At 72.5% G+C, this 112116-nt stretch carries 102 protein-coding genes, 2 rRNA genes and 1 pseudogene (2 of these 105 cut by a window edge); 42 read left to right on the top strand and 63 right to left on the bottom strand.

The genetic code is table 11. From position 1 onward, the window contains the following. The 3 genes from CRP52_RS20095 to CRP52_RS20085 all read right to left on the bottom strand — a co-directional run. A 23S ribosomal RNA gene (locus CRP52_RS20095) occupies window positions 1-1222 on the bottom strand; it reaches 1899 nt to the left of the window's first position. A gap of 279 nt (window positions 1223-1501) precedes the next feature. Continuing rightward, window positions 1502-3025, bottom strand: a 16S ribosomal RNA gene (locus tag CRP52_RS20090). The 16S and 23S rRNA genes sit together here, the layout of an rRNA operon. Before the next feature lie 566 nt (window positions 3026-3591). Then, a complete protein-coding gene (locus CRP52_RS20085) occupies window positions 3592-4596 on the bottom strand; it encodes a stage II sporulation protein M (protein WP_097237667.1) in 1005 nt (334 codons plus the stop codon). 317 nt (window positions 4597-4913) lie between these two features. Here CRP52_RS20085 and CRP52_RS20080 point away from each other — a divergent pair, with 317 nt between their 5' ends. Continuing rightward, a complete protein-coding gene (locus CRP52_RS20080) occupies window positions 4914-5903 on the top strand; it encodes an RDD family protein (protein ID WP_097237666.1) in 990 nt (329 codons plus the stop codon). Window positions 5904-5958: 55 nt separating this feature from the next. On the opposite strand, the gene CRP52_RS20075 is transcribed toward CRP52_RS20080, so the two are convergent. Then, the gene (locus CRP52_RS20075) at window positions 5959-6594 is read right to left on the bottom strand and encodes a hypothetical protein (RefSeq protein WP_097237665.1); all 636 of its coding nucleotides are present in this window, start codon (window positions 6592-6594) and stop codon (window positions 5959-5961) included. A gap of 109 nt (window positions 6595-6703) precedes the next feature. Here CRP52_RS20075 and CRP52_RS20070 point away from each other — a divergent pair, with 109 nt between their 5' ends. After that, entirely contained in the window at window positions 6704-7216 is a 513-nt protein-coding gene (locus CRP52_RS20070) for a SigE family RNA polymerase sigma factor (RefSeq protein ID WP_097240208.1), read from the top strand. Then, window positions 7213-8253, top strand: coding sequence for a hypothetical protein (locus CRP52_RS20065; protein WP_097237664.1), 1041 nt, complete (start codon window positions 7213-7215; stop codon window positions 8251-8253). The genes CRP52_RS20070 and CRP52_RS20065 overlap by 4 nt, the downstream gene beginning before the upstream one ends. A 109-nt stretch (window positions 8254-8362) precedes the next feature. Here CRP52_RS20065 and ahcY read toward each other — a convergent pair whose 3' ends face one another. The 6 genes from ahcY to CRP52_RS20035 all read right to left on the bottom strand — a co-directional run bounded on the left by ahcY (window position 8363) and on the right by CRP52_RS20035 (window position 14728). Then, window positions 8363-9811 (bottom strand): adenosylhomocysteinase, encoded by a 1449-nt coding sequence (gene ahcY / locus CRP52_RS20060; protein ID WP_097237663.1) that lies wholly within the window; start codon window positions 9809-9811, stop codon window positions 8363-8365. A 313-nt stretch (window positions 9812-10124) separates the two neighbouring features. Continuing rightward, window positions 10125-11099, bottom strand: a complete 975-nt coding sequence (locus CRP52_RS20055) for a cation diffusion facilitator family transporter (protein ID WP_097237662.1) — start codon at window positions 11097-11099, stop codon at window positions 10125-10127. Between the two features lie 87 nt (window positions 11100-11186). After that, complete coding sequence (locus CRP52_RS20050; protein ID WP_097237661.1) at window positions 11187-12431, bottom strand: SIS domain-containing protein; 1245 nt, start codon at window positions 12429-12431, stop codon at window positions 11187-11189. A gap of 77 nt (window positions 12432-12508) precedes the next feature. After that, complete coding sequence (locus tag CRP52_RS20045; RefSeq protein WP_097237660.1) at window positions 12509-12691, bottom strand: Trm112 family protein; 183 nt, start codon at window positions 12689-12691, stop codon at window positions 12509-12511. Between the two features lie 112 nt (window positions 12692-12803). Beyond that, on the bottom strand, window positions 12804-14189 hold the full coding sequence (locus tag CRP52_RS20040) for a phosphomannomutase/phosphoglucomutase (RefSeq protein ID WP_097237659.1): 1386 nt from the start codon (window positions 14187-14189) through the stop codon (window positions 12804-12806). A gap of 122 nt (window positions 14190-14311) precedes the next feature. Further along, window positions 14312-14728 (bottom strand): DUF3499 domain-containing protein, encoded by a 417-nt coding sequence (locus CRP52_RS20035; RefSeq protein WP_097240207.1) that lies wholly within the window; start codon window positions 14726-14728, stop codon window positions 14312-14314. Window positions 14729-14840: 112 nt separating this feature from the next. Here CRP52_RS20035 and CRP52_RS20030 point away from each other — a divergent pair, with 112 nt between their 5' ends. Next, complete coding sequence (locus tag CRP52_RS20030) at window positions 14841-15293, top strand: metallopeptidase family protein (protein ID WP_097237658.1); 453 nt, start codon at window positions 14841-14843, stop codon at window positions 15291-15293. Between the two features lie 65 nt (window positions 15294-15358). Here the strand turns inward: CRP52_RS20030 and CRP52_RS20025 are convergent, their stop codons facing one another. The 3 genes from CRP52_RS20025 to CRP52_RS20015 all read right to left on the bottom strand — a co-directional run bounded on the left by CRP52_RS20025 (window position 15359) and on the right by CRP52_RS20015 (window position 21525). Beyond that, complete coding sequence (locus CRP52_RS20025) at window positions 15359-17095, bottom strand: DUF5719 family protein (protein WP_257032689.1); 1737 nt, start codon at window positions 17093-17095, stop codon at window positions 15359-15361. 6 nt (window positions 17096-17101) lie between these two features. Further along, entirely contained in the window at window positions 17102-20989 is a 3888-nt protein-coding gene (locus CRP52_RS40550) for a glycosyltransferase family 2 protein (protein WP_097237657.1), read from the bottom strand. A 263-nt stretch (window positions 20990-21252) separates the two neighbouring features. Next, entirely contained in the window at window positions 21253-21525 is a 273-nt protein-coding gene (locus tag CRP52_RS20015; RefSeq protein WP_030062195.1) for a WhiB family transcriptional regulator, read from the bottom strand. A gap of 622 nt (window positions 21526-22147) precedes the next feature. Between CRP52_RS20015 and CRP52_RS20010 the strand changes: the two genes are divergently transcribed. Genes CRP52_RS20010 through CRP52_RS20000 form a run of 3 tightly spaced genes read left to right on the top strand, consistent with a single transcriptional unit; the run spans window position 22148 to window position 25092 of the window. Further along, complete coding sequence (locus tag CRP52_RS20010) at window positions 22148-22801, top strand: cysteine dioxygenase (RefSeq protein ID WP_257032686.1); 654 nt, start codon at window positions 22148-22150, stop codon at window positions 22799-22801. Window positions 22802-22843: 42 nt separating this feature from the next. Continuing rightward, complete coding sequence (gene cofD, locus CRP52_RS20005; protein WP_097237655.1) at window positions 22844-23803, top strand: 2-phospho-L-lactate transferase; 960 nt, start codon at window positions 22844-22846, stop codon at window positions 23801-23803. Then, a complete protein-coding gene (locus tag CRP52_RS20000; protein ID WP_097237654.1) occupies window positions 23800-25092 on the top strand; it encodes a coenzyme F420-0:L-glutamate ligase in 1293 nt (430 codons plus the stop codon). The genes cofD and CRP52_RS20000 overlap by 4 nt, the downstream gene beginning before the upstream one ends. A 17-nt stretch (window positions 25093-25109) precedes the next feature. Here the strand turns inward: CRP52_RS20000 and CRP52_RS19995 are convergent, their stop codons facing one another. Together CRP52_RS19995 and CRP52_RS19990 are read right to left on the bottom strand one after the other, a co-directional pair. After that, complete coding sequence (locus tag CRP52_RS19995) at window positions 25110-26030, bottom strand: DNA-3-methyladenine glycosylase family protein (RefSeq protein ID WP_097237653.1); 921 nt, start codon at window positions 26028-26030, stop codon at window positions 25110-25112. Window positions 26031-26183: 153 nt separating this feature from the next. Then, window positions 26184-27326 carry a peptidoglycan recognition protein family protein gene (locus CRP52_RS19990; protein ID WP_097237652.1) on the bottom strand — a complete coding sequence of 381 codons (1143 nt, stop codon included), beginning with the start codon at window positions 27324-27326 and terminating at the stop codon, window positions 26184-26186. A 115-nt stretch (window positions 27327-27441) separates the two neighbouring features. Here CRP52_RS19990 and CRP52_RS19985 point away from each other — a divergent pair, with 115 nt between their 5' ends. The 3 genes from CRP52_RS19985 to CRP52_RS19975 all read left to right on the top strand — a co-directional run bounded on the left by CRP52_RS19985 (window position 27442) and on the right by CRP52_RS19975 (window position 31428). Then, on the top strand, window positions 27442-28233 hold the full coding sequence (locus tag CRP52_RS19985; RefSeq protein ID WP_097237651.1) for a TIGR03089 family protein: 792 nt from the start codon (window positions 27442-27444) through the stop codon (window positions 28231-28233). A gap of 195 nt (window positions 28234-28428) precedes the next feature. Next, window positions 28429-29592: an LCP family protein gene (locus CRP52_RS19980; RefSeq protein WP_306458875.1), complete on the top strand. Its 1164-nt coding sequence runs from the start codon at window positions 28429-28431 to the stop codon at window positions 29590-29592. Window positions 29593-29805: 213 nt separating this feature from the next. Further along, complete coding sequence (locus tag CRP52_RS19975) at window positions 29806-31428, top strand: LCP family protein (RefSeq protein ID WP_257032684.1); 1623 nt, start codon at window positions 29806-29808, stop codon at window positions 31426-31428. A gap of 77 nt (window positions 31429-31505) precedes the next feature. Here the strand turns inward: CRP52_RS19975 and CRP52_RS19970 are convergent, their stop codons facing one another. The 5 genes from CRP52_RS19970 to ssuE form a co-directional block, all read right to left on the bottom strand. Continuing rightward, window positions 31506-32546 (bottom strand): glycosyltransferase family 2 protein, encoded by a 1041-nt coding sequence (locus CRP52_RS19970; protein ID WP_097237649.1) that lies wholly within the window; start codon window positions 32544-32546, stop codon window positions 31506-31508. A gap of 161 nt (window positions 32547-32707) precedes the next feature. Beyond that, the gene (locus CRP52_RS19965) at window positions 32708-34765 is read right to left on the bottom strand and encodes a hypothetical protein (RefSeq protein WP_097237648.1); all 2058 of its coding nucleotides are present in this window, start codon (window positions 34763-34765) and stop codon (window positions 32708-32710) included. Window positions 34766-34913: 148 nt separating this feature from the next. After that, a complete protein-coding gene (locus tag CRP52_RS19960; RefSeq protein ID WP_097237647.1) occupies window positions 34914-37481 on the bottom strand; it encodes an ABC transporter permease in 2568 nt (855 codons plus the stop codon). Between the two features lie 19 nt (window positions 37482-37500). Beyond that, window positions 37501-38286 (bottom strand): ABC transporter ATP-binding protein, encoded by a 786-nt coding sequence (locus CRP52_RS19955; RefSeq protein WP_097237646.1) that lies wholly within the window; start codon window positions 38284-38286, stop codon window positions 37501-37503. A gap of 324 nt (window positions 38287-38610) precedes the next feature. Continuing rightward, window positions 38611-39165, bottom strand: a complete 555-nt coding sequence (gene ssuE / locus CRP52_RS19950; protein WP_097237645.1) for an NADPH-dependent FMN reductase — start codon at window positions 39163-39165, stop codon at window positions 38611-38613. A gap of 428 nt (window positions 39166-39593) precedes the next feature. Between ssuE and CRP52_RS19945 the strand changes: the two genes are divergently transcribed. Then, a complete protein-coding gene (locus CRP52_RS19945) occupies window positions 39594-40949 on the top strand; it encodes an LCP family protein (RefSeq protein WP_097237644.1) in 1356 nt (451 codons plus the stop codon). Window positions 40950-41010: 61 nt separating this feature from the next. Next, window positions 41011-41514, top strand: coding sequence for a hypothetical protein (locus tag CRP52_RS19940; RefSeq protein ID WP_097237643.1), 504 nt, complete (start codon window positions 41011-41013; stop codon window positions 41512-41514). On the opposite strand, the gene CRP52_RS19935 is transcribed toward CRP52_RS19940, so the two are convergent. The 5 genes from CRP52_RS19935 to CRP52_RS19915 form a co-directional block, all read right to left on the bottom strand. After that, the gene (locus CRP52_RS19935) at window positions 41496-42122 is read right to left on the bottom strand and encodes a hypothetical protein (protein WP_097237642.1); all 627 of its coding nucleotides are present in this window, start codon (window positions 42120-42122) and stop codon (window positions 41496-41498) included. The two genes, CRP52_RS19940 and CRP52_RS19935, sit on opposite strands and share 19 nt — an antisense overlap. A 108-nt stretch (window positions 42123-42230) precedes the next feature. Next, window positions 42231-43052 carry an arylamine N-acetyltransferase family protein gene (locus CRP52_RS19930; protein WP_097237641.1) on the bottom strand — a complete coding sequence of 274 codons (822 nt, stop codon included), beginning with the start codon at window positions 43050-43052 and terminating at the stop codon, window positions 42231-42233. Window positions 43053-43277: 225 nt separating this feature from the next. Then, a complete protein-coding gene (locus CRP52_RS19925) occupies window positions 43278-44501 on the bottom strand; it encodes an IS4 family transposase (RefSeq protein ID WP_097234600.1) in 1224 nt (407 codons plus the stop codon). Between the two features lie 158 nt (window positions 44502-44659). After that, complete coding sequence (locus CRP52_RS19920; protein ID WP_097237640.1) at window positions 44660-45154, bottom strand: peptidylprolyl isomerase; 495 nt, start codon at window positions 45152-45154, stop codon at window positions 44660-44662. Window positions 45155-45225: 71 nt separating this feature from the next. Further along, window positions 45226-46335 (bottom strand): oxidoreductase, encoded by a 1110-nt coding sequence (locus tag CRP52_RS19915; RefSeq protein ID WP_097237639.1) that lies wholly within the window; start codon window positions 46333-46335, stop codon window positions 45226-45228. Between the two features lie 114 nt (window positions 46336-46449). Between CRP52_RS19915 and CRP52_RS19910 the strand changes: the two genes are divergently transcribed. Further along, the gene (locus CRP52_RS19910) at window positions 46450-46845 is read left to right on the top strand and encodes a MerR family transcriptional regulator (RefSeq protein ID WP_097240202.1); all 396 of its coding nucleotides are present in this window, start codon (window positions 46450-46452) and stop codon (window positions 46843-46845) included. A 44-nt stretch (window positions 46846-46889) separates the two neighbouring features. On the opposite strand, the gene CRP52_RS19905 is transcribed toward CRP52_RS19910, so the two are convergent. The 4 genes from CRP52_RS19905 to CRP52_RS19890 form a co-directional block, all read right to left on the bottom strand. Then, window positions 46890-47543, bottom strand: coding sequence for a class I SAM-dependent DNA methyltransferase (locus CRP52_RS19905; protein ID WP_097237638.1), 654 nt, complete (start codon window positions 47541-47543; stop codon window positions 46890-46892). A gap of 33 nt (window positions 47544-47576) precedes the next feature. Further along, on the bottom strand, window positions 47577-48089 hold the full coding sequence (locus tag CRP52_RS19900; protein ID WP_097237637.1) for a GNAT family N-acetyltransferase: 513 nt from the start codon (window positions 48087-48089) through the stop codon (window positions 47577-47579). 84 nt (window positions 48090-48173) lie between these two features. After that, the gene (locus tag CRP52_RS19895) at window positions 48174-49034 is read right to left on the bottom strand and encodes an oxidoreductase (RefSeq protein ID WP_097237636.1); all 861 of its coding nucleotides are present in this window, start codon (window positions 49032-49034) and stop codon (window positions 48174-48176) included. A 154-nt stretch (window positions 49035-49188) separates the two neighbouring features. After that, entirely contained in the window at window positions 49189-50349 is a 1161-nt protein-coding gene (locus CRP52_RS19890) for an acyl-CoA dehydrogenase family protein (RefSeq protein WP_097237635.1), read from the bottom strand. Window positions 50350-50588: 239 nt separating this feature from the next. Between CRP52_RS19890 and CRP52_RS19885 the strand changes: the two genes are divergently transcribed. The 3 genes from CRP52_RS19885 to CRP52_RS19875 all read left to right on the top strand — a co-directional run bounded on the left by CRP52_RS19885 (window position 50589) and on the right by CRP52_RS19875 (window position 53023). Further along, the gene (locus CRP52_RS19885; RefSeq protein WP_097237634.1) at window positions 50589-51926 is read left to right on the top strand and encodes a UDP-glucose dehydrogenase family protein; all 1338 of its coding nucleotides are present in this window, start codon (window positions 50589-50591) and stop codon (window positions 51924-51926) included. A 147-nt stretch (window positions 51927-52073) separates the two neighbouring features. Beyond that, complete coding sequence (locus CRP52_RS19880; protein WP_097237633.1) at window positions 52074-52565, top strand: hypothetical protein; 492 nt, start codon at window positions 52074-52076, stop codon at window positions 52563-52565. 44 nt (window positions 52566-52609) lie between these two features. Further along, window positions 52610-53023, top strand: coding sequence for a CoA-binding protein (locus CRP52_RS19875; RefSeq protein WP_097237632.1), 414 nt, complete (start codon window positions 52610-52612; stop codon window positions 53021-53023). A 1-nt stretch (window position 53024) separates the two neighbouring features. On the opposite strand, the gene CRP52_RS19870 is transcribed toward CRP52_RS19875, so the two are convergent. The 3 genes from CRP52_RS19870 to CRP52_RS19860 are packed head-to-tail and all read right to left on the bottom strand — an operon-like array spanning window position 53025 to window position 55945. Next, window positions 53025-54239 (bottom strand): dipeptidase, encoded by a 1215-nt coding sequence (locus tag CRP52_RS19870; protein WP_097237631.1) that lies wholly within the window; start codon window positions 54237-54239, stop codon window positions 53025-53027. Between the two features lie 33 nt (window positions 54240-54272). Further along, window positions 54273-54809: a 5-(carboxyamino)imidazole ribonucleotide mutase gene (gene purE / locus CRP52_RS19865; protein ID WP_030058571.1), complete on the bottom strand. Its 537-nt coding sequence runs from the start codon at window positions 54807-54809 to the stop codon at window positions 54273-54275. Continuing rightward, window positions 54806-55945: a 5-(carboxyamino)imidazole ribonucleotide synthase gene (locus CRP52_RS19860; RefSeq protein WP_097237630.1), complete on the bottom strand. Its 1140-nt coding sequence runs from the start codon at window positions 55943-55945 to the stop codon at window positions 54806-54808. Before CRP52_RS19860 ends, purE begins: the two co-directional genes overlap by 4 nt. Before the next feature lie 302 nt (window positions 55946-56247). Here CRP52_RS19860 and CRP52_RS19855 point away from each other — a divergent pair, with 302 nt between their 5' ends. Both CRP52_RS19855 and CRP52_RS19850 read left to right on the top strand, forming a co-directional pair. Beyond that, window positions 56248-56808: a GtrA family protein gene (locus tag CRP52_RS19855; RefSeq protein ID WP_179852860.1), complete on the top strand. Its 561-nt coding sequence runs from the start codon at window positions 56248-56250 to the stop codon at window positions 56806-56808. Window positions 56809-56917: 109 nt separating this feature from the next. Next, a complete protein-coding gene (locus tag CRP52_RS19850; protein ID WP_097237628.1) occupies window positions 56918-57610 on the top strand; it encodes an ester cyclase in 693 nt (230 codons plus the stop codon). Window positions 57611-57668: 58 nt separating this feature from the next. On the opposite strand, the gene CRP52_RS19845 is transcribed toward CRP52_RS19850, so the two are convergent. Together CRP52_RS19845 and CRP52_RS19840 are read right to left on the bottom strand one after the other, a co-directional pair. After that, entirely contained in the window at window positions 57669-58916 is a 1248-nt protein-coding gene (locus CRP52_RS19845; protein WP_097237627.1) for an ATP-binding protein, read from the bottom strand. An 83-nt stretch (window positions 58917-58999) separates the two neighbouring features. Beyond that, window positions 59000-59674: a response regulator transcription factor gene (locus CRP52_RS19840; protein WP_030058577.1), complete on the bottom strand. Its 675-nt coding sequence runs from the start codon at window positions 59672-59674 to the stop codon at window positions 59000-59002. A gap of 329 nt (window positions 59675-60003) precedes the next feature. Between CRP52_RS19840 and CRP52_RS19835 the strand changes: the two genes are divergently transcribed. Next, on the top strand, window positions 60004-61527 hold the full coding sequence (locus tag CRP52_RS19835) for a peptide MFS transporter (protein WP_097237626.1): 1524 nt from the start codon (window positions 60004-60006) through the stop codon (window positions 61525-61527). Between the two features lie 254 nt (window positions 61528-61781). Here CRP52_RS19835 and CRP52_RS19830 read toward each other — a convergent pair whose 3' ends face one another. From CRP52_RS19830 to CRP52_RS38355, 4 genes are all read right to left on the bottom strand, one after another. After that, window positions 61782-62633, bottom strand: a complete 852-nt coding sequence (locus CRP52_RS19830; protein WP_097237625.1) for a hypothetical protein — start codon at window positions 62631-62633, stop codon at window positions 61782-61784. A 101-nt stretch (window positions 62634-62734) separates the two neighbouring features. Continuing rightward, window positions 62735-62932 carry a hypothetical protein gene (locus tag CRP52_RS19825; RefSeq protein ID WP_097237624.1) on the bottom strand — a complete coding sequence of 66 codons (198 nt, stop codon included), beginning with the start codon at window positions 62930-62932 and terminating at the stop codon, window positions 62735-62737. Between the two features lie 150 nt (window positions 62933-63082). Then, the gene (locus CRP52_RS19820; RefSeq protein WP_179852859.1) at window positions 63083-64270 is read right to left on the bottom strand and encodes a methyltransferase domain-containing protein; all 1188 of its coding nucleotides are present in this window, start codon (window positions 64268-64270) and stop codon (window positions 63083-63085) included. After that, window positions 64267-64416: a hypothetical protein gene (locus CRP52_RS38355; RefSeq protein ID WP_179852858.1), complete on the bottom strand. Its 150-nt coding sequence runs from the start codon at window positions 64414-64416 to the stop codon at window positions 64267-64269. The genes CRP52_RS19820 and CRP52_RS38355 overlap by 4 nt, the downstream gene beginning before the upstream one ends. A 359-nt stretch (window positions 64417-64775) precedes the next feature. On the opposite strand from CRP52_RS38355, the gene CRP52_RS19815 reads away from it, so the two are divergent. Together CRP52_RS19815 and CRP52_RS19810 are read left to right on the top strand one after the other, a co-directional pair. Then, entirely contained in the window at window positions 64776-65519 is a 744-nt protein-coding gene (locus tag CRP52_RS19815) for a helix-turn-helix domain-containing protein (protein ID WP_097237623.1), read from the top strand. Window positions 65520-65523: 4 nt separating this feature from the next. Beyond that, complete coding sequence (locus tag CRP52_RS19810; RefSeq protein WP_097237622.1) at window positions 65524-65994, top strand: NUDIX domain-containing protein; 471 nt, start codon at window positions 65524-65526, stop codon at window positions 65992-65994. Window positions 65995-66048: 54 nt separating this feature from the next. On the opposite strand, the gene CRP52_RS38350 is transcribed toward CRP52_RS19810, so the two are convergent. Both CRP52_RS38350 and CRP52_RS19800 read right to left on the bottom strand, forming a co-directional pair. Continuing rightward, window positions 66049-66420 carry a hypothetical protein gene (locus CRP52_RS38350; RefSeq protein WP_097237621.1) on the bottom strand — a complete coding sequence of 124 codons (372 nt, stop codon included), beginning with the start codon at window positions 66418-66420 and terminating at the stop codon, window positions 66049-66051. Beyond that, window positions 66417-66779 (bottom strand): ATP-binding protein, encoded by a 363-nt coding sequence (locus CRP52_RS19800; protein WP_179852857.1) that lies wholly within the window; start codon window positions 66777-66779, stop codon window positions 66417-66419. The genes CRP52_RS38350 and CRP52_RS19800 overlap by 4 nt, the downstream gene beginning before the upstream one ends. Before the next feature lie 271 nt (window positions 66780-67050). On the opposite strand from CRP52_RS19800, the gene CRP52_RS19795 reads away from it, so the two are divergent. From CRP52_RS19795 to CRP52_RS19780, 4 genes are all read left to right on the top strand, one after another. Continuing rightward, a complete protein-coding gene (locus CRP52_RS19795) occupies window positions 67051-67917 on the top strand; it encodes a helix-turn-helix domain-containing protein (protein ID WP_097237619.1) in 867 nt (288 codons plus the stop codon). Beyond that, window positions 67910-68110 (top strand): DUF397 domain-containing protein, encoded by a 201-nt coding sequence (locus CRP52_RS19790; RefSeq protein ID WP_097237618.1) that lies wholly within the window; start codon window positions 67910-67912, stop codon window positions 68108-68110. The genes CRP52_RS19795 and CRP52_RS19790 overlap by 8 nt, the downstream gene beginning before the upstream one ends. Window positions 68111-68172: 62 nt before the next feature. After that, complete coding sequence (locus CRP52_RS19785; RefSeq protein WP_097240200.1) at window positions 68173-68370, top strand: DUF397 domain-containing protein; 198 nt, start codon at window positions 68173-68175, stop codon at window positions 68368-68370. 80 nt (window positions 68371-68450) lie between these two features. Further along, on the top strand, window positions 68451-69701 hold the full coding sequence (locus CRP52_RS19780; protein ID WP_179852681.1) for an IS701 family transposase: 1251 nt from the start codon (window positions 68451-68453) through the stop codon (window positions 69699-69701). A gap of 111 nt (window positions 69702-69812) precedes the next feature. On the opposite strand, the gene CRP52_RS19775 is transcribed toward CRP52_RS19780, so the two are convergent. The 3 genes from CRP52_RS19775 to CRP52_RS19765 all read right to left on the bottom strand — a co-directional run bounded on the left by CRP52_RS19775 (window position 69813) and on the right by CRP52_RS19765 (window position 72636). Next, window positions 69813-70439, bottom strand: coding sequence for a DUF3592 domain-containing protein (locus tag CRP52_RS19775; RefSeq protein ID WP_097237617.1), 627 nt, complete (start codon window positions 70437-70439; stop codon window positions 69813-69815). A gap of 237 nt (window positions 70440-70676) precedes the next feature. Continuing rightward, entirely contained in the window at window positions 70677-71174 is a 498-nt protein-coding gene (locus tag CRP52_RS19770) for a hypothetical protein (RefSeq protein WP_097237616.1), read from the bottom strand. Window positions 71175-71514: 340 nt separating this feature from the next. Then, on the bottom strand, window positions 71515-72636 hold the full coding sequence (locus tag CRP52_RS19765) for a hypothetical protein (protein WP_097237615.1): 1122 nt from the start codon (window positions 72634-72636) through the stop codon (window positions 71515-71517). A 184-nt stretch (window positions 72637-72820) separates the two neighbouring features. On the opposite strand from CRP52_RS19765, the gene CRP52_RS37695 reads away from it, so the two are divergent. The 3 genes from CRP52_RS37695 to CRP52_RS19755 all read left to right on the top strand — a co-directional run bounded on the left by CRP52_RS37695 (window position 72821) and on the right by CRP52_RS19755 (window position 74132). Further along, entirely contained in the window at window positions 72821-73033 is a 213-nt protein-coding gene (locus tag CRP52_RS37695; protein ID WP_143685787.1) for a hypothetical protein, read from the top strand. After that, window positions 73026-73310, top strand: coding sequence for a hypothetical protein (locus CRP52_RS37690; protein ID WP_143685786.1), 285 nt, complete (start codon window positions 73026-73028; stop codon window positions 73308-73310). Before CRP52_RS37695 ends, CRP52_RS37690 begins: the two co-directional genes overlap by 8 nt. Window positions 73311-73451: 141 nt before the next feature. Further along, on the top strand, window positions 73452-74132 hold the full coding sequence (locus tag CRP52_RS19755; protein WP_097237613.1) for a class I SAM-dependent methyltransferase: 681 nt from the start codon (window positions 73452-73454) through the stop codon (window positions 74130-74132). Window positions 74133-74198: 66 nt separating this feature from the next. On the opposite strand, the gene hutI is transcribed toward CRP52_RS19755, so the two are convergent. From hutI to hutU, 4 genes are read right to left on the bottom strand one after another with little or no spacing between them, the layout of a single operon-like run. Further along, a complete protein-coding gene (gene hutI / locus CRP52_RS19750; RefSeq protein WP_097237612.1) occupies window positions 74199-75374 on the bottom strand; it encodes an imidazolonepropionase in 1176 nt (391 codons plus the stop codon). A 35-nt stretch (window positions 75375-75409) separates the two neighbouring features. Beyond that, window positions 75410-76771, bottom strand: a complete 1362-nt coding sequence (locus CRP52_RS19745; RefSeq protein ID WP_257032674.1) for a formimidoylglutamate deiminase — start codon at window positions 76769-76771, stop codon at window positions 75410-75412. Continuing rightward, entirely contained in the window at window positions 76762-77943 is a 1182-nt protein-coding gene (locus tag CRP52_RS19740; protein WP_097237610.1) for an allantoate amidohydrolase, read from the bottom strand. Before CRP52_RS19740 ends, CRP52_RS19745 begins: the two co-directional genes overlap by 10 nt. Before the next feature lie 20 nt (window positions 77944-77963). Beyond that, window positions 77964-79631 carry a urocanate hydratase gene (gene hutU, locus CRP52_RS19735; protein ID WP_097237609.1) on the bottom strand — a complete coding sequence of 556 codons (1668 nt, stop codon included), beginning with the start codon at window positions 79629-79631 and terminating at the stop codon, window positions 77964-77966. A 182-nt stretch (window positions 79632-79813) separates the two neighbouring features. Here hutU and CRP52_RS19730 point away from each other — a divergent pair, with 182 nt between their 5' ends. After that, a complete protein-coding gene (locus tag CRP52_RS19730; protein WP_097237608.1) occupies window positions 79814-80386 on the top strand; it encodes a Uma2 family endonuclease in 573 nt (190 codons plus the stop codon). Window position 80387: 1 nt separating this feature from the next. On the opposite strand, the gene CRP52_RS19725 is transcribed toward CRP52_RS19730, so the two are convergent. Further along, window positions 80388-80705, bottom strand: a complete 318-nt coding sequence (locus tag CRP52_RS19725; RefSeq protein WP_097237607.1) for a hypothetical protein — start codon at window positions 80703-80705, stop codon at window positions 80388-80390. Window positions 80706-80826: 121 nt separating this feature from the next. Continuing rightward, window positions 80827-81696 carry a MurR/RpiR family transcriptional regulator gene (locus CRP52_RS19720; RefSeq protein WP_097237606.1) on the bottom strand — a complete coding sequence of 290 codons (870 nt, stop codon included), beginning with the start codon at window positions 81694-81696 and terminating at the stop codon, window positions 80827-80829. Between the two features lie 239 nt (window positions 81697-81935). Here CRP52_RS19720 and CRP52_RS19715 point away from each other — a divergent pair, with 239 nt between their 5' ends. Further along, window positions 81936-82358, top strand: coding sequence for a hypothetical protein (locus tag CRP52_RS19715; RefSeq protein ID WP_097237605.1), 423 nt, complete (start codon window positions 81936-81938; stop codon window positions 82356-82358). Between the two features lie 44 nt (window positions 82359-82402). On the opposite strand, the gene hutH is transcribed toward CRP52_RS19715, so the two are convergent. Together hutH and CRP52_RS19705 are read right to left on the bottom strand one after the other, a co-directional pair. Then, on the bottom strand, window positions 82403-83986 hold the full coding sequence (gene hutH / locus CRP52_RS19710) for a histidine ammonia-lyase (protein ID WP_373560505.1): 1584 nt from the start codon (window positions 83984-83986) through the stop codon (window positions 82403-82405). A 105-nt stretch (window positions 83987-84091) separates the two neighbouring features. Then, window positions 84092-85369: a macrolide family glycosyltransferase gene (locus CRP52_RS19705; protein WP_097237603.1), complete on the bottom strand. Its 1278-nt coding sequence runs from the start codon at window positions 85367-85369 to the stop codon at window positions 84092-84094. 12 nt (window positions 85370-85381) lie between these two features. Here CRP52_RS19705 and CRP52_RS19700 point away from each other — a divergent pair, with 12 nt between their 5' ends. From CRP52_RS19700 to CRP52_RS19690, 3 genes are all read left to right on the top strand, one after another. Then, window positions 85382-86014, top strand: coding sequence for a TetR/AcrR family transcriptional regulator (locus CRP52_RS19700; RefSeq protein ID WP_097237602.1), 633 nt, complete (start codon window positions 85382-85384; stop codon window positions 86012-86014). 235 nt (window positions 86015-86249) lie between these two features. After that, the gene (locus CRP52_RS38345; RefSeq protein WP_179852855.1) at window positions 86250-86684 is read left to right on the top strand and encodes a Pycsar system effector family protein; all 435 of its coding nucleotides are present in this window, start codon (window positions 86250-86252) and stop codon (window positions 86682-86684) included. After that, a complete protein-coding gene (locus tag CRP52_RS19690; protein ID WP_257032672.1) occupies window positions 86681-87391 on the top strand; it encodes a Crp/Fnr family transcriptional regulator in 711 nt (236 codons plus the stop codon). Before CRP52_RS38345 ends, CRP52_RS19690 begins: the two co-directional genes overlap by 4 nt. A gap of 28 nt (window positions 87392-87419) precedes the next feature. Here the strand turns inward: CRP52_RS19690 and CRP52_RS19685 are convergent, their stop codons facing one another. The 9 genes and pseudogenes from CRP52_RS19685 to CRP52_RS19645 all read right to left on the bottom strand — a co-directional run bounded on the left by CRP52_RS19685 (window position 87420) and on the right by CRP52_RS19645 (window position 100290). After that, entirely contained in the window at window positions 87420-89066 is a 1647-nt protein-coding gene (locus CRP52_RS19685) for a hypothetical protein (protein ID WP_097237600.1), read from the bottom strand. Next, entirely contained in the window at window positions 89063-90121 is a 1059-nt protein-coding gene (locus CRP52_RS19680; protein ID WP_097237599.1) for a protein phosphatase 2C domain-containing protein, read from the bottom strand. Before CRP52_RS19680 ends, CRP52_RS19685 begins: the two co-directional genes overlap by 4 nt. Window positions 90122-90123: 2 nt before the next feature. Further along, window positions 90124-90807, bottom strand: coding sequence for a vWA domain-containing protein (locus CRP52_RS19675; RefSeq protein ID WP_097237598.1), 684 nt, complete (start codon window positions 90805-90807; stop codon window positions 90124-90126). A gap of 69 nt (window positions 90808-90876) precedes the next feature. Then, window positions 90877-92664 (bottom strand): hypothetical protein, encoded by a 1788-nt coding sequence (locus CRP52_RS19670; protein WP_097237597.1) that lies wholly within the window; start codon window positions 92662-92664, stop codon window positions 90877-90879. Next, window positions 92661-94829, bottom strand: coding sequence for a hypothetical protein (locus tag CRP52_RS19665; protein WP_097237596.1), 2169 nt, complete (start codon window positions 94827-94829; stop codon window positions 92661-92663). Before CRP52_RS19665 ends, CRP52_RS19670 begins: the two co-directional genes overlap by 4 nt. A gap of 110 nt (window positions 94830-94939) precedes the next feature. Beyond that, window positions 94940-95725 carry a hypothetical protein gene (locus tag CRP52_RS19660; RefSeq protein ID WP_097237595.1) on the bottom strand — a complete coding sequence of 262 codons (786 nt, stop codon included), beginning with the start codon at window positions 95723-95725 and terminating at the stop codon, window positions 94940-94942. A gap of 837 nt (window positions 95726-96562) precedes the next feature. Further along, window positions 96563-97714 (bottom strand): annotated as a pseudogene (locus CRP52_RS39685) (diguanylate cyclase domain-containing protein); the annotation flags it as partial. A 384-nt stretch (window positions 97715-98098) separates the two neighbouring features. Continuing rightward, window positions 98099-99223 carry an adenylate/guanylate cyclase domain-containing protein gene (locus CRP52_RS19650; RefSeq protein WP_097237594.1) on the bottom strand — a complete coding sequence of 375 codons (1125 nt, stop codon included), beginning with the start codon at window positions 99221-99223 and terminating at the stop codon, window positions 98099-98101. Window positions 99224-99396: 173 nt separating this feature from the next. After that, a complete protein-coding gene (locus CRP52_RS19645; RefSeq protein ID WP_097237593.1) occupies window positions 99397-100290 on the bottom strand; it encodes a biotin--[acetyl-CoA-carboxylase] ligase in 894 nt (297 codons plus the stop codon). A gap of 241 nt (window positions 100291-100531) precedes the next feature. Here CRP52_RS19645 and CRP52_RS19640 point away from each other — a divergent pair, with 241 nt between their 5' ends. The 6 genes from CRP52_RS19640 to CRP52_RS19620 all read left to right on the top strand — a co-directional run bounded on the left by CRP52_RS19640 (window position 100532) and on the right by CRP52_RS19620 (window position 106145). Then, window positions 100532-102121: an acyl-CoA carboxylase subunit beta gene (locus tag CRP52_RS19640; protein ID WP_097237592.1), complete on the top strand. Its 1590-nt coding sequence runs from the start codon at window positions 100532-100534 to the stop codon at window positions 102119-102121. Between the two features lie 29 nt (window positions 102122-102150). Beyond that, window positions 102151-102372 (top strand): acyl-CoA carboxylase subunit epsilon, encoded by a 222-nt coding sequence (locus tag CRP52_RS19635; protein WP_097237591.1) that lies wholly within the window; start codon window positions 102151-102153, stop codon window positions 102370-102372. A gap of 154 nt (window positions 102373-102526) precedes the next feature. Then, window positions 102527-102667 (top strand): morphogenic membrane protein MmpB, encoded by a 141-nt coding sequence (mmpB, locus tag CRP52_RS38340; protein WP_179852854.1) that lies wholly within the window; start codon window positions 102527-102529, stop codon window positions 102665-102667. A gap of 47 nt (window positions 102668-102714) precedes the next feature. Then, a complete protein-coding gene (locus CRP52_RS19630) occupies window positions 102715-103317 on the top strand; it encodes a nucleoside triphosphate pyrophosphatase (protein WP_097237590.1) in 603 nt (200 codons plus the stop codon). 81 nt (window positions 103318-103398) lie between these two features. Further along, window positions 103399-104133 (top strand): hypothetical protein, encoded by a 735-nt coding sequence (locus CRP52_RS19625; RefSeq protein WP_097237589.1) that lies wholly within the window; start codon window positions 103399-103401, stop codon window positions 104131-104133. 236 nt (window positions 104134-104369) lie between these two features. Further along, window positions 104370-106145 (top strand): acetyl/propionyl/methylcrotonyl-CoA carboxylase subunit alpha, encoded by a 1776-nt coding sequence (locus CRP52_RS19620; RefSeq protein ID WP_097237588.1) that lies wholly within the window; start codon window positions 104370-104372, stop codon window positions 106143-106145. A 58-nt stretch (window positions 106146-106203) separates the two neighbouring features. Here CRP52_RS19620 and CRP52_RS19615 read toward each other — a convergent pair whose 3' ends face one another. Beyond that, window positions 106204-107196 (bottom strand): DeoR/GlpR family DNA-binding transcription regulator, encoded by a 993-nt coding sequence (locus CRP52_RS19615; RefSeq protein WP_257033094.1) that lies wholly within the window; start codon window positions 107194-107196, stop codon window positions 106204-106206. 237 nt (window positions 107197-107433) lie between these two features. Beyond that, window positions 107434-108888 (bottom strand): NAD(P)H-quinone dehydrogenase, encoded by a 1455-nt coding sequence (locus tag CRP52_RS19610; protein WP_097237587.1) that lies wholly within the window; start codon window positions 108886-108888, stop codon window positions 107434-107436. A gap of 106 nt (window positions 108889-108994) precedes the next feature. Here CRP52_RS19610 and CRP52_RS19605 point away from each other — a divergent pair, with 106 nt between their 5' ends. Further along, entirely contained in the window at window positions 108995-109432 is a 438-nt protein-coding gene (locus tag CRP52_RS19605; RefSeq protein WP_097237586.1) for a gamma-glutamylcyclotransferase, read from the top strand. A 6-nt stretch (window positions 109433-109438) separates the two neighbouring features. On the opposite strand, the gene CRP52_RS19600 is transcribed toward CRP52_RS19605, so the two are convergent. Further along, window positions 109439-110410, bottom strand: a complete 972-nt coding sequence (locus CRP52_RS19600) for a hypothetical protein (RefSeq protein WP_097237585.1) — start codon at window positions 110408-110410, stop codon at window positions 109439-109441. Between the two features lie 28 nt (window positions 110411-110438). On the opposite strand from CRP52_RS19600, the gene CRP52_RS39680 reads away from it, so the two are divergent. Further along, window positions 110439-110570, top strand: coding sequence for a hypothetical protein (locus tag CRP52_RS39680; protein WP_257032662.1), 132 nt, complete (start codon window positions 110439-110441; stop codon window positions 110568-110570). Window positions 110571-110632: 62 nt separating this feature from the next. Next, a protein-coding gene (locus CRP52_RS19595; RefSeq protein WP_257032661.1) for a cache domain-containing protein crosses the window boundary here: on the top strand, window positions 110633-112116 show its 5' portion. It continues 742 nt past the right edge of the window; only the first 1484 of its 2226 coding nucleotides appear in the window; its start codon is at window positions 110633-110635; its stop codon lies off the right edge, out of view.

Raw genomic sequence — 112116 nt, 5'->3', positions numbered from 1 at the left:
CGGAATCACTTGACCAGTGAGCTATTACGCACTCTTTCAAGGGTGGCTGCTTCTAAGCCAACCTCCTGGTTGTCTCTGCGACTCCACATCCTTTCCCACTTAGCACACGCTTAGGGACCTTAGTCGGTGTTCTGGGCTGTTTCCCTCTCGACCATGGAGCTTATCCCCCACAGTCTCACTGCCACGCTCTCACTTACCGGCATTCGGAGTTTGGCTAAGGTCAGTAACCCGGTAAGGCCCATCGCCTATCCAGTGCTCTACCTCCGGCAAGAAACACGTGACGCTGCACCTAAATGCATTTCGGGGAGAACCAGCTATCACGGAGTTTGATTGGCCTTTCACCCCTAACCACAGGTCATCCCCCAGGTTTTCAACCCTGGTGGGTTCGGTCCTCCACACGGTCTTACCCGCGCTTCAACCTGCCCATGGCTAGATCACTCCGCTTCGGGTCTTGGGCATGCAACTCAGACGCCCTATTCGGACTCGCTTTCGCTACGGCTACCCCACACGGGTTAACCTCGCTACACACCGCAAACTCGCAGGCTCATTCTTCAAAAGGCACGCAGTCACGGCCCACCAGCAAGCTGATGAACGACGCTCCCACGGCTTGTAGGCACACGGTTTCAGGTACTATTTCACTCCGCTCCCGCGGTACTTTTCACCATTCCCTCACGGTACTATCCGCTATCGGTCACCAGGGAATATTTAGGCTTAGCGGGTGGTCCCGCCAGATTCACACGGGATTTCTCGGGCCCCGTGCTACTTGGGAGATGAGCAAGCAAGCCGTACAGATTTCGTCTACGGGGGTCTTACCCTCTACGCCGGACCTTTCGCATGTCCTTCGACTACCCATACGGTTTCTGACTCGCCCAGCCGCCGGCAGACGACTGAAGCTCATTCCCACAACCCCGCAATGGCAACCCCTGCCGGGTCTCACACCAAAACGGTTTAGCCTCATCCAGTTTCGCTCGCCACTACTCCCGGAATCACGGTTGTTTTCTCTTCCTGCGGGTACTGAGATGTTTCACTTCCCCGCGTTCCCTCCACACTGCCTATGTGTTCAGCAGCGGGTGACAGCCCATGACGACTGCCGGGTTTCCCCATTCGGAAACCCCCGGATCAAAGCCTGGTTGACGGCTCCCCGGGGACTATCGTGGCCTCCCACGTCCTTCATCGGTTCCTGGTGCCAAGGCATCCACCGTGCGCCCTTAAAAACTTGGCCACAGATGCTCGCGTCCACTGTGCAGTTCTCAAACAACGACCAGTCACCCACCCTCAACAACCCGAACCGGGCTGCCTCAAGTGAGGCCGGCAACCACTGAGACAACGGTTACCCGTTCCCTCAGGACCCAACAACGTGCCCGACACACCCAGACCATGAATCTCTTCCACGCCGAAGCAGTACTAGGAAACATCGTCTGAACTGTGCCGAATAGTCAACGTTCCACCCATGAGCAACCGTGCAGGACATTCGCCTGCAACCGGCATATTTGCTCCTTAGAAAGGAGGTGATCCAGCCGCACCTTCCGGTACGGCTACCTTGTTACGACTTCGTCCCAATCGCTGGTCCCACCTTCGACGGCTCCTCCCCTTACGGGTTAGGCCACCGGCTTCGGGTGTTACCGACTTTCGTGACGTGACGGGCGGTGTGTACAAGGCCCGGGAACGTATTCACCGCAGCATGCTGATCTGCGATTACTAGCAACTCCAACTTCATGGGGTCGAGTTGCAGACCCCAATCCGAACTGAGGCCGGCTTTTTGGGATTCGCTCCGCCTCACGGCATCGCAGCCCTTTGTACCGACCATTGTAGCACGTGTGCAGCCCAAGACATAAGGGGCATGATGATTTGACGTCGTCCCCACCTTCCTCCGAGTTGACCCCGGCAGTCTCCTGTGAGTCCCCATCACCCCGAAAGGCATGCTGGCAACACAGAACAAGGGTTGCGCTCGTTGCGGGACTTAACCCAACATCTCACGACACGAGCTGACGACAACCATGCACCACCTGTATACCGACCACAAGGGGGCACCTGTCTCCAGGTGTTTCCGGCATATGTCAAGCCTTGGTAAGGTTCTTCGCGTTGCGTCGAATTAAGCCACATGCTCCGCTGCTTGTGCGGGCCCCCGTCAATTCCTTTGAGTTTTAGCCTTGCGGCCGTACTCCCCAGGCGGGGAACTTAATGCGTTAGCTGCGGCACCGACGACGTGGAATGTCGCCAACACCTAGTTCCCAACGTTTACGGCGTGGACTACCAGGGTATCTAATCCTGTTCGCTCCCCACGCTTTCGCTCCTCAGCGTCAGTAATGGCCCAGAGATCCGCCTTCGCCACCGGTGTTCCTCCTGATATCTGCGCATTTCACCGCTACACCAGGAATTCCGATCTCCCCTACCACACTCTAGCCTGCCCGTATCGAATGCAGACCCGGGGTTAAGCCCCGGGCTTTCACATCCGACGCGACAGGCCGCCTACGAGCTCTTTACGCCCAATAATTCCGGACAACGCTCGCACCCTACGTATTACCGCGGCTGCTGGCACGTAGTTAGCCGGTGCTTCTTCTGCAGGTACCGTCACTTGCGCTTCTTCCCTGCTGAAAGAGGTTTACAACCCGAAGGCCGTCATCCCTCACGCGGCGTCGCTGCATCAGGCTTTCGCCCATTGTGCAATATTCCCCACTGCTGCCTCCCGTAGGAGTCTGGGCCGTGTCTCAGTCCCAGTGTGGCCGGTCGCCCTCTCAGGCCGGCTACCCGTCGTCGCCTTGGTAGGCCATTACCCCACCAACAAGCTGATAGGCCGCGGGCTCATCCTGCACCGCCGGAGCTTTCCACCCGAGAGCATGCGCTCCCGGGTCATATCCGGTATTAGACCCCGTTTCCAGGGCTTGTCCCAGAGTGCAGGGCAGATTGCCCACGTGTTACTCACCCGTTCGCCACTGATCCACCCCGAAGGGCTTCACCGTTCGACTTGCATGTGTTAAGCACGCCGCCAGCGTTCGTCCTGAGCCAGGATCAAACTCTCCGTGAATGTCTACCCGTAATCGGGCGGCACTCGCGTTGAGCGGCACGGCAACCACCGGAATAGGGTGATCCCGCGCACTGCGTCCTCGCTAGTGTTATTTCAAAAGGAATCTCCAACCCCAGGAAACCTGAGGCCGGGGATGTCAACATATCTGGCGTTGACTTTTGGCACGCTGTTGAGTTCTCAAGGAACGGACGCTTCCTTCGGACCGCCTTCCAGCGGACCCTCCGGGCTTCGTTCTTTCGTGTTCCCAGCTTATCAGATCTTCTCGGCCGTTCTTACCGGCTTCGTTTTTCCGAATTCCCGCTGGGGGGATTTCCTGCAAACTTCGCTCCGAAGCTTATCAAAGCTTTCGGTGTGCTCAGTTTGCGGGATTTGCTTCGTCGGAGGGCGCGCATTTCGTGAAACGCGCTCGCCTCGATTTCGGCGGTGTCGTAGACACTAACGCCCGGGCCCGACCGTTGTCCAGTCAGTCCCAACCGTTCAAACCTACTAGCCCACCCCCACCAAGTCAATGGTTCGGCTGGGATGAGGGAAGACTAGCAGGTCAGAGGGCTGTTGATCTCATCGGCTCAGGCCGCGACGGGCTGCAGGTCCGCCTGGTCGGCCGCGTCCACATCGCCGAACTCGCCGCCCTCCGCGGCCTTTCGGCCCAACACCAGGGCGTAAAGAAGGAAGGCGACCTCCGCCAACAAGCCGATGGCGATGCGGGCCCAGGTCGGCAGGCCGGACGGGGTCACGAAGGCTTCGAGGACGCCGGAGACCGCCAGCACCGTCGTCAGCCCGATGGACATGCCGATGATCGAGCGGCCCTGTTCCGCCAGGGCCACCGCGCGGGTGCGCGGCCCCGGGTCGATGACGGTCCAGCCGAGGCGCAGGCCGAAGCCGCCGGCCACGAAGACCGCGGTCAGCTCCAGCAGGCCGTGCGGGATGAGCAGGCCGAGGAAGGTGTCGAGGCGCCCGGCGGAGGCCATCAGCCCGACGCCGATGCCGAGGTTCACCACGTTGGTCCACATCACGTAGAGCACCGGGATGCCGAGCGCGATCCCGAACAGCAGGCACTGCACGGCGATCCACGCGTTGTTCGTCCAGACCTGCGCGGCGAAGGAGCTGGCCGGCCGGTCCGAGTAGTACGCCTCGTACTGTCCGCCGGGGCGGGTCAGCTCCCGCAGGCGGTCGGGGGCGACGAGGCTGTTGCGGACCTCCGGGTGGCTGACCATCCACCACGCGAGCAGCGCGGTGGCGAGCAGCGAGACGATCGCGACCGGCAGCCACCAGCGGCGCGCGCGGTACAGCGCGGCCGGGAAGCTCACCGTGTAGTAGCGGGCGACGTCCTGCCAGCCGTTGGTCCGGGCGCCGGTCACCGCGCTGCGCGAGCGCGAGACCAGGCTGGTCAGCCGGCTCAGCAGGGCCGGGTCCGGAGCCGCGGCCTGGACCTTGGCGAGATGGCCGGTGGCGCGCTGGTAGAGGGTGACGAGTTCGTCCGCCTCTTCTCCGTTGAGCCGGCGCCTGCGGGCGAGGGCGTCCAGCCGGGCCCACTCCCCCTGGTGGGTGGCGACGAAGACGTCCAGGTCCATTCGGCGGCTCCATGATCGGCGGTGGTCGCGGACGTGCGTGCGCGGGTGGGCGGGCAGGTACGGACGGACAGACGTACAGACGGACGGACACGTGCGGCCCAGCATGCCAGCAGCCGTCACCGCCCCGACCTCCGGGGATCTCACTTCCCGTGTGCCCACCGGGAGTCGTATGTTGGCGGCTGCGGATCAGACTGCGGAGAGCGGATCCTGGGGGCCGATCCGAACCGGATCCCTCCCCCCGGCGCTGCCGCTCTCGATGGTCCCGGATCTCCATGGGCGAGCCGTACGGGCTCCAAGACTGTGAACGGACAGGTGTCTTGAGCGACCTGGTGACGGGTGAGGCGGTCGTCCTCGGCCTGCAGACGGCGAAGCTTCCGAGCCGGGCGCTGGCGATCGTGCTCGACCTGCTCGTGGAGTTCGCCGCCATGCTGGTGTTCACGCTGCTGCTGAGCGTCGCTCTGGTCGACGTCGACGGCGCGGCGCTGGCGGCCACCATGATCGGCCTGATGGTGTTCTTCCTGGTCGCCGTCCCGGTGATGGTGGAGACCCTCAGCCACGGACGCTCCCTCGGCAAGGCCGCGCTCGGCCTGCGCGTGGTGCGCGTCGACGGCGGCCCGGTGCGGTTCCGGCACTCGCTGGTGCGCGGGCTGGTCGGCTTCTTCGAACTGATCGCCCTGACCGGCTCCCCCGCCGTGATCACCTCGGCGGTGCACACCGAGGGCAAGCGGCTCGGCGACATCTTCGCCGGGACGGTGGTCGTCCGCGAGCGCACCCCGGGTGGCTCCGGCGCCCCGTTGCCGCCGGTGCACCCGCACCTGCTGCAGGTGATGGGGCACGAGCTGGTCGCGATGGACCTGTCTGCCGTGCCGGAGCCACTCTGGCTCGCCGTCCGCCAACTGCTCGGCCGGATCGGCCAGTTGGACCCGTCGGTGATGAACCGGATGACTGCCCGGCTGGCCGAGGACCTGTCCGCACGGATCGGCCGTCCGGTCGCACCGGGGCTGCACCCGGCGGCATACCTGGGCGCGGTGCTGACCGAGCGCCAGCGGCGGGAGTGGGAGCGCGCCCAGCAGCAGCTGCGAGCGGCCGGGCCGATACCCGTGCAGATGACGGCACCCGTACAGATGCCGGTACCCGCGCAGGGGCCGACGCCCCGCCCGGCCTCCGAACCGGCTCCGGGCACGGTCCACGGAAGGCCCACCCGGGTCCTCGGACTGCCGACGACGCCCGCCCCGACGGCCCCAGCCCCCGCAACGCCGTCCCTCGACAAGCCCGCCCCCGGCGCCGGCTTCGCCCCGCCCTCCTGAGCCCGCCCCCGCAGCACCCGCCCCGCAGCACCCGGCCCTCAGTCCCCGGTCCCCGCTACTCCTCGCCCCCTACCCGCCAGGCGTTCGGCGGCGACTCCAGCTCCTCCAGCTCGATCCCCTCCGCCGCCAGCACCACGTCCCCCGCCAGGTGCACGACCTGCTGCTCCCCCGTCTCCAGGTCCGCGACCTGGTACCGCTCGACCAGCAGCGGCCCCGAATCGGTCTGGTGCGTGTCGACGCCATCCAGCAGCCACCCCTGGTCGAGGGTGCGCGGCGCGAGCACCGGCTCGGTGAACGCCACCAGCCGCACCCGCGCGCTCGCCCCCTCCCGCAGCCGCAGCAGCCGGGCGGTGGCGACCAGGAAGCCCGGCGAGCGGCCGGTGAAGGCGTGCGCCCGGTCGTGGCCCTCCGTCGTGTGCTCGCCGCCGGGGTCGGCCGCGTCGGTCCGGACCCAGGCCACCCCGTCCACCGCACCGCCGCGCACCTGCCAGCCCGCGGCCCGCAGTTCCATCCGCAGCGGCCGGGCCCGCGAGTCCAGGGTGAGGTCGACGCTGCCGAGCACCCGGCCGTCCGGCGCGTAGGTCTTGGAGACGTACCGCCACCCGGCCGCCCCGGGGGCGCAGCTGAAGCGCTCCTCCCCGAGCAGGACGTGGTCGTGGGTGTCGTGGAGCGAGTACCGGCCGTTGGGCATGCCCGAAGCCTACGTGCGCCCGCCCGTGCAACGTTCCCGGGTGGTCCGCGCATTAGGGGGGTGGACGGCGCCGGGACCGGTGCCGCCACCATGACGAGAGGGGGTGCAGATGGCGAAGCAGACGCGCGACGAGGGGTTCACGGACTACGTGGCCTCCAGGAGCGGCTGGCTGCGGAAGGTCGCCTATCTGCTGTGCGGGGACTGGCACCGGGCCGACGACCTGGTCCAGGAGACGATCACCAAGCTGTACGTGAACTGGGCGAGGGCCCGGCGGGTGGAGAACCTGGACGGCTACGCCCGCCGGGTGCTGGTCAACACCTTTCTGGGCGAGCAGCGCACCGCGTGGTGGCGCCGCACCGTACGGACCGACGGCGAACCGGAGACCGTCGCCGTGGCGCTCGACCTGGACACCTCCCTGGACCTGCGCCGGGCGCTGGCCGCCCTGCCGCCCCGCCAGCGGGCCACGGTGGTCCTGCGGTACTACTGCGACCTGTCGATCGATCAGGCCGCCGAGGCCATGGCCTGTTCGCCGGGCAACGTGAAGAGCCAGAGCTCCCGCGCGCTGGAGGCCCTGCGCAGGGCCCTCGTTCCCCTCCCCTCCGTCCCAGAGAGGACGTCATGACCATCGGACCGGACGAGCTGACCGACCGCCTGACGGCTCTGGCCGAGGAACCGGCCCCGCCGCCCACCTTCGACCCGGCCGCGTCCATCGCCCGCGGGCGGTCCCGGCTGCGCCGGCGCCGTGCAGCCCTGCTCGGCGCGGTGGCCGCGGTCACCGCCGCCGTGGTCACCACCACCCTGCTGCTGCCCTCCGGCGGCGGCGCACCGGCCACCACCCGCCTGGTACCGGCGGGCCGGGGCGAGGCCGGCACGCCGGCGCCGCCCGCCGCGCCCGCGGTGCCGGTCGGCAGCGCGACCGACCCCCTGGTCGTCCGGGCCACCTTCGGCTGGCTCCCCGAGTGGCTGGACCCCGTGACCGGCATCAGCCACACCGCGACCGGCACCGACGTCGTCACCTCCGCCGCCCAGCCCGGCCCCTCCGGCCGCCGGATCGAGCTGCTCGTCTTCCAGGACGCGGCCGAGCCCTCGCTCAGCCAGTCGGCGACGCAGAAGCAGGAGAAGCAGCCGGCCCCCCAGGTGAACGGCCGGACCGCGTACTGGGTCGTCGACCCGACGCATCCGACGTACGACGGGCGGCGCCTGCTGCGCTGGCAGACCTCCTCCGGCCGGTGGGCGCAGCTCCTGTCGAACCGCAGCAGCACCGAGGTCCCCGACGAGGTGCTGCTGCGGGTCGCGGCCGACGTCAAGGTGGGTGAGAAGCCGGTCCCGCTCCCGTTCTGGCTGTCCGGACTGCCCGAGGGCGTCCGCCCGACCGAGGCCGTGCTGAGCCGTCCCGGCAACGGGCAGCCCTGGTCCGCCGGCCTCGCGTTCTCCGGCGGCGGCATGACCGCAGGAATCATCGTGGCCCCGGCGGGCCCGCTGTCCTACGGGAAGTACGCGACGAAGTGCCGGGAGGAGCAGGGCCTTCAGGTCTGTGCGACGGCCGAGTCCGACAGCGTGCCGCTGGTCGAGCGGTTCGGGGGCCTGGAGGCCATGACCGGGCTGGTGCACCTCACGGGTGCCGCCGAGAGCACCTGGACCACGAACGTCCTGCGCTGACCCGACGGCCCGCTGACCCGAGGGCTCGACGGCCCGGCTGACCCGGACACGCCGGTGGCCGGCACCCCCGCCCAGGGGTGCCGGCCACCGGCGTACGGGCGTCACCGCATCAGTAGCGGTACTGCTCCGCCTTGTACGGGCCCTCGACCGGAACGCCGATGTAGTCGGCCTGCTCCTGGGTCAGGGTGGTCAGCTTCACGCCCAGCGCGTCGAGGTGCAGGCGGGCGACCTTCTCGTCCAGGTGCTTCGGCAGCACGTAGACGCCGATCGGGTACTGCTCGGTCTTCGTGAACAGCTCGATCTGGGCGATCGTCTGGTTGGCGAAGGAGTTGGACATCACGAAGGACGGGTGGCCGGTCGCGTTGCCCAGGTTCAGCAGGCGGCCCTCGGAGAGGACGATGATGGTGCGGCCGTCGGCCTTGCGCCACTCGTGGACCTGCGGCTTGACCTCGGTCTTCACGATGCCGGGCAGCTGCGCCAGGCCGGCCATGTCGATCTCGTTGTCGAAGTGGCCGATGTTGCCGACGATGGCCTGGTGCTTCATCCGGGCCATGTGCGAGGCCATGATGATGTCCTTGTTGCCCGTGGTCGTGATGAAGATGTCGGCGGTCTCGACGACGTCATCGAGGGTGGCGACCTGGTAGCCGTCCATCGCCGCCTGGAGCGCGCAGATCGGGTCGATCTCGGTGACGATGACGCGGGCGCCCTGGCCGCGCAGCGACTCGGCGCAGCCCTTGCCGACGTCGCCGTAGCCGCAGACGACCGCGACCTTGCCGCCGATCAGGACGTCGGTGGCGCGGTTGATGCCGTCGATGAGCGAGTGGCGGCAGCCGTACTTGTTGTCGAACTTCGACTTGGTGACCGAGTCGTTGACGTTGATGGCCGGGAACAGCAGCTGGCCGTCACGGTGCATCTCGTACAGGCGGTGGACACCGGTGGTGGTCTCCTCGGTCACGCCCTTGATGGTGGCGGCGACCTCGGTCCACTTGTTCGGGGTGTCCTTGAGGGTGCGGTTGAGCAGCTCCAGGATGATCCGGAACTCGTCGTTGTCCGCGGTGGACGGGTCCGGCGCGGCGCCGGCCTTCTCGAACTCGACGCCCTTGTGGATCAGCAGGGTGGCGTCGCCGCCGTCGTCCAGGATCATGTTCGGGGTCTTGCCGTCAGGCCAGGTCAGGGCCTGCTCGGTGCACCACCAGTACTCCTCCAGCGTCTCGCCCTTCCAGGCGAAGACCGGCACGCCCTGCGGGTTCTCCGGGGTGCCCTCCGGGCCGACGGCGATGGCGGCGGCCGCGTGGTCCTGGGTGGAGAAGATGTTGCAGGAGCACCAGCGGACCTCGGCGCCGAGGGCGGTGAGGGTCTCGATCAGCACGGCGGTCTGGACCGTCATGTGCAGCGAGCCGGTGATGCGGGCGCCGGCCAGCGGCTGCGAGGCGGCGTACTCGGCGCGGATGGACATCAGACCGGGCATCTCGTGCTCGGCCAGCTGGATCTCCTTGCGGCCGAACGGCGCCAGGGAAAGGTCGGCGACCTTGAAGTCACCGGTGATGTCGGTCGACATGCGTCTGCTCCTCGCTGATGGGGGTGGGGCCGAAGGTCCGGGTGTTGTGTCGCGCTCGACGGACCGTACGGGTGTACGGCCGCGCCCGGGCGGCCGGATCCCCGCGGTGGCGGACCGGCTCCCTGCGCAGCACAAACCGTCGGAGGACCTCTCTCCCTCGACCGGCGCACACCCTACGGGTGCGGGCCGCCGATCGACCGCCATCAGCAGCGACGTTCTGGCTCTGGGGACGAATCTACACCGATGGCCCCATCGGCCGTCTGCCGATGACCGATTTCGACCCGCCGCCGGGGAGCGGGCCCGCTCCGCGGAGTCACGCGTCCGCGGGCCCCGGGCCTCCCGGCGTGGCGGCCGGGTCCTCGCCCGCCGCGGCCTTCTCGGCGCTGTAGACGTCGGGCTCCAGGTAGATCGCCCGGGCGATCGGGACGGCCGACCGGACCCGCTCCTCGGCCGCGTCGATGGCCGCAGCCACCCGCGCCGCGCTGTCCTCCGCGTTGACCGCGATCTTGGCGGCGACCAGCAGCTCCTCCGGGCCCAGGTGCATGGTCCGCATGTGGATCACCCCGGTGACCGAGCGGCCGTCCACCAGCGCCTCGCGGATCCGCCGCACCGAGTCCTTGTCGGCGGACTCGCCGAGCAGCAGCGACTTGGTCTCCAGGGCGAGCACCACGGCGATCACCACCAGCAGGACGCCGATGCACAGGGTGCCGATGCCGTCCCAGACGCCGTCCCCGGTGATCACCGTGAGCGAGACGCCGAACAGCGCGAGCACCAGGCCGATCAGCGCGCCGGTGTCCTCCAGCAGCACCACCGGCAGCTCCGGAGCCTTGGCGGTGCGGATGAACTGCGGCCAGCTCTGCCCGCCCTTGATCTTCGCCGACTCGCGCACCGCGGTGAGGAAGGACCAGCCCTCCGTCGCGATGGCGAAGACCAGCACGCCGACCGCCCAGCCCCAGGAGTCCAGCGCCTCCGGGTGGTTGACCTTGTGCCAGCCCTCGTAGACCGCGAACAGGCCACCGACGCTGAACAGCACGATGGCCACCAGGAAGCCGTACACGTAGCGCTCGCGGCCGTACCCGAACGGGTGCTCCTCGTCCGCCGCCCGGCGCGCCCGCTTGCCGCCGACCAGCAGCAGCACCTGGTTGCCGGAGTCGGCCACCGAGTGCACGCCCTCGGCCAGCATCGAGGAGGAGCCGGTGAAGCCGAAGGCGGTGAACTTGGCCGCCGCGATCGCCAGATTCGCGGACAGCGCCGCCACCAGTGCCTTGGTGCCGCCTTCGGTACTCATGCGAAGAAGTCCTCACGGTTCGGTCAAGCGTCGTCGAGCGTCGAGCGCTTACCGTACCGGCCGGAGCTTGCCCGGCGGCCGACCGTCTCAGGCCTGCGCCGCGGCGAGCCCCAGGTAGACGGCGGCGAAGTCGGCCAGCGCGACCAGGTCGACCAGCGCGTGCAGCGCCTCCGGCCGGGTGCTCGCGTACTCGGTCAGCCGGACGTCGTGCCCGGCGGCCAGCCGGTGCGCCCTGCTCACGCCGAAGCTGCGCGGGCCGGCGTCCTCCTCCGGCACCTCGGCCGGGCCGTCCTGCTCCTCCGGCGATCCGGCCGTCCCCGGCGCGTGCCGCAGCAGCAGCACCTGGAGGTGCAGCGGGTCCGGCTCCTCGACCCGGTCGCGGAAGAAGTCGTCCGGGTCCGCGCCCGCGCCCAACTGCCCGGTGAACATGCCCCGGTGGGCGGTGAGCACCTGCGGCAGCTCCCCGGCCAGCGCCGGCCGCCCGGCCCGGTCGGCCAGCTGGGCGGCGAAGCGGGCGGCGGCCGCCCCGGCGATCGGGCCCTCGGCCCACAGCAGCGGGACGGTCCCGGCCAGCCGCGCGGCCAGGCCCTTCGCCGGGTTGGTGTACGCGGCCGCGTCCGGGCGGCAGCGCACCGCGGTGGCGTCCAGCAGGTCGGCGACGCCCGGCAGCGCGTCGTACGGCAGCTGGGTGAGGCCGATCTTCTGGGCCAGCGCCAGCAGCGGGGTGAGGTGGGACCAGAGCGCGGCCGGGTCCTCGGGCGGCAGGTCCGGCTCGGCGGCCGCGACGGGCGGGCCGTCCTCGGGCAGCATCGAGGTCACGTACGGCAGCGGCAGCGCGCGCACCTGCAGCGCGGCCTCGGCCAGCGCGGTGCCCGTCGGGGCGGTGACGACGATGGCGCAGCCGCGCGCGTAGGCCTGCTCGGCGAGGCCGACCAGGCCCTGCTCGCCGCCGCCGGCGGAGCTGATCACCAGCAGGTCGAGCGGGCCGGCCCAGCCCGGCAGCTGCCAGCCGAGCCCGGCGGTGAACGCGGGCGGGGCACCGGCCCGGTCGGCGCGCGGGGCGGCCGCCTCGGACGGCGGCAGCGGGACGACCAGGCTGGCGGTGCCGGCCAGCGCGGCCAGCATCCCGGCGGCGGTCAGCGCACTGCCGTGCCCGGCGACCAGCACGGCGCGCGGACGTCCGTCCGGGCTCAGCCGGTCGAGGCCGGCCGCGTCGGCCTGCCGCAGCGCGGTGCGGACCCGGGCGCCGGCCCCGGCCAGGGCGAGCAGCGCGCGGTCCTGGTCGGCGCGCTGGAGGGCGGCCGGATCGTCGAGCAGGGTGTCGTCGAGCATGCGGCGGGCCTCCGGCTGCGGTCCTGGACGGCTGGCGGGGTGGGGCTTCGCCCCGGGGCGTCAGACACGCCCAAGCATCAGGCCGGGCGGCGGGCCTCGTCCACCAGGAGCACCGGAATGCCGTCGCGGACCGGGTACGCGAGGCCGCAGTCCGCGCCGGTGCAGACCAGCTCGGGCTGCTCCTCGGTGCCGCCCTCGGCGAGCGCGGCCCGGCACTGCGGGCAGACCAGGATCTCCAGCAGGAAGGATTCGAGCTTCATGGGGGCTCTCCAAAGATCGGTGGTGGCACGGAGGTGCCCCGGCCGATAGGCAACCCTACCGGCCGGGGCATCACGCGCTGAGCTCAGGCGCGTCCGCCCGGGCGGGCCGTGGTCAGCCGCGGACGATGGCCAGCACGCCGTCGCGCAGCTCGGCCATCTTCGCCGGGTCCTTGGCCTCGACGTTCAGGCGCAGCAGCGGCTCGGTGTTGGAGGCGCGCAGGTTGAACCACCAGTCCGGGCCGGCCACGGTCAGGCCGTCCAGCTCGTCCACGCTGGTGCCCTCCAGCCCGGCGTAGGCGGCGCGGACGGCGGCGGTGCTGGCGGCCTGGTCGGCGACGGTGCTGTTGATCTCGCCGGAGGCGGCGTAGCGGTCGTACTCGGCGGTCAGCGCGGAGAGCGTGCCGGGCTGCCCGCCGAGCGCGGCCAGCACGTGCAGCGCGGCCAGCATGCCGGTGTCGGCGCGCCAGAAGTCGCGGAAGTAGTAGTGGGCGGAGTGCTCGCCGCCGAAGACGGCGTCGGTGACGGCCATCTCCTGCTTGATGAAGGAGTGGCCGACCCTGGTGCGCACCGGCTTCCCGCCGAGCTCGCGGACCACCTCGGGGACGGTCCAGGAGGTGATCAGGTTGTGGATGATCGTCGGCTCGGCCTCGCCGGCGGCCTTGGCGCGGGCGATCTCGCGGGCGGCGACCAGGGCGGTGATCGCGGACGGGGAGACCGGCTCGCCGCGCTCGTCCACGACGAAGCAGCGGTCGGCGTCGCCGTCGAAGGCCAGGCCCACGTCGGCGCCGACCTCGCGGACCTTGGCCTGCAGGTCGACCAGGTTCTTCGGGTCGAGCGGGTTGGCCTCGTGGTTGGGGAAGGTGCCGTCCAGCTCGAAGTACATCGGGACGAGCTCGATCGGCAGGCCGTCGAAGACGGTCGGCACGGTGTGGCCGCCCATGCCGTTGCCGGCGTCCACCGCGACCTTGAGCGGGCGGATCGCGGTGAGGTCGACCAGGCCCAGCAGGTGGTCGGCGTAGCCGCGCAGGGTGTCCTGCTCGGAGAGCACGCCGGGCTTCACGTCCCGGGCCGGGACCGTGACGGTGTCGTCCTCGGCCGTCCAGGACTCGACCAGCTCGCGGATCTCGGACAGGCCGGTGTCCTGGCCGACCGGGGCGGCGCCGGCCCGGCACAGCTTGATGCCGTTGTACTGGGCCGGGTTGTGGCTGGCGGTGAACATCGCGCCGGGCAGGTCGAGCTTGCCGCTGGCGTAGTAGAGCTGGTCGGTCGAGCAGAGCCCGATCTGCACCACGTCGGCGCCGTAGGCGGCGGCGCCCTCGGCGAAGGCCAGGCTCAGCGCCGGGGAGGAGGGGCGCATGTCGTGGCCGACCACGATCGCGGTCGCGCCGGTGACCTGCACGAACGCGGCACCGAAAGCCCGGGACAGGCTTTCGTCCCACTGGTCCGGGACGACGCCTCGGACGTCGTACGCCTTCACGAGCTGCTTGAGGTCGCGCACTGCGGCTCCACCTGGTCTCTGTACTGAACACGTCGGTGCCACCGCCCGTCCGGTCGACGGGTGCGGTGGCGGTAGACGGGCAGCGTACCTGTGCCGGACGAACGCGCGGTGCGCGTACGGCGTCAGTTCTCCGGTGAGCGAAGGACCCGGAGGTGGCCCCGGCGGCTGCCCTCGGTGGACTCGCCCTCGGGCGACCGGGCCTGACGGGGGGTCTGCGGGCGGGCGGCCTCGCGGACGGCGTTGGCGAGCGCTTCCAGGTCGTCGCTGCTGCGGCGCAGCGGCCCGGCCTCGGCGGCGAGCCGGACGACCTCCCAGCCGCGCGGGGCGGTGAGGCGCTCGGCGTGCTCGGCGCACAGGTCGTAGCAGTGCGGCTCGGCGTAGGTGGCGAGCGGGCCCAGAACGGCGGTGGAGTCCGCGTAGACGTACGTCAGCGTTGCGACGGCCGGCCGGCCGCACGCGGTCCGCGAACAACGACGTACAGAGCTCACGAGGGTGGACGGTACAGCACTCCCCGCCGGGGAGCGAAGACCGCCTGCCAGGAGGGTGTGCCGTGTCGCCTCCGAGCGCCGGGGGCGCGTCTCGACCGCCCCGGGCGATTCCCCGCCGGAGTGGTCCACTTCCGACCGTCCAAGGACTACTCTCGGCAGTGATATGGACAGCTCCGCACCGCAGTCATCGACAGGCCCAGCGCGCCGCCCCCGGCACCGGGACCGGCACGGCAGGGGGCTGCGCGGCCCCCTGGCGCCGCCGCAGGTGCCGATCTCGCTCACCCGCTCCGAACTGTTCGACGACTACGTGCGCGAGTCGGTGGAACGGCTGGAGCGGCGTTGGCCGCAGCTGATCGAGGTCGAGTTCGCCGTCCAGGAGGTGCCGCTGCACGAGCCGGACGGCGCGGACACCGAGGACGGCGTTCCGCTGGGGCGGGTGTCGCCGGGCAAGCAGGGGCACAAGAGCCAGATCGTGGTGTACCGGCGGCCGGTGGAGATCCGGGCGAAGACCCGGGAGGACCGGGCGGCGCTGGTGCACGAGATCCTGATCGAGCAGGTCGCCGAGCTGCTGGGGCTCTCCCCGGACGCGATCGACCCGCGCTACGACGAGGACTGACACCGCAGGACGGGCGGTCGGGCGGTCGGGGGCGGCACCCGGGAGGTGCCGCCCCCGACGGCTGCTCAGCGCAGGACGACGCCCGGGTCCTGGGCGGCCTGCGGGACCTTGACGGTGCTGCGGTCGTCGCGCAGCGCCTGGATGGTGAACATCGGCACGTCCTTGGCGGGGATGGAGAGCATCCGGGCGGCGACCACCGGGCCGCCGGAGACGGTCTCCACCGTGAGCGCGAAGACGCCGTTCAGCCCGGCGGGCTCGGGCGCCGGGAGGGCGACCGTGCCGCCGGCCGGGAGCTGGACCTCCTTGGTGGCCGGGGTGCCGCCGCCGCTGCCGGCCGAGGCGGTGACCCGGACGGTGGCGGCGTCGCCGGTGGAGGTCAGGTAGAGCGTGGAGGCGCCGGCCCGGTTGTCGGCGACGGTGGCCCGCGCGCCGACCGGGACGGTGCCGGTGAGCCAGGCCGCGTCGCTCTTGCCGTTGCCCGCCGCGCGGTCGACCCGCAGCCCGGCCACGATCGGCGTGGGGTGCTTGTCGTCGCTGGGCGACAACCGCAGCCCGGCGACCTCGTCCCGGGTGACCTTGCCGAGGTCGACGGCGGCCACCATGCCCGCCTTGACGTGGATCGACTCGTTGCCGGCCGGGGTGAACCAGCCGTTCTTGCCGGAGAGCTGGATCTTCAGGTCGGCGTCGTCCTCCGGCGGCGCCCAGACCACCAGGCGGGCGGTGGTGGTGTCGGCCGGCAGGCCGGGCAGCACCTGGGTGGCGGCCGGGGCGGCGGAGGCCGGGATCCAGTCCGCGCCCTTGTTGCCGTCGGCGGCGTGCAGCGCGGCGCCGACCCGGCCGGCGCGGACCACCACGTGGACGGCGAGGTCGGTGACGGCGCCCTTGGTGAGGGTCGACAGCAGGACGGACTGCGAGCTGCCGGGGGCGACGGTGAGGCCGTTGGCGGCGTCGTTGTCGATCAGGCCCTTGTCGCCGTACAGCTTGATGTCGACCACGGCGGCGGAGGACTCGGTGTTGACCAGGCTCAGGTAGTCGACCCGGTCGCCGGCGGTGCTGGCCCCGGCGAACCAGAACCCGGTGCCGGCCGGGGTGCAGGTGAGGCCGGACAGGCCGAGGCCCCGCTGCTCGGTGACCACGGTGGTCTGGGTGACGGTGAAGCCGGGGGCGAGGGCGCCGGTGGCGAGGGCCCCGGTGCCGGGTGCGGCGTCTCCGTTGGCGGCCGGGCCGGTGGCCGGGGTGCCGGGCTTGGCGAGGGCCAGCCGGGCGTCCGCGGGCGCGGCGTTCTTGTCCGGGACGGGGGCGGCCGGGCCGGTCGGGGCCGGGGTCGCGGCCGGGGTGGCCGGGGCCGAGGGCGCGCCGGAGGGCGGCGCGGCGGGCGTGGCGGGCGCGGCCTCGTCGGAGAGCCAGCCGGCCCCGCCGGTGGCGGAGCCCGTCCCCGGCGGGGTGTAGGCGCTGAGCGTGGTCGAGCCGGTCAGGCCCTGCAGCGGCTGCGGGCAGACCGCCGCCGTCCGCTCGACCTGCGCGGTGGTCGGCGCCGCCGCCGCGGCCGCCGTGGCCGGGGCGGCCGGAGGGCGCACCTCGGCGATGCCGAACACCGCGGCGAGCACCACCGCGGCGGCGAGCAGGGACGGGGTGGTCTTCGCCCCGCCGCCCTTCCCGGCGAACCGGCCGGGCCCGGCGGCCGGAGCCGGTGCGGACGCGGGCGCGGGTGCGGACGCCGACGACGCAGCCTCGACGGAGGGCTCGACCGGCTCGGCGGCCCCGTCGGCGCCGGACTTCTTCCTGAATGCGGGCTTCTTCATCGCGGGTCAGCTCCCCGATCCGTGCTGGTGCGGGTACCGGCGGCTGCCGTCCGGGTCGTTCGGGTCGTAGTAGGGGTCGGCCTGCTGCTGCCCGGGCATCCAGGGCTGCTGGTGCTCCGGCTGCCCGTACGGGTCGTAGCCGTACTGCTGCTGCTCCGGCTGGTACGGCTGTTCGAAGCCCTGCTGCTCGTAGCCCTGCTGGGGGTGGCCCTGCTGGGGGTAGGCCTCCTGCTGGTGGCCGTCGTACCCGGCAGCGTCGTAGCCCTGGCCGCCGTACGGCGCGGCCACCGGCTGCTGGGCCGCGTACTGGTCGTAGCTGTACGGGTCGGCCTGCTGGTACGTCTGGTACGGGTCGGTGTACGGCTCGGCCTCCTGGACGGCGGCGGCCGCCTGGACCGCCTCGGTCACCGGCTCGCCGGTCGGCTGCGCCGGGACCGCGCCCGGCCGGCCCTCGTACACCCCGGGCTCACCGGCCCCGGGCTCGCCGCCCTCCCCGCCTTCGCCGCGCTCGGCCATCCGGCGGGCCCGGCGGCTGCCGGGGGCGGGGGCCTGCGCCTGGGCGGCGGCGGCCAGCGCGGCGGCGGCCACCACCTCCTCGGGCAGGTCGTCGTCCTTGTGGCTGCGGCGCCCGGGCAGGGCCAGCACCAGGACGGTCAGGCCGAGCAGCACCTGGGCCCAGATCCAGCCGGTGTGGGCAAGGCTGCCCTCGCGGGTGACGCTCAGCTTGCCGCCGCCGGCCGGGAGCTTGAAGCCCTGCGCCCAGCCGTCCACCGTGACGGGCTCCAGGGCGGTGCCGTCCAGGGTGGCCTTCCACTCGGGGGCGGCGGACTCGGCGAGCCGCAGCACCCGGCCGTCCGACCCGGCCGGGACGGTGGTCGAGAGGTCGCGGACGCCGGAGGGCACGACCACCGGGTTGGCGCCCGGGGCGGTGATCACGGCGCGGACCGCGGGGGCGCCGTTGACCTGCCAGAGCGCGGTGCCGTTGTCCTGGTTGGCCTTGACCAGGCCGGGGGTGGTGTCCAGGACGTCCTTGAAGGTGTCGATCACCGGCTGGCGGACCAGCACGTAGGCGATGCCGTAGCCGGCCAGGGCGTTCGCCTGGTCGGCGCCGGAGCCGGCCAGCAGGCTGCCGACCATCCTGTCCAGGCCGGCCTGGGTGCCGGTCGCCGGGTCGACGGTGGACTCGGCCTGGCCGAGCGTCAGGCCGGCGCCGCGCAGCACGGTGTAGCGGACGGCGCCGCCGGCCTTCTCGCCGGTGACGACGAGGGTGCGGGCCCGGTCGGTGGTGCCGGCCTCCTCGGCGATGAAGGCGGGGACCTGGCCGGACGCAGCGCGGTCGAGCGGCTTGCCGGCGCCGGTCAGCGCCCACCACAGGCCGGTGCCCAGCGGGGCCAGCACGGCCGCGGCCACCACCAGAGCGGCCACCGGCTGGCGCCAGCCGAAGGCGATCCCGGCCACGCGGGCGTTGGCGCCGTCGGCGCCGATCGCGGCGGCGGCCAGCAGGGCGATCCCGGCGATCAGGGTGGCCGGGCCGGCCCAGGCGGGCACTGCCGGGCCGCCGGAGGCAGGGGTGACGGAGGTGCCCGCGACGGCGGCCGCGAAGACCAGGCCGGCGCCGGCCGCGCCCCACGCGGCGAGCACCGCCCGGCGGCGGTCGGCGCGCAGCAGCGCGGCGAGCGCCGCGAGGACGACGCCCGCCGACAGCCAGGTCGGCGGCACACCGGCGCCGCCGGGGTTGACCAGCAGCAGGCCGGCCGCGCTCGCGCCGGTGCCGTGCAGGCCGGGCAGCCCGGCCTCCAGCAGCAGCGACTGCGGGTGCGCGAGGACCTTGAGCGACCACGGGGCGAGGAGGCCGACCGGGACGGCGAGGATCAGCAGGACGCGCAGGCCGAGCAGCCGCAGGGCCGTACCGCCGGAACCGAAGGCGCCGCCGCGCACCACCGCGACCACCAGCGTCGCCAGGCAGAGCGGCACCGCGAGCGCCCAGGTCAGCGGGACGAAGGCGGTGGCCAGGGTGAGCAGCAGGACGGCCATCCAGACCGGGCGCCAGCCCGGGCGGGCGCCCTTGGCGGCGCTCTCGTCCCGGATGCCGAGGCCGGCCGCGATCGCGGCGGCGCGGGCCAGCGGCGGCAGCAGCACGGCGAGGACGGCGGTGCCGATCCGGCCCTGGGCGAGCGCGCCGGTCGCGGCGGGCAGCAGCGCGTAGGTGGCGCTGGCCCAGGCGCGGACCAGCTTGGAGTCCAGCAGCGGCCGGGACACCAGGTAGGCGCTGACCGCGGACAGCGGGACGGTGAGCACCACGAGCAGGGTGAGTGCGAGGTCGGCGTGGCCGAACAGCAGCCAGGAGAGCACCGCGAGCGCCCCGAGGTACGGCGGTGCGGCGGCGGTGGAGCCGGTGCCGACGGGGTGCCAGGCGTCCGCGTACATCGACCAGAGGCCGCCGGCGCCGTCGGAGGCGGGCAGCAGGGCGCCGCCGAAGAGCTCGCCGCTGCCGAGCAGGCCGCGGCCGGCGACCAGGGCGAACACCAGCAGGGCGGCGAAGAGCACCGGCGCCGGGCGCCGGGCGAGCTTCTTGATCAGCGCGAACTGCTCGACGACCAGGTCCTCGGAGTCCTCGTCGCCGCCGGCCTCGACCGAGCCGTGCCGGCCGCCGGAGTCGTCGCCGCCCCCTATCCCGAGCGAGCCGATGACGCCCTCGACGGCCAGCCGGGTGGTGGCGCCGGGCGCCGGGAAGAGGGTGCGGTCGTCCAGGGCGTCCGCCGACCTGGTCTGGGCGCGTCGTTTGCGCGCGGCCAGCAGCCGGGGGAACCGGACGAGTTCGTGGCCGAGGCCGGCGAGCTCGTCGAAGGCCTGGCGCGGGTCCTTGCCGAGCAGGTTGGTGACGGCCCGCAGCAGGGTGCCGAGCACCAGCCGCAGCAGGACGTAGGGGAAGAGCGCGCCCCGGCAGTTGGCGAGCAGGGTGTAGACGGCGCCGGCCTTGTCCACCCGGTGCGGGTGGGAGGCGCCGCAGTCGATGGCGCGGCGCTCGCGGCCGGCCGCCTCGGCGTGCCGCAGCACGGCCTCGGGGGCGACCACGACGCGGTGGCCGGCGGCGTTGACCCGCCAGCAGAAGTCGGTGTCGTCCCGCATCAGCGGGAGGGCCTTGTCGAAGCCGCCGAGCTGCTCGAAGACGTCGCGGCGCACCAGCATGCCGGCGCTGGAGACGGCGAGCACCGGGCGGACCTGGTCGTGCTGGCCCTGGTCCTGCTCGCGGCGGTCCAGTCCGGTCCAGCGCCGCCCGGAGCGGGCGATGGTGACGCCGACCTCCAGCAGCTGGCGGCGGTCGTACCAGCTGCGCAGCTTGGGGCCGACCACGGCGGCGCTGGGGGTGGAGTCGGCGACCTGGAGCAGTCGGCGCAGCGCGTCGGTCTGCGGTTCGCAGTCGTCGTGCAGCAGCCAGAGCCACTCGACCGGCTGGGTCTCGCGCGGGCCGCCGCGGCCGAGGTCGTCCTCCTGGGCGAGCGGGTCGCCGAAATCGTCCCAGCCGCCGGTGACCGGGTCGTAGCCGGAGGGGTCGAGCCGGTACGGCAGGTCCTCGGGGCGCAGCGGGGGGCTGTTGAAGACGGCCTCGGCGACGGCCGTGCCGAAGCCGGCCCGGCGGCCGAGGACGAGCGGGCCGCTCTCGGGCAGCCACTCGGCGAGGGTGTCCGCGAGCAGCTGCGGGGAGTTGTCGGTGGATCCGGTGTCGACCGCGAGGACGCGCTGGACCTGACGGTCCTGGCCGAGCAGGCCGGCCAGCGCCTGTGGGAGCCAGCGGGCGCCGTCGTGCGAGACGATCACCGCGGTGACCAGGTGGCGCGGATAGGCGGGCGGCCTGGAAGCGGTGAAGCCGCTCTGGTGGCTGTAGACGGTCATCGAGTGCGCGGGCCCCAGTTCTCGGTGGACACAGCCGGTGAACGGCAACCGGATGGCGCACCACACTAACGGCTCCGGGTGGCCGGTTCGTCCGGGGTGCCGGTGCGGAGACGGTGAAGGAGGGGCCGGGCGGCCAGCGATGCCCAGGCCGTCGGCCGGGAGAGGGGCCGGGAACACGAAAGCGCCCCACCACCGCGGTGAGGCGCCCGTACAGCTGTGCGATTGTCCGTCGTTGGCGACGGGTCAGCGGGGCGGCGCCCCGGTCAGACCGCGCTCTTCTTGAGCCGACGGCGCTCGCGCTCGGAGAGACCGCCCCAGATGCCGAAGCGCTCGTCGTTGGCGAGCGCGTACTCCAGGCATTCCGAACGGACCTCGCAGGCGAGGCAGACCTTCTTGGCCTCGCGGGTCGAGCCGCCCTTCTCGGGGAAGAAGGACTCGGGGTCGGTCTGGGCGCACAACGCGCGCTCCTGCCAACCGAGTTCCTCCTCATCCTCCGCGATGCCGTCCCCGATCAACAGCTCAAAGAGCTCGCTCATGTGGCGCGCCTCCTCTGCCCCTACTTGGCGTCCCCGTGGTTGCCGTTGCCTCGTGCGGCTGACGACACGAGTGAAATTACAGTTGCGTCACTCTGGCCCAGTCAAGCCGAGCTCTGGTATTGAGGCCAGGATTCACTCCCCGGCACCAAGCCGTTACGAATAGTGTACATATTCGGACACATCGGACCTTTTGGCTCAAAGTCCTGAACGATGCCGAACCATCCGCAACCAATCGCCAGGTGACGCACGGTCACCGGCGCGGGCCGGTCATCGGGCTGCCTTCCCGGCGATCTTCCCATCGAAACATAGAGAGTGATGAATCACCCCATCAGGGAAAGATCCGGACCTAATCCACTCGAATGCCGCATCCGTCGGTTTGACACCCGCCCCGCGGATGCGGTCTCCTTTCCCCTATGTCAGAGTTCGCCAGCCCCCGGAGCGGTTCCACGCTCCGCCGTGCCGTGAACTTCTGTTGTCGCCTCTGCTCCTGCTGTATCTAGGCGCCCGCGTCCCACCGCGCGCCGCCACCAGGAAGCACAGAGGCCGCCCGCGATTCCCGTCCCAGGACATCCCGGATCCGGCTGATCCCGACGAACCAGCCGACTCTTCCGAGGACGATCCCGTGCGCATGATCCGCATCCGCAAGCGGAACCGCGACCGCAACAAGCTCGCCCGGCGCGGCCCCGCCACCGTCACCGCCCGCACCGCTGCCACCGCCGGTACCGGCGCCGCCCGCTGGGCCGACGGCCTCAGCGACGTCTCCATCGCCGGCGACCCGCTCGCCTTCCCGCACCTGGCCCGCACCGACCTGCCCGAGCACCCCACCACCGTCGCCGAGTACGCCCGGCTGGTCCGCGAGATCGCCGCCGACCGCGCCCGCTGGGAGCCCCTGGTCCGCTACGACGCGCTGACCCGCTGGTACGCCCGGCTGGAGACCGGCCCCGGCTACGAGGTCTGGCTGCTCAGCTGGCTGCCCGGCCAGAGCAGCGGCTTCCACGACCACGGCGAGTCCTCCGGCGTGATGACCGTCGTCCGGGGCGAGCTCATCGAGCGCTCCCTCACGCACGCCGGCGAGGGCGCCCGCACCCTGCGGCCCGGCGGCCACCGGGTCTTCTCCTCCGGCTACCTGCACGAGGTGGTCAACGGCGCGCTGGAACCCGCCGTCTCCATCCACCTGTACACCCCGGGCCTCACCGAGATGAACCAGTACGGCGCGGCCGCCGTCCCCGAGCAGCACCCGGAGCCGCACCGGCCGGCGCAGGCCGAGACGCACTGAGACGGGGCTGACGGGCAGTCGGGCCGTGGCAGGATGAACCCCATGCGCATCGTGGCACTGGCAGGCGGAATCGGCGGAGCGCGCTTCCTGCGCGGGCTCCTCGCGGCGGTCGGACCGCAGGACGAGATCACCGTCATCGGCAACACCGGCGACGACATCCACCTCTACGGCCTCAAGGTCTGTCCCGACCTCGACACCGTGATGTACACCCTCGGCGGCGGCATCCACGAGGAGCAGGGCTGGGGCCGGACCGACGAAACCTGGTCGATCAAGGCCGAGATGAAGGAGTACGGCGTCGGGCCCGAGTGGTTCGGGCTCGGCGACCGGGACTTCGCCACCCACCTCGTCCGCAGCCAGATGCTCACCGCCGGGTACACCCTCAGCCAGGTCACCGAGGCGCTGTGCGTGCGCTGGAAGCCCGGCGTCCGGCTGCTGCCGATGAGCGACGACCGGGTCGAGACGCACGTGCGGATCACCGACGAGCAGGGCTCCCGGGCGGTCCACTTCCAGGAGTACTGGGTCCGGCTGCACGCCGCCGTGGACGCCGAGGCGATCATCCCGGTCGGCGCGGACACCGCCAAGCCCGCGCCCGGCGTGCTGGAGGCGATCGCCGACGCCGACGTCATCCTCTTCCCGCCGTCCAACCCGGTCGTCTCGATCGGCACCATCCTCGCCGTCCCCGGCATCCGGGAGGCCGTCGCCGCCGCCCCGGCGCCGGTCGTCGGGCTCTCGCCGATCATCGGCGGGGCGCCGGTGCGCGGCATGGCCGACAAGGTGCTCGCCGCGGTCGGCGTCGAGGCGACGGCGGAGGCCGTCGCGCTGAACTACGGCGCGGAGCTCGTCGACGGCTGGCTGGTCGACACCGCCGACGAGGGCGCGGTCGCCGCGGTCGAGGCCGGCGGGATCGCCTGCCGGGCCGTCCCGCTGCTGATGACCGACGTCGGGGCCACCGCCGAGATGGCCCGGGCGGCGCTGGCACTGGCGGAGCAGGTACGGAAGTGACGCTGCACGTCCTGGGGGTCGAGGGGATTCCCGAGGTCGAGGCCGGGGCCGACCTCGGCGCGCTCATCGCCAAGGCCGGCACCTTCCTGGACGGCGACATCCTGCTCGTCACCTCGAAGATCGTCAGCAAGGCCGAGGGCCGGCTGCTGCACGCCGCCGACCGCGAGGCCGCGATCGACGCCGAGACCGTCCGGGTGGTCGCCCGGCGCGGGCCGGCCCGGATCGTGGAGAACCGCAACGGCTTCGTCATGGCCGCCGCCGGCGTCGACGCCTCGAACACCGCCCCCGGCACCGTCCTGCTGCTGCCCGAGGACCCGGACGCCTCGGCCCGCGCGCTGCGGGCCCGGCTGCAGCAGCTCACCGGCCGCCGGCTCGCCGTCGTCGTCACCGACACCTTCGGCCGGCCCTGGCGCAACGGGCTCACCGACGTGGCGATCGGCGCCGCCGGCCTCGCCGTCCTGGAGGACCACCGCGGGCGCACCGACACCCACGGCAACGAGCTGGCGCTGACCGTCACCGCCACCGCCGACGAACTCGCCGCCGCCGCCGACCTGGTGAAGGGCAAGGCCACCGGCGTCCCGGTGGCGGTGGTGCGCGGGCTCGGACACCTCGTCACCCCCGAGGACGGCGAGGGCACCCGGCCGCTGGTCCGGCCCGCCGCGGACGACATGTTCCGGCTCGGCACCTCCGAGGCGCTGCGCCAGGCCGTCACCCTGCGGCGCACCGTCCGCTCGTTCACCGCCGAACCGGTCGACCCGGCAGCCGTCCGCCGCGCGGTCGCGGCCGCCGTCACCGCGCCCGCACCGCACCACACCACGCCGTGGCGGTTCGTCCTGCTGGAGTCGGCCGACACCCGCACCCGGCTGCTCGACGCCATGCTCGCCGCCTGGCAGCGCGACCTGCGCGACCTCGACGGCTGGGACGAGGCGCGGATCGCCCGCCGCACCGCCCGCGGCAACGTCCTGCGCGACGCGCCGTACCTGGTGGTGCCCTGTCTGGTCATGGACGGCTCGCACGACTACCCCGACGCCCGGCGCGCCACCGCCGAGCGGGAGATGTTCACCGTCGCCGCCGGCGCCGCCGTGCAGAACCTGCTGGTCGCCCTCACCGGTGAGGGCTACGGCTCCGCCTGGGTCTCCTCCACCATGTTCTGCCGCGACACCGTCCGCGCCGCCCTGGACCTCCCGGACGGCTGGGACCCGATGGGTGCCGTCGCCGTCGGCCGCCCCGCCGAAGCCCCGCGCGAACGGCCGGCCCGCAGCGCCGACGCCTTCATCGAGGTGCGGTAGTCCTCTGCACCGGAGGCTCAGCGGCGGCGGTGGTCGTTGGGAGCGAGACGGGGGCCGTAGCGGGGGGCGCGGGCGCCGACGGCCAGGAGGAGGCGGCAGACCCGGTAGCGGTGCGGGCGGTAGGGCTCCAGCAGGGCGAGCATCTGTGCGTCGTCGCTGCGGGGCCGGCCGGCCAGGGCCGAGCCGACCAGGTTGGGCAGGTGGAAGTCGCCGACCGAGACCGCGTCCGGGTCGCCGTTGCTGCGCTGCAGGGTCTCGGCGGCCGTCCAGACGCCGATGCCCGGGACGGTGGTCAGCCGGGCGAAGGCCTCCTCGTGGCCCATCGCGGAGGCCTCCTCCAGCCGAGGCGCCAGCCGGACGGCGCGCATCACGGTCGCCGAGCGCTTCGGGTCCACGCCCGCCCGGTGCCACTCCCAGCTCGGTATCCCCGCCCACTCCCGGGCCGAGGGCGCCACCCGCATGCCCTCGGCCGGGCCCGGCGCCGGGCTGCCGAAGTCCCGGAGCAGGGTGCGCCAGGCCCGGTAGGCCTCGTCGGTGGTGACCTTCTGCTCCAGAATCGCCGGGACGAGCGACTCCAGCACCAGGCCGGTCCGGGTCAGCCGCACCGCCGCGGTACGGCGCTGGGCGTCGCGCAGCGGGCCGGGCGGCAGCACCAGCGCCTCCGGCTCGTCCTCGGCGCCCAGCAGTGCGGGCAGCCGGTCCAGCAGCCAGTCCGCGCCCGGGCCCCAGGCCGTCGCCTCGATCTCGCCCGCGCCCGGGTGCGGCAGCACCCGCAGGGTGCCGATGCCCGCCGGGGTGCGGGAGGCCCGCCAGACCGCGCCGTCACCGGTGGTGCGGTACGCCGGGTCGGCGGGACCGCGGCGCAGCGGCAGCAGGGTCCGGGCGGTGTCCAGCGGGAAGCCCGGCCGCCAGCGCCGTACCGACTCGCCGCCCGTCACCGCTGTCGCCTCCTGTGCCTGCCGGGCGGCCCGTGCCGCCCGGGGATAGGAACGATACGCGGCTGCCGGAGCTGCCCTCCGGGGACGGGGCGGGAAACGAGGGCACCCCCGGGGCCGGACCGGACGGTCCGGCCCCGGGGGTGCCGACGGGGCTCAGCGGCCCTGGAGGTGGGAGGCCCAGGAGCGGATGTCGCCGAGCCGGGCGTAGAGGCCGTCGCCGGGGCACTCGGTGGCGAAGGCGTCCCGGTGGCCGGAGATGGTGTCGAAGGAGACGACGGTGCCCTTGGGGTAGCGGCTCTGCGAGGAGCCGGAGGTCAGGTCGGTCCGGCCGCCCGCGTCCTGGCCGGTCAGGCCGAGCTTCCAGGCCGCGATCTTGCTGACACCGTCCACCAGCTCCTGCGGCGGGCCGTTCGTGGTGAAGGTGCCGAGCGCGGCGACGCCGGTCGAGTCGGTGTTGAAGCCGAGGGTGTGCGCGCCGAGGACGGGCTGCGCGACACCGCCGGCCCGGCCCTCGTAGATGGTGCCGCAGCGGTCGACCAGGAAGTTGTAGCCGATGTCCCGCCAGCCGTTGCTCTGGACGTGGTACTGGTAGATCGCGCGGATCATCTGCGGCGCGTCACTGCAGGCGTAGTCGGTGGCGGTGTCGGTGTGGTGGACGAACACCGCCTTGACCGTCCCGGTGTAGACGAAGCCCGGGTCGCGCAGCGATTCGTCGGCACCCCAGCCCGCCCGGGTGACGATGCCCGGGCGCGGGGCCTCGTGGTCCTGCGGCGCCCGGCCGGTCGCGGCCTCGCCCGGGAGGGTGCGCGGGGCGGACTGCGGGGCGCCCTTGCCCGGGTCGACCAGTTCGGCACGCAGCCCGGAGGGCAGCCCGCGCGGCCCGGGGGTGACCTCGATGGCCACGCCGTCGCTGGGGCCGGTCCACAGCGGCGCCGTGGAGCCGCGGATGCCGGCCCGGCCGTCCCGCTCGTCGGGGGCGTCCTCGCCCTCGACGGCGAGCCCTCGCCACTCGGTCCAGGCGCCGGTGGAGACGCGGTGGGTGCGGACCCGGACCGAGGCGCCGTCGAGGGACTGCCGGGGGTCGTCCCAGCTCACCCCGATGAGCGAGAAGGGCGCGGTGGCGCGTTGTGTGACGCGGTGTTCGGCGGTGGTCAGCGACAGGCTCGTGACGGTGCCGCCACCGGCGGAGGTCCGTTCGACCGGCACCGGGGTGGCGACGGCGGAGACGGCGGTCGACGGGAACAACAGGACGGCGACGCAGCTCGTGGCCGCGCCGGCAAGAAGTGAGATACGCATAAAACGGATATTGACGACAAATCACTGATGCCGCCACGTCGGTCTGCGCCACTCGCGCGTGCCTCCGGCCACCCCTCCCGGCCTCCCACTCGAAGGCCGTAGGCTGGGGCGCACCATGACTGCGCCTTTCGCTGCCGATGCCCGCACCCCCGTCGAGCTGCTGCACGCATTCCTGCGCGGCGGCACCCCTTCGGTCGATCCCGCGGCCCCGCTGGTCACCTTCTACGACGACGCCACCGGCGAACGGGTGGAGCTGTCCGCCCGGACCTTCGACAACTGGGTGGCCAAGACCGCCAACCTCCTGCAGGACGAGCTGAACGCCGGCCCGGACGACCGGGCGGCCCTGCTGCTGCCCGCCCACTGGCAGAGCGCCGTCTGGCTGCTCGCCTGCTGGTCGGTCGGGGTGACGGCGGTGCCGGCCGGAGACCCTGCCGACGCCGACCTGGTGGTCAGCGGCCCGGACGGCCTGGAGGCCGCGCAGGCCTGCGACGGCGAGCGGGTCGCGCTCGCCCTGCGCCCGCTCGGCGGCCGCTTCCCGCAGCGCCCGGACGGCTTCCTCGACTACGCCGCCGAGGTGCCCGGCCAGGGCGACCGCTTCGCGCCGTACTCCCCCGTCGCCCCGGACGGGCAGGCGCTGGAGACCTCGGTGGACGGGCTGCCGCTGAAGCTGACGGGCGAACAGACCGTCGCACTGGCCCGGGAGGGGGCGGCCCGCCTCGGGCTGAAGCCCGGCGACCGGGTGCTGTCCACCCTCTCCTTCGACGACTGGACGGGCCTGGAGGCCGGTCTGCTGGCGCCGCTGGCGGCCGGCGCCTCGGTGGTGCTGTGCCGCAACTCGCAGGGGCTGGACGCCGCGCAGTGGGAGAAGCGGATCGAATCCGAACGGGTGACACTGCGCCTCGGGTAACCCCCGGCCCGGGCCCGGCGGGTAGGGATCGCTGCCATGGCCGAGGACGACACCGAGCACCCCCCGACCGCCCCTCCCCCGCCGGACGACGCTCCGGCGAACGACCCCCCGACGAACCGTCCCCCGCCGGACGCTCCCCCGCCGGACGATCCTCCGGGCGGGACCGGACGCCCGCGCAGGCGCCGGCGGTGGCTGATGGTCACCGCCGGCGTCGTCGCGTTCCTGCTGGTCGCCGGCGGGGTGCTGCTCTGGATCGCCTACCGCAAGCTGGACGGCAACATCCGGACCGACTCGGCCACCGACCGGCTGCTCGCCAAGCTGGAGGCCGAGCGGCCCAGCCGCACCGCCGGCGCGCAGGGCGCCGAGAACATCCTGCTGATCGGCAGCGACGACCGCTCCGGCGCGAACGGCTCCTACGGCGGCGAGGCCGGCACCCAGCGCTCGGACACCACGATCCTGCTGCACCTGTCGGCCGACCGGAAGCACGCGACGGCGGTCTCCGTCCCGCGCGACGTCATGGTCTCCGTCCCCGCCTGCGAGAAGCCGGACGGCACCCGCAGCAAGCCGGGGCTGATGCAGTTCAACTGGGCCTTCGAGACCGGCGGCCCGGCCTGCTCGATCCGCACCGTGGAGCAGCTGAGCGGGATCCGGATCGACCACTACGTGATCCTCGACTTCAGCGGCTTCAAGACGATGGTGGACGCGATCGGCGGGGTCGAGGTGTGCGTGCCGCAGCCGATCCACGACAAGGACGCCAAGCTCGACCTGCCCGCCGGCCGGCAGACCCTGCACGGCGAGCAGGCGCTCGGCTACGTCCGGGCCCGGGAGAGCCTGGGCGACGGCAGCGACACCCAGCGGGTGGGCCGTCAGCAGCAGTTCCTGGCCGCGCTGGTCCGCAAGGTGGAGTCGCAGGGGGTGCTGCTGAACCCGGCGCGGCTGTGGCCGGTGCTGGACGCGGCGACCTCCTCGGTCCGGGCCGACGGCGGGCTGTCCTCGCTCGGCGCGCTGTACGACCTCACCCAGGACCTGCGGGGCATCCCCAGCTCCGACGTGGTCCTCCTGACCGTGCCGCGCCGCCCGTACCGCTACGACTCGGACCGGGACGAGTTCGTGCAGCCGCAGACCACCCAGCTGTTCACGGCGCTGCGGGACGACCGGCCGGTCGCGGTCCGCCCGCCCGGGTCGACGCCCTCGCCGAGTGCGGGCCCGGACACGGGGCAGGGCACCGATCCGAGCCCGGGCGCCGGCTCGGCCGAGGCGGCGTTCGCGCGGGCGACGGCGACGGCGTCACCCTCGGCGGGCGTCTCTCCCACCTTCGAGGGACGCACCGCCGACGTGGACGCCTGCGTGCAGCACTGAGGAATCGCACCGGCCGGCCTCCGGTCGCACCGCAGGTCGGGAGCGGGTTCTCCGGGAATTACCCACTGCTGAACGGATTTTGCCTGCGCATTGTTCAAACATGATGCAAGTCACAGCCGGAACGATTCCCCCATTCGGCTCGTCTACTGTGTCCGGATCGGCTCGTCAGAACGGGCGGGCCGGAGCCGTGACCGGTCGAAGCTAGGGAGCCCCGTGCACGAGGAACAGCCGGAAACCGGCCGGTACCGCGTGGACCCGACTCCGGATGTCCCCCGGCAGCGCCGCCGTCGGGCCGCCGAGGCGCCCGCGGCACCGGCAGCCGCATCGGCGGCGGCCGGGGAGGGCCGCCGGGACAACCGGCGGCGGGCGGCCGCCGTCGCCAAGCGCAACCGGCGCCGACGGGTGCTCAAGTGGACGGCCGGGACGGGCGCCCTGGTCATGGTCGCGGGCTGCGGCGGGGCGTACTACCTGTACAAGCACTTCAACGACAACCTGACCTCGGTCAAGGTGCAGCTGGGCGACGAGGCGGAGCGCCCCAAGGCCGCCGGGGACGCGCTGAACGTCCTGGTGATCGGCACCGACAGCCGGGAGGGCCTGGGGCGCGAGTACGGCGACGAGGGCAGCACCGGGCACGCCGACACGACGCTGCTGTTCCACATCGCCAAGGACCGCTCCAACGCGACGGTGGTCAGCTTCCCGCGCGACCTGATGGTGCCGATACCGGAGTGCCAGAGCGCCAAGGGCAAGAAGGTCCCGGGCTCGGCGCGGGACATGTTCAACAACAGCCTCGGCCAGGAGGGGCGGGACGCGGGCTGCACCTGGAAGACCGTCGAGAAGCTCACCGGGATCCGGGTCGACCACTTCGTGCAGGTCAACTTCGAGGCGGTGAAAACGCTCTCCACCGCGGTCGGCGGGGTCGAGGTCTGCGCCGCCAAGGACATCAACGACTCGGGCTCCCACCTCAAGATGACCAAGGGCCGGCACGTGGTCCAGGGCGAGGAGGCGCTGGCCTTCGTCCGCACCCGGCACGCCGTCGGCTTCGGCGGCGACCTCTCCCGGATCCCGCTGCAGCAGCAGTTCATCAGCTCGATGATCCGCAAGATCAAGAGCGACGACACCCTGACCAGCCCGACCAAGCTCTACAAGCTCGCGGACGCCGCCACCAAGGCGCTCACCGTGGACTCCGGCATCGGCAGCGTGGACAAGCTCAAGGACCTCGCGCTGGACATCAGCAAGGTGGACACCAAGAACATCACCTTCGCCACCGTGCCCGTCGTGGAAGACCCCGCGGACAAGGACCGGGTGATCTTCAAGCAGCCGGACGCCCAGCAGGTGTTCGCGATGATCGCGGGCGACCGCTCGCTGACCGAGACGGCCGCGCCGCCGCCCGCCGAGACCGGCGCCCCGGCTGCCACGGGTGCACCCGCCGCACCGGCGGCTCCGGCTGCCACCACCCCGGCGGTGGACCCCAAGGCCGTCCAGGTGACGGTGCGCAACGGCAGCGGCAAGCGCGGACAGTCCGGTCCGACCGTGGACAAGCTCAAGGCGAAGGGCTTCGCCCTGGCCGCCGTCGGCAGCGACGCGCCGGTGGCCGCGGGCACCACGGTCTCCTACCCGGTCGGCCAGGAGGCCGCCGCCACCGCCCTGGCCACCGCCCTCGGGCTGCCGGGCGAGGCCGTCCGGCCGGCCGCGAAGTCGGACCCGAAGGGCGGGCTGCTGCTGGTGCTCGGCAAGGACGTGCTGGCCGCGCCCGGTGCGCCGGCGGCGGTGCCGACCGCGGCGCCGGAGGACCTGCAGCGGGTGCAGGCGGACGACGTGGACGTCTGCGCCAAGTAGCGGCGCCACCGGCCCTGCAGCCGTACGAGGGCGCCGGCCGCGGCCGGAGGGCCCGGCGGCCGGCCGTCGCCCTCCGCTCAGCCGGCCTTGGAGAGCATGTCCTTCGAGGACGGGCCGACGCTGCCGATCACCCGGCGCGCCAGCGAGCGCGGTGAGGTGAGGAAGCCGAAGCCCCAGCTGAGGTGCATGGTCGCGAACGCGACCGGCAGCAGCGCCCGCGACTTGAACGACAGGCCGCGGCCCTCGACCGCGGCACCGCCGACGATGCCCAGCAGGTAGGCGCCGGGCACCGCGAGGAACGCCGGGTGGACGGCCACGCCGAGCACCAGACCGAGGGTGAACGCCACCAGCGCGGCCGGCGGGGCGAGGTAGCGCAGGTTGACCGAGCCGCGGTGGTAGCGGGTGACGACCCGGCGCCAGCGGCCGTAGTCCTTGTACTGCTTGGCCAGCGCCCGCACCGAGGGCCGGGGCCGGTAGGTCACCTTGAGCTGCGGGGTGAACCAGACCAGGCCGCCGTGCTGGCGGATCCGGTAGTTCAGCTCCCAGTCCTGGGCGCGGATGAACTCCTCGTTGTAGCCGCCGAGCCGCTCCAGCACCTCGCGCCGGAACACCCCGAGGTAGACGGTGTCCGCCGGGCCGGCCAGTCCGCCGGTGTGGAAGGCCGCGTTGCCGACGCCGATCTTGGAGGTCATCGCGGCGGCGACCGCGTTCTCCCACTCGGTCTCGCCCTCGGCGTGCATGATGCCGCCGACGTTGGCCGCCTCCATCTCGCCGAGCAGCCGGACCGCGGTGGTGATGTAGCCGGGGGTGAGCAGGCCGTGGCCGTCCACGCGCACCACTATCGGGTGTCTGGAGCCCCGGATCGCGGCGTTCAGCCCGGCGGGCGTCCGCCCGGTGGGGTTCTCCACCGTCCGCACCCGCGGGTCCTCGGCCACCAGCTCGGCCGCGATCTCGTCGGTGCGGTCGGTCGAGGGGCCGAGGGCGATCACCACTTCCATCGGCCCGGGGTACTCCTGATCCAGGATGCGCCGGACCGCCGTGCGCAGGTGACGTTCCTCGTTGAGCACCGGCATGATCACGGAAACAGCCGGCAGCTCCTCAGCAGCCTTGGTGTTCATCGGGGCCAACCGTACCGGTGAGGACGGGCCCCCGTCTTGTCCCGGTCTGGGCGGCTGCGCGCACCTCGCGGCGCGGCACCGGCACTGTGATCAAGGACACCGTACTCCGCCGGTGGCGAGGGCCCGAATCGGGGTGGATCCGGTGCGGATCCGGGGTGGATTCAGAGTGCGTAGTGGGCCACGGTGAACACGGCGTAGCCGATCAGTGCGAGCCGGTTCACCAGGTGCTGCGGGCCGCCCAGCCGGTCCGGGAGGGTTCGGTCGGGGCGCAGGTCGGGGCGGTGGGCGGCGGTGGCGACCGTCCGGGCCAGCGCCACCGGGTCGTACCGGTCGCCGAAGCGGCCGGCCAGCCAGACCGCCGGGCGGCTGGCGAAGGAGTACTCCCGGCCGCTGCGCAGCCGGATGATGAGCAGCTCGCGGTGCACCGCTGCCGCGCTGATCTCGGCCCACCGGAAGCTGCGGGTGCGCAGCGCGGTGGCCACCCGCAGGCCGTTGCGGTCGGCCACGATCTGCCAGGACAGCGTGTGGGCGCAGGCGAGGATCGCCATCGAGCCGATCCAGAGCGGGCGCAGCAGCCCCTCCCACCAGCCGTCGTCGCCGAGCAGGACGACGGCGGTGCCGACCAGCAGCGCCGCCAGCGGCCCGGCCGCCACCCGCAGCGGCGTCGGCATCTCCCAGCGGCGGGCGGCCACCGGCTCGGTGTCCGGCCCGGCCTCGGGGGCGGCGGCCACCGTCTCGGCGGTCAGTGCGGCGACGGCGAGTTCGCGCTCGCGGTAGCGCTGGGTGCGCCGGCCGAGCCGCGGGGCCCGGGCGGCGGGGGCGACCACGGCCGCCACCCAGTCCGGGTCGCCGTCCAACAGGCCGGGGCGGACGAGGAGTTGGCGGTCGTGGCCGTCGGGGCCGCGGTACAGCACGGCGGGCACGCTGCGGCCGGCGCGGGCCAGCCGGGCGGCGGCCTGGTCGGGGCCGGTGCGGTCGAGGGGCTTCTCGTACGCGTCCTGGTAGTCCTCGTACTCCTCCGCGTAGTCCGTGTCCTCGTCGTACTCGTCGTGCTCGTCGTGCTCGTCGTGCTCGTCGTGGTGGAGCGCCGGTCCGGGGAGGCGGGTGGGCGGCCGGCCGACGTCCAGGGGCTCGGGCACCCAGCCCGGGCCTGCGCCGCCCGGGCCGCCGTCGCGGGCCCAGCGGTAGCGGTCGTGCTCGACCAGGCGCCAGAGCCCGAGGCCGTCCGGCGGGCCGTCCAGCGGCTGGACCAGCAGGTCCCCGCGGATGTCGGCGCGGACCCGGACGGCGAGCGCGGGGGCGTGGCCTTCGAAGGCGGGCCGGGTGCGGCGGGCGCTCGCGGTGGCGGCCGAGCCGAGCAGGATCAGGCCGAGCAGGGCGATCAGGCCGCCGGCGGTCAGCTGGCCGGAGACGTCGTACTCGTCGCCCAGGGCGTGCACGGAGTCGCCGTCGACCAGCAGCGGGACGGGCTCGCCGGGCTGGGGGCGCCGCTGCCACCAGAGGTCCAGGGCGGCGGTGCGCTCGGGGCCGCCGCCGGGCGGCGGGAAGCGGACGGTCAGCACGCCGTCCTGGTCGCTCGCGCCGGCGGTGCCGGTGACCCGGGTGGCCTGCTCGGCGGCGGCGTCCGCCTGGGCCTGCGCCCAGAGCCCGTACAGCGGGACGGCCACGGCGGCGACGAGCAGCAGGGCGCCGAGGGTGCGGCGCAGGACGGGCGGGCCGTCGCGGTGGACGGGCGAGGGCGCTCCGGCGGCCGTCCACGGGAAGGGGACGGGCGGGGCCATCAGCTCGTCCAGCTGCTGGCGGGCCCGGCGCCGACCGGCCTCGGCGGCCAGCAGGACGGCGGTGAGCAGCAGCTGGAGCAGCACGGCCGACCAGCGGGCGAGCGGGGTGACCAGGCCCTGCGGGAGGTACCAGAGCAGCACCAGGACGACGGGCGGCACCAGCGCCCGGACCCGTACCTTGGCGGCCAGCAGGACGATCTCGGCCAGCACCGACCAGGCGGCCAGGGCCGAGCCCCAGGTGTCCCGGCAGATGCCCTGGGCGCTGCACCGGCCGGTGTCGGGCTCCACGGCGGTGGCCAGGACCACGAACGCGACCGGTGCCAGCGCGAGCCAGCGGCTGTCCAGCCGCCAGGCCGTACGGGCGGTGCGCCAGCGGATGGCGGCCGCGGCGGTGAGGGGCGCGGCGCTGGGCAACGGCGGGGCGTCCGAGGGGAACATCGGACGATCATCTCAGCCCTCCTGGGGCTGAAACCGAGCCAGGGGCCGGGTGCTGTGCGCACCCGGCCCCTGCATCCGTTCCGCCGTCCTTCCGCGTCCTTTCGCGTCCTTTCGCGTCCTTCCGCCGTCCGACGCCCCCCGGCGCCGGTCAGTCCGTCGCGATGGCCGCGAGGACGTTCATCCGTCCGGCCCGGAAGGCCGGGACGAGGGCGGCGACCAGGCCGATCGCCACCGAGGAGACCAGGGTGATCGCGATCGTGGTGGTCGGGACGGAGAGCGTCCCGAGGCCCTGGTCCCGCAGGACCCGCTGCGCGGTGACGCCCCAGGCCAGGCCCAGCCCGGTGCCGAGGACGGCGCCGAACACCGCGATCACCACGGACTCCAGCCGGATCATCCGGCGCAGCTGGCGGCGGGAGAGCCCGATCGCCCGCAGCAGGCCGATCTCCCGGGTCCGCTCGACCACCGACAGCGCCAGGGTGTTGACCACGCCGAGCACGGCGACGGTGATGGAGAGGCCGACCAGCCCGTAGATCAGGTAGAGCAGGGTGTTGACCTGGGACTGCACCAGCTCCTTGTAGCCCGCCTGGTCCTTGACCGACAGCTGCGGGTACTCCTTGAGCGCGTCCTCCAGGGCGGTCAGCGTCTTGCCGGCGTCGGCGCCGGAGGAGGCCTTGGCGAAGAAGGTCCGGGGTTCCGGCACCTCGGCGGCCGGTACGGCCTTGGCCATGGTGGCGACGTCGACGAAGGAGGCGTCCGCGTAGAGCGAGCTCTTCGCGAACACGACCCCGACCTGCAGCACCTGGGTGCGGCCCTTGAGGTAGGTGACGGTGACGCTGTCGCCGACCTTCAGGTTGTGGTCCTTGGCGAAGTTCTCGCCGATGCCCAGCGAGCCGCTTCCGATCGAGTCGACCGCGCCGGAGGCGACCGGGAGGCGGAAGTCCGTGCCGAAGAAGGTCGGCGGCACGGCGGCCAGGCCGGTCCGCCCGGTCCGGCCGTCCGACAGCTGGACCTTGGCGTCGAAGTCCCTCTCGGCGGTGACGTGGTCGACCCCCGGGGTCCTGCGGACCGCGTCCAGCATCTCGGCGGTGACCGCGGTACGACCGCCGCTGATGATGTAGTCCACGCCCACCGACCGGTCGATCTGCTCACTGGCCGAGGTGACCGCCGAGGAGCTGAACACCGAGGAGGCGATCACCAGCGCCAGGCCGATCATCAGCGCGGCGGCGGTGGCGCCGGTGCGGCGCGGGTTGCGCATCGCGTTGCGCTGGGCGAGCTTGCCGGACGGGCCGAACAGGGCCGGCAGCAGCGCGCCGAGCACCCGGATGACCGCGGTGGCCAGCAGCGGGCCGAGCACCACGAAGCCGATCAGGGTGAGCAGCACGCCCAGGCCGAGGTACTGGCCGCCGGTGGCCGCCTTCTCCGCCTTCGCGGCGAGCACCAGCAGACCGCCGCCGCCCGCCGTCAGGACCAGCCCGAGGACCGTACGGACCACGTTGGCGCGGGCCTCGGCCGGGGTGCCGTGGTCGCGCAGGGCGGCCATCGGCGCGATCCGGCTCGCCCGGCGGGCCGGGATCCAGGCCGCCACGACGGTGATCAGGATGCCCACCGCGTACCCGGTGACGAACACGTCGGGCCCGATCTGCAGGTCGCTCGCCCGCAGGTCCATGCCGATCGCGTTCATCAGCGCGATCAGGCCGACCGCGATGCCCAGGCCCGCCGCGATCCCGAGGGTCGAACCGAGCACGCCCAGGATCAGCGCCTCGACCAGCACCGAGCGGTTGACCTGCCGGCGGCTGCCGCCGATGGCGCGCAGCAGGCCGATCTCCCGGGTGCGCTGGGCGACCAGCATCGAGAAGGTGTTGATGATCAGGAAGCCGCCGACGATCAGCGAGACGCCGGCGAAGCCGAGCATCGCGTACTTCATGAATTCCAGGCCGCTGCCGACGCTCTTGTTGTTCTCGTCCTTCTGCTCGGCCGCGGTCTTGACCTGGTAGCCGCCACCGACCTTGGCCAGGGCGTCGGCCTTGAGGCTGTCGTCGCTGCGGCTGCCGTCGCCGAAGGCCTCGATCGAGGTGAACGCCGGCTCGCCGAGCAGCACCTGCTGCGAGGTCGCGGTGTCCAGGAAGGCCAGTGCCGCGCCCGGGTTGGTGGTGGTGAAGGTGGCGATGCCCGCGATGGTGAACTCGTGCTTGCCGCCGGCGTTGTCGACCCGCAGCTTGTCGCCGAGGCCGAGCTTGGCCTTCTTCGCGGTGTCGGCGTCCAGCACCAGCTCGCCCGCGCCCTGCGGCGCGTGGCCGGAGGTGATGGTGACCGGGTTGCGCGGGGTGTCGGTCCAGTTGCCGACCAGGGTGGGCGCGCCGCTGGTCGGACCGACCAGCTTGTTGGTGGCCGGGTTGACCAGGGTCGCGTTGTGGACCATGACCTGGCCGACGGCGGTCTTGATCCCGGGCACCGCGGCGACCTGCCCGGCGAGCGCAGCCGGGACGGTGGCCGGCTTGTCCGCGAACTGCGGGTCCTCGTCGTCGGCCGGCTTGGGCGGCTGGACCGAGACGTCGGAGGCGGTGGCGGCGAAGAGCTTGTCGAAGGTGCTGGTGGCGGTGTTGGAGAACACCAGGGTGCCGGAGACGAAGGCCACCGACAGCACGACGGCGATGAGCGAGAGCGCCATCCGGCCCTTGTGGGCGAGGAAGCTCCGCAGTGAGGTCTTGAGCAGCATGGTCGAGTCGTCCCGCCGATCAGCTGGTGCGCTTGCCGTCGAAACGGCGCATGCGTTCGAGGACGGAGTCGGCGGTGGGCGCGTGCATCTCGTCGACGATCACGCCGTCGGCGAGGAAGAGCACGCGGTCCGCGTAGCCGGCGGCGACCGGGTCGTGGGTGACCATCACCATGGTCTGGCCCAGCTCGTCCACCGAGCGGCGCAGGAAGGTCAGCACCTCGGCGCCGGCCCGGGAGTCCAGGTTCCCGGTGGGCTCGTCGCCGAAGATGATCTCGGGGCGGGCGGCCAGCGCCCGGGCCACCGCGACGCGCTGCTGCTGGCCGCCGGAGAGCTGGGTCGGGCGGTGCTTGAGCCGGTCGGCCAGGCCGACGGTCTCCACCACCTGGTCCAGCCAGGCCCGGTCGGGCTTGCGGCCCGCGATGTCCATCGGGAGCGTGATGTTCTCCAGCGCGTTCAGGGTCGGCAGCAGGTTGAACGCCTGGAAGATGAAGCCGATCTTGTCCCGGCGCAGTCTGGTGAGCTGCTTGTCCTTGAGGCCGGTGATCTCGGTGTCGCCGATCCAGATCCGGCCGCCGCTGACCGTGTCGAGCCCGGCCAGGCAGTGCATCAGGGTGGACTTGCCGGAGCCCGAGGGGCCCATGATCGCGGTGAACCGGCCGCGCTGGATGTCGACGTCGACCGCGTCGAGCGCGGTGACCCTGGTCTCGCCCGACCCGTACGCCTTGGTGACCTGACGGGCCGACGCTGCGACGGCGGAGGCTCCGCCCGGAAGCTGGGGGTCGTACACGGCTGCTGCCGTCGTCACTGGACTCTCCTAAAGGAAGATGCGCACACCCGTTGGTCCCCAGCCTCGCGGGCCCGACCGCCTCGCGACATGGCGCTGGCAGGAGTCCTCGACCGGGAGTCAGCCCCACCCTCCCGGTGGGCCTGGCCACCGGACCCGATCGAGTCGGGCCGCTTCCTGGCGGGTGGGGATGTGTGAACCACGTTAGGAGTGGACGGCGGACGGCTCGTCATCCGCCGGAATGAAGCCCTTCAACCAAGGTTCTACGGGACGCGGCGCGTCTCCCCCTAGGGGTCGCCGCGGCCCGTCTCGGGGACGCCCCGTACGGGCCGCGGCCACCGGTCCTCAGCCGGTCAGCACCGGTGCGGCCAGCCGCTCCAGGGCCGTGGCGAAGCCCGCCACCACCGGGGCCAGCAGGGTCTCGGTCTCGCGCTCCAGCAGGGTCGTGCCGTCCTCCCTGGCGGTGACGTGGCGGTCGAGCACGAACCAGCCCTGGGTGATGTGGCCGGCGCCCATCGAGCTGAGCACCGGGCGCAGTGCGTAGTCCACCGCGAGGACGTGCGCGGCCGAGCCGCCGGTGGCCAGCGGCAGCACGGCCTTGCCGGTGAGCGCGTACTGCGGGAGCACGTCCAGCAGGGCCTTCAGCAGGCCCGAGTAGGCGGCCTTGTAGACGGGGGTGCCGATGACGATGCCGTCGGCGCGGGCGAACAGGTCGGTGACGGCGACGATCTCGGGGTGGTCGAAGTCGCCCGACAGCAGCGCGTGCGCGGGCAGGCTGCGGGCCTCGAAGGGGATGACGCGGTGGCCGCGCTGCACCAGCTGCGCGTCGACGTGGCGCAGCAGGCGGGTGGTGCGGGAGGTGGCGGACGGGGAGCCGGAAACGGACAGGACGACGGCCATGGGTTCACCTCTGGCTGGAAGCGGGCGGCGCTGCGGTGGGGGCTACCGGTGTGGGGTCCGGTACCGGGGGCGCTGCGTCCGCGGGCGTACGGGCGTACGGGCAGCTACGGGCGTACGGGGCCCGCGGATGCGGGCCTGCGGACGGGCGGGGACTTCGACGGGGCGCTGCGTCAGCCGCGACAGAGCGAACAGGCCACACCGCGCCGCAGGTCGACGTGCCGCCGACGCGTGAGTGCCCAACGCTGATCCATGTCCGGAATGCAAACACGCGGTCTTCGGGCCGGTCAAGAAACGTTTCAGCCGCTGGAACGCCCGGTGTCCGGACGTTGCGGCGGAACGATCCGGGGCGTGCATCAAAACTGCTACAAGAGGCCTGGTGGCACCCCCGGGGGGAGTCAGCGCCACCGGGGTCGGGCATCCTCGACGGCATGAACACGTGGCAGGAGGGCCGCCCGGGGGGCGGCGGGAACCCGTACGGCGGCAACGGCGGAGGCAGCGGGAACCCGTACGGCGGCGCGGGCGGAGGCGGCGCGGCGGGCGAGCCGCCGCTGCCGGCCTCCCTGAACCCGCGCGGGCCGGGGGCGCCCACGCCACGGCACCCGGGGCAGCCCGGACAGCCGGGGCAGCCTGGACAGCCGGGGCCGTCGCGGCTCGGCGGTGTTCCGCCGCAGGGGGCCGGCGCTCCCGGCGTCCGCCCCGGCGGCCCGAGCGGCCCCGGCCGTCCGGGCGGGCCCGGTGGCCCCGGTGGCCCGGGCCGGCCCGGCGGTGCCCGGCCGGCCGGTGCGCAGGCCCGGCGCTGGCCGCGGCGGCGGATCGTCAAGTGGTCCGTCTTCGGCCTGCTGATCGCCGTCATGGTGACCGCCGTCTCCACCTGGTTCTGGGCGGACTCCAAGCTCAACCACGAGAACGTGCTCGCCGACTACCCCGGCCGCCCGGCCGCGGGCAAGGGCACCAACTGGCTGATCGTCGGCTCCGACAGCCGCCAGGGCCTCAGCGACTCCGAGCAGGACGACCTGCACACCGGGCACGACACCGAGGGCAAGCGCAGCGACTCGATGATGATCCTGCACGTCGGGGACAACGGGAACACCCTGATGAGCATCCCGCGCGACTCCTGGGTGCCCATCCCCGAGCACCCGGGCGGCAACGGCAAGCCGGTCAAGGCCACCACCGCGAAGATCAACTCCGCCTTCGGCACCGGCGGCGGCCGCCTGCTCGTCCAGACCGTCGAGCAGAACACCGGCATCCGCATCGACCACTACGCCGAGATCGGCTTCGCCGGTTTCGTCGGCATCGTCGACTCCATCGGCGGCGTCGAGATGCACATCGACCAGGACGTCAAGGACAAGGACTCCGGCCTCGACCTCAAGGCCGGCGACCAGACCCTCACCGGCAAGCAGGCCCTGGCCTTCGTCCGCCAGCGCCACCAGATGGCCGACCAGGACCTCGGCCGGATGCGCAACCAGCAGAAGTTCCTCGGCGCCCTCGCCCACCAGGCCGCCTCCCCGGGCAACCTGGTCGACCCGTTCACCTTCTACCCGCTGGTCGACTCGGCGCTCGGCACCCTGATCGTGGACGAGGACTGCGGGCTGACCGACCTCGGCTCGCTCTTCCTCGCCATGAAGGACGTCAACGGCGGCAGCGGCAAGACGCTGACCGTGCCGATCGGCAACCCGGACTTCCGGACCAAGACCGGCGAGTCCGCCGTGCTGTGGGACGCCAACAAGTCCAAGCAGGTCTTCGACGCCTTCAAGAACGACACCGCCGTCCCCGACGTCAAGTGACCGAAGGGCGCCCGCCGCGAGCGGTCGTGACTTCACGTGACCACGGCGACACAATGGGTGGATGTCCCTCGTCACCGCACTGATCTACCGCCGCCGCCACCGCCTCCTGGGCCGCCTGGTGCAGGAGGCGCTCGCGTGCTACGGGATGGAGGTGCCGGCCGCCTGCGAGATCGGGCCCGGCCTCACCGTCTTCCACCGCGGCTTCGGCACCGTCCTGCACCCGTACACCACGCTCGGCGCCGACGTGACGCTCTACAACGGCGTGACCATCGGCCGGGCCGACCCGTGGGTGCCGCAGGAGCGGAGCGCGATGCGGCGGGTGGTGGTCGAGGACGGCGCGGTGCTGTGCGCGGGCGCCAAGGTGGTGTGCAAGGACGGCGTGCTGACCGTCGGCGCCGGCACCATCGTGGGCGCCAACGCCGTCCTCACCCGCTCGACCGGGCCCGGCGAGATCTGGGCCGGTGTGCCCGCACGCAAGGTGGGTGTACGGGAAGGGAGTCGGGGCATCCCCCGGCCGGGCGAACCGGCTTCCGGCCCGGACACGTCCTACCCCGCCTCGGCCTGACCGGCCGACGGCAGCAGGCCGTTGCCGCACTCCGGGAAGCGGACCAGCCACTCCCCCTCGCCGCCCTCGGACTCGGTCGCGCCCGAGTAGCCGTAGTGGATCGGCTGCCGCTCGTCGCCCAGCCAGCGGGCGTGCGCCAACTGCACCGACAGCGCGACCGGGTGGCCCGGGACGGCCGGGGCGTGCGCGGCCGTCCGGCGGCCCCGGGCGGCCCGGCCCGGCGGGGCGGCCTGCTCCAGCACCAGCTCGTGCTCGGTCTCGCCGGGCCGGAAGGTCACCACCGTCTCGGTGCCGGGGCGACGCGGGAAGGTGCCGGTGCCGTCCCCCCAGTAGGCGGCGACCGTCACCGCGAGCGTGCCGTCCGGACTGCCGGTGCCCGGTCGGACGTACTCCTCCTCGGGAACCCAGCGCGCATGGTGGCGGACCTCCTCCCCGTCCCACCGCTCGTCCCAGCGCACCCAGTAGCCCGCCACCCGCTTGACGGTCATGCCCTCGCGGACGACCCGGACCGCGAACCGCGCCGGACCGACCGGCCCGCAGGCGGCCAGGGAGACCACCGTCACCTGCTCGTACGTCACCTCGCCGCCATCGGCGCCCTGCTCGATCATCGGTGAACCACCTTGCCGGGTAGTCGAGTTCGAAGCCCCGATGCTAAGGCCGGACCGGCCGGGAGGGCGGCGGTTGCCCGGTTCCGGCCCGGCGGGCCGCGCGCCCGGCTACCCTGCCCCGCCCGCGGCCCGGCCGGGCAGCCGGTCGAGGGTGATCCCGAAGTGCTCGCGGTAGGCGGCCGGCGTCTCGGCCTCGGTGAGCTCGCGCTCGGTGCGGGTTCCGTCGGGGGCGGTGCGGATGAGCCGGGTGCCGCTGAGCGTGATCCGGCCGCCGTCCCCCGTGAGCAGCGAGCAGGTGGTCGAGCGGGTGAAGTGCGAGTCCGGCGAGGTGCTCTGCCACCAGCAGGTCGGGGCGAAGTCGGCGAGCGGGTACGGGCGCGGGTCGAGGCGGTACTGCGGGGCACCGTCCAGCAGCACGTCCAGCTCGCCGTGGGGGCCGTACGGGACGACGGTGAACGCGCCGTGCGGGTCGGGCTGCGGGCCGCGCTCGTCCAGCCGCAGCGGGTGCAGGCTGAACCGGCCGAAGCCGACGTCGACCAACCAGGGCTCGTCCAGGTCGACCCGCAGCGCGAGGTGGTCGAACGGCGGGCCGGGGCGCTCCCCGTCGAAGACCCGGCCGGACAGCAGGCTCACCCGGTAGCCCAGGGAACGCAGCAACTCGGCGAAGGCGCCGTTCAGTTCGTAGCAGAACCCGCCGCGCCGGCGGTCCACCACCTTGGCCACCAGGGCCTGCGGGTCGAGCACGACGGGCTCGCCGAGGTGGATGCTCAGGTTCTCGAAGGGGACGACCCGCAGGTGGGCCCGCTGCAGCCGGGCCAGCGCCGGGGCCGAGGGCTCCCCCGGGTCCGGCACGTCGATGTGCGCCAGGTACGCCGTCCGCTCGGCGGCGGTCAGGCCCTCGTACGGCTTGTCGTGATCCACGTCGTCCATCCGCCCATTCCAGCGGGGGCGGGGGCGGCCGGCCATCGGTCCTTGGGCCTAGGACCAATGCCAGTGACTTAGGTTGTGTCCGCTCTGGTGATCGTGATGGTTGCGGGGGTTGGTGGTGGCCAGTCGTGCTGTTGGGCGCGTTTGAGGGGCCAGTTGGACATCTTGCGTTTGATGACGCGGGGGCAGGTCCGTTGACGGCGCGGGGGTAGGAGGCGTTCGGTGATCTCAGCCAGGGTGCGGTTCAGCGCCCTGGTGAGTCTGCCGGGGGGAAAGCGCCGCCTGGGCGGGGACCTGGCGGCGCACGACCCGCAGACTGCGGGTGAAGGACAAGCGGTCGGGGTCCACGCCCTCATGCAGGGCGGCTTGGTGCATGAGTTGTCGGATGGCGTGGTGGACGAGCAGGAGGCCGTAGACCTCCTGCTCGACGCCCCACGGGTACTTCGAGCGCAGGACGAGTTTGGGTCCGCGCTGGTGGGTCTTGATCTCGTCCAGGGTGGTCTCGATCTCCCAGCGCTGGACGTAGAGCGCGGCCAACTCGGCGGCCGGTGCCTCCTCGGGGTCGAGGAGAGTGGTGATCAGGCGGTAGACGGTGCCATCACCGGTGGAGGCGAGGGTGTATTCGACGACCCGGACGGTCACCGGGTTGCGGCGACTCCTTCTGTCCGGTTCGGCGTGCACCGTGCTGAGGTACGAGCCGTCGCTGAGCACGCGCACGACGGGCAGGTTCGCGCTCTTGCGCACGCGCCACAGCAGGTCCGCGCCGGTGGCCCGTGCGTGCTGCCACAGCTCGAAGCCGTAGAAGCCCCGGTCGGCCAGCAGCAGCATCCCCTCGCGAAGCCGGTCGAACAGCTGCCGGGACAGGGACTGCTCGCTCGCCGACAGCGGACCGGTGACGGCGGCGAACACCGCGTGGGTGCCGCACTCGGCCAGCCCCACCACCCTGGCCTGCGGGAACGCGCTCGCTCCGCGTCCCGACACATGGCGGCCGAAGAAGGCGTCGTTGGCCTCGGTGTCCGCCAGGTCCAGCGTGGTGCCGTCCACCGCGACCAGGCGCCAGCGCCGGTACCAGGCCCCCGCTGTCCCGGGCACCGCCATCGGCCGACACACCCGCGCGAACAGCAACCGCAACGGCTCTGGACCCAGCCGCCGACGGGCCCGGCCGATCGCGGCGGTCGTGGGCACCCGCCACGACCGCCGCCCGTCCCCGAGCCCCTCGCCCAGCACCCGGGCGACCTCTTCATAGCCCTGCCCGAAGAACAGGCACATCGCCAGCACGAAGTACACGACCACCCGCGCCGGCAACAACCGGCTGCGTTTCTCGCCCCGCCCGGTCTCCGCGATCACCTCATCCACCAGACCCGGCGGAAACGCCCGGGTCAACACCCCGATCGCGATCCGGTCCGACAACCGCTCACCCGCAGGCGACTTGACCTGTCCCACCCTCGCCACACCACAACCAACGAGACAGGGACACCAAAGTCACTGGCATTGGGCCTAGGACCCGTCCGGCGACCCGTGTTCGCGTGAAACGCCACCGCCCCGGAGCGGGAAGTCGGACGGGCCGACTTCCCACTCCGGGGCGATACGTGTGCCAGGGGCAGCCGTGATTACTCGACCACGCCGGACTTGGCGATGGTGATCTTGGCCGAGGTGCGGCCGCTCTGCGAGCCGAGCGACTCGATCTTCTTCACCAGGTCCATGCCCTCGACGACCTCGCCGAAGACGACGTGCTTGCCGTCCAGCCAGTCGGTGACGATGGTGGTGATGAAGAACTGCGAGCCGTTGGTGTTGCGGCCGGCGTTGGCCATCGAGAGCAGGCCCGGGCGGTCGTGCTTGAGCTTGAAGTTCTCGTCCGCGAACTTCTCGCCGTAGATGCTCTTGCCGCCGGTGCCGTTGTGGTTGGTGAAGTCACCGCCCTGCAGCATGAAGGCCGGGATGACGCGGTGGAAACCGGAGCCCTCGTAGCCGAAGCCGTTCTGGCCGGTGGCCAGCTCGCGGAAGTTCTGGGCCGTCTTCGGGACGACCTCGTCGAACAGCTTGAAGACGATGCGGCCGGCCGGCTCGTCGTTGATGGTGATGTCGAAGAAAACGTTGGAACTCATGCAGGGATCATGGCACGAGCGGTCGGCTCCCGCGCGGCACCCCCGGCCGGGCGGCGGCACGGGGCGCCGTGTTATCCGGCGTGCTGCGCGCCCAGCGCGGGGTAGTCGGTGTACCCCTCGGCGCCGCCGGTGTACATCAGCCCGTCGCGGACCTGGTTGAGCGGAGCGCCGGTGCGCAGGCGCTCGACCAGGTCGGGATTGGCGAGGAAGCCGCGGCCGAAGGAGATCAGGTCCGCGCCCGCCGCCAGCAGCCGCTCTGCCGCGGCCCGGCCGCCGTCCGCGGGCAGCGGCCCGCCCCAGCCCAGCACCGGGTTGGCGATCACGGCGCCCGGCCAGGATGTGCGGAGCTCCTGGAAGACGGCGTCCTCCGGGTCGGCGAAGACCACGTGCAGGTAGGCGAGGCCGTCCTCGGCGAGCTCGCCGACCAGAGCGCGGTAGATCTCCGCGGTGTCCCCCTCGGCCATGCCCTGCCCGGTGAAGCCGGGCGAGACCCGCAGGCCGACCCGCGCCGGGCCGATCTCCGCCGCCACCGCCCGGACCACCTCGACCACGAAGCGGATCCGGTTCGCCACCGGGCCGCCGTACCCGTCGGTGCGCAGATTGGTGTTCCGGGCGAGGAACTGGTGCAGCAGGTAGCCGTTGGCGCCGTGCACCTCGACCCCGGCGAAACCCGCCTCGACGGCGTTGCGGGCGGCCGCCGCGAAGTCGGCCACGGTCTGCCGGATCTCCTCCGCGGTGAGCTCCCTCGGGACGACGGCCTCCCGGGGCCCGCCCGGGGTGTGGACCGGCTCCGGGAAGGCGACCGGCGAGGGCGCGACCGGCTGCAGGCCGCTGTTCTCCGGGTGGCCGATCCGGCCACCGTGCTGCAGCTGCAGGAACATCCGGCCGCCGGCCGCGGCGACCGCCCCGGTCACGGTGCGCCAGCCGGCCACGTGCTCGGGAGCGTGGACGGCCGGGATGTCGGCGTACGTCCGGCCGACCCGGTTCGGGGTGGCGGCCTCGGCGATGATCAGCCCGGCCCCGGCGCGCTGCGCGTAGTACTCGGCCATGATCGGCCGCGGAACACCGTCGGCGCCGGCCCGGGTGCGGGTCATCGGAGCCATCACCAGGCGGTTGGGAAGGTGGAGCGGGCCGAGTTCGGCGGGCTGGAAGAGGCCGGCGGTCTTGGTGTTCGTCGTCATGCCGGAACCGTAGAAGCTAACATCCATGTCAGGTTCAAGGCCCTTGGGGGGCAAAGGCCAAGGCCCTTCGAGGCTCGGATCGGACGGCTCGGATCGGATGACGGGGTGGACGGCATGCGGATCGGCGAACTGGCCCGGCGGACGGGCGTGAGCGAGCGCTCGCTGCGCTACTACGAGCAGCAGGGGCTGCTGGTCGCCCGCCGCACCGCGGGCGGCCACCGGGAGTACCCGGAGATGGCCGTCGACCGGGTCGTGCACATCCAGGAGCTGTTCGCGGCCGGGCTGCACAGCCGCACCATCTACAAGATCCTCCCCTGCATGCGGGACTCCGACGGCGGCCCGAACGAGACCGCGACCCCGCTGCTGGTCGAGGAGCTCACCGCGGAGCGCGAGCGGATCGACCGGATGATCGGCGACCTGCTGCGCTCGCGCGCCGTCCTGGACGAGGTGATCGTGAACGCCTCCGGACAACTGCCGGCGGCGGCACGGCCGTCGTCCAGGGCCGCCTGAGCCCAGGCGGGCCGGGCCCAGGCGGGGCTCAGGCGGGACCTGGCTCAGCCGGCCGGCTTGCGGGCGAACAGGTAGGCCTGCGGGGTCTTCTCCTCGGCGCCCGGCTCGCGGACGGTACGGGAGGTGACCGGCAGGCCCGCCTCGCGGGCCAACTCCTCGACGTGCTCCGGCCGCAGGCGGCGGAAGTCCAGCGAGACCGGGCGGCCGAAGGGCTGGTCCAGGCGCAGCGGTTCGTCGCCGACCTGGAAGGCGACCAGCAGGTGGCCGCCGGGGGCCAGCACCCGGGCGAACTCGGCGAACACCTCCGGCAGGCGCTCCGCCGGGGTGTGGATGATCGAGTACCAGGCCACCGCACCGGTCAACTCGCCGTCCCGGAAGGGGAGGTCGAAGAGCGAGCCGACACTGAACGGCACCTCCGGGTGGTCCTCCCGGGCCAGCTCGACCATCCGCGGCGAGAGGTCGATCCCGCACACGTCCAGGCCGAGCCGGTGCAGGTGGCCCGTCACCCGGCCCGGGCCGCAGCCGAGTTCGGCCGTCCTGGCGTCCGGACGCTCGGCGCGGACCAGGTCGGCGAAGAGCGCCAGCATCGCCCGGTCCGTCGGCATGCTGTCCATCGCGTCCCGGAAGCGGTCGGTGTACTCGGTGGCGATGGCGTCGTAGAACGCCCTGGTCGTGGTGAGGAAGTCCGGCTCGGTCATGCTCCGGCACCCTACCCGCGGCCCGGGCGCGGCCTACAGGTCCAGCTCCGCGATCGCTTGGTCGCCGCTCAGCTCACCGGTCGGGCGGAAGCCGAGGCGGGCGTAGAAGCCCGCCGGGCCGTCCGGGCCGGGCACGTAGCTGACCGTGGCGCGGGTGCCGCCGCGGCGGCGGATCTCCGCGCACACCTGCTCCACGGCGAAGCGGCCGTAGCCCCCGCGCTGGGCGTCGGCGTCGATCAGCAGGCGCCACAGCCCGGAGCGGGGACGGTCGCCGGGCTGCTCGGGGTTGAAGCGGATGTCGAAGAAGGCCATCACGAAGCCCACCGGCCGTCCGCCGTCCAGGATCAGCCGGGGCCAGGCGGTCTCCCCGTGGGCGTACGCCTCGGCCAGCGACTTCACCACCGGCGCGACCAGGCCCTCCTGCCCGGGGCGCACCCGCAGGGCGAGGGCGGCGTCGATGTTCTCGGGGGTGATGACGGCCAGGCTGAGCGTGGCGGAGGCGGTAGCCGCGGAGGGTGCGGAAGGCGCGGAGGGCACGGTTGACATGGCGGGCAGCCTAGGGAACCGGGCTGCCCGGCGTCGCGCGAATTGTTCGGGAGCGCACCCTGGGTGTCCGGGACGGGCCGCCCGTCACTCCCCGGCCGGGAAGTCGGTGCCGCGGCCGACCTCCGCCCAGGCCTCGGCCTCCTGTCGTGCGGCGTCCAGCTGCCCGAGGACGGCGTCCACGGCGTCGTTGCCGAGGGCGAGCCGCAGCGGGGTCCGCTCGGCGGCCAGGGCGGCCAGGATCGCCGCGGCGGCCTTCGTCGGGTCGCCGGGCTGCTTGCCGTCGGAGTCCGGCAGGCCGGTGCGGACCGGGCCGACCACCGGCTCGTACGCGGCGATCGGGGTGGTGTGGGCGAGCGCGCCGCCGCCCGCGAAGCCGGTCCGGAACGCGCCGGGCTCGACGACCAGCACCTTGATCCCGAACCCGGCGACCTCCTGGGCCAGCGCCTCGGACAGCCCCTCCAGCGCGAACTTGGTGGCCGAGTAGGCGCCCACGCCGGGGAACGAGAAGCGGCCGCCCATGCTGCTCATCTGCACCACCGCGCCCGAGCCCTGGGCCCGCATGTGCGGCAGCACCGCGCGGGTGAGCGCGGCCGGGCCGAAGAAGTGCAGGTCCATCAGGTCCCGCAGCTCGCGGTCGGTGTACTCCTCGACGGCGCCGATCAGGCCGCGCCCGGCGTTGTTCACCAGGACGTCGATCCGGCCGAGCCGGGACAGGGCCTCCTCGACGGCGGCGGAGATCTGGTCGTGGTCGGTGACGTCCAGCCGGACCGGGACGACCCGGCCGGGGTGGGCGGCCGCCAGCTCGGCCAGGGTCTCGGGCCGGCGGGCGGCGGCGACCACGGTGTCGCCGGCGGCGATCGCGGCCTCGGCGATGGCCTGGCCGAAGCCGGAGTTGGCGCCGGTGATCAGCCAGACCTTGCCGGTGGTTCCCTCGTTCGCGGTCATCCGCGTTCCTCCGTACTCAGTTGCACCACAGCGAAGTTGACGATCATTTATACGGCACCACGCGGTCTCCGACCGGGCGGGGCCGGGAAACGCACGGAGCCCCCGGCCGAGGAGGAATCGGCCGGGGGCTCCGGGGAGTCGGAGGCAGGGCGGGTTACGGCAGGTTGCGGGCCATGACGATGCGCTGGACCTGGTTGGTGCCCTCGTAGATCTGCGTGATCTTCGCGTCCCGCATCATCCGCTCCACCGGGTAGTCCCGCGTGTACCCGTAACCACCCAGCAGCTGCACCGCGTCCGTGGTGACCTCCATCGCCACGTCCGACGCGAAACACTTCGCCGCCGCACCGAAGAACGTCAGATCCGCATCCCCGCGCTGCGACTTCGCCGCCGCCACGTACGTCATCTGACGCGCCGCCTCCAGCTTCATCGCCATGTCCGCCAGCATGAACTGGACGCCCTGGAACTCGGCGATCGCCTTCCCGAACTGCCTGCGCTCCTTCACATAACCCTTGGCGTAGTCCAGCGCACCCTGCGCGATCCCCACCGCCTGCGCGGCGATGGTCACCCGGGTGTGGTCCAGCGTCCGCATCGCCGTCGCGAAACCCGTACCCTCCGCACCGATCATCCGGTCCGCCGGAATCCGCACGTTGTCGAAGTACACCTCACGCGTCGGCGAACCCTTGATCCCCAGCTTCTTCTCCGGCGCACCGAACGACACCCCCTCGTCGCCCTTCTCCACCACGAACGCCGAGATCCCCTTCGACCGCGCCGACGGATCCGTCACCGCCATCACCGTGTAGAACTCCGACACCCCGGCATTGGTGATCCAGCGCTTCACCCCGTTCAGCACCCAGAAGTCACCGTCCCGCACCGCCCGGGTCTTCATCCCCGCCGCATCCGAACCCGCCTCCGGCTCCGACAGGCAGTACGAGAACATCCCCTCACCCCGGGCCAGCGCCCCCAGGTACTTCGCCTTCAGCTCCTCCGAGCCCGACAACTGCACCGGCAGCGACCCCAGCTTGTTCACCGCCGGGATCAACGAGGACGAACCGCACACCCGCGCGACCTCCTCGATCACGATCACCGTCGCCAGCGCATCCGCCCCCGCACCGCCGTACTCCTCCGGCACGTGCACCGCATGCAGGTCATTGCCCCGCAACGCGTCCAACGCCTCCTGCGGGAACCGACCCTGCTCGTCCACCTCCGCCGCGAACGGAGCGATCTTCGCCTCGGCCAGCGAACGCACCGCCTCACGAAGCATCTCGTGCTCCTCGGAGATACGGAAGAGATCGAAGTCAGCCGCGCTGCCCGCCATGATGCCTGCCTCGTCGTCCAGTGATCGAAGTCCCGTTACCGAAAACCCGGGGTTAACTACCGTTCAGTAGAGATCCTAGGGCTCCGACCTGCGGCTGCCTAGCGTCCCGGGCGTGCGGGCGATCTCTGCCCGCCCGGACGGGGCGGATAGCATCAGGGGCGTCCGCACCGGCCCGGTCGCACCCCAGGCCGGCCGGATCCGCAATCCAGACCGGTCGAGTCCGCCTCCAGGGAGAACCCGTGACCCTCCGCATCTCCGTGATCGGCACCGGCTACCTCGGCGCCACGCATGCCGCCGCGATGGCCGAGTTCGGCTTCGAGGTGCTGGGTCTGGACATCGACCCCGACAAGATCGCCCTGCTCACCGCCGGTCGCGTCCCGATGTACGAGCCGGGGCTGTCCGAGCTGCTGCTCAAGCACGTGGCCGGGCACGAGGGTTCGACCGGGCGGCTGCGCTTCACCACCTCCGCCCAGGAGGCCGCCGAATTCGGCGACGTGCACTTCATCTGCGTCAACACCCCGCAGCGCAAGGGCGAGTTCGCCGCCGACATGTCGTACGTCGACACCGCGATCGACGAGCTCGCGCCGCACCTGACCCGGCCCGCCCTGGTGGTCGGCAAGTCGACCGTCCCGGTGGGCTCGGCGAGCCGGCTGGCCGAGCGGCTGACCGCGCTGGCGCCGGTCGGCGAGGGCGCCGAACTCGCCTGGAACCCCGAGTTCCTGCGCGAGGGCTTCGCCGTCCAGGACACCCTGCGGCCGGACCGGATCGTGATCGGCACCCAGAGCGAGCGGGCCGAGCGGCTGCTGCGCGAGGTGTACGCCGAGCCGATCTCCGCCGGGGTGCCGTTCGTGGTCACCGACTTCGCGACCGCCGAGCTGGTCAAGGCGGCCGCCAACTCCTTCCTGGCCACCAAGATCTCCTTCATCAACGCGATGGCCGAGGTCTGCGAGGCGGCCGGCGCGGACGTCACCCAGCTCAGCAAGGCGCTCTCCTACGACGAGCGGATCGGCGGCAAGTTCCTCAACTCCGGCCTCGGCTTCGGCGGCGGCTGCCTGCCCAAGGACATCCGCGCGTTCATGGCCCGGGCCGGCGAGCTCGGCGCCGACCAGGCGCTGACCTTCCTGCGCGAGGTCGACTCGATCAACATGCGCCGCCGCTCCCGGATGGTCGAGCTGGCCCGCGAGCAGTGCGGCGGCGGCTTCCTGGGCCGCCGGGTCGCCGTGCTCGGCGCCGCCTTCAAGCCCAACTCGGACGACATCCGGGACTCCCCCGCCCTCAACGTCGCCGCCCAGATCCAGCTCCAGGGCGCCCAGGTCACCGTCTACGACCCGAAGGCCGTGGACAACGCCCGCAAGATGTTCCCCTCGCTCACCTACGCCGACTCCGCCCTGGAGGCCGCCGAGGGCGCCCACGTCGTCCTGCACCTCACCGAGTGGGCCGAGTTCCGCGAGCTGGACCCGGCCGAGCTCGGCGCCGTGGTCGCCGAGCGCCGCCTCCTCGACGGCCGCAACGTCCTCGACGCCGACGCCTGGCGCGCCGCCGGCTGGACCTACCGCGCCCTCGGCCGACCGAGCTGACCCCTCCCGCTCCGCGCGCCCGCCCCCGACCCCCGGAGGCGGGCGCTTCCGTTTGCCCCGCCCCAAAGAATTTGAACACGTTCAGTCCTCGTGCGAGGATCTGGGCGCCGGCAGTGAAGCCGGTACCGGAGACCGGGGGGGTTCTTCATGCACACCGAACGCGCTGACGGGGTCGACAGGACCGACAGGCGGGCCAAGCGGGCCGGACGGGCCACCAGGCTGTCGCTGACACTGCTGGGCGTCGTCCTGATCGCGCCGCTCGCCTGCTTCGGCTTCCTCGCGCTCCTCCTGACCCAGGGCGGCAAGCCCCACGCGGCCACCTGCTCGGAGGCGATGGGGTTCGCGGGCGGCTCGATGCCCGCCGAGGCCACCGAGACCGTCTGCACGGACGACGGCGGCTGGCTGGACCGCGGCTACACCGTGGAGTTCCGGATGCCCCGGGCCGAGCTGGCCACCCGACTGGCCGCCGCCTTCCCGCGGGTCCGACTCGGCACCGACAACGCCACCGGCCTGAGCTTCGCCAACGCCCAGGAGACGGATGCCGCGCGCCCGGGCGGGCAGGCCATGTTCCTCTACCTGGACGCCACCTACGACGCCGGCGGCACCGCCCGGGTCAAGCTCCGCGCCTTCGACGCCTGAGCCCGGACCGGAATCCCACACCCCCGGGCGTCGTTGGCACCGGCATGACGAGCTACGGCGACGAAGCGACGGTCCGCGAGATCCTCACCGGCACCGGGGACACCTGGGCCGTGGTCGGCCTGTCCACCAACACCTCCCGGGCGGCGTACGGGGTCGCCCGGGTGCTGCAGAAGTACGGCAAGCGGATCGTGCCGGTGCATCCGAAGGCCGAGACGGTCCTCGGCGAGCCCGGGTACCGGACGCTCGCCGAAGTGCCGTTCCCCGTCGACGTGGTGGACGTGTTCGTGAACAGCGCGCTGGCCGGGGAGGTGGCCGACCAGGCGGTGGCCGTCGGGGCGAAGGCGGTCTGGTTCCAGCTGGGGGTGGTGGACGAGGCCGCATACGCGCGGACCCGTGAGGCCGGGCTGGCCATGGTGATGGACAGGTGCCCGGCCATCGAGATCCCGCTGCTGGGCTGAGTCAGTCCGCCTGGCCGTCCAGCTGGGCGATGGTGGCGATGGACGGCCGGCGGCTCGCCCGCAGGCCGGTGGCGACCGACTCGGCGTCGCGCAGGACGCGGACGGCGTTGTGCCAGGTGAGCTTGGCCAGGTCGGCCTCCGACCAGTGCCGGCCCAGGAGTTCGGCGATCAGGTTGGGGTAGCCGGCCACCGAGTCGAGGCCGTCGGGCAGGAAGGCGGTGCCGTCGAAGTCGCCGCCGATGCCGATGTGGTCGATGCCGGCGACCTCGCGCATGTGGTCGAGGTGGTCGGCGACGGTGGCCGGGGTGGCGATCGGGCGCGGGTGCCCGGCCTCGAAGGCGTGCTGGATCTGCATGGCCGCCGGGGTGGTGTCCAGCGGGTGGAAGCCGTGGGCTCGCATGTTCTCGTCAGCAGCCAGGGTCCACTCGATGGCCGCGGGCAGGATGAACTTCGGCACGAAGGTGGCCATCGCCACGCCGCCGTTGGCGGGCAGCTGGGCGAGCACGTCGTCCGGGATGTTGCGCGGGTGGTCGCAGACCGCGCGCGAGGAGGAGTGCGAGAAGACCACGGGCGCCTCGGTGACCCGCAGGGCGTCCCGCATGGTGTCGGCGGAGACGTGCGAGAGGTCGACCAGCATGCCGAGCCGGTTCATCTCCCGGACGACCTCCTCGCCGAACCGGGTGAGCCCGCCGGCCACCGGCTTGTCGGTGGCGGAGTCGGCCCACGGCACGTTGTCGTTGTGGGTGAGCGTCAGGTAGCGCACGCCCAGCTCGTACAGGGCGCGCAGGGTGGCCAGCGAGCAGTCGATGGAGTGGCCGCCCTCGGCGCCCATCAGGGAGGCGATCCGGCCCTCGGCGCGGGCGGCCTCCATGTCGGCGGCGGTGCGGGCCAGGCGCAGCCGGTCGGGGTAGCGCTCGACCAGGGCGTGGACGAAGTCGATCTGCTCCAGCGTGGCGCTCACCGCGTGGTCGCCGGCCAGCGAGGCGGGGACGAAGACGGACCAGAACTGCGCGCCGACCCCGCCCTCCGCGAGGCGGGCGAGGTCGGTGTGCAGGTGGCCGCTCTGGTCGGCGGCGAGGTCGAGCGCGCCGAGGTCGTACCCTGCCTGCTCGCGCATCGCCCACGGGAGGTCGTTGTGGCCGTCCACCACGGGGGCGGTGCGCAGCAGGGCGCGGGCGGCGGCCAGCGGGGTGGCGGAGTCCGTCTGAGAGGTCATACGGGCTGTTCTACCCCACCCCGTCGGCGGGTCTTACTTGCCGAAGCCGAAGGAGCTGGAGCCGGCCACCTTGGCCCGGAGCTTCTTGCCCTTCTCGGTGGCCTGGGTGTTCAGCTCGGCCTGGAAGTCGGCCATCCGCTCGGTGAGTTCGGGGTCGAAGGCGGCGAGCATCCGGACCGCGAGCAAGCCCGCGTTGCGGGCGCCGGCCACCGAGACGGTCGCGACCGGCACACCGGCCGGCATCTGGACGATCGACAGCAGGCTGTCCATGCCGTCCAGGTAGCGCAGCGGCACCGGGACGCCGATGACCGGCAGCGGGGTGACGGAGGCGAGCATGCCCGGCAGGTGGGCGGCGCCGCCGGCGCCCGCGATGATCGCTTTCAGGCCGCGCTTGTGGGCGTTCTCGCCGTACGCGACCATCTCGCGGGGCATCCGGTGGGCGGAGACGACGTCTACCTCGTACGGGATCTCGAACTCGTCGAGGGCCTGGGCGGCGGCCTCCATGACCGGCCAGTCGGAGTCCGAACCCATCACGATGCCGACGACGGGGCTCGTAGCGGTGGAGGTCATTCGGTGATCGTTCCTCGCAGGTAGGCGGCCGCGTGGCGGGCGCGCTCGCGGACGTCTTCGAGGTCGTCCCCGAAGACGTTGACGTGGCCGACCTTGCGGCCGGGCTTCACGTCCTTCCCGTACATGTGGATCCGCAGCCCGGGGTCGCGGGCCATGCAGTGCAGGAAGGCGTGGTACATGTCCGGGTAGTCGCCGCCGAGGACGTTGACCATGACGGTCCACTTGGCGCGCGGCCGGGGGTCGCCGAGCGGGAGGTCGAGGACGGCCCGCAGGTGGTTCTCGAACTGCGAGGTGACCGCGCCGTCCTGGGTCCAGTGGCCGGAGTTGTGCGGGCGCATGGCCAGTTCGTTGACCAGGATGCGGCCGTCCCGGGTCTGGAACAGTTCGACGGCGAGGTGGCCGGTGATGCCGAGTTCGCCGGCGATGCGCAGGGCGAGCTGCTGGGCCTCGTCGGACAGGGCCGGGTCGAGGTCCGGCGCGGGGGCGGTGACCTCGGCGCAGACGCCGTTCTCCTGGACGCTCTCCACCACCGGGTAGGCGACGGCCTGTCCGCTGGGCGAGCGGACCACGTTGGCGGCCAGCTCGCGGACGAAGTCGACCTTCTCCTCGGCGAGGACGGGGACGCCGGCCAGGAAGGGGGCCTGCGCCTCCTGCTCGTTGTCCACGACCCAGACGCCCTTGCCGTCGTAGCCGCCGCGGACGGTCTTGAGGACGACGGGGTAGCCCTCGCCCTCGTCGGCGAAGGCGGTGACGTCGGCCGGGTCGGCGACGATCCGGTGCCGGGGGCAGGGGACGTCGATGGAGTCCAGCTTTGCCCGCATCACGCCCTTGTCCTGGGCGTTGACCAGCGCGTCCGGGCCGGGGCGGACGGCGATGCCGTCGGCCTCCAGGGCGCGCAGGTGCTCGGTGGGGACGTGCTCGTGGTCGAAGGTGATCACGTCGCAGTCGGCGGCGAAGCGGCGCAGGGTGTCGAGGTCGCGGTAGTCACCGAGGACGACGTCGGAGACCACCTGTGCGGCGGAGTCCTGGGGCGTGTCGGCGAGGAGTTTGAACCTGACCCCGAGCGGGATGCCCGCCTGGTGTGCCATGCGGGCCAGCTGCCCGCCACCGATCATGCCGACCACTGGAAAATTCACATTGCCCGGGGAAGTCACCAGGCCAGGATATCCGGGCCGGTGGGGGGTGTTTCCGCCGCAGGTCGGCGCTGTGGAGCGGACGCGCGTAGACCTCGCGTGGACGTCGCGTGGACCCCCCGTGGACCTCGCACGGCCATCAACCCAGGAGTCAAGCGGCTCAGCCGTTCGGTGGAAGCGGGTAGCCTGGACGGCTAGGTCCTGGTCTACGCGGTCTGATCATGTGCGTGCACGCAGGGCTCAAGGGGCGGCCGCGCCGCCGCGTTCAGCCCTTTCGTCCCGCACGCACATGGAGGCAGTCCGGTATGGCGACGACCACAGCTTCGAAACCCTCACTCGCGCAGAAGCTGCGTGGGCTCCAGGGCGAAGTCGTGAAGTTCGGCATCGTCGGCCTGAGCGGCGTGGTGGTCAACTTCGCCGTCTTCTGGGTCTGCATCAACGGCCTGGGCCTGGCCTCGGTGCGCTCGAACATCGCGGCGACGGTGATCGCGATCGCCACCAACTACCTCGGCTACCGCTACTGGCTGTACCGGGACCGCGACGCCGCCTCGCGCAAGCGGGAGATCACGCTCTTCCTCGTCTACAGCGGCATCGGCATGCTGATCGAGACCGGCGTGCTCGGCTTCTCGGTGTACGTGCTGCGCCTGGACTCGCACTACGAGCAGCTGGGCGCCAAGGTGATCGGCCTGGCGGTGGCCACCGTCTTCCGCTTCGTCTCGTACCGCACCTGGGTGTTCAAGGCCGCGCCGGAACCGGTCGAACTGCCCACCCAGCAGGCGACGGGCACCGCCGGCGACCAGGGCCTGACCGCCCAGGCCGAACTGCTGCTGGCCACCGAGCCGGTCCGCTACGCCAAGGCCGACTAGGGCCTGTCCGCTGCGCTTGCCGCCTCCGGTGCCACCGGAGGACAGTGGTTACCGAGGGCGAGCACGGCGCGCGGACGACCATGGCCGAGGGGGGTCCAGGAGGCTCGCCATGACGTTCGTCCAGATCATCGACTGCAAGACCGACAAGCTCGACGACCTCAACAGGCTGATGGACACCTGGGTCGAGGCGACCCGGGGCAAGCGGACGGCCTCCCACGCGGTGGTCGGCACCGACCGTTCCGACACCAAGCACGTGGTGGAGATCGTGGAGTTCCCCTCCTACGAGGAGGCGATGAAGAACTCCGACCTGCCCGAGACCGACCGGATCTTCCGCGAGATGGTGGCGCTCTGCGACGCGCCGCCGACCTTCACCGACCTCGACGTGGTCCGCGACGCCCAGTTCAACAAGGCCACCGCCAGTCGCGTCCTGGACGAGCTGTCCCGCGGGAACCTCGACGTCATCGACGAGTGCATGACCGCGGACTACCGCGACCACGACTACGGCAGCGAGGGCGACGCGACCGGCATCCAGGCGTTCCGGGAGCGCTGCGGCGGCTACGTAGGCGCCTTCGATTTCACCTTCTCCGTCGAGAGCCAGATCGCCGAGGGCGACGAGGTGGCCACCCGGTGGACCTGGCACGCCACCCAGAAGGCCGACTTCATGGGCGTACCGAACACCGGCAAGTCCGTGGTCGGCCGCGGCACGACGACCTTCCGCTTCGAGGACGGGAAGATCTGCGAGGGCTGGTGGCAGTGGGACGTCATGAGCCTGATGCGTCAGCTCGGCGTGCTGCCGAGCTGACGGGCGCCTGACACCCGACCGCTCTCAGTCTTCGTGGCTGCGCCCGAGACCGGACCTCTCAGTCCTCGTGGCTCCGCCCCAGGAACAGCGCGAACACCGCCGGCTTCAGCGAGAGCAGTTCGAGCCGCCCGCCGTCCGCCTCCGCGAGGTCGCGGGCGACGGCGAGCCCGATGCCGGTGGAGTTGCGGCCGCTGACGGCGCGCTCGAAGACCCGGTTGCCGAGGTCCGCCGGCACGCCGGCGCCCTGGTCCTGCACCTCGACCACGACCGAGGTGCCGGACGGCCGGACCCGCAGGGTGATCGTCCCGGCGCCGTGCATCAGGGAGTTCTCGATCAGGGTGGCCAGCACCTGGGCGACCGTGCCCGGCGTCCCGACCGCGGTGATCCCGTGCAGGCCCTCCAGGGACAGCACCCGGCCCTGCTCGCGCAGCGTCGGGCCCCACTCCTCGACCTGCTGCTTGATCACCTCGTCCAGGTCGAAGGCGACGGCGGTGGGGCTGCGCGGGTCGCGCTGGGTGGTGAGCAGCCGCTGGACGACGTCGGTGAGCCGTTCGACCTGCTGGAGGGCGATGGCCGCCTCCTCCTTGACGGTCTCCGGGTCCTCGGCGACGGCGGTGATCTCCTCCAGCCGCATGGAGAGCGCGGTCAGCGGGGTGCGCAGCTGGTGCGAGGCGTCGGCGGCGAGCCTGCGCTCGGCGGTGAGCATCCGGGCGATCCGTTCGGCGCTGGTGTCCAGCACCTCGGCGACCCGGTCGAGTTCGGGCACCCCGTAGCGGCGGTCGCGCGGGCGCGGGTCGCCGGAGCCGAGCCGCTCGGCGGTCTCGGCGAGGTCGGTGAGCGGCCGGGCGAGCCGTTTGGCCTGCCAGACGGCGAGCGCCACGGCGGCCTGGACGGCCAGCAGGGCGACGACGCCGAGCAGCAGCAGGTTGTTGGCGATCTCGTGGTCGACGTCCTCGCGGGACTGCTCGACGGTGACGGTCTCGCCGCTGTTGCCGCGTTCGACGGCCTTCAGCAGGTGGTTGCCGGCCGGGCGCTCGCCGACCGAGACCACCTGCTGGCCGGGGACCTGCACCTCGACGTAGCTGCCCTCGGTGACCTGGCTCTCGAAGGCCCGCCCCTCGGTGACCGACTCGCCCGCGGCGATCCGGCTCTCGACCAGGGCGAGCACCCGGACGGCGGCCGCGTCCACCCGGTCCTGGGCCGAGTTGACGATGGTCCGCTTCTCGACCAGGGCGAGCGGCACGCAGAACACCACGACCACCACCAGGACGACGCCCAGCAGCGAGTTGATCATCCGGCGTTTCACGCTGCCGCTCCCCGTGGTGTTCCGCTGCTGTGGGCCGAGGGCCCGATCTCCGTAAGGTCCGGTCCCCGTGAGGGGCTGAGGGGCTAGTTCTTCTCGAACCGGAACCCGACGCCGCGCACGGTGGCGATGTAGCGCGGGTTGGCCGCGTCGTCGCCGAGCTTCTTGCGGAGCCAGGAGATGTGCATGTCCAGGGTCTTGGTGGAGGTCCACCAGGTGGTGTCCCAGACCTGCCGCATGATCTCCTCGCGGGTGACCACCCGGCCGGCGTCGCGGACCAGGACGCGCAGCAGCTCGAACTCCTTGGCGGAGAGGGTGAGCTCCTCGTCGCCGAGCCAGGCGCGGTGCGACTCGATGTCGATCTTCACGCCGTGCGCGCCGGTGGTGAGCTGGTCGACGTTGCCGCGCCGGAGCAGGGCCCGGACGCGGGCGAGCAGTTCGGCCAGGCGGAAGGGCTTGGTGACGTAGTCGTCGGCGCCGGCGTCCAGGCCGACCACGGTGTCCACCTCGTCCGCGCGGGCGGTGAGCACCAGGACGGGGCAGCTCTTGCCGTCGGCGCGCAGGCGGCGGCAGACCTCCAGGCCGTCCATCTCGGGCAGGCCGAGGTCGAGGACGACGAGGTCGACCTCCTCGGTGAGGCCGGCGGCCAGTGCGGTCGGACCGTCCTCGCGGACGAGCACCTCATAGCCCTCGCGTCGCAGGGCCCGGGCGAGGGGTTCGGAGATCGCCGGATCATCCTCGGCAAGCAGCACACAGGTCATGTGGTGATGGTAGTCCGCCGGGGTATGCCCGTACGCCCTGTGAGGTAGTTCACAGAGCGTGATCGTTATACAAGCATCTCATCGTGCCCAACAGGGCGTTGGCGACCGCCCGTTCGGCGAAGAATCCCCGCTTGGATCTTGAAACCGAAGGAAGACCAAGCCATCTACCATCGATAGCAGGGGAAGATCTGCCGCGAGCTTTACCATTCCCATACCTGATTCGCGGCTTTTGTCAGCCGATAAAGCCAAATACCGCCACGTAGAGTGGTTTCGTCCACGTCTGCCGCCACCCCCCTAGGCGGACGTCTTCAGGCAAGGAACCACTACACATGGCGTCTACGACCCGGGCCGCCGACATCGCGTCGGCTTCCCCCAGCGGCAAGACCTTCCTCGGCCACCCCCGAGGACTCGCCACGCTGTTCATGACCGAGATGTGGGAGCGCTTCTCCTACTACGGCATGCGCGCCCTGCTCATCTACTACCTGGTCTCCGGCGGTGCCGACGCGGCAGCCGGCAGCCAGGGCGGTGGCCTCGCCATGAAGGCGACGATGGCCACGGCCATCTACTCCGTCTACGTGTCCATGGTCTACCTCATGGCCTACCCGGGTGGCTGGTTCGGCGACCGGGTCTGGGGCGCCCGCAAGACCGTCACCGTCGCCGGTTTCGTGATCATGGCGGGCCACCTCGCGCTGGCCGTCCCGGGCCAGGCGGCGTTCTTCGTCGGCCTGCTCCTGGTCGCGGTCGGCTCCGGGCTGCTGAAGGCCAACATCTCCACGATGGTCGGCCACCTGTACAACGGCCCCGAGGACCCGCGCCGCGACGGTGGTTTCACCGTCTTCTACATGAGCATCAACCTCGGCGCCTTCGCCGCCCCGTTCATCATCGGAACGGTCGGCAAGGAGTACAACTGGCACCTGGGCTTCGCCCTGGCCGCGGTCGGCATGGGCCTCGGCCTGACCCAGTTCCTGCTGGGCACCCGCCACCTCAGCCCCAAGAGCAGCAAGGTCCCCAACCCGCTGCTGCCGGCGGAGCGCAAGAGCCTGCTGGTGAAGGTCGGCGCGGTGCTCGTCGTCGCCGCCGCCTTCTACCTGATCGTCGTCGCGGCGGGCATGTATACCCTGAACTGGGCGCTCGTCCCGCTGACCATCGCCGGTCTGCTGATCCCGGTCGCCGTGCTGGTCCGCATCAAGCGTGACAAGGACCTGAACGCGGGCGAGCAGTCCAAGATGACCGCCTACATCTGGTTCTTCGTCGCGGCCGCCGCGTTCTGGATGATCTACGACCAGGGCGGGTCCACCCTGTCCCTGTTCGCGGACAAGAGCACCGCCGACTCCGTGCTCGGCTTCGGCTTCTCGTCCACCTGGTACCAGTCGCTGAACCCGCTGTTCGTGATGGCGCTCGCGCCGGTCTTCGCCTGGCTGTGGCTGTGGCTGGCCCGCCGCAACAAGGAGCCCAACACCATCACGAAGTTCTCGATGGGCCTGCTCCTGATCGGCGCCTCGTTCTTCGTCTTCATCGTCCCGATGAACATGGCGGGCGACGGCACCAAGGTCTCCCCGATGTGGCTGGTCTCGATCTACATGATCCAGACCATCGGCGAGCTGTGCCTCTCCCCGGTCGGCCTCTCGGTCACCACCAAGATGGCGCCGCAGAAGTACGCCTCCCAGATGATGGGCGTCTGGTTCCTCGCCGTCACCGCCGGTGACTGCGCCACCAGCCTCCTCTCGCTGGCCGGCGTCAACCTCGACGGCACCGGCATCATCGCGGCCCAGGCCGCACTCGCAGCCCTCGCGGGCTTCGCGGTCTACAGCTACCGCAAGCGCGTCCAGTCGCTCATGGGCGGCGTGCACTGACGCACTGACGACCGGCTCACGACTCCGGGGCCGCCGTGGATTCCTGAGATCCACGGCGGCCCCGGTCGTTTTGTGCCTGCCGTGCCCGGCGTGACGACCGACTCCCTGCCGCGCCCCCCCATGACTCCCGACTCCGCTGAGCATCGCTACCGCTGCCCATGACGGATCTGCGCCAGGCACCGGTGGACAGCCGCAAGCCCTCGGCAGTTTCTCCCGCCGAGGGCTTGCGTGCTTCGCGGTGGCACTACCCGCAATCACCCGGTGAGTACGGGGTCCGCGCCGGTGGGCGGTCGAACGCCGGTCAGCTCGGCCGCTCGGTCGGCCAGCAAGGGGGCCAGCTCGCGATACCACCCTCGGGCAACGGCTTGCAGCATCTCGGCCAGGGCGACCAGTTCCCCGATCCGGCCGGCGGGAGTGTCGAGCACCGATGCGAACTCCGACTGGAGACGGGTCGCCACCGTGGGGACGAGCAGACTGTTGGCGTGGAGCAGACCCGGGTCGTAGCCGACGGGCACCAACCCCCAGCGCTCCCAGTCGAGCAGGGTGAGCGGGGCCGTCACATTGCCCCAGTGCAGATCAGCATGGCGGGTGACCCGCTCGACCCTCTCCGGTGCGGGAATACCGAGGAACTGTGGGAAGGCCCGCTCGATCCACCCGGACCGGACGGTGGTGCGGACTCCTTCCGCCTGGCCGAGCCGGCTCAGGGCGCGGCGCAGGCTGCTCCACCATTCGTCCGGTAGGCCGGGGTCGTGGGCGAGGTCAGCCCGATCCGGCGAGATGACCGGGTGGGTCACGTAGTCGGTGACCTCGGCCTGGTAGACGTACTCGCCCTCCGGCCAGTCGATCACGTCGTGCAGCTGTGGTCGGGGGACATCGTCCGGAACCAGGGTGGACGCGCCGACGATGCCCTCGCCCGGCTTCCGCTGCGCGTGGGCCTTGGTCGTGCAGTTGACCCGCAGCCACCGGTTGCCGGCTCGTCGCCCCATCGTCCGGCCCTGGAAACCCCAGGCCGCGGGGCCGGTACAGATCAGCCCCAGGAGCAGGGCCGCGGTGTGGTGGGCGGCCTCCATGCGAGCCTGGGTCGCCTCATCCGCCAGCGAGTTCATCAAGGATGCTCCTCAGACGTTCAGGTGCCAGGGGGACGGCCACGGCCTTGGCCGCATCGTCCCAGTGTTCCGGAGCAGGCGGAGGAGGTTGAGCAGCGTGCTCACCGTCGCGCAATCGCCTGAACGCGCAGGAAGTCGGCCCGGCCGACTTCCTGCGCCAGGCAAACCGGGACGCCGAACTCCGCGACATCCGGTTCGAGAAGTGCGACCTCACCGGAGCGCAGTTCGCCAACGTCGCCATTCAGTCCGGTGTCAGCTTCGACAACTGCACGCTGGTCGACGTCGGAGGCGCCGCACACCTCAAGGGCGCCACGGTGCGAGGCCCAGGATCCATGGAGCTGGCCCTGAGCCTCGCCAGGGAGGCCGGCATCGTATTCGAGGCGTAGGCAGCGATAGTCAATTCATCGTGTGCGTGCCCCTGGCCAGGTAGACCATCGGACGGGCCCTGCTCACGTCGCTTCGCCTCGGAGTGGCACCGGGCTCTCCGGACCGTCCAGCCACACGGTGTGGCCCTCGGGTCCGACCGTCAGGCCGAACCGGTCATAGCCGGGCCGGCCCTGGTCGTCCCACCAGCGCCAGGCGGCCTCCACCTCGTCCCAGAGGTTCCGGGGGCCGGACTGGTAGACCTCGTACTCCGTGCGGCCACGCTCGTAGTCGGCGGAGGCCCACGACCGGGTGTCCCGGCTGTAGAGCCACAACGTGTACGTGCCGTCGTCGTAGCGCTCCGCTCGCCAGAACGTCTCGGGCACGGCCGCCCCGATGACGAACTGCTCGAACCACCCGCCCGTGTCCGGAGGGGCCAGCTCGGTGGTGGTTCTCACGGCGTCAGCGGGCCACTCCTGACCGCGCAGGTAGTCCTCGAAGGGCGGCCGGTCCGTGCGTTGCTGGCGCAGCCGCATGAACGCCGAGCTCCGGGTGAACCTGCCGCTCGCGCTGGTCCCGTCGTCGTTCACGGTCAGCCGGACGATCTGCTCGCCGCCGTACTCGGTGCCGAAGGGCGCCACGATGATCCCGCCGGAGACCGACTGGGCCAGCCAAGCCGGAGGGATCTCAAGCAGGGAACAGGTGGCGATGATCCGGTCGTAGGGAGCGCCATCCGGCCAGCCCTGCCGTCCGTCGCCCTCGACTACGGTCGGAGAAAGTCCGGCCCGGTTCAGGTTCTCCCGGGCCCCGTGCGCAACGTCCGGGTCGTACTCGACGGTCACCACGTTGGCGCTGCCCAGGCGGTGGGCGAGCAGGCCGGCGTTCCACCCCGTGCCGGCGCCAACCTCAAGTACCCGGTCGCCCGGGCGCACATCGAGGTCCTGAAGCATGGAGAACACCATCGTGGGCATGGAGTTGGACGAAGTGGGGGTCGTGCCGAGTCCGTCCCCCTTGTGGTCGCCGTCATCCCACTGCGTGGTAAGCGGGATGTCCGAGTAGACCGCCCGTCGCCACACCTCCGGGTCCTGCGAGCGGTACATCACGGGTTTCTGCTTGGTGCCGTCCGCGATGCCCGGCCAGATCCGGTCAGGAACGAACAGTTCACGGGGTACCGCCTTGAAGGAGGGGAGCCAGTCCGAGGAGAGTGCGCCGCTGGCCACCAGCGCGGAGGCGAGCCCCTGGGGACCCGCCTCCTTGTGCGTCTCGCCGGTCACTTGCCGTTGCCGCCCGCCGGGGACGATCCGTCCGACGTGTTGCCACCCTCGTCGGACCCGCCGCCGCCGTGGCCGGCGCCCTTGTTGCTGTCGTCCTGCTGGCCGCCGCCCTTGCCGTCGCCGGAGCCGCCTCCGCGCTTACCCATTCTCATTTCCTCCGTGCTGGTCCGGCCCAATGGGCGGTTGCCCGTTGGGTGGTGCTACCCGTCCCGCCTTCGCCAGGCGGGACGGGGGTCTGCGAGGCCCAAGGGGACCGGTTCTCGGTCAGCGCCACGGATGGTTGGCTTCGCGCAGCCTGGCGAGCAGATCCGCCCCGCGTCACGTCCGCCACGAGGCAGCGCCGTATCCCGCGTCCTCGACGCCATGTGGCCTCCTCCCGCCGAGCTGTCACCAATTTCCGGCAGCACCCGGGACGGTGAAACCTCACGCAAAGGACACTTCAGAACGTCCCTCACGCGGTACAACGTCCCTACAAGAGACCGGACTTCGCGGAGAGACAGGCGAGATGCCGAACGAGAGACTGAAAGTCGTTATGGCCTCGGGTGGTTGGACGTGCGCCGCCCTCGCGGACAAGGCCGGCGTGGACACCAAGTCGGTTGAGCGATGGGCCAATCAGAACCGGACGCCCCGGCTGGGGACTGCCCGTCTGGCCGCAGAAGCGCTGGGAGAAGACATGTTCGCACTGTGGCCGAGCCTGCGGCAGCCACGCGCCGCAAGAACGATAAGTCCCGAGTTGGTGGCCCTCCACGAACAGCGCGCTGACTTACCGGTGTCCGTCTTCGTGGACCTGCTCGGGAAGGCAGTAGAGCGAATCGACGTTCTGGTCTACGCCGCTGTGTTTCTCCACGAGGCGTACCCACGTCTCAACGATCTGCTTCGGGAACGCGCCGCCGAGGGTTGCGCAGTCCGGATCGCACTCGGCGACCCTGACAGCGCGAACGTCAGGCAGCGCGGAGAGGAGGAGAGGTTCGGTCACGGCATCGAATCCCGGTGTCACCTTGCTCTCATGCATTACCGCCCGCTGCTCGGTACACCGGGCATTGAGATCCGCACTCACGGAACCACCCTCTACAACAGCCTCTACCGGGCAGATGGCGAAGTCCTGGTGAATGCACACGTGTGGGGGGTCAATGCCTTCGCAGCACCCGTCTGGCACCTGCGACAAACCGGCGCAGGAACGCTGTTCGACACCTATGCTGCGAGCTTCGACGCGGTATGGAACGCCGCACTACCGGCTGAGGAGAGCTGATCACGTGGCACGGACGGAGTTCTACAACGACCCCAACGCGCCTGAGCCGAACCGGCTGGTCGTGGCAGCCTCCGCAGTGGTGACGGATCCCGAAGGACGCGTCCTGCTCCAGCGACGCACCGACAACGGGCTGTATGCACTGCCGGGTGGAACGATGGATCTCGGCGAATCGCTTCCGGACACGGCCGTACGAGAGGTCCGTGAGGAAACCGGCCTCGACGTCGAAATCACCGGCCTCGTCGGCACGTACACCGACCCCCGGCACGTGATCGCCTACTCGGACGGCGAAGTCCGACAGCAGTTCAACGTCTGCTTCACCGCCCGCATCACGGGTGGCGAACTGCGGATCTCGGACGAGTCCACCGACCTTCGGTTCGTCGCCCCGAGCGACATCGAAGGGCTGCCGATGCACCATACTCAGCGCCTCCGACTTCAGCACTTCCTGGAGCGCAGGGCCATCCCCTATCTCGGCTGACGGAAGACACCCCGCGAGGCCTCGCCCCGGGGGTGAGCGAGGCCTTCGCGTGGTTCAGCGTTGGTCGTCGCGGTCCTCGGGGTGGGGGGTGTCGAGGGCCGCGAGGGCGCCGAGGGCGACGGTGGCGATGGCGAGCAGGGCGGCGAGGATCGCGCCGACGAAGAACCTCACCGGGTGCCACTCCTCGTCGTCGTCATCGTCCAGGTCTCGGAGCAGGTGGAGGAGGTTGAGCACTGTGCTCACCGGCGCGTTCCCGAAGTCGATCAGGAGGCGCCCGTCGATGGTGGTCTCCCCCGGCGAGGCGGACCCCCAGAGGAGTCCGTGCGGCAGGCCGCGCCGGTGCAACTCGCCCAGGAGGGACATGATTTGGGGCTTGGTGTAGTCGCGCATCCGGGGATCCTCCGGCAGGAAGGGGTCGCGGGTCACGCGACGGAGTCCAGCTCGTACCAGACGCTTTTGCCGCGCTTCTGCGGGTCGACGCCCCAGCGGTGGGTGAGGCCCTGCACGAGCTGGAGGCCCCGGCCGGTCTCGGAGAAGTCGGCGGGCGTCCGCTGCTGGGGCAGGGCGTCGTTCTCGTCGGAGACGGTGACCCGGAGGGTGCAGCCGAGGAGCGAGAACCAGACGACGGGCGCGGCGGTGTTGCCGTGGCGCCAGGCGTTGACGATGAGCTCCATCAGGGCGAGTTCGGCGTTGAAGATGGTCTCGGCGTCCCAGCCGTTGCGGGCGAGGACGTCCCGCAGGGCCTGCCGGGACAGGGCGAGCGAGGGGGTGTTACGGGTGCACACGGGAACCTCCACGAGGCTGTGGTGTGGGGAGAGGAGAGAAGGGACGACGGCCGTCGCCGTGAGCCAGGCCGGGGATACGGCTGCTCTGCGGCGCGCGAGGGCAGCAGGCGCCTACTGCCCTAGATGCAGGCATTACTGACGATCCGTCGGATCGAGCTGTGAACGACGATAGCGCGGTTCGCCACAGATTTGTGGCGGACTGCGAGAAGTTCCCTCTAACGTGGCAGCACCTCTGCGGCAGACTGGTCCCACGACCTGCAGAGAGGACGCCATGGCCCTTCGATCGAACCCGACTCTCCGTCAGCGTCGGCTGGGTGCCGAGCTGCGAAGGATGCGGGAGCAAGCCGGTCTCGGAGGCAGCCAGCTCGCCCGGGCGCTGGGCATCAACCCTGCCCATGTGACGCAGATGGAGAGCGGGAAGACGGGCATCAGTGTCGAACGCCTGCGCACGATCGCAGCGCTGTGCATGTGTGTAAACGAGCCTTTGATCGAGGCACTGGCAGAGATCATCACGGATCGGGACAAGGGCGGCTGGTGGGAGGAGTATCGCGGGCGCCTCGCTCAACACTTCCTAGAGATGGCCGAGATTGAATATGGCGCCCATGGGCTCTCGACATACACCATGGCCTTCATTCCGGGGTTGCTCCAGACCACCGCCTACGCCTCGGCCGTCTTCGCACGAGGCTTCCCTCGCCTTCCTCCGCACGAGGTTGACCTGAGAACTGCCTTCCGCATGAAGCGACAGCACGTGGTCCGATCCGGCAAGACTCCGTACTCCGCATACATCCATGAAGCAGCGTTGCGCATGCAGTTCAGCGGACCCAAGGTCCAAGCTGAGCAGCTTGGTAGCCTCATCGAGGACTCCGAGCGTCCCAGCATCTCTATCCGAGTGGTGCTGTTCAACGTGGATACGCTCCCGGTCAACCACGAGAACTTCACGTACCTCGAAGGCCCGATCCCTGAACTGGACACGGCGCAGATGGATTCAGGCCTGGACAGCATGCTCTATGACGCGCCGGCCCACACGGCCCAGTTTCGTTCCCTGCTCAAGCGGATCGATTCGGCGGCTCTCTCGGAGGAGGAGTCCCGAGAGTTCATTCAATCCATCAAGAAGGATATGGAAAGAAACTATGGTTAACTCTACCTGGCGCAAGTCCAGTTACTCGGCTGCGAACTCCGAATGCGTTGAGGTTCGGGCTTCTGACGGGGCGATCGAACTCCGTGAGTCCGACGACGGCGACGTCATCGTCCGAACCACCCGCTCCAAGTTCGCAAAGTTCCTCCAGGCGGCCAAGGCCGGCGAGTTCGACCACCTCACGGCCGGCGCCTGAGCGAATCGTTCCGGCGGCCTCTTGCTCCCCGCAAGAGGCCGCCGGTGACTAACCTGGCTCTCATGACCAGCTCTGTGTGGCAGAAGTCCAGTTACTCCGGCTCCAACGCTGACTGCGTCGAGGTCCGTACGATCGACGGGTTGATTGAACTCCGGGAGTCCGACGACGGCGACGTCATCGTCCGGACCGCCCGCTCCAAGTTCGCAAAGTTCCTCCAGGGCGCCAAGGCCGGCGAGTTCGACCATCTCACCACCAGCTAGTAGGGCTTGGTCAGGTCGGTGCCGTGGTGGCGTGTCCTGGGGAGTAGGTGGCGCGTTGTTGGTGTGTGACACCTGGGGAGATGGCCGAGGTCCGGGAGGACCTGGAGGCGTTCACGGCGGGGTTGTTCGAAGCGTTCACGCGTGCTGACCAGCGGCGTTGGGGGCAGGCGTACGTGCGTGGGCTGCTCCTGGACGGCAAGCGGAAGTCGGTGGAGCCGATGGCCGCGCGGCTCGGGGAGGACGGAAACCGGCAGGCTCTCGCGCACTTCGTCACGACAAGCCCCTGGGATCCGGCGCATGTCCGGGCCCGTTTGTCCTGGAGGATGCAGGACGCCATCGATCCGACCGCGCTGATCATCGACGACACGGGGTTCCTCAAGGACGGCGACGCGTCGGCGTGTGTGTCGCGGCAGTACACCGGAACCGCGGGCAAGGTCACCAACTGCCAAGTGGGCGTCTCGCTCCACTTGGCCCGTGACCACGCCTCGGCGCCGGTCAACTGGCGGCTGTTCCTCCCCGCGTCCTGGGACCCCGAATCGACGAAGGCCGACCCGGACAAGGTCGCCCGGCGAGACCGGTGCGGCATCCCCGCAGGCCTGGGCCACGTGGAGAAGTGGCAGCTGGCCCTGGACATGATCGACGAGACCCGGTGCTGGGGTGTCCACGTCCCGCTCGCCATCGCCGACGCCGGATACGGCGACGCCGCGGCCTTCCGCCTCGGCCTCCAGCAACGCGGCCTGCACTACGTGCTGGGGATCTCCACCACGCCGACCGCGCACCCTGCCGAAGCCCGGCCCGTCACGCCCGCCTACAGCGGCACCGGCCGGCCGCCGGTGGCGAAGTACCCGGACAAGGCCCGCAGTGTGAAGGACCTGGCCATCGCTGCCGGGCCGAAAGCGGCCAGGCCGGTGTCGTGGCGGGAGGGGTCGCGCCCAGGCAAGGCGAAGAGCGGCTTCAAGCGGATGTATTCGCGCTTCGTGGCGCTGCGGATCCGCCCGGCCGGACGCGAGATCCGCGACGCCACCGAGGGCGTGGAGCTGGCCGAGTGCTGGCTGCTGGCCGAATGGCCCGCCAAGGAAGCCGAGCCGGTCCAGTTCTGGCTCTCGAACCTGCCCGCCGACACCCCGCTGACCACTCTGGTGCGAATGGCCAAGCTCCGCTGGCGGATCGAGCACGACTACCGGGAGATGAAACAGGCCCTCGGCCTGGCCCACTTCGAGGGCCGCACGTTCACCGGCTGGCATCACCACGTCACGCTCGTCTCTCTCGCCCACGCGTTCTGCACCCTGCGCAGACTGGCCACCGCCCCAAAAGACGCGGGGCCGGCCTGAGCCTCTACCAAGTCGTCCGCGAGCTCCAGATCCTTCTGGCGACCTGGGCCGGCGCCTGCCCCACCTGCCACCGCGACATACCCACACGAAAACAGACCTGACCAAGCCCTACTAGGACCTGACAGTGATGTCGGGGAATCCATCGGGGCAGACCAGCGTGGTGGCGTTCCCGTCGCCGGTGCAGACGATGTCGCTAGGGAGGCTACCGCCGGGCAGCGGCACGCTGCGTCCGGTGGGGAGAGGGCGGGTGGGCAGGTCGTGGCTGCCGGAGGCGATTTCGAAGCCGCTGACGGCGAAAGCCGCGCCGACGCCGGCGAAGAACAGGCCCACCAGCGCCGCCACGGCGAACCCGGTCTTGGCTCCCGACCGGCCCCGATCGGCGGTTACCGCCCGGTGCGGCATGTCGGGCAGGTACCGCACCGGCACGTGGTCGCCCACCACGCGCGGTACGCCGCTGGAGTCTTCGAAGCGGATGTCCCGGCCGTCCGCGGTGCGGAAGCCGATGATCACGTGCCGGACCGCGCGGGTGCGCCGGTCGGAGGAATCCGATCCCGATACCCGTTCCTGTGTCACGTACGTCTCCAGGCAACGTGCCTCCGCCGCGAGTCCGACCGCCAGGATCCGTTCCCGCATCCGGGCCTTGCGCGCTGCGGTGATCGGTAGCGCCAGCCCGCCGCAGATCACCAAGAGCCCGATGAAGCCGAAGACGTACCCGATGACGTTGCCGTCGTCAGACATATCCACCCCCCGTGAACGTGCTGATCGAACCCGTGAACCGCGGTATGGGAGACGAGAGTTGGGTCCCTCCGGTTCCTGCGGACCGGCCAGGCACTGTCCGGCCACGACACGCCTTCTCCGTTCGGAGACGAGGTTCCGAACGGTAGAGGTATCTCCTCGGCTCCGGCCCAGGCTCGGGCGCCGGGGAGGCCTTGGCAAGGCGGCACCGAAATGCTGTCGTGGAGACAGCGCGGCTGCTCAGGGCTGGGACAACCGGTCTTCGTAGGCCCGCGAGTTCGGCCCCCAACCGTCCACCTCATTGCCGTTCACGTCCACGGTGGCGTCCATGTATCCCATGGCATAAAGCACCGCCAACGCCACCGCCCGGGCATCGCTCTCGTCGATCTCGTGGACGGAGTAACGCAACGAGTTCTGCACGCGGCCACAGAGGTTGGCGGCGGCGCCGAGAACAGCGAAGCTTGACCTGTGCAGGCCGGAGGCATCGAGGGCACTGCTGCCGCCGCGGGAGATCTCGCACGCGGCGTTGAAGGCTCCGGCGAAATCCGTGGCGGCATACGGGCCGGACTCGCTCATGTACATACGAAGAAAGTGGTTCTTGATGAGCCAGTCCCGCAGGTTGTCCACCTGCAGGACAAGCCGCTCGGCCGCCTCCACCCACCGGATGGTGGATGCGCCGCGCATGAGCAGCCTTCCGAGTTCGGTCAGGTCCTCGGGAATTCGGTCGGCATCGTCCACCGGAGGCAACCTCTCTGCCAGAGCCTCAGGCCTCGGTGTCGCCGAGGAATGGTCGGATCCTGATGGCCGTGCAGGCACAGGTACAGGTACACCGATTGATCACATACGAGTGGCAAGCATGCCACCGGCTGCCTGGTGCCGGCCACCGGTAATGCCTGCGACGGGTGGCTGCAGCAAGCCCTCACAGGCTGATTCGGAGCAAACGTCGCCTGATGCGGCACCAGCGAAGAGCCCCCGCGCCCGCCACCCCGGGGGCGCGGGGGCCGTCTGTCATCCGAAGGCTCAGACCTCCCGGATGCCTGCCCCGCCAGACTGCCTCGTCGGCCTCGCGGGTCGCGGGCTAGAAGAAGCCGACGCGACTGTGCTGTGTGAGGCCATTGACGATCTCGCGCAGCCACGGGCTGCGGATGGCCGGCAGCCGAGCCAGGGTGTGCCGGAATGTTCCCCAGTCGGCCCGGAACAGGTGATGGGGGCGCAGCGCGGGTGGGTCGAAGTCGTCGCGGAGGACGCCGTCGGGTAGGCCGCCCGACGCGGGGACGGGCAGGTCCGGCTCGGGGAAGACCAGCCACAGCCACACCCCGAACGGCAACGGCACGGGGTACGCCGCCGTGCCGGCTGGGGCCCAGACCTCCCCCGTCTGCGGATGGGACGGCACGAGGAGGATGTCGGCGTCCCCGCCGGGAGCCGGCCGCCCCGGTCCGGCCAGGACCGCGCGCCGCGCCGGCGGACCCGCGGGCAGCAGGGCGTCGAGCGCATGTTGGAACACCTCCCCGACCAATCCGTCCGGGACAATCACCGGCCGGCCCTCCGAGGCCACGAGCAGGTGGGCGAGCGCCCGTCCGGCCGCCGCCTCCCACTGCGGGCTCCACGACCACAGATGGTTCGACCAGTGGCCCGCCCTCATCCGCGACCCCCACGTGGCGATCGGCTCGAACGGGGGCGTGCCCTTCCCTTCCGCCATCAGCTCCGCCCAGGAAAGCGGTGCCGCGTCGGCGCCGTCGGCGGGAAGGCGGCGCACGGCGTTCGGGGCGAGCCACATCGCCTGCCAGAGCGAGCAGTCGTCGATCCGGCTCGCCACGGGCAGGGCACACTCCGCACAGGCCACATTGGGGCCGTCGGCCCCGTCAAGGCCGCAGCAGTAGCCGCCTCCGCGATTCTCCGGGATCAGCACGGTCCCGCGGGCGTCGCCGGGCGCGATGACGATCGCGCCCGGCGCGCCGTCGGACAGGGCGTAGACCGGCGCGTAGACACCGCGGGCGGCTGCCTCGTCCGGATGGACCTCCTCCCACGTCCGCCACGGCGGCCCCCAGGGCTCCGAGTCCACGGCGAAGGTGCCCGACTCCATGAGCACTGGGAGCTGGATCCCGTTCCCGTACTTCTGATGAGCGTGGACCGGCAGGGCGACCTGGGACAGCGGAGTGGTCAGCTCAGCGCCGCACCCCGCACAAACGAAAACGAACAAATGTCCTCCGTCTGCGAAACGGAGGCATCATCGCAGCTCGGCAGCGGCCAGCCAATCGGTTTCCAGGACAGCATGAGGCACAGTCACTCGGCACTGTGAGTAACGATGAGGCAGTGCGGTCGGCGTTGGGAAGTTGCCTCAAATTCGCCGGTGGTCGACTCGTGGTGGCAAACAGTGCAGGACCGTGGACGATCTGGTGCCCGGGTTGGAAGGGCTGCTGTTTCCGTCGGTCGCGGGTGTCGCGGTGGTGTCGATCGACGTGGATGTCGAGTCGGTGAACGCGGGCGCAGCCATCAGAGGACTTGTCGGCCTGTCAGCGCTATTGCCTAGGCTGGTCACCCGGATGCGCGGAGATCACGGCCTGCGCTCGCAGAGAGGGGGCCCGCGTCATGGGTGACGGTCTTCGGTGGCTGGTCGACTGCGACGACTGGCGGTACGGCATCGTGTTTGCCCGAGGCATCACGCCACAGGAGCTCGCCCGGCGCCTGGGCGGTGTGCCGGGATCCGACGACGGCCACTTCCTGCACCACGTGCCGGCCGTCGAGTACAAGAACGACGGCACGGTGCTGCGCACGGCCCAGCTGATCGCCGCAGACGGCTGGGATCTGGACCTGCCGCTGTGGGCGGATGCCGCCAAGTGCAGCCCCTGCCACCCCGGCAACGACTCGCACTGACCGGACAGTTGCGGTGGCGCCAGGTTCATTCCGGGGCCACCGCAACCCGGAAGGGTGGAGTTCACCCAAACCCCGGCGCCGACGTACACCGGGCGCGAGTATGACCCGGGTGACAACGACCTCCTCCCTGCTCAAACTGTCGTGCCGGACTTCTGGCACCACTACGGCCGTGCCCGCGCCGAGAGCGACCGGACCGTCCCCGGCACCTTCCACTGGGTCTGGGCCCAGGACAGCGGGCCAGGAGTCGAGGTGCTGGGTGACCTCACCGGCCTCGTCGTGGCCAACCTCGGCGCGGGCGCCGCCCGTCATGCCGCGCACCTTGTCGCCCACCACGCCCCGGCCCGGGTCGATGCCATCGACGCCTCCCCCGCCCAGCACGCGATGGCCTGCGACCTCTACGGCCACCTCGCCCCGCGCCTGCACACGGTGCACGCCGACGCGACCGCGCACCTGGACGCGCATCCGGACGAGTACGACGTGCTCTACTCGGTGTTCGGCAGCCTCGACTTCACCGACCCCCGCCGGCTGCTCCCGGCCGCTGCCCGCGCCCTGCGACCCGGCGGACTGCTGGTCGCCTCCACCTTGGGCCAGTACCTCGGCGGAGCCCCCGCTGAGCCGGACGTCCGGCACGCCGACGTTCCGGCCCGCATTCCGGACGGCACCCCGGCAACGATGCGCCGCTGGGTTCTCCAGGAGACTGTCTGGACGAAGTTGTTGGACGAGGCGGGGTTCACGAAGATCAGTGTCGACCGGCTCCCTCCCGCCGAACCGAGTGAACGCGCTGCCGACACCCTGCTCGTCCGCGCCTACCGTCAGCCCTGACGGCCTAGGAAGCACGTCGCCCCGCCGAGCACTGGCTCAACGGGGCGACGTGAAGTGCTCAGGGACTCAGACCTCCCGGACGCCCGCGCGCCAGACTGCGGCCGTCAGCGGGACGCCCGGGCGGTAGGCCAGGTGAACGTGCGACGGGGCATCCAGCAGCAGCAGGTCGGCCCGCGCGCCCACCGCCACGACCCCCACATCCGTGCGCCGCAGGGCGTGGGCGCCGCCCGCCGTGGCCGCCCACACGGCCTCGTCCGGGGTCATGCCCATCTCCCGCACCGCGACGGCAATACAGAACGCCATCGAACTCGTAAAGCTCGACCCCGGGTTGCAGTCCGTCGAGAGCGCGACCACCGCGCCCGCGTCCAACAGCCTCCGCCCGCTCGGGTACTCGGCCCGCGTCGAGAACTCCGCGCCCGGCAGCAGCGTGGCGACCGTCGCCGAGCCCGCCAGCGCCGCCACGTCCTCGTCCGTCAGGTGGGTGCAGTGGTCCGCCGAGGCAGCCCCCAGCTCCACCGCGAGCTGCACGCCCGGCCCGTACGTGAGCTGGTTGGCGTGCACCCTCGGCGTGAGGCCCTTCTCGATCCCCGCCGTCAAAACAGCCCGCGCCTGGTCGCCGTCGAAGGCGCCCTTCTCGCAGAACACGTCCACCCAACGGGCGTGCGGCGCACAGGCGTCCAGCATCTCGCCGGTCACCAGCTCCACGTACCCCGCCGGGTCCTCCGCGTACTCGGGCGCCACCACGTGCGCCCCCAGGTACGTCGTCTCCGGGGTGTACCCAGCGGCAATCCGCAGCGCCCGCGCCTCGTCCTCCACCGTCAGCCCGTAGCCGGACTTGCACTCGATGGTGGTGGTGCCCTGGCGCAGCGCCTCCCGGACGAACCGGGCCAGGTTGGCGTCCAGTTCCGCATCCGAGGCGGCCCGGGTCGCCGCCACCGTCGTCCGGATCCCGCCCGCCGAGTACGCCTGCCCGGACATCCGGGCATTGAACTCGGCGGTGCGGTCACCGGCGAACACCAGGTGAGCATGGGAGTCGACGAAGCCGGGCAGCAGGGCCCGGCCCTCGGCGTCGAAGCGCTCGTCCGCCGCCGGCGCCTGCGCCGCCGGGCCGACCCAGGCGACGGTGTCGCCGTCGACCACCACGGCCGCGTCGGTCAGCAGGCCGAGCGGCCCGGTCCCCTGTCCGGGGTCGTTGGTGACCAGGCTGCCGATGCCCGTGATCACAGTGGTCCTGGTGCTCAAGTCAACGCCTTCCGAGGGGAGTCGGACAACAACATTCAGCAGCCCAGCGCGCCGATGGAGGACCGCAGCGCCCCCGGCACGTCGGCCACCAGCCGGTGCACGCCGTCCCGGACGACGTGCCGCCCGCCGACCACCACGTGCCGGACGTCCGCCGCCGAGGCCGCGAAGACGGCGATCTCGGCGCCGAGCCGGGGCGGCGGGCCCGCCGTACGGACGGAGTCCAGCGCGATCACCGTGAAGTCGGCGAGCGCCCCGGCCTCGATCCGCCCGGCCTCCGGCCAGCCGAGCGAGGCGTGCCCGTCCTCGGTGCCGGCCCGCAGCAGCGCGTTCGCCGTCCAGTGCCCGCGGGTCTGGGTGCGCAGCCGCTCGTCCAGCTCCAGCGCCCGGGCCTCCTCCCACGGGTCGATCACCGCGTGGCTGTCGCTGCCCAGGGTGATCGGGCTGCCCGCCGAGGCGAGCCTGCGGGCCGGGCCGATGCCGTCCGCGAGGTCCCGTTCGGTGGTGGGGCACATGCAGACGGTGGTGGAGGAGTCGGTGAGGAGCTTGACGTCCTCGTCGGTGAGGTGGGTGGCGTGCACGGCCGAGGTGCGCGGGCCGAGCGCGCCGCGGTCGGCGAGCAGCCGGGTGGGGGTGACGCCGTGCGCGGCGAGGCAAGCGTCGTTCTCGGCGGTCTGCTCGGACAGGTGGACGTGCAGCGGCGCCCGGCGCATCGCCGCCCAGTGCGCGACGGTGCCCAACTGCTCGGCGGGGACGGCCCGGACGGAGTGGATGGCGGCACCGATCCGGGCGTGCTCGCGCGGCTTGAGCGCGTCCGCCCGCTCGGCCCAGGCGTCGGCGTCGCCGTCGCTGAAGCGCAGCTGCGGCTTGGTCGGTTCGGCGCCGAAGCCGGAGGACAGGTAGCAGGTGTCCAGCAGGGTGATCCGGATGCCGGCCCGGGCGGCGGCCTCGATCAGCGCCTCGCCCATCGCGTTCGGGTCGGCGTAGCGGGCGCCGCCGGGCGCGTGGTGCAGGTAGTGGAACTCGCCGACGGCGGTGATCCCGGCCAGCGCCATCTCGGCGTAGACGGCGGTGGCGAGCTCCAGGTAGCTGTCCGGGTCGAGCGCGCCGGCGAACCGGTACATGGTGTCGCGCCAGGTCCAGAAGGTGCCGGAGCCGACCTGGACGTGCCCGCGCAGCGCCCGGTGGAAGGCGTGCGAGTGGGCGTTCGCCTGGCCGGGCACGGCCAGGCCCTCCAGCCGGACGGCCCCGGGCGGGCAGGGCCCGCTGTCCGGGGTGACGGCGGCGATCCGCCCGTCCGGGCCGGTGGTGATCAGCACGTCCGGCTCGACCACCGGCCCGTTGGGGTGCGGCAGCCATGCGTACTGCGCCCAGTACGTCACCGAAGCGGTCAATGACACGCCAGGTCCTCCAGTACGTCGGCGAGGGCGGCGACCCCGGCCAGGCAGTCGGCCTCCTCGGCGTGTTCGGCCGGGGAGTGCGAGACGCCGGTGGGGTTGCGCACGAACAGCATGGCGGTCGGGATCGCGGACGCCAGGATCCCGGCGTCGTGTCCCGCGCCGGTGGGCAGCACCGGGGCGTCCAGCAGCTTGGCGAGCCGGTCGCGCAGCGGGCCGTCGAACTCCACCACCGGGGTGTAGGACTCGCGGGTCAGCTCGACCCGGACGCCGTCGCGTTCGCCGCGCTCGGCGGCGGCCTGCTCGATCTCGGCGACCAGCGCGGTGAGGGTGCGCTCGTCGGCGGCCCGGGAGTCCAGCCAGCCGCGCACCAGCGAGGCGATCGCGTTGGTGCCGTTGGGCTCGACGGCGACCTTGCCGAAGGTCGCCAGCGCGCCCGCCTGCCGCGCCTTCTTGCGGGCGGCGAGCACGGTGTTGGCGTACGTCAGCATCGGGTCGCGGCGGTCCTCGATCCGGGTGGTGCCGGCGTGGTTGGCCTCGCCGTGGAAGTCGAACCGCCAGCGGCCGTGCGGCCAGATCGCGCCGGCCACGCCGACCGGCTGCCCCTCGGCGAGGTAGCGGCCCTGCTCGACGTGGAGTTCGACGAAGGCGCCGATCCTGGCCAGCCGGTCGTCGTCCGCGCCGAGCGCGCTCGGGTCGTAGCCCGCCTTCTCCATCGCGTCGGGCAGCCGGACGCCGCCGGCGTCGCGCAGGTGGTACGCGGCCTCGCGGGAGAGCACGCCGGACGTCAGCCGGGAGCCGATGCAGGCCACGCCGAACCGGGCGCCTTCCTCGTCACCGAAGTTGACGATCGCCAGCGGCCGGGTGAACTCGGCTCCCCGGGCGCGGAGTTCGTCCAGCGCGGCGAAGGAGGAGACCACGCCGAGCGGGCCGTCGAAGGCGCCGCCGTCCGGGACGGAGTCCAGGTGCGAGCCGGTGACGACGGCCCCGCCGGCCTGCGGGTCGCCCAGCCAGGCCCACTGGTTGCCGTTGCGGTCCAGCTCGTACGCCAGACCGCGACTGCGGGCCTGCTGCTCGAACCAGGCGCGGCACTCGGCGTCGGCGGAGTTCCAGGCGAAGCGGCGGTAGCCGCCGGAGGAGGCGGAGCGGCCCACGGGGAGCAGCTCCGCCCACATCTCCTCGAAGGAAGGAGCCGTCACAGCTCACCCATCGGGACGCGGACCCCGCGCTCGGCGGCGACCTCGTCGGCACGGTCGTAGCCGGCGTCCACGTGCCGGATGACGCCCATGCCCGGGTCGTTGGTGAGCACCCGGCGGATCTTCTCCCCGGCCAGCGCGGTGCCGTCGGCGACGGTGACCTGGCCGGCGTGGATCGAGCGGCCGATGCCGACGCCGCCGCCGTGGTGGATGGAGACCCAGGAGGCGCCGGAGGCCACGTTGACCATGGCGTTGAGCAGCGGCCAGTCGGCGATCGCGTCCGAGCCGTCGAGCATCGCCTCGGTCTCCCGGTACGGGGAGGCGACGGAGCCGCAGTCCAGGTGGTCGCGGCCGATGACGATCGGCGCGGACAGCTCGCCGGAGGCGACCATGTCGTTGAAGCGCTCGCCGGCCTTGTCGCGCTCGCCGTAGCCGAGCCAGCAGATCCGCGCGGGCAGGCCCTGGAAGTGCACCTTCTCCTGGGCCATCTTGATCCAGCGGTGCAGCGACTCGTTCTCCGGGAACAGGTCGAGGACGGCCTTGTCGGTCTTGTGGATGTCCTGCGGGTCGCCGGACAGCGCGGCCCAGCGGAACGGGCCCTTGCCCTCGCAGAACAGCGGCCGGATGTAGGCGGGGACGAAGCCGGGGAAGGCGAAGGCGCGGTCGTAGCCGGCCAGCTGGGCCTCGCCGCGGATGGAGTTGCCGTAGTCGAAGACCTCGGCGCCGCGGTCCTGGAAGCCGACCATGGCCTCGACGTGCTTGGCCATCGACTCGCGCGAGCGCTGGGTGAACTCGGCGGGCTTGGCGGCCGCGTAGTCCGCCATGTCGTCGAAGTCGACGCCGATCGGCAGGTAGCTGAGCGGGTCGTGGGCGCTGGTCTGGTCGGTGACGATGTCGATCGGCGCGTCCATCGCGAGCAGCTGCGGGAAGAGCTCGGCGGCGTTGCCGAGCAGACCGATGGAGAGCGGCTGCTTCTTGTCGCGGGCGGCGGTGGCCAGCTCCAGGGCGTGCGAGAGGTTCTTGGCCTCGACGTCCAGGTAGCGGTGCTCGATCCGGCGGGCGATGCGGGACGGGTCGCAGTCGATGCAGATCGCCACGCCGCCGTTCATGGTGACGGCCAGCGGCTGGGCGCCGCCCATCCCGCCGAGGCCGGCGGTGAGGGTGATGGTGCCCTCCAGCGTGCCGTCGAAGCGCTTGTTGGCGACGGCGGCGAAGGTCTCGTAGGTGCCCTGGAGGATGCCCTGGGTGCCGATGTAGATCCAGGAGCCGGCGGTCATCTGGCCGTACATGGTGAGCCCGAGGCTCTCCAGGCGGCGGAACTCCTCCCAGTTGGCCCAGTCGCCGACCAGGTTGGAGTTGGCGATCAGCACGCGCGGCGCCCACTCGTGGGTCTGCATGACGCCGACCGGGCGGCCGGACTGGACCAGCATGGTCTCGTCCTGCTTCAGGCCCTCCAGCGTCTTCACCATGGCGTCGAAGGAGCGCCAGTCCCGCGCGGCCTTGCCGGTGCCGCCGTACACCACCAGCTTCGACGGGTGCTCGGCCACCTCGGGGTCGAGGTTGTTCATCAGCATCCGCAGGGCAGCCTCCTGCTGCCACCCCTGCGCCGTCAGCCCCGTCCCACGCGCCGCGCGCACCTCGCGCGGCCCGCTCGCCTGCTGCACCATAGTCCCGGCCTCTCTGCGGATGGATTCATTCAAGCTCGGTTCGGTTGAATATAACTAAACAACCGGCTTTCGACCAGACCCCGAATCAATCCGATCAGCCACGGCACCGGCCGACTTGGCGCGCTAGCCTGAACCCGGCGAACACCAGCCACTCGGCCCAGCGCCAAGGAGCGGGGGACACGATGACGGCCATCACCGTGCGGCCCGGCAGACTCCGGGATGTGGCGGAGGAGATCGAGCGGCGCACGGGACTACGCGTCCAGATCATCGGGGGAACCCTGGTGATGCCCCCGACACCCCGCGGCAAGCACGCGGGGACCACCAAGCGCCTGTCCCGCCAGCTCGACGCCGGGCTCCCGACGGGTCTCGGCGCCTACGAGGTCTCGTCGATCGCCATGCCCGACAATGCGGAGGACTACGCGACACCCGACCTCGTCGTTCTGCCGCGCGACTGGGAGGACGACGACGAATGGCTGGCGGACCCGCACGATGTCGAGCTGGCCGTGGAGGTCATTTCGACCTCCGAGCGGATCAGCCTCATCGCCGCCAAGACCAGCTGGTACGCGCTCGCAGGCGTACCGGTCCTCCTCGCGGTCGACCCCCGCAAGGGCGCCTGGGCACTCCACACCCACCCCCGCGACGGCGAGTACCAGGGCGTCCTGCACGGCAAGTACGGCGAGCCCGTTCCGCTGCCCTCGCCGCTGCCCGCCGAGCTGGACACCTCCGGTCTTCCGCTCTACGCGCCCCGCGGCTGAGTCACGCCGCCGCGTCGCCGCCGTCCCAGTCGATGCCGATCTCGGCGAGCCAGCGGCGGTCGTCGGCGTCGGGGGTGGGTGGGGCCGGCGGGCGGGGGATGTTCTGGACGGGGCCGAGGCCGTAGCGTTCGGCGGCGGCCCGGCCGTCGGGTTCGATGACGCCGACGTGGACGGCGGACTCGTCGCCCGGATCGAGGACGGTCAGTTCGGGGTCGGGCAGCCGCCGCAGGGTGACGCGGCGTCCGCAGGCGGGGCAGGACCATTCGTCGGCACCCGAGGAGAGGCGGGCGACGAACTTCATCTCGTGGATCACGCGCATGGGCGGCACCCCCTGCCGTAGGGGATGCCCGGGTTCGTGTCGACTACTCCCCCGCCGCCGCTCCAAGCTGCGTCTACTCCACGCTGCGCCTGTTCCAGGCTGCGCCTATTCCAGGCTGTGCCTATTCCAAGAAGAGCCCGCGCGCCGCGGCCGACTGCTCGATCGACTCCAACCGGGCCTCCGCGCCGGGGAGTTCGTCGCACATGGTCTGCAGCAGCACCCGGCCGAGCATCATCGGCGCGCACGCGGTGTCGAAGACCAACCCGGTGCCGACGGCGGCCGGCAGCATCAGGTCGGACAGCTTGGCGACCGGCGCGAAGGCGCTGTCGGCGACGGTCAGCACGGTCAGCCCGCACTCGCGGGCCACCGTCAGTGCGTCCATCAGCTCCCGCGGATAGCGCGGCAGCGCGAAGCAGAGCAGAGCGGTCGCGCCCGCCGCCGCGGCCTGTTCCAGCCGGTCGGCGAGCATGCTGCCGCCCTCGTCCAGCAGCCGGATGTCCGGGTGCACCTTGGCGGCGAAGTACGCGAAGCCGCGCGCCTGCGCCGAGGCGGCCCGCAGGCCGAGGACGGGCAGCGGGCGGGAGGCGGCGAGCAGCCGGGCGGCCCGGATGATCGGCTCCGGGTCGGCGAGGAGTTCGGCGAGGTGGCGCAGGTGCTCGATCTCGGCGAGCACGGCCTGCTGGTGTTCGTTGCGCACCGCGTCGTCCGGGGTCTCCGGCGCGGCGGGTTCTCCGCCGCCGAGTTCGCGCAGCTGCTTGCGCAGCGCCGGGTAGCCGTCGTACCCGAGCGCGACGGCGAAGCGGGTGACGGAGGGCTGGCTGACGCCGGCGAGTTCGGCGACCTCCACGCTGGACAGGAACGGCGCCTCGGTGGCGTGCCGCACCAGCGAGTGCGCGATCCGGCGCTGGGTCGGGGTCAGCCGGTGCCCCTCGAACAGCTGGAGCAGCCGGGCGGAGGGTCCGACGCTGCCGGTCTCGTCGAGGGCGGTCATCAGTACCTCCGGATGCGTGCGGTTCGGACGACGACTGTGCAGCAGCGCGCCGCGCCTGGCAAAGACGTCTCGTACGGCGGAACGCTCCATGAGACGTCCCGGATGTCGGACGGTGGGCCCGCCCCCGGGCCGGCGGGCCCGGCCCGACTCGGGGTAACCCTGATTTCACCCTGAGCCCGCCCGGATTCCCCCCGCGAACGGATGGACCGGGTACCGCGGCCGGGGCCACGCTGTACCCCATGGACACTCGCCAGGACGACCTGCGGCGCGACCTCGACGCCACCCTGCAGGCCCGCAAGGAGCTCGGCAAGGAGTACGAGGACGAGCTGGTCGACTCCTTCATGAAGCGCCTCGACGCCCGTCTGGACGCCCGGGTCGAGCGCTCCGTCGCCCAGCGGCTGGACGGCTACGAGCCGCACCCGTACCGCGAGCGCCACCAGCGCCCCCGCCACCACGGGTGGAGCAAGCGCTCCGGCACCGGGCTCGCCGTGGCCTCGATGGCCTTCGGCATCCCGCTGACCGCGATCGCGTCCGGCCCCGGCAACGGCGGCTTCGCCGGCCTGCTGGTCTGCTGGGCGGGCATCGTCGGGGTCAACTTCGCCGCCGCGTTCGGCGAGCGCAGGTCCCGCGAGGACCGCCGGCCGCGGGGCGACTGGGACTGAGCCCGGCCGCCCCGCGCCCGGGGGCGTGCTCCCGGGGCGACGGGTCAGGCCAGCGGGCCGGTGACCTGCTCGACCGCCCGCACCAGCTCGCCGGTGGCGACCAGCGCCGCGGCCGCCTCCAGGTCCGGGGAGAGGAAGCGGTCGCGGCCGGCGCCGCCGACCCCGGCCTCCCGCGCGGCGGCCAGCGCGGCCGCGGTGGCCGGGGCGATCCGGCCGGACGAGTCGGCCTGCTGGCGGATCTCCAGCGCGCGGGCGGCGGCGGTGAGTTCGACGGCCAGGATCCGGCCGAGGTTCTCGACGGCCTGGCGCAGCTTGCGCGCGGCCGACCAGCCCATCGACACGTGGTCCTCCTGCATGGCGGAGGAGGGGATCGAGTCGACGGAGGCCGGGACGGCCAGCCGCTTGTTCTCGCTGACCAGCGCCGCCTGGGTGTACTGGGCGATCATCAGGCCGGAGTCCACGCCCGGGTCGTCGGCCAGGAAGGCCGGCAGGCCGTGCGAGCGGGCCTTGTCGAGCAGGCGGTCGGTGCGGCGCTCGGAGATCGAGCCGAGGTCGGCGGCGGCGATGGCGAGGAAGTCCAGCACGTAGGCGACCGGGGCGCCGTGGAAGTTGCCGTTGGACTCGACCCGGCCGTCGGGCAGCACCACCGGGTTGTCGACCGAGGCGGCCAGCTCGCGGGAGGCGACCAGCTGGGCGTGGGCCAGGGTGTCCCGGCCGGCGCCGGCGACCTGCGGGGCGCAGCGGATCGAGTAGGCGTCCTGGACCCGCGGCGCGTCGTCCTGGTGGTGGCCGGTGAGGCCGGAGTCCTTGAGGACGGCGAGCATGTTGGCGGCGCTGAGCGCCTGGCCGGGGTGCGGGCGGATCGGGAGGTGCAGCTCGGGGGCGAGCACCTTGTCGGTGCCGAGCAGCGCCTCCAGGGTCATGGCGGCGGTGATGTCGGCGGTGGTGAACAGCCGCTGGAGGTCGGCGATGGCCATCACCAGCATGCCGAGCATGCCGTCGGTGCCGTTGATGAGGGCCAGGCCCTCCTTCTCCAGCAGTTCGACGGGCTCGATCCCCGCGGCTGCGAGCAGTTCGCCGGCGGGCTTCTCGACCCCGTCCGGGCCGGTGGCCGTGCCCTCGCCCATCAGCACCAGCGCGCAGTGCGACAGCGGCGCGAGGTCGCCGGAGCAACCGAGCGAGCCGAACTCGCGGACGACCGGGGTGATGCCCGCGTTGAGCAGGGCGGCGATGGTCTCGGCGACCAGCGGGCGCACGCCGGTACGGCCGGAGGCCAGCGTCTTCATCCGCAGGAACATCAGCGCGCGGACGACCTCGCGCTCGACGGCCGGCCCCATGCCGGCGGCGTGCGAGCGCACCAGGGACCGCTGCAGCTGGGCGCGCAGCTCGGGGCTGATGTGCCGTACGGCGAGCGCGCCGAAGCCGGTCGACACGCCGTAGACGGGGCGCGGCTCGGCCGCGAGGGCGTCGATCCGGGCGCGGGCGACCGCCATCTCGGCCTGCGCGTCGGGACCGATCTCGACCCGGGCGTTGCCCCGGGCAACGGCCAGGACGTCGTCGGCGCTGACGTCGGCCTTGCCGACCAGGACCAGCGGAGCGTCGGGGGCCACAGCACTGTGCATATCCATATACACCATCACATCAGGTGAATGAAGATATGACAACAGGTGTTCGTCATCCGGATTCTCCGCCCTCCGGATCCGCGCCGCACGCCGCAGCCCCCGACCCCCCGGCTACTGGACGAGCTCGGCCTCGATCAGCTCCACCGCCCGCGCGGTGCCGCCCTCGGCCCGGCCCGCGGCGGACAGCTCCCGAAGCCGCTCGGCCACCGCCGGATCGTCGACCAGCTCCAGCAGGGCGGCGCGCAGCGCCTCCGCGGTGACCTGCTCGGTGTCCAGCCGGCGGGCGACGCCGAGGCCCACCAGGGCGTCCGCGTTGGCGAACTGGTCGACGGCCTGCGGCACCGCGATCATCGGCACGGCGTGGAACAGCCCCTCGCTGGAGCCGCCCATGCCCGCATGGGTGACGAAGGCGTCCGCCTGGGCGAGTACCGACAGCTGCGGCACCCACCGGTGCACCTCGACGGTGTCCGGCACCTCGCCGAGTTCGGCCGGGTCGGTGTGCTTGCCGATCTGGAGCACGGTGTGCCAGCCCGCCAGGTTGCCGAAGGCCCGGATGCAGGCCCGGTAGAACGCCGGGTGGTGGGTGAAGGCCGAGCCCAGCGAGACCAGCAGCACCCTCTCGGCACTCTCCGGGCGCTGCCACTGCCCCTGGTGGGCCCGGTCGCCGAAGCAGGGCCCGACGAAGGTGATGCGCCGCTCGTCCACCCGGTCGGCGTTGGGCTGCAGGGCGCGCGGGACGAGGGCGATCGCCCGCTCCGGGCGGTTCTTGAAGGCCTCCACGTCGCGCTGCACCGCGCCGGCCTCGGCCAGCCAGTCGGCGAACCGCCGGTAGTGCTCGGGGCCGCCCGGGCCGCTGCGGATCGCCTCGAAGACCGCGGCCAGGTCCTCCTCGATGCCCTCCCAGCCGACGAAGGTGGAGGACAGCTGCACCACCGGCACGCCCAGCCGCTCGCCGAGCGCCCGCGCGGCGAAGCCCGCGATGTCGTAGAGCACCAGGTCGGGGCGGTCGTCCTCGAAGGCCTCCAGCAGGACGGGCCACATCGCCAGGGTGTCGTCCAGGAACACCTCCTGGATCGCCACCGGATCCTCCGGCCAGCCGCTCGGGTCGCCGGCGAGCGGCAGCGCGGTCGGGTACGGGACGAAGTCGGCGCCGGTGGACTCCACGATCTCCCGGAAGGAGGGGTCGTTGACGTAGCTGACCCGGTGGCCCCGGGCGACCAGCTCGGCGACCACGGCGAGGCTGGGGTTCACGTGCCCGTGGGCGGGGACGGAGACCATCAGGATGTGGGCGGGGCGGGGCACGGGCACCTCCGGGGTAGCGAATGAGACGAGACGTAGCGTCTCGCAACGTCTTGAAAAGACAATACGTCTCGTCTCGCTGTTTCGCATAGACTTTTTCCCATGGCCTCCACAAGCGCGTCCAGAACCGCCCCCGACCCCGCCCGCCGCAGCGAGCGCGCCCGCGCCGCCGTCCTCGCCGCCGCCACCGAACTCGTCGCCGACGTCGGCTACGGCAAGCTGACCATCGAGGCGATCGCCGCCCGGGCCGGCGTCGGCAAGCAGACCATCTACCGCTGGTGGCCCTCGAAGGGAGCCGTCGTCTTCGACGCCTTCCTCGCCGTCAGCGAGCACGACGGCGGCCTCGCGCTGCCCGACACCGGCGACCTCGCCGCCGACCTCCGGGCCGTCCTGCGCCCCACCAGCGACGAACTCACCGACCCGGGCGCCGACCGCACCTACCGCGCCATCGTCGCCGAGATCCTCAACGACCCCGCGCTGCACGCCGAGTACCGCACCCGCCTGCTGGACCCCCTGCTGGAGGTCACCCGCGACCGCCTGCGCCGCGCCCGCGAGGCCGGCCAGATCGCCCCCGACGCCGACCTCGACCTGGCCGTCGAACTCGTCTACGGCCCGCTCTACTACCGCTGGCAGTACCGCCTCGGCCCGCTCACCCACGCCCACGCCGACCGCCTGGTCGACGCCGCCCTGCGCGCCCTCGCCCCGCCCCCGACCACCGCCGCCCACGAGGCCTGACCCAGTGGGCCCACCCGCCCTACCAACCACACCTCCCCCACGGGAAAGGCGAGTTCGGGCCCGCTCCCGGCCGATCCAGGCCCCCGGCGGGCACCGCGTGGCTATGCTGGACCGGCGGGAGCCCGGGGGCCGAAGCCGACCGTCCGGGAACCGTCCAGAACGGTCGTCCGGGGGGCCTGTGTCGAACGAAGAAGCAGTCAAAACCGCCTGGCAGATCCATGGTTCGCTGACCGAGGTGACCGGCAGGGTCGATTCCAAGGCTTCCTTCGCGCTCACCATCGAGTCCGCCGCACTCGGCGCGATCGTCGCCCTGTCCGGCACCGGCACCGGCCTCGGCCGCACCTCCGGCGCCCTGCCCGCGACGGCCTTCTGGCTCGGCGTGGCCGTCCTCGCGCTGGCCGCGGTCGCCGCCGTGTCGGTGGTCGTGCCGCGCGGCGGGGGCAAGCAGGAGAGCGACCTGCCGAACTTCGTCTACTACGGCCAGCTCCGGCACTGGACGCCCGACCGGCTCGCCGCCGAACTGGACGGCGCGGACCTGCTCCCCCTGCTCAGCCGGCAGTTGGTGGAGATGAGCCGGATCATCTGGATCAAGGACCGCCGGGTCCGGCAGTCCCTCCTGCTCGCCGTCGCCGGTTGCGGGCTGGTCGCACTGGCCGGGCTGCTGGGATGAGACCGGCCGGACCGGCGTCGGGCGGACGCATCCCGTTCTGGCGCCTGCTGGACGCCCCGGCCCGGGCCGAACTGACCGCCGTCGCCCGCCGGGTGCGCTACCCGGCGGGCGCCGCACTGCTCCAGCAGCACGAGCACTCCGACCACCTGCTGGTGATCGAGCGCGGGTGCGTCAAGGTCCTGGTGGAGTCGGGCGCCGGCTACCGCGCGATCCTCGCCATCCGCGGCGACGGCGACCTGCTCGGCGAACAGGCCGGTCTCGACGGCGGTGCACGGTCGGCCACCCTGCACGCGCTGACCGAGGTCACCGCGCTGCACATCCCGCTCAGCCGCTTCGGCGCCGTCCAGCACGCCAACCCCGCCGTGGCGCAGGCCCTCCAGCAGGTGCTCTCCGGCCGGCTGCGGGACGCCGACCAGCAGCGGGCGGCCACCGGGTCCGCCGTCGTCCGCCCGCGCCTGGCCGCCCTCCTGCTGGAACTCGCCGAACGCTACGGAGACCCGGCACCCACCGGCGAGGTCAGGATCTCCCTGCCGCTGTCCCAGGACGACCTGGCCGGCCTGGTGCTCAGCTCCCGGCGGACCGTCAACCGGCTGCTGGAGGAGTGGCGGGACGCCGGCTGGCTGCGCACCGGGCGCCGGGAGATCGAGCTGCTGCACCCGGCGGAGCTGGAGAAACTGGCCCGCGCCGAAGGCCGGCTGCCGCCTTAGGGGTTCACCGTTGCGGCGGCTCACCCGGTCAGATGGCGTCCGGGTCGCAGTGGGCCAGCCCGTAGCGGTCCGCCAGCGGGTTCCAGGCGGCCGCGAAGGCCTTCTTGGCCGCGGTCGCCACCTGGCTCTGGTTGTACCCCTCGTTCCAGTCCGCGGTGTGCGGCGCATTGCCGTCGCAGCCGGCCACGTCGTCCGCCCACCGCGCGAACGCCCGGTCGGCCGCGGCGGAGGCCGTCCAGGCCGAGGAGAGCTGGGCCGCCAGGTTCGCGCCGCCCGGCAGAGCCGAGGTGTCGACCCCCTGCAGCCGGGCGACCAGGGAGTCCCGGCCGGCCGCCGCCTGGCGGAGCTGGGAGGCCCCGTACCGGACGTCGACGGTGTTCCCGCAGCCGTCCGCGGCCTGGACGGCGGAGGTGACGACCTTGCGCGTGCCGTCGTTGCGGTTCAGCAGCAGGTCGATGGCCTTCGCCTGGTTCACCGGGTCGACCGCGGTCGTCCCGCTGCCGCCGGTCGTCCCGCCGCCGGTCGTCCCGCCGCTGGTGCCGCCGCTCCCGTACGGGGTCGACCGGTACGTGGAGACGGCGGCCGGCGCGGACCCGCTCGACCCGGAGCCGGTGCCGGAGTCGTCCCCGAGCGCGGACACCCCCTTGACGCCGGCCCAGACGAGCAGGCCCGCGAACACCACCGTCGCCAGCACCCGGCCCGGCCCGGGCGGGGTGGCGGCGGGCGGGGCGGGAGCAGGCGTGCCCGGCGGCCGGGGCGGCGCCGGGTGCTGCGCGCCCGCCGCCAGGGTCGCGCCGATCCATGCCGCCACCTCGTCCGGGTCGGGGGCCGACGGCGTCCGCAGCTCCTCGATCGCCCGCAGCAACGGCCTTTCCCAGTCCGCGAGTTCGGGCCGGCGCGCGGGGTCCGTGCCGATCGCCGCGGCGGCGAGCCGCCCGAGGTCCGCCGAGAGCGCGCCGACCGCCCCGGTGTCCCGGCTGTCCTGCTCCCCGGCGAGCAGCCGGACCACCAGCAGGCCGAACTTGTACGAGTCCCCGCGCCCGGTCGCCAGCGGCTCGCCCTGCGGCAGGCTCCAGTCCGGGGTCTCCCGCTGGTCGAGGGCGTCCCGGCCGTCCACCCGCATCGCGTCGCAGTCGATCAGGAAGCAGCTCGGCTCCGCGCCCAGCCGGAACAGCACGTTCTTCGGCGAGAGGTCGCCCACCACGACGCCCAGCCGGTGCAGGCCGGCGAGCGTCCGGGAGAGGTCGAGCAGCAGCTGGAGCCGCTGTTCGACGGTGATCGAGATCCCGACCCGGCGCAGGTAGCCCTCGTCGTTCAGCAGGAACTGGAAGCCGGCGAGGTTCCGCCCGGCCTGCGGCGAGTCGATGAAGAAACCGTCCGGCACCAGGCGCATCAGGATGCCGCAGCGCCCCCGGTCGTCCAGCACCACGGCCGCCGGCCAGGCCAGCCGCTCGCACAGCCAGAGCCCGGTCTCGGTGGGCAGCCCGGGCACGAACTCCACCATCGCGTCCAGGGCCGGGCCGTCCAGTTCGTCCCGGCAGACGGCGGAGTACTCCTTGTACGCCACCGGCCATTCGCCGTTGATCTTCCGACCGGGCAGCGCCCAGACGGTGCCCTGGCCGCCCTGGCCGAGCTTGTCGCCCTTGGTCAGCTTCTCGACCCGGACCTTCGTCACGGCCGGGCCTCCACGGCGGAGGCGGGCCAGACGACGAGCAGGGTGCGGTCGTCGTCGAAGGTCTCCCGGGAGAAGTCCAGCAGGTGGGCCAGGCCGCGCGGTTCCAGCGAGGGCGCCAGGTGCTCGGCGAACAGCCGGCCGACCGGGCCGGTGCCGTCACCGAGCGGGCCGCCGAAGCCGTCCGTGCCGACCAGCAGCCGGTCCGAGCCGAAGATCGCGGCCGTGTGCACCCTGACCTTCGCGGGCACCCGGGGCAGCGCCACCACCGCCGAGGAGGCCACCGGGCCGGCGCCGTCGTGCTCGGCCGGGATGACCGACATGTAGTGGCCGCCGCCGGACAGCAGCCAGGCCCCCGAATCGCCCGCGGAGACCAGGTGGACGTCCAGCCCCAGCCGGGCCGGCACCAGGACGCCCGTCACCAGCGTGGTGGCCATCAGGCGCTCGGCCGCGGCCGCGTCCTCCCGGGCCAGGCCGAGGATCTTCGCCGTCTGCGCGACCAGCTGGTAGGCGGCGTGGTTGAGCACCTTGGCCCAGTCGAGCTCGTCCGGGCGGCAGCCCTCGTCCAGTTGCCTGGTCACCGTGTCCACCGCCGTCCGGCAGGCGAGGGTCGCGCCCAGGTGCGACTGCTCGGCCCCGGAGACGCCGTCCGCGACGGCGAAGACCAGCGTCCCGGAGCCGTGCAGCGCGACCGCGATGTCGTCCTCCCGCGGCCGGCCGTTCCCCCGGTGCGCGTAGCCCCGGACGGAGGCCAGCCGGACCCGTACGTGCTCGCCGGACCATCCGTCGAAGACCGTGTCCGGCCGGTACGAGGAACCGGACGGCGGCCTGGGCTCGAACCGGTCCACCGGGCGGTCCAGTTCGACCGGCGCCCAGACCGAGGAGGGCGGCGCGTACACCGAGTCGCCGACCGGACGGCCGGGCGCCCCCGGCGGGTGCGACGGCGAGTGCGCCGGCGGGTGCGACGGCCGGAGCGGGGCGGGCAGGTAGCCGGCCGGGGAGACGGGAGGCAGTGCGGCCCGGCCGTCGGGGCCGGCCGCGCGGTGCTCGGGGCCCATCCTCACACCACGTCGATCGCCATGCGGAAGCCCTCCGGCTTGTCCACCACCAGCTCCGCGTTCCCCGCGGCGAGCGACATCCCGGAGGCGACGATGCTCGTGGTCAGCGCCGAGCAGAACTTGGTGATCGCCGCGCCGATGTCGGCGCCCGGGATCTGCACGAAGGCGTAGTTCTGGTCGGTGGCGACGTTCAGGATCGTGGACGCGTCGGCGGCACCGATGCCGAAGGCCGCGATGTTCGGTGCCACGACGTCCCGCCGGGACCGGTCGGTCAGCTGCCGGTGCACGCTCGCCCAGTCCTCGTTGCTGTTGGGCTGGCCGTCGCTCAGGAAGAACACCGCGGGCCGGTAGACCGTGTACCCGGCCCGCTTCAGCTCCTGCACGTCCTGCAGGATGCGGGTGAGCAGCGCCGTGAACGCGGCCCGGTAGCTCGTCCCGCCGCCGGTGCTGGTCAGCACCGGCAGCTCGTCCTCCTGCCGCAGGTCGGCCAGGCTCATCCGGACGTCGACGCCGTTGGAGAAGCCGAGGACGGAGAATCTGACCTTCGCCGCCGCCATCGGCTCGGCCAGCAGGGCGCGGTGCAGCGAGGCCAGTCCGGCGTTGAGTTCGCCGAGGACGGGTGTCATCGAGCCGGACTCGTCCGCCACCACGTACATCGGGATGAGGTTGCCACGGTTGTCGGCCATGGTCGGGAGTGCCTTTCGTCGGGTGCTCAGCGTTCGGGTGTGGTTCAGCAGTCGGGTGGGGGGGGTGGCTCAGCCGGTGCCGCCGAGCCGGCGCAGGCCGGGCGGGCACTCGATGAACAGGTCGGGCCGGCCGCCGGCCAGGCCCCGGCTCAGGTACAGCACGGAGTCGCGCAGCAGCGAGGCGAACCGCTCGGCGGCGGTGGCCAGGTCGAGGCCGGGCTCGGCGACGAAGGCGAGTTCGGGGTAGCGGGCGATGGCTCGGATCTCCGCCTCGTCGGCCCGGCCGATGCCCACCGAGATGACCGTCGGGTGGCCGGGGTTGGCCACCGGATCGGTCAGCGCCCTGACCGTCTCCCGCCACCGCACGCCCTCCTCGCAGACCCCGCCGAACAGCACGAACAGCACCGGGCGGTGGACCACCCGGTGCTCGGCCTTGAGTCGCGCCAGGTCCTCCGGGACCAGCCTGCGCAGCCGCTCGAACGCCAGGTCGTGCCGGGCGCCGGCCCGCACCCTCAGCTCCGGCATCACGGTCGTCCACTCGACCGCCGACATCGGCAGGTGCGCCGTGGTGTCCCCGGCCGCGCCGAGCACCGAGATCCGCAGCCCGGCGGCCGTCTCCGGCGGGGTCAGCAGGGCCGAGTGCAGGCCGCGCAGCGCGTTGTTGAGGCCGTCGAGGCAGCCCGCGACGGCCGCCGACTCGTCAATCAGGAGGTAGACCGGGAGCACCCCGTTCGCCGTGCCGCTCCCCTGCGCGTCCGCGACCACCGTCCCCACCAGCGCGGACGGCCCACTCGGCCCCGCGAAGCCGTCCGGAGCGCCCGGACCACCCGGACCGCCCGAGCCCGCAGAGCCCGCCGGACCGCCCCACCGCACGGGCGGCAGCGCCGTGACCGCCCCGCCCGCGAGCGTCGCGCCGTGCACCCGGTGCAGCGCCTGCTGCCGGATCACCTCCACGTCGGCCGGCTGGATGAGGTCGTTCGCGACCATGAACTTGAAGACCTCGACCGAGCGTTCGTCGAACTGCTCCTGCCGCCCGACCAGCGACGTCTCCCAGCGGCTGCGCATCTCGATCGCCTCGGCGACCCGGTCCGGGTGCTCCAGCACGAACAGCCGGATCAGCCCGCCGATGTCGAGGTCGCCCTCGCCCAGCAGCCGGCGCCGCTCGGCCTGCAGCTCCAGCTTCACCCGCTGCTCCTGCGTCTCCCGGGCGAGCCGGCCGTCCAGCCTGATCCGGTCGACCACCTGCTCGCCCCGGGCCTCGGCCTCGGCCCGCAGCTGCGCCGATTCGGCCAGCCGCAGCTCCCGGTCCGCCCTGGTCAGGCTGCTGATGTAGGTGCGGGCCGCGTCGTCGGGGCGCAGGTCGACCACGCAGCGGTAGATGGTGATGCCCTCCGACAGCACCATCTCCCGGGCGCAGTCCTGGTTCATCCGGTGCTCGGCCAGGGCCGCCTGGTCGATCGGGTAGCCGCGGGCGATCCCCCGGAGCACGGCGGCGATGTGCCCGTAGACCACGATCAGGGCGTCGGTCACGTTGCGCCGGACCACCTCGACCGGGTCGTGGACCCGGAAGCCCACGTCCACGATGGCGTCGAAGCAGTGGGCCTGGTCCTGGGAGGGCAGCGGCCAGCTCTTCAGGTGCGCGGTGCGCCGGTGGTCGCTGAGGTCCACCTCGTACCTGGTCCGGTACCTACCGAGGAACTGCTGCGACCAGCTCAGCGGTTTGCCCTGGAACCAGGCGAGTTCACCGTCGTAGGAGGCGTACACCGCGGCGGCGCTCGGCTTCAGCGCCTTCACCGGGCCGGACAGCCCCCGTGGCACCGGCTCCTCGCTGATGATCAGCGGCAGGGTGGGGGTCAACTCGAACGCTCCTGTCGGTCCAGTTCGGCCGTGACCGCGGCGGCGGTCCTCGGCAGCGGGGAGATGCTGTGGGCGCCCGCCCAGTCGGCGGCCTGCCGGCGCAGGATGGTGGCGGTCCGCGGATCGCCGTCCGCCAGCGCGCCGACCATCCGCACGAGGACCACCCGCAGCTCCGGGTCGCCCTCGGCCAGCCGGGCCCACAGCTGCAGCACGTACTCGGAGGCGGACCGGTGGACGGCCTCGTTCAGCGCCGCGCGCCACAGTTCGACGAACGGGGCTCGCAGCACCGGCTCCCGGTCCGCCCGTACCAGCAGGGCCGGCCAGTTCGGCAGGACGGCCGGCTCCGGCAGCGTCGCGGTCTCCACCACCAACTGGGCGCCGACGGCGAGGAAGGCCAGCAGGACGGAGGGGCGGGCCCGGTGGTCGGCCAGCGCCGTGCAGAGCCGGCCGAGCACCACGGCGGACAGCCGGTCGTCGTCGGCGAGGATGTCGGTCAGGCTGTCGCCGACCGCGATGGCGACCTGCATGTGGTCGACCACGCAGAGCCGGGCCAGGGCGTCGACCGCGGCCAGCGGCCCGGCGCCGCTGAGGCTCAGCGCGTACACCCGGGCCGCGGTCGCCTGGACCAGCGGGCGGTCGGCGTCGGCGAACCAGCCGGCGGCCAAGGTCCGCACCATGCCGAGCAGTTCGGGGTTCTTCGCGCTCACCGACAGAGCGTGGGCGACGGCGGTGCGGCGACGGCGGTCCGGGCTGGCCGCCCAGGGGTGGAGCACGTGGTCCAGCAGGTACTGGAAGGACCGGTCGGTGAGCACCCCGAGCGCCACCCCGGCGTGCGTGCGGACCTGTTCGGACGGGTCGGCGACCAGCTCGGTGAGCCAGTCCAGCAGCACCTCCTGCAGCGGGTACTCCGCCCAGACGTGCTCGATCAGCCGGCGCGGGTAGCCCGGGTCCTTGTACTCCAGGCCGTCCGCGGGCACCCGCCCGGTGGCGCTGAAGAACCGCACCGGCACCGTCCGGGCGCGCAGTTGGGCCAGCCGCCGCCGGCGCGGTACCCGGTACGGCTCGCGCACCCGCGGCAGGTGGCCGTCCGCCGGGGCCAGGACGGTGTAGTCCTCGGTGTCCAGGCGCCGGTGGAGCGCCCGGGCCGCCGCGGCGACGTCCTCCTGGGGGAGGCCGTTGAGCACCGCCAGGGCGACGGCGTAGCAGCGCAGGAAGGGCTCTTCGAGGTTCTCGGCCCAGATCTCGAAGTCCTCGGCACCGCGCCGGGCCAGCTTCTCCCGGACCACCGCGAGGTCGGGCACGCCGCCGGCCGCGGACTCGGCGGACTCGCCCAGCGCGGAGGCGAGTCCGGCTGCCGCCCGGCAGGCGCCGTCCGCACCGAGGTGCTCGTCCAGGAGTTCCGCCACGCCCTGGCGCCTCAGCAGCAGGGCGGCGGCGGGCTCGCCGAGCAGCCAGTCCAGGTAGCGGCGGACGATCCGGGCGGGCTCCGGCGGGCCGGGCAGGTCGATGACGTGGCCGAGGACCTCGGAGTCGACCAGCCCGCTCTCCTGGCCGACCGTCAGGACCAGCCGGGCCCCCGCGCGGTGCAGGGCGCCGTCCAGTCCCTGGAGGAGCGGGCCGTCCAGGGTGGAGCAGTCCCCCGGCTCGTCGACCAGGAAGCCGACCGGCTCGCCCCGGCCGTCCTGGGCGTCGGCCTCCAGCCGCTCGATGAGCGCTCCGAGGTCGGAGGTGCGGTCCAGGTGGTAGATCCGGTCGACCGAGCGGCCGAGCAGCAGCCGCAACGCGGCCGTGGTCTTGCCGGAGCCGGCCGGGCCGCGCAGGATCGCCAGGCTCCGCTTGCCGAAGTCGGCCCGCACCTCGTCCCAGTCGGCCGGGTCCGCGAAGGCGCTGCGCACCCGTTCCAGGACCAGCGGGGAGACCAGGCGCAGCGGCGCCCGGCCGCCGCCGACCAGGAAGACGTTCTTGTCCCCGGCGACCATGTCGCCGTCGATGCTCGCCAGCGCATGGCGCACGGTGTCGCGGCGCAGCATGCCCTGGGCGAACTGGGTGGCCTCCGCGCTCTCCCGGGCGGCGCCGCTGCGGGCGGAACCGCCCTCCGGCCGTTCGCCGCCGGCGTCGCCGGAGGGCCCGCCGTCGGCACCCTCGCCGGCCGGCGGGCCGTCCACGGGGGCCCCGTCCGGCCCGGCGGCGGGCGGTGCCGCCGGGCCGGAGGGGCCCCCTCCCCCGTCGACCGGCGGAACCCCCGTTACCGCCGGCCCCGTGTCCCCGGGCGTCGTCATCGACGGCCCGGGGAGTTCGGCGCGTGGTGGACGTTCTTGTCACCGGCCACCTGGTCCCCGTGCACCACGCCCGCGTGGAAGACCACTCCGCCGGTCGGCGCCCCGCCGGAACCGGGGGCGGGAGCGGGAGCGGCGGGAGCGGCGGCGGGGCCGGGACCGAGCCCGGTTCCGGGGCCGGAACCCCCGTCCAGCCCGGGCGGAGCCGGGTAGCCGGGCACGGTGATCCAGCCGCGGGCGGGGATGCCGTGCTTGGCCTCGAAGCCCACCGGCAGGTAGGCGGCCGGGTCGACGGTGCGGTACTCGTGCCGGACCACGGCCTGGTAGACCTCGTCGGAGACGATGAACGCCAGGTTGGCCCGGCCCGCCCGGGCCAGCACCTCGCGCAGCGGCGCGGCGTCGACCAGCCGGAAGGTCCAGTTCACCGCGTCGCCCGACCAGCCGTCCGCGTCGCCGCTGACCAGCCCCTGGTGCAGCGCGACCCGGAGGCGCAGGGCATGCGCCTCGTTGAAGATCCGTGCCTTCTCCGCCAGGCAGTCGTCCAGGGCCCGGACGAGCGCCCCGGCCAGCAGCACCGGCGAGACCTGCGGCTGTACCAGGACCAGCACTCCGTCGCCGCGGTCCTCGGTGGCGACGGCCCCGTCCGGCAGACCGGCCTCCGCCAGCGCGTCCCGGAGCACCTCGTACATCGCCTGCCGCAGCGACCGCTGGACGGGGTTCGGCCGCGTGCTGAACCCCTCGATGTCGAGCACCACGATCCAGTGGTGCACGGCCGCCAGTGTCATCCCGGCTCCTCCCGGCTCGGCGTCGACCAGTACCCCATTGGTACGCCACCGGGAGGCACACTTCTGCGCCAAATGGCGCACAGACGGCACTTTCTGACGTCACGCCAGGTGGCAGGTCGCGGGCATCGGCCAGGGTACGAAGGATGCCCGGGCACCGGCTCGGCCTTGTCCGGATCGTTACGCCCCCCGACCGTGCCCGCCCGTACGCACGCCCCCGCGTGCGCCCCGGCGCACAGTGCCTTTCGCCCGCGCCCCCGAAGAGACCTCTCAGACCACCGGCGGCGAGGCCGCGCCCGAGAGGGCGACGGCGACGAGGGCGCGCATGGCGCAGGCGGCCTGGCCGAGGGGCAGGGTGGCGTCGTCGGCGAAGAGTTCGACGAGCCAGCCGCCGGCCGGGTTGTGGCCGCCGGCGGCGACCATGCCGCGGTAGCCGGAGACCACGAGCATGGCCTCCTCCGCCGGGTCGTTGCCGGCCGCCCCGGCCCGGAGGGCGAAGGCGCCGCCGCGGACGGCGCGCCGGGTCATCGGGTAGTGGCGCAGGTCGAAGACGGCGTCGGGGGCCTCGATCTGGGCCCGCTGGGTCTCGGCGCGGGCGCTGCTGGGGCCGCTGGTCATCCGGTAGACGGCGTGCTGGGCGGTGCGCATCAGGTGGGAGCCGGGTGGGACGTAGGAGACCCACCAGCCGACGGCGTCGAGCAGCCGGGCGGAGGTCTCGGCGATGACGACCAGCTTGCCGAGGGTGTCGGCCGGGTGGACGACCCGGGCGGCGGCGGCCCGGTCGAGGGCGGCGAGGACGGCGGTGAGCAGCTGACCCGGGTCGGCGCTGTGGGCGGCGCCGCGGAACCGGCGCCGGTCCCCGGTGCCGATCCGCCCGCCGGTCCGCCGCCCGTCGGCCCGGTGGTGCGGGTCGGCGGCGTCGGCGAGCAGCACGGTGGGGTCCGGCGAGAAGCCGGGGCCGTGGCTGCGACCGGCGACGACGGGGTGGGCGGCCCGGGCGGCCTTGGCGCGGTACTGGGCGGCGTCGGCGAGCCGGAAGAGCCGGTCGGGGGTGGTGACGGGCCCGATCGAGTCCCCGGTGGAGGCGACGCCGCAGGCCACGCCCTCGCCCTCGGACAGCGCGAGGGCCCGGGCGCAGAGCTCTTCGGCGACGGCCACCACCTCGTCGGCCTTCTGCCCCTCCACCAGCAGGCAGAACTCGTCGCCGCCGAGCCGGGCGGCGAGGCTGCCGGGGAGTTTGGCGGCGGCCAGCGAGAGCTGGTGGGCGAACCGTTCCAGCAGCCGGTCGCCCATCTCGTGGCCGAGCTGGTCGTTGACCCGCTTCAGCCCGTTGACGTCGCAGACGACCAGGGAGACGACGGTGTTGTCCCGGTTGTGCGCCTCCAGCGCGCTCTCCAGCCGGGTGTCGACGGCACGCCGGTTGGCGAGGCCGGTGAGCGGGTCGGAGAAGGCGAGCCGGCGCAGGTCGGCGAGGCGTTCGGTCTGGGCGAGCCCGGCCGAGACCTGGGCGGCGAGCAGGGTCGCGTAGTCGGCGTCGGCCTCGGTGAACTCGGGCATCCCGACCGACCTGGCGAGGTAGAGCTCGCCCCAGGCCTGCCCGTGGAGCACGATCGGCGCGACCACGCAGCAGGCCCGCCCGCGCCGGCGCAGCGCGGCGGCGCGTTCCTGGCAGTACGCGCCGGCGGTCGGGTGTGCGTGCCCGGGGTGCGGCGCGCTGTTCTCGGCGGTCTGCAGCCAGGCGCGCGGCAGCCGCCCGGTGGTCCAGCGCTCGTCCAGGTAGGTGACGATCTCGGGGAAGTCGGCGACGGGGTAGGACTCGTCCTCGGGCAGCTCCTCCTCGCCGGGGGCGAGCTCGCCGTGGTTGACCAGGACCCGCAGCCGGCCGGATTCGCGGTCCCAGACGGAGACCGCGGCCATGGTGGCGCCGAGCGCCTCGGTGGCGCGGGCGGCGGCGGCCCGGACGGCTTCCAGCGGGGTGAGCGCGCCGGCCATGTCCTGGGCGAGCTCGACCACGGACTGCAGCCTCAGGTCGGGCAGCGGGTCGCGGTGCCGCGAGCCGCCGCAGTCGCAGCCGCGGTCCGTCATGATCGCCTCACTGCTCACCGGCTCGCCTCGCTCCCTGTGCTCGGTCCTGCCAGACCCCCGTCGGCCGGCCGCACCCGACCGGTCGCTTGCACCAAGACTATGGCGGTTTCGCTCGGTTATGCCCCGTTTGCCCGGACCGGGCTGCTCCAGAACGTACGGGTTTCAACCGTTCGGCACCCGACGACCCCGCAAGCACCCACCCGACGTACCCACCGGACGCACCCGCCAGAAGCACCCAGCGGAACCACCCACTGGTACCTCCCCCAGCGGACGTACCCACCGGAAGCGGGCCTAGTCCGCCTTCAGCCGCCGGGTGAGCAGCCACGGCTCGACCAGCCCGAGCCCCCGCACCGGGCGGCGCCACATCGGCTGGAGGTGGAACCGCGCCCCGGCGTCCGGCCCCGGCATCGGCAGCCCGGAGGCGGGCATCCCGGCGGCGGCCGACAGTGCCTCGGCCAGGCCGGGCCCCTCCGAGTCGGCCGGGGCGACGCTGCCGTTCTGCTCCAGGGCGGCGGCGAACTCGCCGTCGATCAGCACCGCGTCCTTGGGCGCGATCGAGGTGAGCCGGCTGGCCAGGTTGACGGTGGTGCCGAAGACGTCGCCCATCCGCGAGGTGACCGTGCCGAAGGCCATGCCGACCCGCAGCGGCGGGATGGGGTCCTCCTCGGCCAGCGCCTCGATCAGGCCGAGCGCGATCTCGGCGGCGGTCGCCGGGTCCTCGGAGACGTAGAGGATCTCGTCGCCGAGGGTCTTGATCACCCGGCCACCCTGGCCGACGATCAGGTCCGAGCAGGTGTTCTCGAAGGTCTCGACCAGCTCGCCGAGCTCCTCCTCCTCCAGCCGCCGGGAGAGCCGGGTGAAGCCGACCAGGTCGGCGAAGCCGACGGCCAGCCGCCCGCTGGTGATCTCGTTGTCCTCGGCGGCCTGCACCACCCGGCCGGTGACGGCCGCCAGCTGGCGCCGCCAGACGTACACCAGGAACTGCTCCAGCTCCGGCAGCAGCAGCTCGACCAGCGGGTACGCGACGTCGGCGCGGGTCAGCCCGGGCTCGACGGACTGGGTGAGGTTCTCCAGGAAGGTGTCCATCTGCCAGCCGGCCAGCCGGGCCGTGGTCTGGCCGGTGGAGCGGGCCACCTGGATCGCCATCGACTCGCTGAGCAGGCCGGACTCGACCAGGCCGGCCAGCCGGCGCAGCGCGATCACGTCGCCGTCGGTCAGCGCCCGGGACTGGCCGATGTCGGGGAAGCCCATGGCGCGCCAGAAGCGGGTGGCCAGCTCCATCGGGACGTCGGCGGCGCGCGCGGCCTGGTACGGGGTGTAGCGGCGCGGCGCGTCCAGGATCAGGCGTTCCAGTTCGAGCGCGACCGTGGGGTCGTTGGTACCCGACGTCGCGCCGCTGCTGCCGTCCTCTGCCACCGGTCCGTCCCCGTGCGGTCGCCGCACTCGCCTCGTGTCCTACCTGTCCGGGCCCGCCGCCCGCCACCCGTGCGGGCAGTGGCGCGCCTCACACCGCTGCCAGGTGGAATGTTCGCACGGAATCTCCGGATCCGGGGCATCAGCCCGGGTCAAGGAGAGGTGAAGACTGCCGTTCAGCGGGCTTCGGGGCGTACGTGGACGACGTCGCCCGCGCCGACCGCCCGGCGTGCGCCGTCGGGCGTACGGACCACCAGGCGCCCGTCGCCGTCCACCGCCACCGCCTCGCCGACCAGTTCGGTGTCGCCGGGCAGGTGCACCTTGACCGGGCGGCCGAGCGTGGTGCAGCGGTCCACGTAGGCGCGCAGCAGGTCGCTGGCGTGCGGGTCGCCGGCCGCGGCCGTCCACTCCCGGTACAGCACGGCGAGTTCGCGCAGCAGGGCCCGCAGCAGGGTGCCCCGGTCGGTGGTGGCGGCGCCGGCCAGCGCCAGCGAGGCGGCGGTGGGGACGGGCAGTTCCTGCTCCCGCAGCGAGACGTTGAGGCCGAGGCCGACGACCACCGCGCCGCCGGCCAGCTCGGTGAGGATCCCGCCGATCTTGCGCTCCGCGCCGTCGATCTCCACCTGCAGGTCGTTGGGCCACTTCAGCCCGACCTCGACCTCGGCGACCCGGTCCAGCGTGCTGGCCGCGGCCACCCCGACCAGGATCGGCAGCCAGCCGTAGCGCTCGACCGGCACCTCCTCGGGGCGCAGCAGGAGGGACAGGAACAGCCCGGAGCGGGCCGGGGCCGTCCACTGCCGGTCCAGCCGCCCGCGGGCGGCGCTCTGCGCCTCGGCCACCAGCACCGCTCCCTGGGCGGCGCCGGCCCTGGCGCGGGCGGCGAGGTCGCTGTTGGTGGAGCCGGTCTCGGTGACCACGTCCAGGGAGGTCCAGAGCCCGCCCGGAACGACCAGGTCGTGGCGCAGCGCCTCCTCGTCCAGCGGCGGCCGGTCCAGGTCGGTCCAGGGCGACGGTCCGGTACGGCCGAAGCCGCGCAGGCCACTGCGGCGGGGGGTGTCGGGTGCGTCCATGGGGGCAACCCTAGGACGTGGGCGCAGGCGTGGGACGTAGGCCGCCCCATCGTCCCCCAGAACGCGCGTCGACACACTGTGTCGATGGCCATAACGCCAGGACATGACGGATGGCCCCGCGTGCTGGCTACGCTACCCAACGGTAGTTCGCAGCGCCGCCCTGCCCTCATGCGCGGGCCCCACCTCCGGCCCGCGCGCACTCGAACAGGTCGCGGCCCATGGATCAGGGAGAGCCACCGGAATGACCGAGGCGCCGTACGACCCCCACACCACCGCCGGCAAGCTCGCCGATCTCCGGCGCAGGCTGGACGAGGCGGTGCACTCCGGCTCGGCCAAGGCCGTGGAGAAGCAGCACGCCAAGGGCAAGTTGACCGCCCGCGAGCGGGTCGCGGAGCTGCTGGACGAAGACTCCTTCGTGGAGTTCGACGAGTTCGCCCGGCACCGCTCGACCAACTTCGGCCAGGAGAAGAACCGCCCGTACGGCGACGGCGTGGTGACCGGCTACGGCACCGTGGACGGCCGTCAGGTCGCCGTGTTCGCCCAGGACTTCACCGTCTTCGGCGGCTCCCTGGGCGAGGTCTTCGGCGAGAAGATCGTCAAGGTCATGGACTTCGCGCTGAAGACCGGCTGCCCGGTCATCGGCATCAACGACTCGGGCGGCGCCCGGATCCAGGAGGGCGTGGTCTCGCTCGGCCTGTACGGCGAGATCTTCCGCCGCAACGTGCACGCCTCGGGCGTCATCCCGCAGATCTCGCTGATCATGGGCCCCTGCGCGGGCGGCGCGGTGTACTCCCCCGCGATCACCGACTTCGTGGTGATGGCCGACCAGACCTCGCACATGTTCATCACCGGCCCGGACGTGATCAAGACCGTCACCGGCGAGGACGTCGGCATGGAGGAGCTGGGCGGCGCCCGCACCCACAACACCAAGTCCGGCAACGCCCACTACCTGGCCGCGGACGAGAAGGAGGCGGTGGAGTACGTCAAGAGCCTGCTCTCGTACCTGCCGTCCAACAACCTGAGCGACCCGCCGTCCTACCCCGAGCAGGCCGACCTCGCGGTCACCGACGAGGACCTCGAACTCGACACGATCGTGCCGGACTCGGCGAACCAGCCGTACGACATGCACAAGGTGATCGAGCACATCGTCGACGACGGCGAGTTCCTGGAGACCCAGCCGCTGTACGCCGGCAACATCATCACCGGCTTCGGCCGGGTCGAGGGCCACTCGGTCGGCATCGTCGGCAACCAGCCGATGGACCTGGCCGGCTGCCTGGACATCAACGCCAGCGAGAAGGCGGCGCGCTTCATCCGCACCTGCGACTCCTTCAACATCCCGGTGCTGACCTTCGTGGACGTGCCCGGCTTCCTGCCCGGCACCGAGCAGGAGTGGGACGGCATCATCCGCCGCGGCGCCAAGCTGATCTACGCCTACGCCGAGGCCACCGTGCCGCTGATCACCGTGATCACCCGCAAGGCCTTCGGCGGCGCGTACGACGTCATGGGCTCCAAGCACCTGGGCGCCGACCTCAACCTGGCCTGGCCGACGGCGCAGATCGCCGTCATGGGCGCGCAGGGCGCGGTCAACATCCTGCACCGCCGGGAGATCGCCGAGGCCGAGGCGGCCGGCACCGTCGAGGAGAAGCGGGCCGAGCTGATCGCCTCGTACGAGGACACCCTGCTGAACCCGTACCTGGCGGCCGAGCGCGGCTACGTCGACGCGGTCATCGCGCCCAGCGAGACCCGCCGGCACATCGTCCGGGGCCTGCGGGCGCTGCGCGGCAAGCGCGAGGTGCTGCCGCCGAAGAAGCACGGCAACATCCCCCTGTAGGCCCCTTCCCTGTCGGGAGAGAACCAGCCATGTCCCCGATCCACGTGCTGCACGGGCAGCCGACCCCCGAGGAGCTGGCCACCGTTCTGGCGGTGGTCCAGGCCCGGGCCGCCGCCGCGCACGCCGCCGCCGAGGCGGCGCGTCAGGCCGGCGCCGGCCCGGCCTCCCCCTGGAACGACCGCTCCCGCCTGCTCCGCCCCGCCCTCCACCCTGGCGTCAACGCCTGGCGGACCTCGGGCTGGGCGCGCTGAAACACCCGCCGCGGAGCAGGAAGTCGAACAGATCGACTTCCTGCTCCGCACTCTTTTCAGGCCCGCTTCCGCGCCCGTTCCCGCCGCCCGGCTTGCCCGAAACCTGAGTACGGATACTCAGGCGCCCGGCCCGGGCACGGCGCACTCTGGACGGGTGCTCTGGTCAGACCCCCGCGACGAGCCCTCGCCCGAGGCCCGTCGGATGCAGGAGCGGATGCAGCGGGCCGGCAAGGTGCTCGCCGCCATCGTGCTGGTGGGCTCCGTCCTGCTGATGATCGCCCGGGCGTTCACCTGAGCCGTTCACCCGAACGGCGGACACCGTCACCCCCTACCCTGGTGGCCATGACCGACCAGCGCACCCTCGTCCTCGCCTCCGCCTCCCCCGCCCGCCTCGGGCTGCTGCGCCAGGCGGGCCTCGACCCGCGCGTGGTGGTCAGCGGCGTCGACGAGGACGCGATCACCGCCGCCACCCCCGCCGAACTCGCGCTGGTGCTGGCCGAGGCCAAGGCGAAGGCCGTCGCCGCCGCCCTGACCGACGGCGAGCTGGTGATCGGCTGCGACTCCGTCCTGGAGCTGGACGGGCAAGCGCTCGGCAAGCCCGCCGACGCCGCCGAGGCGCTGGCCCGCTGGCAGTCGATGCGCGGCCGCGCCGGGGTGCTGCGCACCGGCCACTGCGTGATCGACACGGTGACCGGCCGGCAGGCCTCGGCCACCGCCTCCACCACCGTCCGCTTCGGCACCCCGGACGACGAGGAGATCGCCGCGTACGTGGCCTCCGGCGAACCGCTGCACGTGGCCGGGGCGTTCACCCTGGACGGCCGCTCGGCGCCGTTCGTCGACGGCATCGACGGGGACCCGGGCAACGTCATCGGCCTGTCCCTGCCGCTGCTGCGCCGCCTGCTCGCCGACCTCGGCCTGCGCATCACCGACCTGTGGACCACGTGACCTGTGGACCACGTGACCTGCCACATCCGGCCGTTCGGCCGCTGAGCTGACCGCCGTTCGAACCGGGGAGGGACCGCGGCGATGACCGACAACGTGCTCAACGTGGTGCTGGGCCTGGTGGCCAGTGCCATCAGCGCCGGCCTCGGCTGGCTCGCCCAGGCCCTGCGGCGGCGCCGGAGGGTCGAACAGGTGCGGGAGTTCTTCGGGTTGCCGGCCGGCGGCGAGTGCCTGGTCGTGGTGCCGCGCAGCATCGGCGAGGGCTCGGACGCCGGTACCGTGACCCGCCGGGACGCCTACGCGCTGATGGCGCTGGCCGGGCTGGTGGAAAGCTGCGGGGCCAGGGCGGAGATCGTCGCGCACGACTCGGCGAATCGGGGCATCGGGGCCAGGACCGAGTTCTGCATCGGCGGCCCGGTCAGCAACGAGCGGACCGCCGCCCACCTCGCCTGGGGCCTGCCGGGCGCCCTGGTCACCTCCGGCGCGGACCCGGGCAGCAACGTCATCGTGGTGGGCGACCGCGACTTCACCGCCGACCAGGAGCAGGTGCACGCCCTGCTGGCCCGGATCGCCACCCCGGAGGGGGGCCGTCCGGTGTTCCTCGTCGCCGGCCAGACCGGCACCGCCAACCAGGCGGGCGTGCGCTACCTGGTCGCGCACCACCGCGAACTCGCCCGCGCGCACGGCCGCAACGGCACCTTCGCGGTCGTCCTGCGGGTCGTCAAACCCAAGGCGTACGGGCCGGATCTGGTCGAGGTCGCGGCCGACGTGACGGCCGAGGCCGTGCAGCGGCCCGGCGCCCGCTCCGGCGCCGCTTGAGCGGTCCGCGCGAGAGTGTGGCCCATGCCACCGTCCCGCCACGCCGCCGCCTCGTCACCCGCCGTGGCCCCCACCGTTGCGACCCCGCCCGCCGCGACCTGCGGAGTCTTCGTACCGGCCGGTAGCGGGGCGTCCGATCCCATCACCGAGCGTGTGGGATAGTTCACAACCGGGGGCTACTCGCCGGTACTGCCCAGGAATCCATAAACTCAACGAGGTTCAAGAAGGGAGCCACAGTGCGCAAGGTGCTCATCGCCAACCGCGGGGAAATCGCCGTCCGCGTCGCCCGGGCCTGCTCGGACGCCGGTATCGCCAGCGTCGCCGTCTACGCCGAGCCGGACCGGGATGCGCTGCACGTCCGCGCGGCCGACGAGGCTTACGCGCTGGGCGGTGACACCCCCGGTACCAGTTACCTGGACATCGCCAAGGTGCTCAAGGCCGCCGCCGACTCCGGGGCCGACGCCGTCCACCCCGGTTACGGGTTCCTGTCGGAGAACGCCGAGTTCGCCCAGGCCGTCCTGGACGCGGGCCTGATCTGGATCGGCCCGCCGCCGCAGGCCATCCGCGACCTCGGCGACAAGGTGACCGCCCGGCACGTGGCGCAGCGCGCCGGTGCCCCGCTGGTCGCCGGTACCCCGGACCCGGTCTCGGGTGCCGACGAGGTCATCGACTTCGCCCGGGAGCACGGCCTGCCGGTCGCCATCAAGGCGGCCTTCGGCGGTGGCGGCCGCGGCCTCAAGGTCGCCCGCACGCTGGAGGAGATCCCGGAGCTGTACGAGTCCGCGGTGCGCGAGGCGGTCGCCGCCTTCGGTCGCGGCGAGTGCTTCGTCGAGCGGTACCTGGACAACCCGCGGCACGTGGAGACCCAGTGCCTGGCCGACAAGCACGGCAACGTGGTGGTCGTCTCCACCCGTGACTGCTCCCTGCAGCGCCGGCACCAGAAGCTGGTCGAGGAGGCGCCCGCGCCGTTCCTGACCGCCGAGCAGAACGCCGAGCTGTACCGGGCGTCCAAGGCCATCCTCAAGGAGGCCGGCTACGAGGGCGCCGGGACCTGCGAGTTCCTGGTGGCGCAGGACGGCACGATCTCCTTCCTGGAGGTCAACACCCGTCTGCAGGTGGAGCACCCGGTCACCGAGGAGGTCACCGGCCTCGACCTGGTCCGCGAGATGTTCCGGATCGCCGACGGCGAGGAGCTCGGCTACGGCGACCCCGAGGTGCGCGGTCACTCCTTCGAGTTCCGCATCAACGGCGAGGACCCGGGCCGCAACTTCCTGCCCGCGCCCGGCACCGTGACGCTGTTCGCCCCGCCGTCGGGCCCGGGCGTGCGCCTGGACTCCGGCGTGGAGACCGGCTCGGTCATCGGCCCGGCCTGGGACTCGCTGCTGGCGAAGCTGATCGTCACCGGCCGCGACCGCAAGCAGGCCCTGGAGCGGGCCCGCCGCGCGCTGAGCGAGTTCAAGGTGGAGGGCATGGCCACCGCCATCCCGTTCCACCAGGCGGTCGTCACCGACCCGGCGTTCGCGCCCGAGGTGCACGGCAGCGAGGGGCCGTTCACGGTCTACACCCGGTGGATCGAGACCGACTTCGACAACACCATCGCGCCGTTCGCCGGTGCGGCCGGTGACGGCGAGGAGGCCGAGGGCCGGGAGACCGTCGTGGTCGAGGTCGGCGGCAAGCGGATCGAGGTCTCGCTGCCGTCCTCGCTGGGCGCCGGAGCGGCCCCGGCGGCCGGTGCGGGGGTCGCCGCCAAGGCCAAGCGCCGGGTGGGCGCCAAGAAGGCCGGTTCGGCCGTCAGCGGTGACACCCTGGCCTCGCCGATGCAGGGCACCATCGTCAAGGTCGCCGTGGAGGAGGGCCAGGTCGTCGCCGAGGGCGAGCTGATCGTGGTCCTGGAGGCGATGAAGATGGAGCAGCCGCTGAACGCCCACAAGGCGGGCACCGTCACCGGTCTCAAGGCCGAGGTCGGCGGGAGCGTCAGCAGCGGCGCCGCGCTCTGCGAGATCAAGGACTGACGTCCTCGGAGCTCCGACCGGTCCGTACGCCCCTCGGGGTGTACGGACCGGTCGCGTTCTACGGGTCCACGGGCCTGCGAATCGGCTCAGCGGCCGCGCGGCAGGCCCATCTCGGCCAGCCGGACCGGCATCCCGCCGGGGCCGACCGCCCCGCCCGGGCCGCCGTGCGCGCCGGGGCGGCGCTGGCCGGGCAGCGGGGCGCCGCCGGGGGCGGGGCGGTGCGGCGGGCCATCGGGCCGGGCTGGGTCTGGTGCACCGGGCCGCTGCCGGTGCCGTGCACCGGGGCGTCGCTGCTGGGTGCCGCGCCGAGCGGCGCCAGGTCGATCTGCACCCCGCAGTCGGCGATCGCGTCCAGCTCGCGGGCGGTGGCGTCGTCCGCGGTCGCGTGCTCGTCGGTGACCAGCCGGGTGATGGTCTCGGTGGCGACGGTCGGGAACATGCTGTCCGTGCCGAGCTTGGTGTGGTCGGCGAGGACGATGACCTCGGCGGCCGACTGCACCAGTGCCCGGTCCACGCTCGCGGACAGCATGTTGGCGGTGGAGAGCCCGCGTTCGGCGCTCAGCCCGCTGCCGGAGACGAAGGCCTTGGCGACCCGCAGCCCCTGCAGCGACTGCTCGGCGCCACTGCCCACCAGCGCGTAGTTGGAGCCGCGCAGGGTGCCACCGGTCATCACCACCTCGACCCGGTTGGCGTGGGCCAGCGCCTGGGCGACCAACAGTGAGTTGGTGACGACGGTCAGCCCGGGCACCCTGGCCAGCCGGCGGGCCAGCTCCTGGGTGGTGGTGCCGGCACCGACCACCACCGCGTCCCCCTCCTCCACCAGGCCGGCGGCGAGGTCCGCGATGGCGCTCTTCTCCGCCGCGGCCAGGTGGGTCTTCTGCGGGTAACCGGGTTCGCGGCTGAAGCCGCCGGGGAGCACCGCGCCGCCGTGCCGGCGGTCGAGGAGCCCTTCTGCCTCCAGCGCCCGCACGTCACGACGCACGGTCACTTCGGAGGTCTGGACGACGCGGGCCAACTCCCGGAGCGAGACAGCTCCGTTGGCGCGCACCATTTCGAGGATCAACTGGCGACGTTCTGCTGCAAACACAGAACCGACGGTAACCTGCGTGACCGTCTGCTTTCAGGCGTTTGCAGCTGGTAGCGAGAATTGCTCACGCACGAGCGGCGCGTGACCGTACAATACGCGCCGTCAATAGCCCGGGACTGCGCCCGCCGTACGGGTGAAGGACCGTCATGCGCGAGGGGCGGCCGCCGATCGGCGACCGCCCCTCAACTGTGCGCCGGAGGCTCAGGATTCGCCGTCGGCCCGCTTGCGGATGTGCAGCTGCCGGGCGGCCTCGGCGGTCGAGCCGGAGACCGACGGGTAGACGGTGAAGGCGCTGGCCACCTGTTCGACCGTCAGATTGGCGTCCACCGCGAGCGAGATCGGGTGGATCAGCTCGCTGGCCCGCGGGGCGACGACCACGCCGCCGACCACGATGCCGGTGCCCGGGCGGCAGAACAGCTTCACGAAGCCGTCCCGGATGCCCTGCATCTTCGCCCGCGGGTTGCCGCGCAGCGGGAGCTTGACCACGACGGCGTCCATCTTGCCGCACTCCACGTCGGCCGCGGTGTAGCCGACGGTGGCGATCTCCGGGTCGGTGAAGACGTTGGAGGCAACGGTCTTGAGGTTCAGCGGCTGCACCGCGTCGCCGAGCGCGTGGTACATCGCGATCCGGCCCTGCATGGCCGCCACCGAGGCGAGCATGAAGACGCCGGTGCAGTCACCCGCCGCGTAGACGCCGGGGGCGGTGGTGCGGGAGACCCGGTCGACCTGGATCTGACCCCAGTCGTTGAGCTTGATCCCGGCCTCCTCCAGGCCCATCTCGGAGGTGTTGGGGATCGAGCCGACCGCCATCAGGCAGTGCGAGCCCTCGATGACCTTGCCGTCGGCCAGGGTCACCTCGACCCGGTCGCCGATCCGCTTGACGCTCTCGGCGCGCGAGCGGCCCATCACGTTCATGCCGCGGCGGCGGAAGACGTCCTCCAGCACCTCGGCGGCGTCCGGGTCCTCGCCCGGCAGCACGCGGTCGCGGCTGGACACCAGGGTGACCTTGGAGCCGAGCGCCTGGTACGCGCCGGCGAACTCCGCGCCGGTCACACCGGAGCCGACCACGATCAGCTCGCGGGGCAGCTCCTCCAGGTCGTACACCTGGGTCCAGGTGAGGATCCGCTCGCCGTCCGGCTGGGCGTCGGGCAGCTCGCGCGGGTGGGCGCCGGTGGCGATCAGCACGGCGTCGGCGCGCAGCGACTGCACGGTGCCGTCGGGCGCGTCCACCAGGACCTCGCGGGAGCCGTCCACGGCCTGCCCGCCGGTGCCGAGCCGGCCGCGGCCGCGCAGCACGGTGACGCCGGCCCGGGTGACGGACTGGGTGATGTCGTGGGACTGCGCGATCGCCAGGCGCTTCACACGCCGGTTGACCTTGCCCAGGTCCACGCCGACGACCTTGGCGGCCTGCTCGTCCGGGGGCGTGTCGTCCGCGACGATGATGCCGAGCTCTTCGTACGAGCTGTCGAAGGTGGTCATCACCTCCGCGGTCGCGATCAGCGTCTTCGACGGAACGCAGTCCGTGAGCACCGCCGATCCACCCAGACCGTCGCGGTCGACGACGGTCACCTCCGCGCCGAGCTGTGCGGCGACCAGGGCCGCCTCGTAGCCGCCGGGTCCGCCACCGATGATCACGATCCGAGTCACGTTCTCCATTGTCCCGTACGCCGGGAGCGCCGCCACGCCGGGGTCCGAGCTCCTGTGCGAAATCCGTGACCGGCCGCGAACTCCGGCCGCCCGCCGCCCGGCTACGCTGGCCCCCATGCCCCTTTACGCCGCGTATGCCACCAACCTCGATGCCCGGCAGATGACCCGCCGAGCCCCGCACTCCCCCCTGCGCGGCACGGGCTGGCTGGACGGCTGGCGGCTCACCTTCGGCGGCGAACAGCTCGGCTGGGAGGGCTCGCTGGCCACCGTCGTCGAGGACGGCAAGGACCAGGTCTTCGTCTCGCTGTACGACGTCTCGCCGATGGACGAGGACGGCCTGGACCGCTGGGAGGGCGTCCAGCTCGGCATCTACCGCAAGATCAAGCTGCGCGCGCAGACCCTGGACGGCGACATCCCGGTCTGGACGTACGTGCTCAACGACTACGAGGGCGGCCTGCCCGCGGCCCGCTACCTCGGCCTGATCGCCGACGCCGCCGAGAGCGCCGGCGCCCCGCACGACTACGTCATGGACCTGCGCCGCCGCCCCTGCTAGGGCCCGTCAGGGCTTCGCGGCCCAGCTGCGCGCGGTCTCGGCCAGCACGCCGGCCACCACCGCACGCCGGGCCGGCTCGGTGCGCAGCCCGTTGCCGAGCTCGACGTGCAGCCACGGCACCCCGGCCCCGGATGCGAACCGGCCCTCGACGTTGGTGGTGCCCTCCAGCTGCCCGCACTTCTCCCGCCAGGCCCGGCAGACCGCGAACCCGGCCCGGCCGAGCCCGGCGGCGGTGAGCTCCGCGGCCGGCCCCGCCTGCCCCGCGCCGCCGGAGACCACCGCGTCCTGCCCGGGCAGACTGCCCTCGTCGAAGCCGTGCACCTGGATGCCGGGCAGGCCGCGCCCGGTGAGCGCCTCGACCACGGCGGCGAAGACGGTGTCGGAGCGGTGCGCGACGTCGGAGGAGCCGTCCGCCCCGGCCTTGCGGTGCGCCCCGGCGAGCACCAGCACCCCGCCCGGCGCGGCCCGGAACAGCTCCACGCCGAGCGCCTCGGTGCGGGCGTCCGACACCGGGTGGGGCACCTGCACGGTCCAGTACGGCCGGGCCGAGAGGTCCAGGTAGACCCGGCCCCAGCCGCGGCTCCCGACGGCCGGGGCGTCTGCGGTCTCGGCGATCTCGGCCACCCGGCGGCCGGTCGCGGCCTCGGTGAACTCGGTGAGCCGGTAGCCGACTCGGGCCAGCGCGCGGCCCGCCTGCTCGGCCTGGCCGTCCATGGCGCCGAGCACGCCCTCGGCCACCGCCCGGCGCTGCGCAGCGTCCGGCGCGGTGTACGGGCCGTCCGCCGTGAAGTCGGCGGTGAAGCCGTCCACCCGGGCCGCCAGGTCCACCGGCACCGGCCCCGACGGCGTGCCCCGGGCCACCCGGGGCCGCTCGTCCTGGCCGCGCGCGGCCAGGGTCAGCACCCCCGCCAGCGCGGCCAGCACCAGCAGCACCGCCGCCGGCAGCAGCAGCGAGCGTCGCGAACCCCGAGTCTCCATGGCGGTCGAACCTACCCTGCCCGCCCCGGTGACCATGATCCGCGCCGAGTCGGGAGAAATCGACACCGAAGCGGCACCCGATCGCAACCGACATGTGACAACTTTTGCGAAACCTCTTCGTACGCTGGTCCCGCTTGACCATTTCTTGATCATCGCTTGACCGGGAAGGCCGGCCGCCTCCCGGAGCGGGCGCGCCGAGCCCGGAGGAGAACGAGGCCCCTCGTGAGCACGGCACCCAACCCGCCGCGGCAGCACCGCTACCGCCGCCGGGCCGACATGCCGCTGCTCGGAGGCATCCGCCCGCCCATCGCCCTGCTGGTCGTGCTGCTGCTCGCGGTCGCCGCGATCACCGCCCTGGCCGTCGGCGGACTGCGCGTCGACGACACCCCGCAGGCCGTCCGGGAGTCCCACCAGTACGCCGCCGAGGACACCGCCGCCTCGCTGCGCGCCGGGCTCCACGAGAGCGCCACCGACCTGCGCCGGGCCGCCGCCCGCTACGAGGGCGCGCCCGCCGAGCCCGCCGCCGTACTGACCGCGCTCGGCCAGGCGTACCACAAGTGGCGCGGCACGGTCGTGGTCCGCCCCGACACCGGCCGGCTGCTGGCCGCCCGCGGCGAGACCGTCCCGCTGGCCGGGCTGGACCTCAGCAAGGTCACCGACACCGCGCCCGCCCCCGTCCTGGTGCCCTCCACCGCCGGCACCCGGCTGCTCACCTTCGCGCTGGTCGCCACCAAGGCCGACGGCCGCGCCCTGCTGGTCGCCTCCGACAACCTGCGGCTGCCCGGCATCTCCACCCGCAAGGAACAGACCATCCAGGTCCTCGACGCCACCGGCGCCGTCCTGGACACCACCGGCGCCGCGCTCACCGCCGAGGGCGACCGCAGGCTGGTCGACACCGCCCGCGAGCGCGCCGCCCGGCAGCACCCGGCCCCCGGCGAGACGGCCTCCGGCAGCCTGGCCGGCAGCCCCGACGACAAGGGCGTGCGCCGGGTCGCCGGCTGGGCCGCCGTCGCCGCCCCCGGCGGCCACGACCAGGCCGCCCCGCTCGGCCTGACCGTGGTCTCCACCAGCACCGTCGACGGCAGGCCCGGCAGCCTGCGCCACCCGATGCTCGGCCTGGCCGCCGCCGGCGCCCTGGTGGTGCTCGCGCTGCTGCTCGCCTGGTACCTGATCCGCAGCCTGCAACGCCCGCTGCTGGGACTGTTCCTGGAGTCCCGCCGGCTCACCCGCGGCGACCGCCCGGAGCAGCCCGTACGGGGTCCGAAGAGAGGCGAGGCCGGCCGGATCGCCCGCGCCCTGGAGGAGCTGCGGCAGCAACTCCTCGACCCGGCCCGCCCGCCGGCCCCCGCGCCCGCCCGCGGCCGCCGCCCCGGCACCGCGCTGCCGCTCGCAATCTGCGCCGTCCTGGTCCTCGGCTGGTCCGGCCCGCTGCTCTTCCTCGGCGGCAACGACCCGACCGTACGGGTACCCACCCAGGTCGTCGCCGGCCAGCGCGACCGCACCGACACCGCCGCCGACCGGATCCGCCAGGCGCTCAACGAGGGCTACGCGGACCTGCGTTCGCTCGCCCCCTCGCTCGCCGAGGCCTCCGTCGGCAAGGCCGACGCCCTGCTGCAGGCCACCCTCGCCGAACACGACCGCTACCGCTCGCTCTACGTCCTCGGCGCGAACGGCGAACTCCTCGCCCACGCCGGCGAGGCCCCGCA

The sequence above is a fragment of the Streptomyces sp. 1331.2 genome (assembly GCF_900199205.1).
Classification (GTDB): Bacteria; Actinomycetota; Actinomycetes; order Streptomycetales; family Streptomycetaceae; genus Kitasatospora.
This window is presented reverse-complemented; position numbering and strand designations above follow the sequence as displayed.

What these genes read in the sequence shown, in the direction of transcription:
- CRP52_RS20085 (WP_097237667.1), bottom strand. Translation starts at nt 4,596, where the DNA reads ATGGACCTGGACGTCTTCGTCGCCACCCACCAGGGGGAGTGGGCCCGG.
- CRP52_RS20075 (WP_097237665.1), bottom strand. Translation starts at nt 6,594, where the DNA reads ATGCCCAACGGCCGGTACTCGCTCCACGACACCCACGACCACGTCCTG.
- CRP52_RS20070 (WP_097240208.1), top strand. Translation starts at nt 6,704, where the DNA reads ATGGCGAAGCAGACGCGCGACGAGGGGTTCACGGACTACGTGGCCTCC.
- CRP52_RS20065 (WP_097237664.1), top strand. Translation starts at nt 7,213, where the DNA reads ATGACCATCGGACCGGACGAGCTGACCGACCGCCTGACGGCTCTGGCC.
- ahcY (WP_097237663.1), bottom strand. Translation starts at nt 9,811, where the DNA reads ATGTCGACCGACATCACCGGTGACTTCAAGGTCGCCGACCTTTCCCTG.
- CRP52_RS20055 (WP_097237662.1), bottom strand. Translation starts at nt 11,099, where the DNA reads ATGAGTACCGAAGGCGGCACCAAGGCACTGGTGGCGGCGCTGTCCGCG.
- CRP52_RS20050 (WP_097237661.1), bottom strand. Translation starts at nt 12,431, where the DNA reads ATGCTCGACGACACCCTGCTCGACGATCCGGCCGCCCTCCAGCGCGCC.
- CRP52_RS20045 (WP_097237660.1), bottom strand. Translation starts at nt 12,691, where the DNA reads ATGAAGCTCGAATCCTTCCTGCTGGAGATCCTGGTCTGCCCGCAGTGC.
- CRP52_RS20030 (WP_097237658.1), top strand. Translation starts at nt 14,841, where the DNA reads ATGGACAGCTCCGCACCGCAGTCATCGACAGGCCCAGCGCGCCGCCCC.
- CRP52_RS20025 (WP_257032689.1), bottom strand. Translation starts at nt 17,095, where the DNA reads ATGAAGAAGCCCGCATTCAGGAAGAAGTCCGGCGCCGACGGGGCCGCC.
- CRP52_RS40550 (WP_097237657.1), bottom strand. Translation starts at nt 20,989, where the DNA reads ATGACCGTCTACAGCCACCAGAGCGGCTTCACCGCTTCCAGGCCGCCC.
- CRP52_RS20015 (WP_030062195.1), bottom strand. Translation starts at nt 21,525, where the DNA reads ATGAGCGAGCTCTTTGAGCTGTTGATCGGGGACGGCATCGCGGAGGAT.
- cofD (WP_097237655.1), top strand. Translation starts at nt 22,844, where the DNA reads ATGCGCATCGTGGCACTGGCAGGCGGAATCGGCGGAGCGCGCTTCCTG.
- CRP52_RS19990 (WP_097237652.1), bottom strand. Translation starts at nt 27,326, where the DNA reads ATGCGTATCTCACTTCTTGCCGGCGCGGCCACGAGCTGCGTCGCCGTC.
- CRP52_RS19985 (WP_097237651.1), top strand. Translation starts at nt 27,442, where the DNA reads ATGACTGCGCCTTTCGCTGCCGATGCCCGCACCCCCGTCGAGCTGCTG.
- CRP52_RS19980 (WP_306458875.1), top strand. Translation starts at nt 28,429, where the DNA reads ATGGTCACCGCCGGCGTCGTCGCGTTCCTGCTGGTCGCCGGCGGGGTG.
- CRP52_RS19970 (WP_097237649.1), bottom strand. Translation starts at nt 32,546, where the DNA reads ATGAACACCAAGGCTGCTGAGGAGCTGCCGGCTGTTTCCGTGATCATG.
- CRP52_RS19965 (WP_097237648.1), bottom strand. Translation starts at nt 34,765, where the DNA reads ATGTTCCCCTCGGACGCCCCGCCGTTGCCCAGCGCCGCGCCCCTCACC.
- CRP52_RS19960 (WP_097237647.1), bottom strand. Translation starts at nt 37,481, where the DNA reads ATGCTGCTCAAGACCTCACTGCGGAGCTTCCTCGCCCACAAGGGCCGG.
- ssuE (WP_097237645.1), bottom strand. Translation starts at nt 39,165, where the DNA reads ATGGCCGTCGTCCTGTCCGTTTCCGGCTCCCCGTCCGCCACCTCCCGC.
- CRP52_RS19945 (WP_097237644.1), top strand. Translation starts at nt 39,594, where the DNA reads ATGAACACGTGGCAGGAGGGCCGCCCGGGGGGCGGCGGGAACCCGTAC.
- CRP52_RS19940 (WP_097237643.1), top strand. Translation starts at nt 41,011, where the DNA reads ATGTCCCTCGTCACCGCACTGATCTACCGCCGCCGCCACCGCCTCCTG.
- CRP52_RS19935 (WP_097237642.1), bottom strand. Translation starts at nt 42,122, where the DNA reads ATGATCGAGCAGGGCGCCGATGGCGGCGAGGTGACGTACGAGCAGGTG.
- CRP52_RS19930 (WP_097237641.1), bottom strand. Translation starts at nt 43,052, where the DNA reads ATGGACGACGTGGATCACGACAAGCCGTACGAGGGCCTGACCGCCGCC.
- CRP52_RS19920 (WP_097237640.1), bottom strand. Translation starts at nt 45,154, where the DNA reads ATGAGTTCCAACGTTTTCTTCGACATCACCATCAACGACGAGCCGGCC.
- CRP52_RS19915 (WP_097237639.1), bottom strand. Translation starts at nt 46,335, where the DNA reads ATGACGACGAACACCAAGACCGCCGGCCTCTTCCAGCCCGCCGAACTC.
- CRP52_RS19910 (WP_097240202.1), top strand. Translation starts at nt 46,450, where the DNA reads ATGCGGATCGGCGAACTGGCCCGGCGGACGGGCGTGAGCGAGCGCTCG.
- CRP52_RS19905 (WP_097237638.1), bottom strand. Translation starts at nt 47,543, where the DNA reads ATGACCGAGCCGGACTTCCTCACCACGACCAGGGCGTTCTACGACGCC.
- CRP52_RS19900 (WP_097237637.1), bottom strand. Translation starts at nt 48,089, where the DNA reads ATGTCAACCGTGCCCTCCGCGCCTTCCGCACCCTCCGCGGCTACCGCC.
- CRP52_RS19895 (WP_097237636.1), bottom strand. Translation starts at nt 49,034, where the DNA reads ATGACCGCGAACGAGGGAACCACCGGCAAGGTCTGGCTGATCACCGGC.
- CRP52_RS19890 (WP_097237635.1), bottom strand. Translation starts at nt 50,349, where the DNA reads ATGGCGGGCAGCGCGGCTGACTTCGATCTCTTCCGTATCTCCGAGGAG.
- CRP52_RS19880 (WP_097237633.1), top strand. Translation starts at nt 52,074, where the DNA reads ATGCACACCGAACGCGCTGACGGGGTCGACAGGACCGACAGGCGGGCC.
- CRP52_RS19875 (WP_097237632.1), top strand. Translation starts at nt 52,610, where the DNA reads ATGACGAGCTACGGCGACGAAGCGACGGTCCGCGAGATCCTCACCGGC.
- CRP52_RS19870 (WP_097237631.1), bottom strand. Translation starts at nt 54,239, where the DNA reads ATGACCTCTCAGACGGACTCCGCCACCCCGCTGGCCGCCGCCCGCGCC.
- purE (WP_030058571.1), bottom strand. Translation starts at nt 54,809, where the DNA reads ATGACCTCCACCGCTACGAGCCCCGTCGTCGGCATCGTGATGGGTTCG.
- CRP52_RS19855 (WP_179852860.1), top strand. Translation starts at nt 56,248, where the DNA reads ATGGCGACGACCACAGCTTCGAAACCCTCACTCGCGCAGAAGCTGCGT.
- CRP52_RS19850 (WP_097237628.1), top strand. Translation starts at nt 56,918, where the DNA reads ATGACGTTCGTCCAGATCATCGACTGCAAGACCGACAAGCTCGACGAC.
- CRP52_RS19840 (WP_030058577.1), bottom strand. Translation starts at nt 59,674, where the DNA reads ATGACCTGTGTGCTGCTTGCCGAGGATGATCCGGCGATCTCCGAACCC.
- CRP52_RS19835 (WP_097237626.1), top strand. Translation starts at nt 60,004, where the DNA reads ATGGCGTCTACGACCCGGGCCGCCGACATCGCGTCGGCTTCCCCCAGC.
- CRP52_RS19830 (WP_097237625.1), bottom strand. Translation starts at nt 62,633, where the DNA reads ATGAACTCGCTGGCGGATGAGGCGACCCAGGCTCGCATGGAGGCCGCC.
- CRP52_RS38355 (WP_179852858.1), bottom strand. Translation starts at nt 64,416, where the DNA reads ATGGGTAAGCGCGGAGGCGGCTCCGGCGACGGCAAGGGCGGCGGCCAG.
- CRP52_RS19815 (WP_097237623.1), top strand. Translation starts at nt 64,776, where the DNA reads ATGCCGAACGAGAGACTGAAAGTCGTTATGGCCTCGGGTGGTTGGACG.
- CRP52_RS19795 (WP_097237619.1), top strand. Translation starts at nt 67,051, where the DNA reads ATGGCCCTTCGATCGAACCCGACTCTCCGTCAGCGTCGGCTGGGTGCC.
- CRP52_RS19790 (WP_097237618.1), top strand. Translation starts at nt 67,910, where the DNA reads ATGGTTAACTCTACCTGGCGCAAGTCCAGTTACTCGGCTGCGAACTCC.
- CRP52_RS19785 (WP_097240200.1), top strand. Translation starts at nt 68,173, where the DNA reads ATGACCAGCTCTGTGTGGCAGAAGTCCAGTTACTCCGGCTCCAACGCT.
- CRP52_RS19780 (WP_179852681.1), top strand. Translation starts at nt 68,451, where the DNA reads ATGGCCGAGGTCCGGGAGGACCTGGAGGCGTTCACGGCGGGGTTGTTC.
- CRP52_RS19775 (WP_097237617.1), bottom strand. Translation starts at nt 70,439, where the DNA reads ATGTCTGACGACGGCAACGTCATCGGGTACGTCTTCGGCTTCATCGGG.
- CRP52_RS37690 (WP_143685786.1), top strand. Translation starts at nt 73,026, where the DNA reads ATGGGTGACGGTCTTCGGTGGCTGGTCGACTGCGACGACTGGCGGTAC.
- CRP52_RS19740 (WP_097237610.1), bottom strand. Translation starts at nt 77,943, where the DNA reads ATGTGGGCGGAGCTGCTCCCCGTGGGCCGCTCCGCCTCCTCCGGCGGC.
- hutU (WP_097237609.1), bottom strand. Translation starts at nt 79,631, where the DNA reads ATGGTGCAGCAGGCGAGCGGGCCGCGCGAGGTGCGCGCGGCGCGTGGG.
- CRP52_RS19730 (WP_097237608.1), top strand. Translation starts at nt 79,814, where the DNA reads ATGACGGCCATCACCGTGCGGCCCGGCAGACTCCGGGATGTGGCGGAG.
- CRP52_RS19725 (WP_097237607.1), bottom strand. Translation starts at nt 80,705, where the DNA reads ATGCGCGTGATCCACGAGATGAAGTTCGTCGCCCGCCTCTCCTCGGGT.
- CRP52_RS19720 (WP_097237606.1), bottom strand. Translation starts at nt 81,696, where the DNA reads ATGACCGCCCTCGACGAGACCGGCAGCGTCGGACCCTCCGCCCGGCTG.
- CRP52_RS19715 (WP_097237605.1), top strand. Translation starts at nt 81,936, where the DNA reads ATGGACACTCGCCAGGACGACCTGCGGCGCGACCTCGACGCCACCCTG.
- hutH (WP_373560505.1), bottom strand. Translation starts at nt 83,986, where the DNA reads ATGGATATGCACAGTGCTGTGGCCCCCGACGCTCCGCTGGTCCTGGTC.
- CRP52_RS19705 (WP_097237603.1), bottom strand. Translation starts at nt 85,369, where the DNA reads ATGCGAAACAGCGAGACGAGACGTATTGTCTTTTCAAGACGTTGCGAG.
- CRP52_RS19700 (WP_097237602.1), top strand. Translation starts at nt 85,382, where the DNA reads ATGGCCTCCACAAGCGCGTCCAGAACCGCCCCCGACCCCGCCCGCCGC.
- CRP52_RS19690 (WP_257032672.1), top strand. Translation starts at nt 86,681, where the DNA reads ATGAGACCGGCCGGACCGGCGTCGGGCGGACGCATCCCGTTCTGGCGC.
- CRP52_RS19680 (WP_097237599.1), bottom strand. Translation starts at nt 90,121, where the DNA reads ATGGGCCCCGAGCACCGCGCGGCCGGCCCCGACGGCCGGGCCGCACTG.
- CRP52_RS19675 (WP_097237598.1), bottom strand. Translation starts at nt 90,807, where the DNA reads ATGGCCGACAACCGTGGCAACCTCATCCCGATGTACGTGGTGGCGGAC.
- CRP52_RS19660 (WP_097237595.1), bottom strand. Translation starts at nt 95,725, where the DNA reads ATGACACTGGCGGCCGTGCACCACTGGATCGTGGTGCTCGACATCGAG.
- CRP52_RS19645 (WP_097237593.1), bottom strand. Translation starts at nt 100,290, where the DNA reads ATGGACGCACCCGACACCCCCCGCCGCAGTGGCCTGCGCGGCTTCGGC.
- CRP52_RS19640 (WP_097237592.1), top strand. Translation starts at nt 100,532, where the DNA reads ATGACCGAGGCGCCGTACGACCCCCACACCACCGCCGGCAAGCTCGCC.
- CRP52_RS19635 (WP_097237591.1), top strand. Translation starts at nt 102,151, where the DNA reads ATGTCCCCGATCCACGTGCTGCACGGGCAGCCGACCCCCGAGGAGCTG.
- CRP52_RS19630 (WP_097237590.1), top strand. Translation starts at nt 102,715, where the DNA reads ATGACCGACCAGCGCACCCTCGTCCTCGCCTCCGCCTCCCCCGCCCGC.
- CRP52_RS19625 (WP_097237589.1), top strand. Translation starts at nt 103,399, where the DNA reads ATGACCGACAACGTGCTCAACGTGGTGCTGGGCCTGGTGGCCAGTGCC.
- CRP52_RS19615 (WP_257033094.1), bottom strand. Translation starts at nt 107,196, where the DNA reads ATGGTGCGCGCCAACGGAGCTGTCTCGCTCCGGGAGTTGGCCCGCGTC.
- CRP52_RS19610 (WP_097237587.1), bottom strand. Translation starts at nt 108,888, where the DNA reads ATGGAGAACGTGACTCGGATCGTGATCATCGGTGGCGGACCCGGCGGC.
- CRP52_RS19605 (WP_097237586.1), top strand. Translation starts at nt 108,995, where the DNA reads ATGCCCCTTTACGCCGCGTATGCCACCAACCTCGATGCCCGGCAGATG.
- CRP52_RS19600 (WP_097237585.1), bottom strand. Translation starts at nt 110,410, where the DNA reads ATGGAGACTCGGGGTTCGCGACGCTCGCTGCTGCTGCCGGCGGCGGTG.